We start from the raw sequence: 115343 nt of genomic DNA, 5'->3' as shown, positions 1-115343 counted from the left end.
ACCCGCGTCGAGGCCTCCACCGGCCGGATCACCCGTGACACCCACACCACCGAGATGCCCGACGGCGTGCTGTACACGCCCTGCGGCAACCGCCGCGCTTCGGTGTGCGCCGGGTGCGCGGAGACCTACCGCGCCGACACCTACCAGCTCGTGACCGCCGGCCTCGTCGGCGGCAAGGGCGTCCCCGCCTCGGTGGCCGAGCACCCGTGCGTCTTTCTGACCGTCACCGCCCCGTCCTTCGGGCCGGTCCACGCGCACCGCACCGACCGCGCCGGGCGCACCATCGCCTGCCGCCCGCGCCGCCACCTCGAGCACTGCCCGCACGGCGTCCCGCTGGCGTGCTTCGACCGCCACGACGACGACGCGCCCGAGCTGGGCAGCCCGCTGTGCCTCGACTGCTACGACCACCCCGCCCAGGCCGTGTGGAACCTTCACGCCGGCGAGCTGTGGCGCCGCACCATGATCGCCGCCCGACGCGGCATCAAGACCCTGGAGAAGCGCCACCGGATCACGCTGCGTCTGAGCTACACGAAGGTCGCCGAGTTCCAGGCGCGCGGCGCGGTGCACCTGCACGCCCTGGTCCGCCTCGACGGCCGCGACCCTAAGGACGCTGACGCCGTCCTCGTCCCCGACGCCCGGGTCGGCGCCCACCACCTCGCCACCGTGCTCCGTCGAGCGGTGGAGGACACCCGGTTCGCCACCGCTCCGCACCCGGCCCGCGAGGCCGGCTGGCCGATCGTGTGGGGCGAGCAGGTCGACCCGCGCCCCGTGCGACTCTCGCGCCTGGACCTCGATGACACCGGCGAGATCACCACCGGCGCTGTCGCCGGCTACCTTGCGAAGTACGCCACCAAGGCCACCGAACTCGCCGGCCATGCGTCCAAGCGGCTGCGCCCCGACACCGTGCGCGAGTACGCCCGCCTCGACACCCACCCCGGCCGCCAGATCGACACCTGCTGGCACCTCGGCACCCGACCTGAGCAGGCCGACAGCCAGGAGTGGGCCGCCGGCTGGGGCCGGCTCCAGCGCTGGGCGCACATGCTCGGGTTCGGCGGCCACTTCTCCACCCGCTCCCGGCGCTACTCGACCACCCTCGGCGCCCTGCGCCAGGCCCGTCGCGACTGGCGCCGCGAGCACGCTCCGCGCCCCGACGAGGACGAGGAACTCGCCGACGAGGACACCACCGAGGTCATCGTCAACTCGCTCGTCTTCGCCGGCATCGGCTGGCACACCAGCGCCGACGCGCTGCTCGCCAACACCTCGGCCGCCAACGCCAGAGCCAGGAGGCGAGCCGCCAAGGAGGAGACCGACACCGCAGCCTGACCAGGAGACCAACCCGATGTATCCGCGAGAGCGACTCTGGTCCGTCCAGGACCTCGCCGAGTTCCTCGGCGTCCCGATCATGACCATCTACCACTGGCGCCGGACCGGCTACGGCCCGCGAGGCACCCGCGTCGGCCGCTACGTGAGGTACCGCGAGGCCGAGATCGAGCGGTGGCTCGACGAGCAGGTCGAGAAGGTGGGGTAGCCGTGCCTCGTCCACCCCTGCCCATCGGCACGTACGGCAACATCACCACGCATCCCGTGGCCGGCGGCGGCTTCTGCGCCGTCACGCGCTTCCGTGATCACGACGGCGTGACCCGCAAGGTGAAGCGGGTGGCCGCCACCGCTGCGGCGGCGAAGAACCGCCTGCGGGAGGACCTCCGCGACCGGGCGAAGGTCACCGGTGGCTCCGGGCTCACCGGCGACTCCCGGTTCTCGGTCGCGGCCGAGCAGTGGATGAGCGCGGTCGACGTCCTCGTCGAGCAGGGCCGGCGCTCGCCCGGCACCGCCCAGGTCTACCGGTCCACGCTCCAGGGGCATGTCCTGCCCGCGGTTGGGGAGCTGCGGCTGCGGGAACTGACGGTCCCCCGCGTCGACCGGGTGGTGCAGCTCGTCCACCTCCACCAGGGCGCCCCGACGGCGAAGCTGGTCCGGACCGTGCTCTCGGGCGTGCTCGGGCTCGCGGTGCGGCACGGGGCGCTGCCGACGAACCCCGTCCGCGAGATCGCCAACGTGGGCGGCCAGCCGAAGCGCCGGCCTCGGGCGCTGACCGCCGAGGAACGGAAGGCGTGGGTGAGCCGGCTGGCCGGCGACGAGGACGCCCGGCGTAAGGACCTGCCCGACCTGTGCGCCTTCATGCTCGCGACCGGGGTGCGGATCGGTGAGGCGCTCGCGCTGAGCTGGGATGAGGTCGACCTGGACGCGGGCACCGTGGCGATCGACTGGACGGTGATCCGGATCAAGGGTGTCGGGCTCGTGCGCAAGGCGACCAAGACCAGCGCCGGGGAGCGCACGCTGGTCGTCCCCGGGTACGGGCGCTCGATCCTGCGGCGTCGATTCCTCGCGGCCGGCGGTCGCGGCCCCGTCTTCCCGGACTCGCTCGGCGGCTGGCGGGACCCGTCGAACACCCTGCGCGCGCTGCGGGCGGCTAGGGGCTCGGAGGAGTTCGCCTGGGTCACCTCGCACGTGTTCCGCAAGACGGCCGCGACGGTGCTCGACGGCGCCGGGCTGACCGCTCGGGAGATCGCCGACCAGCTCGGGCACGCCCAGGTGTCGATGACACAGAACCGGTACCTGGGCCGGCGGGCGGTGTCGTCCTCGGCGGCCGAGGCGCTGGAGCGCGCCCACCACGACGAGGGCGAGGAAGGCGTTTCCGGCCCGTAAGCGGTACCGCGATCTTGGACAACTGCACAGTGGAACGCCCTGACCAGGGCGAGGGGTGGGCCCCGTGGGACTCGAACCCACAACCAACGGATTAAAAGTCCGTAGCTCTGACCCATTGAGCTAGAGGCCCCGCAACGACGACGAGTCGCGGTGAAAGCGTAACCGGGCGACTCGCCGGACCCGCCGAGAGCAGGCCGAACCCGTCCATCACTGGTCCGTTCGGCGCATCCATCGTGGCGTTCGGCGAACGTCCGGCGCGCCCGCTGACGTCGGCGCGCTCCGTGCACGCGTCCCCACTCGGTGCAGTCGGCCGCTCCCGACCAGGTGAGCCCGCGTGACGCCCCGGACACATGACGGGGCGTTTCGCCTGGTCAGGGACTTGCACCCGGATCCGACGCCGCCGCATGCTGGGTCTCGCCAGAACGAAGCGTCGGGTGACCGTCTGACGCAGGGTCACGGATGGTCACCGTCGGGTCACTGTCGTGCCGCGGTGAGGAAACGAGTACGAACACCGGGTACCGGAGGTTCCGCCTCCGGCGCGCACGACCGATGCGACAGGTGGAGCACTCCCCGATCTCGACGCCTCACCCACTGCACCGGTTGCCCGCGGGCCCCGACGGAGTGCTTGACCCCCAGGCGCGCCGCCCGCACGGAGAGGAGCCACCGCATGTCGATGGCCGTGGTCATGTCCGAGATGCCCGACGTCTGGCGCAAGGTGCTCGCCGAGCACGTGCCCGACGCGCAGCAGAACTGCCACGAGTGCTTCCAGGGCGGCTCCCGGGCGAGCTGGCCGTGCCAGACGTACCGGATCGCGCAGGAGGCGAAGTGGGTCGCCGAGGGCGGCCTGCCCGGCACCGGCCCGCACGGTCCCGGCCCGAGCCGGACCCGGATGACCCCGCCGGACACCCGGACCGAGACGCCGTCCGACTCCCTGCCCGGATCGTCGTCGGCGCTCTCCGAGCCCCTGGGCCGGCACGGCGACCCGCTGGAGTCGCCGCCGGAGCCGGCCCCCACGACCGGTGGCTGGGCGTTCGACGGCCGCCCGCTCGCGGGCGACCCGCTCGGCGAGACCCCGGGCGCGACGACCGGGGAGCGCCCCTACGGCTCGACCTTCGACGCGCCCTACGGCTCGTCGTTCGGCGTCGACGACCGGCTGCACGCCTCGCGCTGGTAGCGCCTTAGCGCAGGAACTGGCCTGCCCCGGAGACAGGCAGGCCCCCGGAGCGGCTTCCCGTCGACCCGGCGCGATGCCGGGCGATCGGGCCCCGACTGGACGAGGTCGGGGGCTCCGGGGGCTGGTGTCCTGCCTGGATTCGCTGGCCGCCCTGCCGCAGGATCACTGTGCCTGCGGACCGGCCAATTCCACGGCCTTCGAGCGACTAGCTGACGGACACCTCACGAGTCCTGTCGTTCTTCAACGCTGGACCACCTCCTCTCCCGTGTACGTCCCAACGTAGGCGCGTCGCGATCACCCCGCAAACGGCTTCCGGCGCCCGTCGTTGACAGGCAACCGATCGGTTCCCTATCGTCGGATGGGCAACCTGCTGGTTGCCTGATCGGAGTGGTGATGGACGACGTGTTCCGGGCCCTCGCCGACCCGAGTCGGCGGGCCCTGCTCGACGCCCTGCGCGACCGCGGCGGGCAGTCGCTGCGCGAGCTCGGCGAGGGTCTGCAGATGACCCGCCAGGCCGTCGCGAAGCACCTGGGCGTGCTCGAGGACGCGGGGCTCGTCGTCACGTCGTGGCACGGGCGGGAGAAGCACCACCACCTCAACGCCGCGCCGATCAACGACGTCGCCGACCGGTGGATCCGGCGGTACGACCGGGCGCGGGCGGAGGCCCTCGCCGATCTCAAGAGCGCTCTGGAGGAGACCGACGTGTCCGACGACTTCGTCTACGTGACCTACATCCGCACGACGCCCGAGAAGCTCTGGCAGGCGCTCACCGACCCCGCGTGGATCACCCGCTACTTCGACGGTGGTGGGCCGAAGTCCGACTGGACGCCCGGCGCGAAGGTGCTGTGGTCGATGCAGGGCGAGGAGCACCACGACTGGGACCAGCACGTCCTCGAGGCCGACCCGCCCCGGCGCCTGTCGTACAGCTGGCACAACTACCAGCCCGAGATGGCGGAGATGTTCGGGTGGAGCGACGAGCGCCTCGCCGAGCTGCGGCAGGAGAAGATCTCGAAGGTCACGTTCGACATCGAGCCGGCCGGTCAGGCCGTGAAGCTCACCGTCACCCACGACGACTTCGCGCCCGACAGCGAGATGCGCGCGGGCGTGTCGCAGGGATGGCCCGGGATCCTGTCGAACCTCAAGTCGGTGCTCGAGACCGGCGAGGTCGCCGTCACCGGTTGAGCGAGCGCCAGGCGGCGAGGTCGTCGGCGGAGCGGGTGTTGACGATGCGGTCCACCGGCACCTCGCACTCCTCGGCGCGCTCGGCGCCGTAGGGCTGCCAGTCGAGCTGGCCGGGGGCGTGGGCGTCGGTGTCGACGACGAACTCGCAGCCCGACGCCAGGGCCTGGCGCAGCAGGGTGCGCGGGGGGTCGAGGCGCTCCGGCCGCGAGTTGATCTCCACGGCCACGCCGTTCTCGATGCACGCGTCGAACACGGCCTCGGCGTCGAACGTCGACGGCGGCCGCGTCCCCCGCCCACCGGTGACGAGGCGCCCGGTGCAGTGCCCCAGGACGTCGACCAGCGGGTGCGACACCCCGGCGACCATGCGGGCGGTCATCAGCTCGCTCGGCGCCCGCAGCTTCGAGTGCACGCTCGCGACGACGAGGTCGAGCTCTTCGAGCAGGTCGTCGGGGGCGTCGATGTCGCCGTCCTCGAGGATGTCGACCTCGATGCCGCGCAGCAGCCGGAACGGCGCGAGCTCCTCGTTGACCTGCGCGATCACGTCGAACTGGAGCCGGCGCCGCTCGGGGGTCAGACCGTTGGCGACGGTGAGGTTCTCGGAGTGGTCGGTGAGCACCATCCACTCGTGGCCGAGGTCGCGGGCCGTGCGCGCCATCTCGAGGATGTCGCTGCCGCCGTCGGACCAGGTCGAGTGCGTGTGGCAGTCGCCGCGCAGGGCGGCGCGGATCGCGGCGCCGCCCGCGACGGGCTCGGTGTGGCGCGCCTCGAGGTCGGCGAGCGTGGCCGAGGTCCCGCCGTCGAGGACCTCGGTGACGACGGCGGCGGTCTTCTTGCCGACACCCTTGAGGTCGGTCAGCGTGCCGGCGCGGGCACGTTTCGCGACGTCGTCGGGGTCGAGCTCGGCGAGCTTCTCGGCCGCCGAGCGGTACGCCTTCACCCGGTAGGTCTCGGCGCGCTCGCGTTCGAGGTAGAAGGCGACGGCGCGCAGGGCGGCGATCGGGTCACCGTCGACGGGGATGGCGGTCACGTGGTCAGGGATACCCCACCCGGAGCCGCCGTGGGCCACAGCACCACGGACAATCGGTGGTGAGCACTGTGATGGAGGTGGTCTGCTCGTGCGGGTGACCGGAATCGGGCACGCGGGAATGCGCTTCGAGACCGCGGGCGGCAGCGTGCTGTGCGACCCGTGGACCAACCCGACGTTCTTCGCGTCCTGGGTGCCGTTCCCCGACAACACCCAGCTGGACTGGAAGGCGCTGGGGGACGTCGACTACCTCTACGTCTCGCACCTGCACCGCGACCACTTCGACGCGGACAACCTGCGCGACAACGTCTCCAAGGACGCGCGGGTCCTGCTGCCGGACTACCCCACCGACGAGCTCGAGAACGAGCTGCGCGAGCTGGGTTTCAGGCACTTCGTGCGCACCGAGACCGGTGTGCCGCAGGAGCTCGACGGCGGCCTCCGCTTCATGATCACCTCGCTGAAGGGCCCCGGTGACGGGCCGATCGGCGACTCGGCGCTCTCCCTCGACGACGGCACCGCGCACATCGTCAACCAGAACGACGCGCACCCGCTCGACATCCCCAAGCTGCTCGAGTTCGGCGCCTACGACGCGCACTTCACGCAGTTCTCGGGCGCGATCTGGTGGCCGATGGTCTACGACCTGCCCCAGGCCGCGAAGCGCGAGTTCGCCCGCCGCAAGCGCATCGGCCAGGAGGACCGGGCCATGCGCTACATCCGCGAGGTCGGGGCGCCGCACGTCTTCCCGACCGCCGGTCCGCCGTGCTTCCTCGACGACGAGCTCTTCCGGTGGAACGGGCTGGGCTACGAGGGCGTCGAGGGCGAGTCGATCTTCACGGACCAGTGGGAGTTCCTGGGCCGGATGCGGGAGCTGGGCCACGAGGGCGGGCACCTGCTGCTGCCGGGCACCACCGCCGAGATCGGTCACGGCACCGTCGAGGACCTGACGCACCCGATCCCGGACGCCGAGGTCGAGACGATCTTCCTCGACAAGGAGCGCTACCTGCGCGACTTCGCCGAGCGGGCCCGCCCGGCGATCGACGCGCAGAAGGCGGGCTGGTCGGCACCGCAGCCCGACATCCTGCGCCAGCTCAAGGAGTGGATCGAGCCGCTGATGAAGCGCGCCGACCACATGTGCGACGGCATCGGCGGCCCGGTCCGCATGGACCTGCACGGGATGCCCGGGGACACGCCGGGGATCGACGAGGACGGCACCCTGTCGCTGGCCTTCGACTTCCCCGCCCGCGAGATCCGCGTGTGGAACGGCGAGCAGGCCCGCTACCGCTGGGGCGTGCCGGCGACGCTGGTGCAGACGAACGTCGACACCGGCGAGGTCGACTGGTCGAACTCGCTGTTCCTCTCGGTGCGGTTCACCGCCACCCGCGTGGGCCAGTACAACGAGTACCTCTACACGTTCTTCAAGTGTCTGTCCGAGGAGCGGATGGACTACGTCGAGAACTGGTACGACGCGCAGAACGACGACGGCCGCGACATCGAGCTCGACGGCTGGAAGGTGCAGGCGCGCTGCCCGCACCTCTCGGCCGACCTGTCGAAGTTCGGCTCGGTCGACGGCGAGGTGCTGACCTGCTCGCTGCACAACTGGAAGTTCAACCTCCGGACCGGACGCTGCCTGACCTCGGCGGGCCACGAGATCCGGGCCGAGAAGCTGGGAGACTGAGTTCGTGCTGCGCATCGGTCCCCTCGAGCTGCCGACGCCGGTCGTGCTCGCGCCGATGGCGGGCATCACCAACGTCGCGTTCCGCCGCCTCTGCCGCGAGCAGGGCGCCGGGCTCTACGTCTGCGAGATGATCACGGCGCGGGCGCTGGTGGAGAAGCACCCCGGCACCGCCGAGATGATCGCGTTCGACGCCGACGAGAAGCCGCGCTCGATGCAGCTCTACGGCGTCGACCCGGTGACGATCGGACGCGCGGTCGACCGCATCGTCGACGAGGACCTCGCCGACCACGTCGACCTCAACTTCGGCTGCCCGGTACCCAAGGTGACGCGCCGCGGCGGCGGCGCCGCGCTGCCGTTCAAGCGGCGGCTGTTCGGCTCGATCGTGCGCGCGGCGGTCGAGGCGGCCGCGCGGGGCGGGCTGCCGCTGACGGTGAAGATGCGCGTCGGCATCGACGACGACCACGTGACGTTCCTCGACGCCGGCCGCATCGCCGCCGACGAGGGGGCCGCCTCCGTGGCCCTGCACGCGCGCACGGCGTCGCAGCGCTACTCGGGCCACGCCGACTGGGACCGGATCACGCAGCTGCGCGACGCCCTGCCCGCGACGACGCCGGTGCTGGGCAACGGCGACATCTTCGCGGCGTCCGACGCCGTGGCGATGATGGAGAAGACCGGCTGCGACGGCGTGGTCGTCGGGCGCGGGTGCCTCGGGCGGCCGTGGCTCTTCGGCGAGCTCGAGGCGGCCCTGGCCGGGCGGCCGATCCCGACGCCGCCGACCCTCGGCGAGGTCGCGACGGTCATGCGCCGGCACGTCGAGCTGCTCATCGCGCACCACGGCCACCACAAGGGCGTGCGCGACTCCCGCAAGCACATGTCCTGGTACCTGCACGGGTTCGCCGTCGGCTCGGAGCTGCGCCGCGAGCTCGGGATGATCGACGGGCTGGAGCGCCTCGACGAGCTGCTGGCCCGGCTCGACCCGGACCTGCCCTTCCCCGCCGACGCCGACGGGCCGCGCGGCCGGCAGGGCTCGCCGGCCCACGTGACGCTGCCCGAGGGCTGGCTCGACGACCCCGAGGACGACACCGTCCCGGCCGCCGCCGACGTCATGCACAGCGGCGGCTGACCCTTCCCGGGCGCTACTCTTCGTGCCCGCGACGCGGGTCACGTCACTGCCAGGCACCCGCCGTTCCCGCAGGACCACCGGCGCGGGCGACTCAAGGTGGGCCGAACGGGTCGGCCGCCGGTACGGCAACGCAGCGTCACCTGCGCCGGACGACTGAAGTTGTCGGCGACGCGGGGAATGACCGTTACACGGCGGTGATCCCGGGCGACACTAGAGGCGGGACGGAGGTGGTGTGTGTGCGGCTGGCCGGGCTGCTCCACGGACGCGGGAGCACGGCGGTGACGACCGCCGAGCCGTCGCGCACCGCGGACGCCGAGACGCCGGCCGCCTCGCCGGCGCCGTCCGTCACCTGCGGTTTCCCCACGTCGCCGATCGTCGGGCTCGACGCCGTCCCGTCCGCGGAGACCTCGCCCGACGGCCGGGCCGACCAGGCGCGGGCGCACGAGGCCGCCGCCGAGGTCCTCGCCGACCGCGGTGACTGGCGCAAGGCCTACCACCACCTGAAGGCCGCCGTGTCGCTCGTGCGCGACGAGCAGACAGTCCCGTCGAGCGTGCCCGATCAGTTACGCGTCGAGGTCGACCGTCTCCGCCGCGAGCGCGCCGAGGCGCGCGAGCAGAGCCGCCGCGACAGCCTCACGGCCACCTGGAACCGGCGCTACCTCGACGAGCGCCTCGGCACGCTGCGTGATGGCTCCGAGGACGGCCCGGTGTGCGTGGCGCTCGCCGACGTCGATCACTTCAAGCAGGTCAACGACACCCACGGCCACGCGCTCGGCGACGAGGTGCTGCGCCGCCTCGTCGACCTCATGAGCGAGGAGCTCCCCGAGGACGGCTTCTGCGCCCGCTACGGCGGCGAGGAGTTCGCCCTCGTGCTGCCCGGGGTCGAGCCCGCCGACGCCGTGCGGGTCTGCGAGGAGGCCCGCGCCCGCGTCGACGCCCACCCGTGGCACGAGATCGCCGAGGACCTGCGGGTGACGGTCAGCGTCGGGGTCGCGTGCCTCGGCTCCTCGGGGTCGCCGGGCCTGGACGCCGCGGACGCCCTGCTCTACGTCGCCAAGCGCGCCGGCCGCAACGCGGTGGCGTTCCGCGACGCCGCCGACGGCGAGGTGCGCCTCGCCGGCGCCGCGGGTGGCCGGCGCGGCATCGGGGCGGCCGTGCGGCGGGCGTTCCCGTCCGCGTGAACGACTGAGCCGGAACTGAGCGTTTCGGGGTGTGTGCTGTCCCCCGGTCGTGTGGCGCCCGTTGTGTCCGGGTGTCCGCGTGGCGTAGTGGACCCGCCGCCGAACCGACCGGTAGGCGCCGTAGTATCCCGCTGCTGACGTACCCCCGGGATCCGGTCGCACGGTCCGGGGTCATCCACCCACGAGGAGCCGCGTGACCGACGACCGCGCCGGTGACCCGGTCCGGGGCTCCCGCCCCGCGACGACCGGTGCCGACGCGGTCCGCACGTCCGCCCTCGCGGGGCCCGCCTCGGCTCCCTTCCGGATCCCCGTCGCGACCCCGGTCGCCGACCGCCGGCCGACGATGGTGCGCCTGACGCGCCGCAGCGGCCCGCGGTTCGGCCTGCGCCCGCCCGGCGCCGGCCTCGTCACCGCGCCGACGGCGACCGCCCCGGCGGGGTCGGGCCCGGGGACCCCGTCCTCGGGCATCCCGTCGCCCGCGGCGGCCCCCGCGCCGTCGACCCGCGGGCCCGTCGACGCCGTGACCCTGCCCGCGGGACGCGTGCCCGCGCGCGGGACCGGCCGCTACGTCGAGACGCCCGCCGCGCGACCGGAGCCCGCCGGCGACCAGCCCGCCCCGCCCGCCCCGCCTGCGCCGCGCATCCCGCCGCACCCGGACGGCGCGCCGCGGCCGCGCTCGGCCGCGCCCCCGGCGCCTCCCGGCATCGGCGGGCCCGCGGCGGCCGCTCGCCCACCCGTCCCGCCGCCGGCCGCGGGACCGCCGGCCGCCGGACCGCCGCCCGCCGCGAAGCCGCCTGCCGAGCCGGCCGTCGAGAAGCCCGTCCTCGAGGACCCGGCCCCTGACAAGTCGAAGAACGTCCTCGCCCTCGCGGTGACGTCGGTGCCCGCGGGCGCCGCGGAGCCCACGCCGTCGGCGCCCGCGCCCGACCCCCCGGCCGGCACGAACGGCTCGACGCCCGCCGAGGAGCGCCGCCGCCCCGCCGCCGAGGCGCGGGAGGGCGAGGCCGACTACGCCGCGACGTCCGCGGTGCTCGCGTCGGCGGGCGCCCGGCTCGCGACGTGGCGCCGCGGCTGGACCGGGCCGCGGGTGCTGCGGCTGATGACCGCGACGTGCGCGGTGCTCGTGGTCGTCGTGTGCGGGCTGGGGTGGGGCGCCGCGTCGTGGGTCGAGGCGGCAGTGCGCCAGATCGGCGCGCTCGACCCGAACTCGCCCGCCATCCAGGACGCCGCCGCGCAGGCCGGCGACCAGAACTTCCTCGTCGTCGGCTCGGACAGCCGCGCCGGGGCGCCGCCCTCGGAGGACGCCGGCGACACCGCCGACGTCCCGGGCGCCCGCACCGACACGATCATGATCGTGCACGTCCCCAAGGACCGCACGGGCGTCACGGTCGTCTCGTTCCCCCGCGACCTGGAGATCACCCGGCCCGCCTGCGAGCGCTGGGACCCGGTCTCCGGCGCCTACTCGCCCCAGATGCTCCCGCCGACGCCGCGGGTGAAGCTCAACTCGGCGTACGCGGCGGGCGGTCCGCGCTGCGTCACCCGCGCGGTCCAGGAGCTGTCGGGGCTCGCGATCAACCGCTTCCTCGGCGTCGACTTCCAGGGCTTCCAGGGCATGGTCGACTCGGTGCGCGGCGTGCCGATCTGCGTCGAGCGGCCGGTGCGCGACTCGGTGCTCGGCCCGATCATCGACCAGGCCGGGCCCACGGTGCTGACCGGCCAGCAGGCCCTCGACTACGTGCGCGCCCGCCACGTCGAGGGCGACCCCTCCAGCGACTACGGCCGCATCCAGCGCCAGCAGCGCTTCCTCGGCGCGCTGCTGCGCTCGGTGCTCTCGGCCGGCACGCTGCTCGACCCGGGCCGGCTCGACGGGCTCGTGGAGGCGGTGGCCCGCTCGACGTTCGGCGAGAACATCGGGTCGGACCAGCTGCTCACGCTGTCCCAGTCGCTGGGCAGCCTCGACCCGCACGCGGTCACCTTCGTCACCGTGCCCACGACGGGCATCGCCAACGACCGCGGCAACGAGGTCCTGCGTCCCCGCGAGGAGCGGGCGATGTTCAGCGCGATCATCGAGGGCCGCCCGCTGCCGGGGGCACCGGGCGCGCCGGCCGCACCCGCCGCGCCGGCCCCGGCGCCCGTCGACGTCCGCCTGGTCGACGGACGCTCACCCGCCGGCGAGGACAGCGGCGACGACGGCGACTCCGAGGAGTCCGAGGACAGCGGCCCGTCGGCGTCCTCGATCGCGGAGCGGCTGCGCTCCGCCGGCTTCGGGGTCGTCAGCGACGACAGCGGCGCCTCGGACGGGACGCGCGGGACGACGATCCGCTACTCGCCCGACCAGGCGGCCGCGGCGCAGGCGCTGGCCGCGGCGGTCCCGGGCGCGACGCTCGAGCCCACGGCGTCGGGCAGCGGCGCCCTGACCCTGACGCTCGGCGACGACTTCGACGGCCGCGTGCGCTCGGGCGGGGACCGCGACGGCGCGCCGTCGACGCCGGTCAACCCGATGATCACGGCCGCCGACGCCTCCTGCGCCTAGGCACTCGGCGGAGCGACGACGATCACCCCTCTGACGAGGGGTTTCCCCGATCTCGTTCATCCCTGGTTCACGCCGCGGTCGGATGCGCGTCCTGGGATCCGCGTAGGTTGCGGCGTATGCGCGCGGCCTACCACGAGAAGCTCGACGCCCTGTCCGGCGAGCTGGCCGAGATGTCCCTGCTGGCCGGCGAGGCCATGAAGAAGGCGACGAGCGCCCTCCTCGAGGGCGACCTCGACCTCGCCGAAGAGGTCATCTCGGCCGACAACAAGATCGATGCCCTGCGCAGCCAGGCCGAGGAGCAGGCGTTCGGGCTCCTCGCCCTGCAGGCGCCGGTCGCGGGCGACCTCCGGTCGGTCATCGCGGCCATCCACTCCGCGGGCGACCTCGAGCGGATGGGCGACCTCGCCCTCCACGTCGCCAAGGCGGCCCGGCGGCGGCACCCCGCCAAGGTGCTGCCCGAGGACGTCGCCCCCTACTTCGCCGAGATGGGCCGGGTCGCCCTCGACCTGGCCCAGGACGCCCGTCAGGTCATCCTGACCCGCGACGTCGAGCTCGCCTTCACCATGGAGTCCGACGACGACGCCATGGACGACCTGCACCGCCACCTGTTCACCCTGCTGCTGAGCAAGGACTGGCCCAGCGGCGTCGCCCCCGCCATCGACGTGACCCTGCTGGGCCGCTTCTACGAGCGGTTCGCCGACCACGCCGTTGCCGTGGCCCGCCGCGTCGTCTTCATGGTCACCGGCAAGATGCCCAACACCCCCGAGGCCTGAGCGCCCGACCGACCCCGGAACGACGAGAGCCCCTCCCGCACGGTGCGGGAGGGGCTCTGTTCTCGCGCCAAGCCGGTCACGACCCGTTGCGCTCCTTCGTCGCGCAACGTGTCGGCTGCGGCGGCGCGCTCCTGTCGGGGGACACCCGGCGACTAACCGAAGCGGCCGGAGATGTAGTCCTCGGTGGCCTGCTCGGTCGGGTTCGAGAAGATCTTCTCGGTGTCGTCGATCTCCACGAGCTTGCCGGGCTTGCCGGTGGCCTCGAGGTTGAAGAACGCCGTCTGGTCGCTCACCCGCGCGGCCTGCTGCATGTTGTGGGTGACGATGACGATCGTGTACTCCTTCTTGAGGTCCGCGATGAGGTCCTCGATCGCCAGCGTCGAGATGGGGTCGAGCGCCGAGCAGGGCTCGTCCATCAGCAGGACGTCGGGCGCCACCGCGATCGCGCGGGCGATGCACAGACGCTGCTGCTGACCACCGGAGAGGCCGCCGCCGGGCTTGTCCAGACGGCCCGACACCTCCTTCCAGAGGTTCGCGCCGCGCAGCGAGGCCTCGCAGACCTCGTCGAGCTTCTTCTTGTCCCGCACGCCCGAGAGCTTCAGGCCGGCCACGACGTTGTCGCGGATGGACATCGTCGGGAACGGGTTCGGGCGCTGGAACACCATGCCGATGGTCTTGCGCACGGCGACCGCGTCGGAGCTGCGGTTGTAGATGTCCTCGCCGTCGAGGAGCACCTCGCCCTCGACGCGGGCGCCGGGGATCTCCTCGTGCATGCGGTTGAGCGTGCGGAGCACGGTCGACTTGCCACAGCCCGACGGGCCGATGAAGGAGGTGACGCTGCGCGGGGCGACCGACAGGTTCACGCCCGCCACGGCGTGGAAGTCGCCGTAGTAGATGTCGACGTCTTTCAGGTCGAGACGCTTGGCCACGGGGTTTCCCTCTACTTCGAGATGGCGGAGAAGCGCGACACGACGCTCGCCCCGAGCTGCAGGATCATGATGATGAGGATCAGCGTGAGCGCCGCGCCCCAGATGCGGAACTGACCGGCGGGCTCCGGGTTCGACAGCTCCGAGAACATCAGCAGCGGCAGCGACGCCATGTTGCCGGAGAACGGGTCGAAGTTGATCGACTGCGAGTAGCCGACCAGGACCAGCACCGGCGCGGTCTCCCCCATGACGCGGGCGAGCGCCAGCATGACGCCGGTGACGGTGCCAGACAGCGCGGTCGGCAGCACGATCCGCAGGATCGTCTTCCACTTCGGGATGCCGAGCGCGTAGGACGCCTCGCGCAGCTCGTCGGGCACCAGCCGCAGCATCTCCTCGGTGTTGCGGATGACCACCGGGAGCATCAGCAGCACCAGGGCCAGCGACACCATGAAGGCGCTCTGGACGCCGCCCATGATCGAGATGAAGGCGGCGAACACGAACAGCGCGGCGACGATCGACGGGACGCCGGCGAGGATGTCGACCATGAAGCTGGTCGTCTTCGCCAGGCGCCCGCGGCCGTACTCGACGAGGTAGACCGCGGCGGCGATGCCGACCGGCACGGCGATGACCGCGGCCAGCAGCGCCTGGATGATCGTGCCGTAGATCGCGTGGTAGACGCCGCCGGCGTACGACTCCGGCAGGACCCCGTTGAGGGACCGGCCCCACCAGTCGGCGGAGATGATCGCGCCGATCCCGCGCCCGACCACCGTCACGAGGACCCAGACCAGGGGCACGAGGGCGATGAGGAACGCGAGGGTCACCAGCACGGTGGCGGCCTTGTCCTTGATCTTCCGGCCCGTGCTGAGGGCCTGGAACGTGGGCCCGTGGGCGGGCCGGTCCGGGGAGTCGAGCCCCGTCGCGGTGCTCATCAGCCGTTCACCTTCCCGCCGGCGACCACGCGGGCGATCGCGTTGACCACGAAGGTCAGGACGAACAGGACCAGGCCGGCGGCGATGTAGGCGCCGGTCGGCAGCGGCTGGCTGAACTCCGAGGCCGCCGAGGCGATCAGCGAGGCGAACGTGTAGCCGCCGTCGAAGAGGCTGAAGCCCGAGGGCGTGGTGGCCGCCCGGATGACGATGAGGACCGCGATGGTCTCACCGAGCGCGCGACCGAGGCCGAGCATCGAGCCGGCGATGTAGCCGCTGCGGCCGTAGGGCAGCACGGCCATCCGGATGACCTCCCAGCGCGTGGCACCGAGCGCCTGGGCGGCCTCGATGTGGAAGCGGGGGGTCTGGGAGAACACCTCGCGGGTGACCGCGGTGATGATCGGCAGGATCATCACCGCGAGCACGACGCCGCCCGTGAAGATCGTCCCCGTCAGCACCGGCAGGTTGCCCGGCGCGAACAGGAAGAACCACCCGAGGTTGGTCGACAGCCACGTGGCGATCGGGAGCAGCGCGGGCGCGAGGACCGCGATGCCCCAGAGGCCGTAGATGATCGACGGCACGGCGGCCAGCAGATCGATGATGTAGGCGAAGGGGCGCGAGACCCGCTTGGGCGTGTACTGGGTCAGGAAGAGCGCGATGCCCAGCGAGATCGGCATCGCGATCGCGAGCGCGAACAGCGACGACAGCAGCGTGACCACGAGCAGGTCACGGATGCCGAAGTTGAGGTTCGCCGCGTCGCGGGTGTCGAACACCGGCGACGTGAAGAAGTTGGCGTTGTTGGCCAGCAGCGAGGGCACCGCCTGCACGAGCAGGAAGAGCCCGATCGCGGCGACGGCCGCGACGACGAGGAGGCCGGACCCCGAGGTCAGCCCCCGGAAGATCCGCTCACCGCGTCCCTGGATGGGTGACCCGTGGGACCGTCCACGTGCAGGGTCGGGTTCGGTCACGGTGTCGATGGTGGACGACCCGGCCGCGGAGTTCTCGTCCTGAGAGCTCCGCGACGGGGCCTGCTCCGTGGTGCGTTCGGTCACAGCCGGGGTTCCGTCCGCCTCGTCGTCGCTGTCGATCGGTCTCGCCTGTCCTTCGGGGACGGCCTTACTGGATGGCGTTGACCGCGGTGGTCAGCCGCTGCTTGAACTGGTCGGGCAGCGGGACGTAGCCGGCCTCCGGCAGCGCCTGCTGCGCGTTCGGCGAGAGAGCGGTCTGCAGGAACGCCCGGACCGCGGAGGCGGTCTGGTCGTCCGCGTAGTTCGAGCAGACGATCTCGTAGGTGGCCAGCGCGATCGGGTACGCGCCCGGGGCGCTCGCCTGGTAGAGGCTGTTCAGGTCGAGCTTGAGGTCGTTGCCCTGGCCCGAGACCTGCACGTTGTTGATCGCCGCGCCCACCGACTCCGGCGAGAGGGCGACCGGGGCGCCGCCGCCGGCGTTGATGATCTGCGCCATCGCCAGGCCGCCGCGCTGGGCGAAGGAGGCCTCGACGTAGGTGATCGAGTTCGGGGTGTTCTTCGTGGCGTCCGCGACGCCCTGGCTGCCGCGGGCACCGGCGCCGACGCCGCCGTTGAACGTCTGGGCGGCCTCCTTGCCGTAGGCGCCGTTGGAGGCGGCGACCAGGTACTTCTGGAAGTTCTCGGTGGTGCCGGACTCGTCGGAGCGGAAGTTCACGACGATCGGGGCGGCCGGCAGCGCCTTGCCCGGGTTCAGCGCGGCGATGGCCGGGTCGTTCCAGGTGGTGATCTGCCCGTTGAAGATGCGGGCCGTGGTGGTGCCGTCGAGCACCAGGTCGGTGACGCCCGCGACGTTGTAGGCGACGGCGACCGGGCCGAACACCAGCGGCAGGTTCCACGCCGGGGAGGCGCAGCGCTGCTGGGCGCGGTTGGTCTCGTCGCCGTCCTTGAGCGCCGAGTCCGAGCCGGCGAAGTCGGTCTGACCGCCGAGGAACTCGTTGCGGCCCGCACCGGAGCCACTGGGGGTGTAGTTCAGCGTCTGCCCCTGGCAGGTCTGCTGGTACGTCGCCACGAAACGGGTCATGGCGTTGTTCTGGGCCGACGAGCCGCTCGAGCGCAGGTCCGGCTTGCCGCCGCACTGCACGCCCTCGACGGCGGTCACCCCGCCACCACCAGCGTTCTCGTCGCTGCCGCACGCGCCGAGCACGAGCGCCGATGCGGCGATCAGACCGACCGCCGCCACGCGCCGCTGATACCTCACAGAGGGTCCTCCGTGTCCGTTGTGCCCGTCTCGATCCGGGCAGGTCGCGGCGCGGGCTCGCACCACGACCGGCAGGCTAGGCAGGCGGGGTGGACACACGGAGCTAGCAAGGTGAACGCGAGATGAACTGCCCCGGTGGCGTACAACTGATCGAGTGATCAGCTGCGACGGCGGTCACATCTAGTGATCATCGCTGGTAGGAGACGTCGACCGCGTCACGTTCGAAGCCCAGCCGGCGGTATGTGGCGATCGCCGGGGCGTTGTCGCCCTCCACGTACAGGAGGGTGGTGCGCAGTCCGCGACCAGCCAGGTGATGGAGCCCCGCCAGGGTGAGCGCGCGCCCCAGACCGCGCCCCTGGGCGGACGGGTCGACACCGACGACGTAGACCTCGCCGAGCGGCTCGGGGACGGTCGGCGAGACCTCGTGGACCTTCGTGAAGTGGAAGCCGAGCAGGTCGCCGGTCACCGCGTCCCAGCCCAGCAGGACGCCCGCGGCCTCGAACCAGGACTCGGCCTCGATCTCCTCGACGTCGGCGCGCGTCCAGCCGCTCTGCTCCGGGTGCCACGAGAAGGCGCGGTTGTTGACGGCGACGACGGCGTCCTCGTCGCGCCCGACCCGCAGCGGCGCGATCGTCACGCCCTCGGGGACGACGAGCTCGGGCAGCGGCGGGGCCTCGTGGCCCGGCGCGGGGCGGCGCATCCGCCAGAGCTCGCGGGCGCGGCGGCGACCCACGCGCAGGGCCAGGTGCCCGGCGCCCGGGTGGTCGCCGTGGGCCCAGAAGCGGACGGCGGGCGACTCCTCGACGACGGCGTCGACGACCGCGGCCCCGACGCCGTGGCGGCGGCGCTCCGGCAGCACGGTCAGCTCGGCGACCGGGTCGTCGGCGTTCTCGGTGTCGAGCAGGGCGTACCCGACGAGCTCGTCACCCTCGTGCACCAGCAGGTGACGGGACCCGGCACGGCCGCCGTCGGCGCCGAGCGCGGCGATGTCCCGGCGCGCCGGCTCGGCGAAGGCGTCGACACCGTCGGCGCCCGCGGCGGCGCCGACCAGCGCCCGGACCTCCTCGGCGTCCTGCGGCGTCGCGGTCGACACCCACCGGCTCGTCAGCACGCCGGCGACCGTAGCGCGTCCCGGGATCATCGCCGCGGGTCAGACACCCCGGGCCCAGGAGGCCGACCGGACCGCCCGCGCGTCGTCCCACGAGCCGCCCGACCGCGGTACCGGCGTCGCCGGGAGCCGCGTGGCCGGGGGCGTCGACGGACCGGAGCCCCCTCGTCCGGGGGCGTCCTCCTCGTCCGACCCGACGGGGTCGTCGGTCTCGTCCCGGGTGCTCCGGCCGGTGCCGAGCACGCCGCGCACCGGGCGCACGAACTTGTACCCGACGTTGCGGACGGTGCCGATGAGCTGCTCGTGCTCGGGCCCCAGCTTCGCGCGCAGCCGCCGCACGTGGACGTCGACGGTGCGCGTGCCGCCGAAGAAGTCGTAGCCCCAGACCTCCTGCAGCAGCTGGGCGCGGGTGAACACCCGGCCCGCGTGCTGGGCGAGGTACTTGAGGAGCTCGAACTCCTTGTAGGTCAGGTCGAGCGGGCGCCCGCGCAGGCGCGCGGTGTAGGTGGACTCGTCGATGTTGAGCTCGCCCAGCACCAGCGCGCCCTCGACGGCGGCGCCGTCCGAGGCGCGGCGGGCCCGCAGCAGACGCAGGCGCGCGTCGACCTCGGCGGGCCCGGCACCGGGCAGCAGCACCTCGTCGATGCCCCACTCGAGGGAGACGGCGACGAGGCCGCCCTCGGTGAGCACGGCGATGACGGGGACGTCCAGGCCGGTGGAGCCCAGCAGGCGACAGAGGCTGCGGGCGGCGGCGAGGTCGTGGCGGGCGTCGACCAGCACGGCGTCGTGCGGACCGGCATCGAGCAGGGCCGCGACCTCGGGGGCCGCGGTCCGGAGTCCGTGGGGTAGCAGGGCCAGCGACGGCAACACTGACGTCGGCTCGGGGTCGGCGGTGAGCAGCAGCAGCTCCACGAGTCTCCCTCCGCGATCGTGGAGTGGACGATAGACCAGTTCACCGCGCCGTCACCTGCCCGCGCGGTCGACGTCACTCGGTCATCCCGCCGACGAGGACATCACCGTCTGCGGGCTACGCTGCACAGACACGGTGTGGCGACGGGGGGTCGGGTGTCGAGCTGGGTGCTCGTGGCCGTGGTCGCGGCCCTGGCGGCGGTCCTCGTCGCCGCGGTGGTGCTCGCCGTCGTGCGACGACGGCGCCGCCCCGACCCGGCCGCCGTGCCCCCGGTCGACGACGCCGGCCCCGAGGGCACGCGCCGCGACCTGCGCGCCGTCGCCCCGCACCCCGGCGGCGCCGTCAGCGGCGTGCTGCCGCGCGACCTCGCCGCCCCGCCCGGCGGTCTCGCCCTGCTGCAGCTCTCCTCGCAGTTCTGCGCCGACTGCCGCGCCTCGCGGGCCGTGCTCACCGACGTCGCCTCCGAGCACCCCGGGGTCACGGTCCGGGAGGTCGACGTCGCGATGCGCCCCGAGCTCGTGCGGCTGCTGGGCATCCGCCGCACCCCGACGACGCTCGTCGTGGACCCGTCCGGGGTCGAGCTCGCCCGCACCGTCGGGGTGCCGCGGCGGGCGGATCTGCTGGGCACGCTCGGGCCGATCCGCCGCACCGGTTGACCTGCGCGACATCACTCTCGGTCGACGCCCGAATCTTCGGTACCGTGGCGCCCGTGAACGGAGGGCTCACCCAGCGGCGCACGGTCGACCTGTGCCGCCTCGACTCCAGCCTCTGTCGCTGACCCCTCCCGGCCGACGTCGCGCCGGACCGTTCACCTGATCGCGTCAGCGCGCGTTTCCGCAGGTCCCGGTCGCGAGCGTCCCCGCAACGCACGAGTCCCGAGAACCCGAGAACGCATCCGAGGAGTACCGCACATGAGCCGCCAGGACGCCCTGGTCAGTGCCGACTGGGCCGAGCAGAACCTCGACGCCCAGAACACCGTCTTCGTCGAGGTCGACGAGGACACCACCGCGTACGACGGGGGGCACATCCCCGGCGCGGTGAAGCTCGACTGGAAGACCGAGCTGCAGGACCAGGTCCGCCGCGACTTCGTCGACAAGGCCGGCTTCGAGAAGCTGCTGTCCTCGAAGGGCATCGGCAACGACGACACCGTCATCCTCTACGGCGGCAACAACAACTGGTTCGCGGCCTACGCCTACTGGTACTTCAAGCTCTACGGCCACGACGCCGTGAAGCTGCTCGACGGCGGCCGCAAGAAGTGGGAGCTCGACGGGCGCAAGCTCGACACCGAGGTCCCGCAGCGCGCGCAGACCTCCTACACCGCGAAGGAGCAGGACACCTCGATCCGCGCCTTCCGCGACGAGGTCGTCAACGCGATCGGCACCAAGAACCTCGTCGACGTCCGCTCGCCCGACGAGTTCTCCGGCAAGCTCCTCGCCCCGGCGCACCTCCCCCAGGAGCAGGCCCAGCGCGGCGGCCACATCCCCTCGGCGCTCAACGTGCCGTGGTCGAAGGCCGCGAACGAGGACGGCACCTTCAAGTCGGACGACGAGCTGCGCAAGCTCTACGAGGACGAGGGCCTCGACTCGTCGCGCCCGACCATCGCCTACTGCCGCATCGGCGAGCGCAGCTCGCACTCGTGGTTCGCCCTGCACGAGCTGCTCGGCGAGACCGACGTGAAGAACTACGACGGCAGCTGGACCGAGTACGGCTCGCTCATCGGGGTCCCGGTCGAGCTCGGCGACGGGAAGTCCTCCTGATGTGCAGCGCCCCCGAGCAGACCGCTGAGCTGCCCGCCGGCACCGACCTCACCAAGGAGTCGGTGCTCGTCGGCAAGGTGACCTCCGGCGGCTCGCCCGTCGGCGGGGCCTACGTCCGGCTCCTCGACGGCACCGGCGAGTTCACCGCCGAGGTCGTCGCGTCCGCGACCGGCGACTACCGCTTCTACGCGGCCCCGGGCACCTGGACCGTCCGCGCGCTCTCGCGCTCGGGCAACGGCCAGACCGAGGTCGCCGTGGGCGGGCCGGGCCTGTTCACCAACGAGGTCCAGGTCGCGTAGGAACGCCACACCCACCGCCCGCTCGCCACGCCCACCCGGGTGCGGCGGGCGGGCGGTGGTCTGTCGTTAGGGTGTCGGGGTGGCGTGGTTCTACACCGTTGTGCTCGCCGCGTGCAGTGCCGGCATCCTCGGCGCCGGCGTCGCGCTGACGCGTCGACTCTTCCGCGACGAGCTCATCACCGGCTCCGAAGATGTCCAGGAGACGCGATGACCGAGCCTGCCGAGAACGCCGCCGACCTGCCCGAGGGCACCAGCGGCAACGAGGCGATCCGGGCCGCCGAGGAGCGCGCGCAGCACACGCGCGACGCGAACCTGCCGGCGTGGCCCGACCTGCCCGTCCAGAACGACACCGCCAACCTGCGGCTCGGCCCCGAGCTGAACGACGCGCTGCTGGGACTCCTGCCGCTCGTCGGGGTGTGGCGCGGCGAGGGCGAGGTCGTCTACCCGACGATCGACGGCCCGTTCCACTTCGGGCAGCAGATCACGGTCGCCCACGACGGCCGCCCCTTCCTGACCTGGGAGGCCCGCGCCTGGATCCTCGACGGTCCGGGCGGCGCCGTGGTGCGGCCCGCCGCGCGCGAGTCCGGCTTCTGGCGCGCCCAGGAGGACGGCACGATCGAGCTGCTGCTCACCCACCACACCGGGATCGTCGAGCTCTACTACGGCGAGAGCCGCACCCAGACCTCGTGGGAGCTGCAGACCGACGCGATCGCGCGGACGTCGACGGCCAAGGAGGTCGTCGGCGCGACCCGCCTCTACGGCATCGTCGACAACGGCGACCTCGCCTACGTCGAGGAGCGCGCCATGGAGGGCCAGCCGATGCAGCCGCACACCTCCGCGCGCCTGCAGCGCATCGTCGGCTGAGTCTTGGACGTCCTCCCGGCCGGGCCGGAGGCGCTGCTGGTCGAGCTCGGCGACCTCGACGAGGTCGCCGCGGTGGGCGCCGCGCTGCGCGACGCCCTCGACCGGGGTGATCTCCCCGGCGTCGTCGACGTGGTGCCGGCGGCGCGCACGGTGCTGGTCACCGCGCCGGGGGCGCGGGAGGCGTTGCGCGCGGTGCGGGCGCTGCTGGACGGGGTCGACCCGACCGTCGTCCCGGACCGGGGCGCGGCGGGCACCGTGGAGCTGCCGGTGGTCTACGACGGCGAGGACCTCGAGCTCGTCGCCCGGGACGCGGGCTGGTCGGCCGACGACGTGGTCGCCGCCCACACGGGCGCCGAGCTGACGGTGGCGTTCGGCGGCTTCGCCCCGGGCTTCGCCTACCTCGCCGGGCTACCCGAGGCGCTCCAGCAGCCCCGGCTCGACACCCCGCGCCCGCGCATCCCGTCCGGCTCGGTCGGCGTCGCCGGCGAGTTCGGCGGCGTGTACCCGCGCACCTCCCCCGGCGGATGGCGGCTCATCGGGCGGCTCGCGGACGACGCGCCGACCCTGTTCGACCCCGACCGCGACCCGCCGGCGCTGCTCGTCCCGGGAACGACGGTCCGCTTCCGGGACGCGGGGCGGCGATGACCCGCGAGCTCGTGGTCACCGAGATCGGCCCGCAGGCCCTCGTGGTCGACGGCGGCCGGCCCGGCTGGGCCCACATCGGCGTCCCGACCGCCGGGGCCCTCGACGGTCCCGCGCACGCGCTGGCCCAGCGCCTCGTCGGCAACCCGCCCGGTGCCGCGGGGCTCGAGGTCCTGCTGGGCGGTCTCGCGCTGCGCGCCGGCGAGGCCGTGACCGTGGCGCTCACCGGCCCGCCGGGAGGCCTGCGCGTGCGTCGCGGCGACGGGCGGGAGCGGGTGGCCGCGTCCCACCAGGCCGTGCACGTGGCCGCCGGCGACGTCGTGGTCGTGCCCGCGCCGGGCACCGGCCTGCGCGGCTACCTCGCGGTCGGCGGCGGGCTGGCCGTCGACGAGGTCCTCGGCAGCCGCAGCGCCGACACGCTCTCCGGGCTCGGGCCCGCGCCCCTCGAGGTCGGCACCCGCCTGCCCGTCGGTCCGCCGACCGCGATCCCGCCGATCGGCACGGGCGCGGTCGGCGTCTCCGCCGCCCCGGACGCCGTGCGGGTGCGCCTGCACCTCGGCCCGCGCGCCGACTGGGTCGACGACGCCGCCGGGCGCCTGCGCGCCGGGACGTGGACCGTGGCGCCGACCGGCGACCGGGTCGGCGTGCGCCTCGAGGGCCCCGCCCTCGAGCGGGCCGCGGCGCGGCGGGGCGAGGAGCTGCGCAGCGAGGGGCTCGTGGGCGGGTCGGTGCAGGTGCCGCCCGACGGGCAGCCGGTGGTGTTCCTCGCCGACCACCCGACGACCGGCGGCTATCCCGTCGTCGGCGTCGTCGACCCGGCCGAGCTCGCGGTGTTCGCCCAGCTCCGCCCGGGGTCGTCGGTGCGGTTCTCGCCGGTGGAGACGTCGCCGCCCGACGCCTGAGCGGGCAGCAGGCCGAGGCCCCGCGCGACGACCGTCGCGAGGTCGCGCTCGTCGACGCCCACAAGGCGGGCGACCTGGGCCGGGCTGAGGCCGGCGCGCAGGAGCGCCGTCACGTCGCCCTCGCCGGGCGCGGCGTCCTCGCCCCGGCCCGCGGCCTCGAGCGCGGCGACCGCGGCCCGGGGGTCGCGGAGCAGGACGCCGAGCAGCCGGTCCTTGGCGGACTCGGAGGTGGGTGTCTCCGCGGTGGTGTCGGGCTCGGTCGGCGTCGGCGGAGCGATCGGGGTGCCGGCGGGCGGCGTCGGGGGGCGCGCGGCCGGCGCCGTCGCGTACGGGCCCTCGGTGGTGTCGGTGCTGTCCGTGCTCTCCGCGGCGTCCTCGCCGGTGTCGGGCGCGTCCGTCTCCCCCGCCGCGTCGGCCGCGGCGTGCCGGGCGCGGGCCGGCGCGTGGTCGCCGGTGGCCGAGGCGCCCGCGGGGACGCTCGGGGCGTACGGCCGGAACAGCGACGCCGAGCGGTCCTCGGCCGGCTGCTCCTCCGGCTGGTCGCCCGTCGTCCCGTCCTTCGCGAGCTCGGCGGCCAGCCGGGCACGGATGGTGTCGACGTCGAGCGGCGCGGTGTCGGGCTCGGCGTACCGCGTCGCCGCGGCGGCCTCGGCGCGGCCGGAGACGTTGGACACGGCCGACCGTGTCGTCACGCGCACGCGCTCCTCGGGCAGCGGGGTCGGGCCGCTCCACGGGGCGTCCGGGTTCGGCCGGCTCGCCTCGAGCGCCGGTGGCGGCCACGCCGCGGCGGCCGCGGCCCGGCGCGCACGACGGCGCCGCGCCGCGGAGAGCACCAGCAGCAGGATCGCGATGACCACGAGGACGGCGGCCACGACGATCCAGGTGATCGGGGATTCCAGCACGCCCATGACCGACGACAGTACGCCGAGTGGAGTCGTCTCGCGGGCTCCGACGATCACGGACCGTCGGATCGTGTCACCCGTCTGCCGCACGCTCCGGAGCGGACGGGGTCACCTGGGTCGGTCCGGACGCCGATCGGGCGCCCTCGGTGACCTCGACCTCGGCATCGGTGTCGACCGGGGCGTCACCGGCGCCGTCGGCGGGCGCCGCGACGGCCGGGACCGCGTCCGCGGTGTCGGCGCTCGCGGCGGCGCGCTGCTCGGGTGTGGCCGCCACCGTCACCGTGTCGTCGGCCGAGGAGCCGACAGGGCTCCCGTCCGGCGGTGCGAGCGGAGCGGCGCCGTAGGGCGCCGGCGGGCGGGGACCCGGGGCGGGCGGTCCGGGCGGGCGGCCGGGACCGCGCCAGGGCCCCGCCGGGCCCGGGTGCCCGGGACGCGGCGGCCCCGGTGGCACCGCGGACGGGCGCACGGGCCCGGACACGATGTCGTCGAGGCGCCCGCGCAGCCGCACCAGCTCGTCGACGACGGCGTCGCGCTGCGCGCGCAGGTCCGCCAGGGCCGCGCGCGACTCGGCGTGCTCGGCCAGCAGCGACTCGGCGGCCTTGCTGCGGACGAGCTGGGCCTCCTGCTCGGCGGCCTGGAGGATGCCGCGCAGGCGGTCGTTGAAGGCGCCGACCATGTCGGGGTCGGTCATCCCCTGGTCGTCGGCGGGCGGCACGCGGCGCGCCTCCGGCATCGTGTCGGAGACGCGGCTCTCGAGCGCCGAGGCGTCGGTGGCACCGGGCCCGCTGCGCCGCCGCTCGCGCACCGCGAGCTGCGCCCGGAGCTGGGCGTTCATGCGGCGCAGACCGGCCACGTGCTCGTCGACCTGGCGGCGGTCGTACCCGCGCAGGACGACGTCGAAGTGGGGGCCGGGAGCGTCCTCCTCGACACCTGACAGATCCAGGTAGTGCTCGGCGTCGGGCGGTGTGCGTCCCTGCTCACCGGTCGTCATCGTCACCTGCCTGCAGCGGGGTCAGCTCCGCGGCCGTGGTGTCAGGCGCGGTCTCCTGATCGTAGGGACAGGGACCCCGCGACGCACGGAGCCGCACCCGCACCGTCTCCGGTCGCGGGGTGGTCAGGACGCCTACCATCGTGGAGGTGGACACCGAACTGCGGCAGACGCTCCACCGCCGTGGCCTGCGCATGACCCCGCAGCGCCAGCTGGTGCTGGACGCGGTCTCGGAGCTCGGGCACGCGACACCGGAGGCCGTCTGCACCCGCGTCCAGGCCACCGCGCCGGCCGTGAACATCACCACCGTCTACCGGACGCTCGACCTGCTCGAACAGCTCGGCGTCGTCAAGCACACCCACCTCGGGCACGGCGCGCCGACGTACGCGACGTCGGAGCACGAGCACGTCCACCTCGTCTGCCACCACTGCGGACGGGTCGACGAGATCGAGGCGGACGCGCTCGACGCGCTGGCCGGCGCGCTGCGGGAGTCGCACGGCTTCCGTCTCGACGCCACCCACGTCGCGCTGTCCGGCACGTGTCGCGACTGCGCCGACAGCGCCGACGCCGAGCTCGCGGAGGAGACCCCGTGACGACCCCGTCCTTCGACGAACCGGGCGCCGTCGCCCCGCAGCCCCGGGACGACGAGCCCGGAGACGACCTGCTCGACGCCGCCGTCCCCGCCCACTACGGCGACCCGTTCGGCGAGCAGCGCGCCATGACGCGCCGCGCCGGCGTCGTCGACCGCTCCCACCGCGGTGTCCTGCGCGTCACCGGCCCCGAGCGGCTGAGCTGGCTGCACCTGCTGCTGTCCCAGCAGGTCGCCGACCTGGCCGAGGGCGCGGGCACCGAGGCGCTCGTGCTCGACGCCCAGGGCCGCGTCGAGCACCACGCGGTCCTCGCCCACGTCGGCGACACCGTGTGGCTCGACGTCGAGCCGGGCCGCGCGGCCGGGCTCGCCGACTACCTCGACAGGATGCGCTTCTGGTCGCAGGTCGAGGTCGCCGACGCCTCCGATGAGTGGGCGGTGCTCTCCGTCGTCGGGCCGGCCGTCGACGAGGTGCTCACCGCCGCCGGCGTCGAGGCCCCGCACGGCGACCACGCCGCGGTCGCCCTCCCGGGCGGCGGAGACGGGGCGCAGCGGAGCTCGACCCCGGAAGCCGGAGTCGTGCGCCGCATGTCCTGGCCCGGACCCGACACCGAGGCGGCCGCCGACCTGATCGTGCCGCGCGCCGAGCTGGCGCCCTGGTGGTCGCGCCTGCGCGGCGCCGGCGCCCGTCCCGCCGGTCACGACGCGTTCGAGGCCCTGCGGGTCACGGCGCTCAAGCCCCGCCTCGGCCTCGACACCGACGAGCGCGCGATCCCCCACGAGATGGGCTGGATCGGCGCCGCCGTCCACCTGCACAAGGGCTGCTACCGCGGCCAGGAGACGGTGTCGCGCGTCGCCAACCTGGGACGCCCGCCGCGCCAGCTCGTGCTGCTGCACCTGCAGGCGGGCGACGACCCGCTGCCCCCGCCCGGCACCCCGGTGCTCACGGGCGAGGGCGGGCGCTCCGTGGGCCGCATCGGCACCGCGGTGCGCCACCACGAGCTCGGCACCGTGGCGCTCGCGCTGCTCAAGCGCTCCGCGGTGGCCTCCGCGCCGGGCGGCGACCCGCTGTGGGTGGCGGCCGAGTCCGAGGACAGCGACGTCGTGCCCGGCCCGGCGTCGGTCGACCCCGACTCGATCCCGCCCGACACGGGCGAGCCGCCGGGGCGCGCGGCGATGCGGCGCCTCAAGGGATGACCCTGCAGGGAATCCTGCTGGGCCCCTCCGACGTCGCCGCGGCCGCCGCGGTGCTCGACGGCGTCGCCGTGCGCACCCCGCTGACCGACCTGGCCCCCGGCTTCGCCGTGAAGCGCGAGGATCTGCAGCCGATCGGCGCGTTCAAGCTGCGCGGCGCCTTCCACGCCGCGAGCCGTCTGACGCCCGAGCAGCAGGCGGCCGGGCTCGTCACCCACTCCTCGGGCAACCACGGCCGCGCGCTCGCCTGGGTCGCCCGCCACCTCGGCGTGCCCTGCACGGTCGTGGCGCCCGACGACGCGGTGGCGGCCAAGGTCGCGGCGATGGCTGACCTCGGTGCGCGGCTGGTGCGCGTGCCCGCCGACGAGCGCGAGTCCGCGGCGGCGGCGGTCGTCGCCGAGACCGGCGGGACGCTGATCCCGCCCTACGACCACCCGCACGTCATCGCCGGTCAGGGCACGGTGGGCGCCGAGATCCTCGCCGACCGCCCGGACGTCGAGCAGGTCGTCGTGCCGATCGGGGGCGGCGGGCTGATCAGCGGCATCGCCGCGGCGCTGCGGGACTCCGGTGTGCGCGTGCTCGGCGCCGAGCCCGCGCTCGCCGGCGACGCCGCGGCCAGCAAGCGGGCGGGCGAGCGGGTCCGCTTCCCCCGCGAGCAGGTGGCCGCCACCGCCGCCGACGGCCTGCGCGCCACCGTGCTCGGCGAGCTCACCTGGCCGCACGTGCGCGACCTCGTCGCCGACGTGGTCACCGTCGACGAGGACGCGATCGCCGACGCGACCCGGCGGCTGCACGCCGCGGGCGTGCCGTGCGAGGCGAGCGGTGCGGTCGCCACCGCGGGCTGGCTCGCCCTCCCGACCGCCGAGCGCGCCCGGCGCACCGTCGCCGTCGTGAGCGGCGGCAACGTCGACGAGGACTGGCTCGCCGGGGTGCTGGCCGGGCCCGCGGCGCCGACGTTCGGGTGACACCCGCCCGACGGCCCGACCGGCGCGCGCGCGACACGCACCTCTCGACGCGCCGACCCGGGTGCGGGATGACACGCGCCACCTGCTCGCGCGACCATGAACACATGATCGAGTTCCGTCAGGGCGGTCGTCGGCGCCTCGACCGCGTGCTCGACCCCGCCTTCCTCGCCGACCTGTCGGTCTGCCCGCTGGACGACGTCCGCGCCAAGCGCGACGACGCCGCCCAGGAGGAGACCGACCTGTCCTACCTGCGGCGTCTCCTGCACGCGCGGATGGACATCGTGCGGTTCGAGCAGCGCAGGCGGGTCGCCACCGCGCGCGGCGAGGACGAGCCCACGCTGGTCGACGAGCTGCCGCGCATCCTCGCCGACAACGCGCTCGGCCCGTCGGCGGGCCGCGGGCGTCACCACACGGTCCAGCCCTCGCGCGCCGAGTCGCACCGCCGCCACGTCGAGGCGCTGCTCGCCGACACGGGCCTGTCGGACGTCGCGACGCTCACCGACGACGACCTCACCGCCGCCGCCACGGCCTACGCCGAGGAGGAGGGGTCGGTGTCGGAGCACCGCGGCCGCGTGCAGCAGGTCATGGACGCGTGCAACGACGAGATGGGCCGGCGCTACCGCGACGGCTCGGCGTCGGTGGACGACCTGCTGCGCCGGGAGCGCGAGGGCGCCTGACGGCACCTAGTTGGCGCGCTGGTGGGCCGCCCGGCCCGCCCAGAAGTCCCGCAGGCGCCGGTAGCTCGCCATCGCCTTCTCGGCGTCGCCCGCCTTGAGGGCCTCGAGGGCCTCGGCGACGTCCTCCGCGGACGTGTCGGCCGCGAGGGTCTGGTCGTCCATGAGCGTCACGAGCCCGCCGTAGTCGAGCTCCACGAGCGAGCCCGGGTCGAAGTGGCGCATCCAGCGGGCGGTGTCGCGCAGGACGTCGGACGGCCCGTCGTCGCCGAGGGTGTCGGCGAGCAGGTCCGCGGCGGCGTCGGCGCGGGAGAGCGCGTCGGCCACCGGCACGCGCCAGTAGCAGCGGCGGGCCGGGGCCTCGGCCGCGGTGACGGCGTCGTCGCTGGGCAGCACGAGGATGCGCTCCGCCGGCTCGACGAGCGCGAACCACGGCAGCGGGACCGTCCAGGTCGCCGACACGATGTGGGTGGCGGAGTCGCCGAGCTCGGCGACCACGGCCTCGGCGCGCGAGCGGACCACCGACTCCTCGGCGGTCAGCGCGGCCGTGCGCAGCACCGGGGTCTCGCTCGACAGGAAGCCGACGAGGGCCGCCGCCGCGCGCGGGCGGGTCTCCAGGGGGCAGACGAGGGTCTGCGGACCGATCGGCTCCTGGCCCGCGGCGCCGCCCGGGCCCTCGGCGAGCAGGACGTCGGCCGGGGCCTCGATGGCCGTCCCGTCGATCTTCTCGCCGGGCAGCAGACGGGGCGGGACCCCCAACTGTGCGCGAAGACACACCTCGCGATCGCGCCGCCCGGCGTCGACCACGGGGACGGCTCCGCGCGCCAGTCCGGCCCGTACCCGCTGGGCCAACGGTCCGCGCAGCGCACCCAGCGGTTCGTAGACACGCAGGTAGCAGACGAAGGGTGCGGGCACGGCCGCCGATCGTGCCATGTCACGTCGCGACCCCGATCGGACACACGGTATTGTCGTGGGCACGAGAGTTACCTCAGATTTCAGGGGGCCGCCGGAGACGCTCCGGCCGCCCCCGCCCTGTGCGAGGGGGTCCACCCATGGGACGCGGACGAGCCAAGGCCAAGCAGACGAAGGTGGCCCGAGAGCTCAAGTACAGCTCCCCGAACACGGACTTCGACAAGCTGCAGCAGGAACTGGGCAGCGGCGAGGACCCGTTCACGCGACGCTCCGACGACGACGAGCCCGTCGACGCACGCTGGGGTGAGTACAGCTACGACGAGCGGTGATTCCGCTCGCGGGCGCTGACACACGGTCCGCCCGTCCGGGTCGCGGCGTGCTTCGCCGCGCTCCGGTCGGGTAACCGCGCCCGTCCGCCGTTCACGACGAGCGGCCCGACGGGCGAGGAGAGACGTGTGACCAAGGCGTTCAGCAAGGGCGACGACGTGAAGTGGAACTGGGGCCCCGGCCAGGCCGAGGCCACCGTGAAGGAAGTCCACACCGAACGCGTCGAACGCACCATCGACGGCAAGAAGAAGACCCGCAACGGGTCGGACGACAACCCTGCCTACGTGCTGGAACAGTCCGACGGCCAGCGGGTCCTCAAGCTCCACTCGGAGCTCATGCCGGACTAGTCTGTCGACGCCAAGGAGATGCGCTGGTCAGCGCTGCTCAGCGACCTCCGGCGCGCTCCGGTGGTCACCTCAGAAGCGCGGGTGGTCGCCCCGGAGGATCGCGTGCCCCTTCTCGGCCGGGGCCTCGTCGGCCTCGGTGGTGGCGCGCACCTCGCCCAGCACCCACGACGGCACGTGCTTGGCGGTCAGCACCGCCATGGCGCGGTCGACGTCGTCGGGCGGCAGGACGGCGACCATGCCGACGCCCATGTTGAAGGTGCGCTCCATCTCGTCGCGGGTCACGCGCCCGCGTGCGGCGATGAGCTTGAAGACCGGCGCCGGCGTCCAGGTCGTGCGGTCCAGCTCGGCGGTGAGGCCGGCGGGCAGGACCCGCGCGAGGTTGGCGCACAGGCCGCCGCCGGTGACGTGCGCGAACGTGCGGACGTCGGTCTCGGCGGCGACGGCGAGGCAGTCGCGGGCGTAGATGCGGGTCGGCTCGAGGAGCTCGTCGCCGAGCGTGCGGCCGAACTCCTCGACGTGGCCGTCGAGCGACATCCGCCCGATCTCGAGCAGCACCTGGCGCGCGAGCGAGTAGCCGTTGGAGTGCAGGCCCGAGCTGCCCATGGCGACGACCGTGTCGCCCGGACGCACGCGGTCCGGCCCGAGCATGCCGTCGGCCTCGACGACGCCGACGCCGGTGGCCGAGATGTCGTAGTGGTGGGGCTCCATCACGCCGGGGTGCTCGGCGGTCTCGCCGCCGAGCAGCGCGCAGCCCGCGAGCCGGCAGCCCTCGGCGATCCCCGCGACGATCCTCTCGACCTTCTCCGGGACGAGCTTGCCGATCGCCAGGTAGTCCTGCAGGAACAGCGGCTCGGCGCCGCACACCACGAGGTCGTCGACGACCATCGCGACGAGGTCGCGGCCCACCGTGTCGTGCTTGTCGGCGGCCTGCGCGACGGCGAGCTTGGTGCCCACGCCGTCGGTCGACGCCGCCAGCACCGGCTCGCGGTACTTGCCGTTGCGCAGCGCGAAGAGCCCCGCGAACCCGCCGATGCCGCCGAGGACCTCGGAGCGGCTCGTCGACTTCGCGAGCGGCTTGAGCCGGTCGACGGCACGCTCACCCGCCTCGACGTCCACGCCGGCCGCGGCGTAGCTGGCCTGCGGGCCGTCGGGGTCCTCGGGGGCGTGGGTCATCGGTGGGGGTTCCTCGCGGGGCTGGGGCGGGGCGGCGGACGCGGGGTCCGCCGGCTCGGTCAGGGGCGGCTGAGCGCGTCCTCGGCACCGTAACCCGGCGTGCCCAGCATGTCGGGTCGACCTCCGCTGCGCTCCGTCTCCCGCGGCATCCCGGCCCCGTTCGTGGAGTGCCCGGTGTGCACGACCGGCCCACCGGTGCCGCCGTCGCCGCAGCTGGCGCCGGTGACGTCCTCGAGCAGGTGCTTGCCCACCATCGCGTCGGAGGGCAGCGGGATGGGGTACTCGCCGGAGAAGCAGGCGGTGCACAGGCGCGAGCGCGGCTGGTCGGTGGCCGCGACGAGGCCGTCCTGCGAGATGTAGCCGAGGCTGTCGGCGCCGACCGAGCGGCGCACGCCCTCGTCCTCGAGGCCGTTGGCGATGAGCTCGGCGCGCGAGGCGAAGTCGATGCCGTAGAAGCAGGGCCAGCGCACGGGCGGGCTCGCGATGCGCACGTGCACCTCGACGGCGCCGGCCTCGCGCAGCATGCGTACCAGCGAGCGCTGGGTGTTGCCACGGACGATCGAGTCGTCGACGACCACGAGGCGCTTGCCGCGGATGATCTCGCGGAGCGGGTTGAGCTTGAGGCGGATGCCCAGCTGGCGGATCGTCTGCGAGGGCTGGATGAACGTGCGCCCGACGTAGGCGTTCTTCACCAGGCCCTGGCCGTACGGGATGCCGGAGCGCTCGGCGTAGCCGATGGCCGCCGGCGTGCCCGACTCCGGGACGGGGATGACGAGGTCGGCCTCGGCCGGGTGCTCGTCGGCCAGGCGCCGCCCGATCTCGACGCGGGCGGAGTGCACCCCGCGCCCGGCGATCGAGGTGTCCGGCCGCGCGAGGTAGACGTACTCGAAGATGCAGCCCTTGGGCTCGGGGGCGGCGAAGCGCGAGCTGCGCAGGCCCTCGGCGTCGATGGCGATGAGCTCGCCGGGCTCGACCTCGCGGACGAACGAGGCGCCGACGATGTCGAGCGCCGCGGTCTCCGAGGCCGCGACCCAGCCGCGGTCGAGCCGGCCGAGCACCAGCGGGCGGACCCCGTGGCGGTCGCGGGCGGCGTAGAGCGTGGTCTCGTCGCAGAACACCAGGCTGAACGCGCCCTCGAGGTCGGGCAGCAGGCGCAGCGCCGCCTCCTCGACCCCCAGGTCGGCGGCGGAGTCGGCGAGCAGGCTGGTGACGACGTCCGAGTCGGTGGTCGCGCCGTCGAGGGCGGTGCGCGGCCGGCGGTTGCCCGCCCCGTTGCCGTGGCCGGGACCGACCGCGGCCAGCGCGTCGCGGCGCCGCGTCAGCTCGGCGGTGTTGACCAGGTTGCCGTTGTGCCCCAGCGCGAGGCCCGTGCCGGCCGCGGTGGTGCGGAACGTCGGCTGGGCGTTCTCCCAGGTGGGCGAGCCCGTCGTCGAGTAGCGGGTGTGGCCGACCGCGAGGTGGCCGCGCAGCGACGACAGCGACTGCTCGTCGAAGACCTGGCTGACCAGCCCGAGGTCCTTGAAGACCACGATCTGCCGGCCGTCGCTGACCGCCATGCCGGCGGCCTCCTGGCCGCGGTGCTGCAGCGCGAAGAGCCCGAAGTACGTGAGCTTCGAGACCTCCTCGCCGGGCGCCCACACGCCGAAGACGCCGCACTCCTCCTTGGGCCCGTCGTCGAACGCGGGCTGCTCAGGAGGGGCCGGAGGAGGTGTGCTGGTTGACGTGGGCCGTGGATCGTTTCCGGCTTCGTCCACCGGGACGGCTCCTTGTCGACGGGGTGCCACGAGTCGTGCCGTGCCCAGACTACGCGCGGCGGGTGTCCCGTGGGCGGGGCGCGCCGCGATCCGCGTCTCAGCCCTCGCCGTCAGGCGCCCAGGAGACCGCCGCCGGGTGTCGCCGCCGGATCCCCGAGCGGGGCGCCGCGGCGCACCATGCGCGCGATGTCGGCGGCCGGCAGCGCGGGGGCGAACAGCCACCCCTGGCCCTCGTCGCACCCGAGCGCGCGCAGCCGCGTCGCCTGCGGCCCGGTCTCCACACCTTCCGCGGTGACCGTGAGGCCGAGCGCGTGACCGAGGGCGACCAGGGTGCCGACGATGACCTCGTCGACGGGGTCGGAGAGCTCCTCCTCGCGCAGACCTTCACCGAACGAGCCGTCGAGCTTGATGACGTCCACGGGGAGCTTGCGCAGGTAGGAGAGGTTCGAGTACCCGGTGCCGAAGTCGTCGACGGCGATGCGCACGCCCATGGCGCGCAGCCCGTCGAGGGCCTTGAGCGGAGCGCCCTCGTCGGCGGTCAGCTCCCGCTCGGTGAGCTCGATCTGCAGACGGTCGGGCCGCAGGCCGGTGCGGTCGAGCAGGTCGGCGATCTCGGAGACGAGCGCGGGCTCGACGAGCTGGCGCTGGGCGACGTTGACGCTGACGAAGGGTGCGGCGTCGCCGAACTCGTCCTGCCAGGCGCGGGCGTCGCGGCACGCGTGCTCGAGCACCCGGCGGCCGAGCTCGACGATGATGCCGGTCTCCTCGGCGGGGCCGATGAACAGCGACGGCGAGAGCACCCCGAGGCGCGGGTGCTGCCAGCGGACCAGGGCCTCGACGCCGCGCACCCGGTGGTCGGCCAGCGAGACCAGCGGCTGGTACAGCACGAAGAACTCGTCGCGGGCGACCGCCGCGGGCAGGGCGGCGGCCAGCGTGAACCGCTCGGTCTCGGCCTCGTCGCGCCCGGGGTCGTGGACCGCCCAGCGCCCGCGGCCCTCGGCCTTCGCGGTGTAGAGCGTGATGTCGGCGGCACGCATCAGCTCGGACGCCGTGGTCTCGCGGACCGCCTGCTCGACGACGCCGATGCTCGCGCCGACGACGAGCTCCTGGCCGGCCAGCGGCAGCGGTGGGGCCAGCGCAGCGAGGACGCGGTCGGCGAGCCCGATCAGCCGGTCGACGCCGTGGGAGTCCTCGACGAGCACCACGAACTCGTCGCCGCCCATGCGCGCGACCAGCTCGCCGTCGGTCACGCAGTCGTCGAGCCGGCGGGCGACCTCCTGGAGCATGCGGTCGCCGACGCTGTGACCCAGGCTGTCGTTGATCGCCTTGAAGCCGTCGAGGTCGAGGAAGCAGACCCCGACCCGGCGCGTCGAGTCCGGGCCCTCCTGGGCGAAGACGCGCTCGAGGCGCCCGGTGAACTTCGCGCGGTTGGCGAGCTTGGTCAGCGGGTCGTGGAAGGCCTGGTACTCGAGGTTCTCCTGGAGCCGGTGCCGCTCGCTGACGTCCTCGAGCATCGCGAGCTGGTAGGTGGGGTTGCCCTCGTGGTCGCGCACCAGCGACAGCGTCAGGTGCCCGACGATCTCCTTGCCGCTGCGGCGGAAGAACCGCTTCTCGAGCCGGAAGTTGTCGATCTCCCCGCGCAGCAGGCGCTCGTAGAGCCGCCAGACCGAGGGCGCGTCGTCGGGGTGGGTGAGGTCGCCGACGGTCAGCCGGCGGAACTCGTCCGCGGTGTGGCCGAACATGCGAGTCATCGCCGGGTTGACCTCGAGGATCCGCCCGTCCATGTCGCCGAGGCCGATGCCGATCGCGGCCTCGTGGAACATCGCGCGGAAGCGGGCCTCGCTGGCGTGCAGCGCCTGCTCGGTGTGGTGGCGCGCCGCGAGCACCGCCCGGCGGATCGCCTCCTGCTCGTCGAGGGTCCGGTCGCGCAGGGCGGCCGCGTAGCCGCCGGCGAGCGTGCCGGTGAGGGCGAGCGACGCCGGGAGCACCGCGGGGCCGAGGAGCGCGGGCAGCTGCTCGGCGAGCAGCAGCACCGTGCGCTCGAGCGTCGCCGGCCCCGTGAAGTGCGCGGAGACGAGCCGCCGGCCGACCTCGGCGCCCGCGTCGGGGCGCGGCGGGTCGGCGAGCACGGCGTCGATCACCAGCCCGGCGAGGTCGCGCAGGTGCGCCTGCAGCTCGTCGGCCGCCATCGGGACGTAGCTGGTCCCCTCGACCTCCTCCGCCCACGCCGTGGCGAGGGCGTCGACGGGGTCGTCCGGGCCGACCGGGCTGCGTCCGGCGGGCTCAGTCACGACGTCCCACGGCGGCGTACCCGGTGAAGCGCTCGGGGTGCTCGAGCACGGCCGACGGGTCGTCCGGGCGCCACTCCGGGAGGAACACCAGGCCCGGGTCGACGAGCGTGAAGCCGTCGAGGAGCGCGGCGACCTCGTCGCGGGTGCGCATCCGCATCGGGGTGGCGGTGCGCCGGTAGAGCGCCTGGTGGTCGTCGGCGCGGTCGGGGGCGCCGTCGGCGCTGGCGTGACTGATGACCAGGTGGCTGCCCGGCGGCATCGCCTCGCGGTAGCGACCCAGGACCTCGCCGGGGCGGCGCTCGTCGTCGACGAAGTGCAGCAGCGCGACCACGAGCACGCCGACGGGCCGCGAGAAGTCGATCAGCGACCGGGTGACCGGGTCGTCGAGGACGGCCGCGACCTGCGTGAAGTCGCCGTGCACGACGCCGGTGCGCGGGTCGTCGGCCAGCAGGGCGCGGGAGTGGGCGACGGCGACCGGGTCGATGTCGACGTAGACCACCCGGGCGTCCGGGCGCGCGGCCTGGGCGACCTCGTGGACGTTGCCGACCGTCGGGATGCCCGACCCGATGTCGAGGAACTGGTCGATGCCCTGGTCGGCCAGGTGGCGCACCGCCCGCCGCAGGAAGGCGCGGTTGGCCTGCATGATGCGCGGCAGCTCGGGCCAGTCGGCGACGGCCCGGGCGGCCATGGCCCGGTCGACCGCGAAGTTGTGGAGACCGCCCAGGTAGTAGTCGTAGACCCGGGCGGCGCTGGGTCTGTCGATGTCCACCTCGTCGGGAGCCCAGCTCGGCCGCTGCACCCGGCCCCCTTCCCGTTCCCGTCCCCGGCCGTCACGGTCCGGTGATGGGCATCGTACGGGCGCAACCGGGTCGGCTCAGCCGTTCTCACACCTTCGGTGCACGTCCACCACCGGGAGCCATCGCGCGATCTCCGGCGCCCGGTGCCCGGACGCGGACACCCGGTCCGCCGCCGCGTCCCAGCTCAGCAGCCCGAGCGCGAGCGCCAGCCAGGTCGCGGCATCGGTCTCGACGACGTTCGGCGGCGTCCCGCGGGTGTGGCGCGGCCCCTCGATGCACTGGACGGCGCCGAACGGCGGCACCCGGACCTCGACCGAATGCCCGGGCGCGGCGTGCTCGAGCGTGCGCAGGGACGACCGGACGGCGGCGGCGAGCACGGGGCGCGCCGGGCGCTCGTGGGCGTCGGGGTCGGCGACCCAGGGCGCGACCGCGAGCAGGTCCTCGCGCACCTGCGCGGGGTCGGGGGCTCGGCGGGGCACGGTCGTCCAGGATAGGCGGGTGCCGCGCGTCCGCTCCCTCGTCCTCACCGCTGTCCTGGGTCTCGTGCTCGTGCAGGTCCGCCGGCTGCGCCTCGCCACGACGATGGAGACCGACCACGCGGCCTACTGGCGGCGCCGGGGGCGCAGCCCGGGCGACGTGGTGCTCGTGGCGCTCGGGGACTCGCTCGCCCAGGGCCTGGGCGCGGTGCACCCCGAGCGCTCGTGGGCGGGGCGGCTCGCCGACGCGATCGAGGCGCGCGACGGCGTGCGCGTGCGTGTGGTCAACCTCGGCGTCGTCGGGGCGACGGTGGCCGACGTGCTGGCCTCGCAGCTGTCCGCGGTGCCGGCCGACGCGACCGTCGTCGCCCTCGCCGTGGGCACCAACGACGCCGCCCAGGACGTCGCGCCCGAGGACTTCCGCCGCGACCTCGACGCCGTGTGCGCGGCCCTGCCCGCCGGCGCGCTCGTCGCCGACGTCCCGGACCTGCAGCGCGGCGCCCCACAGCGCAACGCCGTCCGCCTGGCGGCCGTGGCGCGCGAGGTGGTCGCCGCCCACCCGGGGCTGCGCCCCGTGGCGCTGGAAGCCGCGACGCACCGGATGCGGCTCTGGGAGGTCGGGCCGGACCTCGCGCACCCGAACGGGCGCGGCTACGCCCGCTACGGGCGCGCGTTCGTCGCGGCGCTGTAGATCCGGTCGCCGCTGTCCCGGCTCAGCCCAGGACGGCGGGGAGGGTGGCCTCGCCGAGGGCGCGGAGCTCGGCGAGCGGGAGGTCGTCGACGCCCTCGATGCGCAGGGTGTCCCCGCCGACCTCGCCGAGGCGCGCGGCCGCCTGGCCGGCCTCGGCGCAGCGACGGGCGAGCTCCGCCTCGTCGCCCGGGGCCACCGTGACGAGCATCCGCGCGCCGCTCTCGGAGAAGAGCACGGTCGCGACGTCGAGGCCGGGCGCCGGGGGCAGGGTCACCGACGCACCCCGGTTCGTGGCGAGCGCCGCCTCGACGAGCGCCTGGGCCAGCCCGCCGTCGGAGAGGTCGTGCGAGCCCGAGAGCAGGCCGTCGGCCGCCGCACCGGCCACGAGCGCGGCGAGGCGGGCCTCCGCGGCGAGGTCCACCCGGGGCGGGAGGCCGCCGAGGTGGTCGTGCACCACGCCGGCCCAGGTCGAACCGTCGAGCTCGTCGCGGGTCTCGCCGAGCAGCCACACCGCGTCGCGCGGCTCCCCGAACCCGTGCGGGACGGCCCGGGCCACGTCCTCGAGGATCCCGAGCACGCCGACCACCGGCGTCGGCAGGATCGCCGCGCTGCCGGTCTGGTTGTAGAAGCTGACGTTGCCGCCGGTCACCGGCAGGCCCAGCGCCGCGCAGGCGTCCGCGAGGCCCGCGACGGCCTCGGCGAACTGCCACATCACGGCGGGGTCCTCGGGCGAGCCGAAGTTCAGGCAGTCGGTGACCGCCACCGGCACCGCACCGGACGACGCCACGTTGCGCACCGACTCGGCCAGCGCGAGCTGCGCGCCGGTCCGCGGGTCGAGCTGGCAGAAGCGGGCGTTGGCGTCGATCGACACCGCCACCCCGCGCCCGCCGGCCTCGTCGACGCGCACCACGCCGGCGTCGGCCGGGGTCGCCGCGGTGGTGTTGCCGCGGACGTAGCGGTCGTACTGCTCGGTCACCCAGGTCCGCGGCGCGAGGGCGGGCGAGGCGACGAGGGCGCGGATCTGCCCGGCGATCTCGTCGGGCGCCGACGGGCGCGGGCGCCCGGCGACCGTGTCGGCCTGCAGCGCGTCCTGCCACTCCGGGCGGGCGTAGGGCCGCTGGTAGACGGGGCCGTCGTGGGCGACGGTGCGCGGCGGGACGTCGACGACGGTCTCGCCGTGGTGGGTGATGCGCAGGCGGTCACCGTCGGTGACCTCGCCGATGACGGTGGCCGTGACGTCCCAGCGCCGGCAGACCGCCATGAACGCGTCGACGTTCTTGGGCGTGACGACCGCGCACATCCGCTCCTGCGACTCGCTGGAGAGGATCTCGGCGGCGGTCATGTCGGCGGCGCGCAGCGGGACGGTGTCGAGGTCGACGTCCATGCCGCCGTCGCCGGCGCTCGCGAGCTCGCTCGTCGCGCACGACAGCCCCGCGCCGCCGAGGTCCTGGATGCCGACGACGAGCCCCGCGCCGAAGAGCTCGAGGCAGCACTCGATGAGCACCTTCTCGGCGAAGGGGTCGCCGACCTGGACGCTGGGCAGCTTCTTGCGGCCGGTGTCCTCGGCGAACGTCTCGGACGCGAGCACCGAGACCCCGCCGATGCCGTCGAGACCCGTGCGGGCGCCGAACAGCACGATCTTGTTGCCCGCACCGGAGGCGAACGCCAGGTGCAGGTCCTCGTGGCGCAGGACGCCGACGCACAGGGCGTTGACGAGCGGGTTGCCGGAGTAGCTGGGGTCGAAGACGACCTCGCCGCCGATGTTGGGCAGGCCCAGGCAGTTGCCGTAGAAGCCGACGCCGGAGACGACGCCGGGCAGCACGCGCGCGGTGTCCGGGGCGTCGAGCGGGCCGACGCGCAGCCCGTCCATCACGGCGACCGGGCGGGCGCCCATCGCCATGATGTCGCGGACGATCCCGCCGACGCCGGTGGCCGCGCCCTGGTGGGGCTCGACGTACGACGGGTGGTTGTGCGACTCGATCTTGAAGGTGACCGCCCAGCCGTCGCCGACGTCGACCACGCCCGCGTTCTCGCCGATGCCGGCGAGCAGGCGCGCCCGCATGGCCTCGGTGGTCGTGTCGCCGAAGCGGCGCAGGTGGACCTTGGAGGACTTGTAGGAGCAGTGCTCCGACCACATCACCGAGTACATGGCCAGCTCGGCCTCGGTGGGGCGGCGGCCGAGGATGTCCCGGATGCGGGCGTACTCCTCGTCGCGCAGACCGAGCGCGGCGTGCGGCTGCGGTTCGGCGGGGGTGGCGACGGCGTGGTCCACCGTGTCGACGGGCGGGGCCGACGAGGGAGCGGGCGGGGAGGACTGCACGGGCGCGGCGGCGGCGGCCGGACCCTGGGGGACGGTCACACCGACGAGGGTAGGCGTCCTCGTCGCGGGGTGACCGGGGCCGTCGCCGGCGCCCCGGACGGGCGGTCACGGGGCACTGAGAGCCGCGTCACTCGACCCGCGTACGGCGAACGAACCGTTACCCACGATGTGCGGTCGGTAAACACCGCCGGCCTCACCTCACCGACACCATCGACCGCCGTACGCCACACGCCCACCGTGTGCACCGCCACTCAGCCCATCTTTCAGGGCCCTTCGCTCGATCGGATGGCCGCTCGCTGTCCGCCGCCGACGTTTCGTCGCGACACGGCGGAGGCGTGTCGGTGAAATCCCGGGGGTGTCGGACCCTCGATACATCATGGAGCCATGACCACCGCCTCCGCTTCCTCGGCGACCGGATCGGCCTCCGGTGACGCGGCCGGCACGCCGGGAGCCGGCGACGCCCTCGCCGGGCTCCACCTCATCCTCGACCGTGAGCTCCTCGGCGTCCGCCGTCACGAGCTCGAGCTCGCGGGCCGCGTGCCCGAGAGCGTCCGGCCGCACGTCGACGCCTCCGCCGGGATGCTCGAGTTCCTCGTCGACGACGGTTCCGGCGGCGTCGTGGTCCTCGCGCTCGCGCCCGGCGCGCGCGGCGACACGGTGGTGCCGCTGCTCCCCGCGGCGCAGCCCACCGAGCCCGGCGGCCGGGACGTCTCGGCCGACGAGCCGTTCGACGAGATCGTCGGCGAGGCCGTCGAGGACGTGTCGCGCCTGCTCACCCACGTCGAGCACCCCGACGAGATGCGCGGGCTCGTGCTGCACCTCGGCGGGCGGATGCTGATGGTCTACGCCGACCTGTGGGAGCTCCGCGTCACGCTGTTGCCGTAGACCCCCGCAACGATCGGCCCCGCGGTCGCTCCTCCGTCACGCCCGCGCCGCCATCGGCGGGGGAGGTGCCGTGATACGGCTCAGGACCGAGGTGAAGAGGCCCAGGCCGTCGGTGCCCGGGCCGGTGAGCGCGTCGATGGCGTGCTCGGGGTGCGGCATGAGGCCGACGACGCGGCCGTCGGCGGAGCTGATGCCGGCGATGTCGCGCAGCGCGCCGTTGGGCGCGGGCTCCGTGTAGCGGAACACCACGCGGCCCTCGGCCTCGAGCGCGTCGAGGGTCGCGTCGTCGGCGACGTAGCGGCCCTCGCCCGACTTCAGCGGCACGGTGATCTGCTGGCCCACCGTGAACGCCGAGGTCCACGCCGTGTCGGCCTCCACGCGCAGCCCGACCTCGCGGCACACGAACCGCAGCCCGTGGTTGCGCACGAGCGCGCCCGGCAGCAGCCCCGCCTCGCAGAGGATCTGGAAGCCGTTGCAGATGCCGAGCACGGGCATCCCGGCGCGCCCGGCCTCGACGACCGGGCCCATCACCGGCGAGCGGGCGGCGATCGCGCCGGCGCGCAGGTAGTCGCCGTAGGAGAACCCGCCGGGCACGACCACGGCGTCGACCCCGCGCAGGTCGGCGTCGTCGTGCCACAGGCTCACGGCCTCGGCGCCGGCGTAGCGCACGGCGCGGGCGGCGTCGACGTCGTCGAGCGTGCCGGGGAACGTGATCACCCCGATACGACTCACTGCACCCTCCGCACGACCCACTCCTCGATCACCGGGTTGGCCAGCAGCGTGCCGGCGATGTGCTCGAGCTCGGCGTCGCCGACGGTGTCGTCGACCTCGAGCTCGAAGTGCTTGCCCTGACGGACGTCGGCCACGCCGCCGACACCCAGGCGACCCATCGCGCGGGCCACGGCCTGGCCCTGCGGGTCGAGGATCTCGGCCTTGGGCAGGACGTCCACGATCACGCGTGCCACGCCCTCCAGGTTACCGGGGCGCCGCGGGGGAACTCGGGTGGCGTGGAACTCGCTCACCTCGGTCATGCGTGCGTGCTCGCCGACACCGGCGCGGCCCGCCTCCTGTTCGATCCCGGCGCCTTCTCGCAGGGCTACGAGACCCTCGAGGGCCTCGACGCCGTGCTGATCACCCACCAGCACTTCGACCACCTCGACGTCGAGAAGCTGCCGGCGCTGCTCGAGCGGAACCCCGGCGCCGAGCTCGTCGTCGACCCGGGCACCGCCGAGCAGCTCCGCGAGCACGACATCGCCCACACGGTCCGCGAGCCCGGCGAGACGTTCACCGTCGGCGGCGCGAGCATCGAGGTCGTCGGCCACGACCACGCCGTGATCCACCCCGACATCCCGCGCATCCGCAACAACGGCTACCTGCTCGACGGCACCGTGCTGCACCCCGGCGACGCCTTCACCGTGCCCGAGCGCACCCCCGATGTGCTGCTCCTGCCCACGGCGGCGCCGTGGCTCAAGGTCTCGGAGGCCGTCGACTACCTGCGCGCGGTCGCGCCGCCGCTCGCCGTGCCGATCCACGAGGCCGTGCTCGCGAACCCCGAGCTGCACTACGGGATGTTCCGCAATCTCGCTCCCCAGGGCACCGAGGTCCGCGTCGCGCCGCGCGGGGAGGGCTTCGCCACGTGAGTGGAATGGGTCGCCGTGGCGACCCATTTCACTCACGTGCGCAGCATCAGGCCGTGATCGACCAGTGCTCGGGGTCGCCGGCGAGGCGGGGGCGGCGGGGGCCGCGGCGGGGCACGAGCTCGCCCGCCCCGAGCGGCGTCGCGCCGCCGGCGAGGGCGGCGTCGACGAGGGCCTCGGCCGTGCTCAGCGGGACGCCGACCGGCAGGGCGAGGTGCACGAGGTCGGACTCGACGCGTCGGCGAGCGGGACGCAGCGACTCGGCACGCCGGGGCTCGCTGCCGACGACCGGGCCGCGCCAGGAGCGGGTGACCGCGCCGTCGGCGCCGAGGCGGTGCACGCCGGCGTCGTCGACGAGCAGGCCGAGGTCGGCGGCCGCGAGCGCGGCGCGCGTGCCGGGCGAGACCGCCCAGCCCGGGGCGGCGAACCCGTCGACGGCGAGACCGAGGGCGTCGCGCGAGCGCAGCGCAGCGGTGAGGCGCAGGCCGGCCTCGTGGGCCGGCAGACGCCGGTAGGGGCGGCCGGACTCCACGTCGGGCCGGGTGCCGTGGAGCAGCGCCGCGTCACCGACGCGGCGGCGGGCGGTCGCCCAGGCGGCGACCTCGGGGTGCGGGCGCGGCCCGACCAGCCAGGTGGCGGGCACGCGGCGGGCATCGAGGGCGTCGGCGAGCGCGACGGCGGCGTCCAGCGGCGCGCCGGGCTGAAGGCCCGACACCGACACGATCAGACGGGTGGTCACGTGTCCCATGAGGCCAGCCGGAGATGCCGCCCGTGCGTCCGGGGGGTGAACACGGCGGCTCGGGTCGGCGACGGCCGAACGCCCAGCGCACGCCTCAGACGGCGGGGGGCCACTCGCGGCCGGTGAGGCGCGTGTAGGCCTCGATGTAGCGCTCGCGGGTGGCCATGATCACGTCGTCGGGCAGGGGCGGCGGCGCCTCGCCGGAGTGACGGTCCCACCCGGACGCGGGCGAGGTGAGCCACTCGCGGACGTACTGCTTGTCGAAGCTCGGCTGCACCGCGCCCGGGGCGTAGCCCTCGGCGGGCCAGAAGCGCGACGAGTCCGGCGTGAGCACCTCGTCGCCGAGCACCAGCGTGCCGTCCGGCGAGAGCCCGAACTCGAGCTTCGTGTCGGCGAGGATCAGGCCCCGCGACGCCGCGTACGCCGCGCCGCGCGCGTAGATCGCGAGGGTCTGGTCGCGCAGGGTGCCGGCGAGCTCGCGCCCGACCTGCGCCGCGACCGTCTCGAAGTCGACGTTCTCGTCGTGCTCGCCCATCGCGGCCTTCGTCGCCGGCGTGAAGATCGGCGACGGGAGCATGCTCGCCTCGGTGAGCCCGTCGGGCAGCGGGACGCCGCACACCGCGCCGTCGCGGCGGTAGTCGACCGTGCCCGAGCCCGCGAGGTAGCCGCGGGCGACGCACTCCACCGGGATCATCTCGAGGCGGCGCACGAGCAGCGCGCGCCCGCGGACCTCCTCGGGGATGCGCTCGTCGCGTGCGGCGACCAGGTGGTGGGCCACCGGCGGCGAGGCGATGTCGGCCCCGCCGAGGAGCTCGAACCAGAACACGCTCATCGCCGTCAGCACGCGGCCCTTGTCCGGGATCGGCGTGGACAGGACGTGGTCGAACGCCGAGATCCGGTCGGACGCGACGAGCAGCAGCGTATCGTCGTCGACCTCGTAGAGGTCCCGGACCTTGCCGGAGGCCAGGTGCGGGTACGAGCTCAGCGAGACCACGGGCGCGGAGGTTACGGGAGACAGAGATCAGGGGAGCACGCCGATGGGGGAGCGGAGCTCGACCCTCTTAGAGGATGGGCGCCGGCGCGTACGCCGCCGCGTCCGGGTGATCGGCGACGATCGCGTCGACCCGGCGGACGATCTCCGCGACCTGCGCCTCGGCGGCGCCGACGAAGGCGCGGGGGTCGCCGACGGCCGTGTCGAGGTCGGCGGACGAGAGCCCGAGGCGGGCGTCGGCGCCGAGCCGGGCGAGCAGGTCGTTGCCCTCGGCGCCCTTCTCGCGCATGTCCAGGGCCACCGCGCGGGCGTGCTCGGAGATGATCTCGTGCCCGGTCTCGCGGCCGACCCCGGCGCGCACCGCGGCCATGAGCACCGCGGTGGTCGCGAGGAACGGCAGGTAGCGGTCGAGCTCGCGGGCGATCACGGCCGGGTACGCGCCGAACTCGTCGAGGACGGTCAGGATCGTCTCGAGCAGCCCGTCGATCGCGAAGAACGCGTCGGGCAGGGCGACGCGGCGCACGACCGAGTCGGACACGTCGCCCTCGTTCCACTGCGCGCCCGCGAGCTCGCCGACCATGGCCGCGTTGCCGCGCAGCACCACCGCGAGCCCGTTGACGCGCTCGCACGAGCGGGTGTTCATCTTGTGCGGCATCGCCGACGAACCCACCTGGCCCGGGCGGAAGCCCTCGGTGACGAGCTCCTGGCCCGCCATGAGCCGGATCGTCGTCGCCAGCGAGGACGGGCCGGCCGCGAGCTGGACCAGCGCGGTGAGCACGTCCTGGTCGAGCGAGCGCGGGTAGACCTGCCCGACGCTGGTGAGGACCTCGGTGAACCCCAGGTGCCCGGCGACGCGGCGCTCCAGCTCCGCCAGCTTCTCCGACGAGCCGCCGAGCAGGCCGAGCATGTCCTGGGCCGTGCCGACCGGGCCCTTGATCCCGCGCAGCGGGTAGCGCTCGATCAGCTCCGTCACGCGCCGGTACGCCACGAGCGTCTCGTCGGCGGCGCTCGCGAAGCGCTTGCCCAGCGTGGTGGCCTGCGCGGCGACGTTGTGGCTGCGCCCGGCCATGACGAGCTCGGCGTTCTCCCCGGCGCGGCGGGCCAGGCGGGCGAGCACGGCGACGGTCTTGTCGGCGACGAGGTGCAGGGAGTCGCGGATCTGCAGCTGCTCGACGTTCTCGGTGAGGTCGCGGCTGGTCATGCCCTTGTGGGCGTGCTGGTGGCCGGCGAGCGCGTCGAACTCCTCGATGCGCGCCTTCACGTCGTGGCGGGTCACCCGCTCGCGCTCCGCGATGGACGCGAGGTCGACGCGGTCGACCACGGCGCGGTAGTCCTCGAGCACGCCGTCGGGCACGTCGACCCCGAGCTCGCGCTGGGCGGTGAGCACCGCGATCCACAGCTCGCGCTCGAGGACGATCTTGCGCTCGGGCGACCACAGACCGGTCAGCTCCGGGGAGGCGTACCGCGCGGCGAGCACGTTCGGGACCATCGGACCACTCACTCGGCCGAGCCTACGGGCCGGTCGGCGCACGCACCGTCGGCCGCACCCGGTCCGGGCATCGGTGCCGACTACGGTCGAGAGGCCCGTGAGTAGGTCGGGAGCAGGGAGAGGGGGGCGGATGGATCCGGTGGAGACCGACTCGTCCGCGCCCCTGCGCGTCCTGCTCGTCGAGGACGACGACGCCGACGCCGTCCTCGTCACCGAGCACTTCGCCGACGCCGACCTCACCGTCGACCTCGCGCGCGCCACCTCGCTGGCCGAGGCCGAGGCACTGCTCGACGGCGACGTCGACGCCCTCGACTGCGTGCTGCTGGACCTCGCGCTGCCCGACGCCGAGGGTTTCGACGGCCTGCGCCGGCTGCTGCATCTCGACGGGCCGGCGGTGCTCGTGCTCACCGGGCGACGCGACGAGTCGCTCGGTGCCGACGCGGTGGGGGTCGGCGCGCAGGACTACCTCGTCAAGGACGCGGTCGACGGGCCCGCGCTGGCCCGCGCGGTGCGCTACGCCGTCGAGCGCCGGCGCAGCGACTCGGTACGCCGGGCGCTGCGCGACGCCAAGCTCCGCGCCGACGAGAACGCCCGCCTCGAGCGCGGCCTGCTCCCCACGCCGCTGCTCGACGACCCGTCGATGCAGATCCTCGCCCGCTACGAACCGGGCTCCGAGCAGACGCTGCTCGGCGGCGACTTCTACGACGTCGTCGAGAGCTCCGACGGCCGCCTGCACGCCGTGGTGGGCGACGTCTGCGGGCACGGGCCCGACGAGGCCGCGCTCGGGGTCAGCCTGCGCATCGCGTGGCGCACGCTCGTGCTCTCGGGCATCGACCCGGAGCGCGTCCTGCCGACGATGCACGCGCTGCTGGTCAGCGAGCGCAACCACCCGACGCTGTTCACCACGCTGGCCGCCGTCACCGTCGACGCCACCCGCTCCCGGCTGACGCTGCGCCTGGCCGGCCACCCGCCGCCCGCGCTCGTCGGCGAGGGCGACGACACCCGGCTCCTGCCCAACGACCGCCTGGGCCTGCCGCTGGGCATCGGCGCCGGCAACGACCGCAGCTGGCCGCCGCTGGAGATCGAGCTCCCGCCCAAGTGGGCGCTGATGCTCTACACCGACGGGCTGATCGAGGGCCGCCAGGAGTCCGGCGACGTCCTGTGGACCGACGGGCTCCACGAGCTCCTCTGCGAGGTGACCGCGAGCCCTCCTCCGTGGCGCGACGACCCCGGGGCGATGCTGGACACCGTGATGGAACGGGTGCGGTCGCTGTCGACGGCGCAGACCGACGACGTGGCCGCCGTGCTGCTGGTGTCCGACCGGTGAGCGCGCCGACGATCGGGGCCGACGAGCGGGCGCCGGACGCCGGCGACGCTCCCCCGTCGACGGCCGCGCGCCCGCGACGCCGGGTGCGGGAGGGCCTGGGCCGCTGGTCGCTGGCCCGGATCCTCGTCGTCACCGGGTCGGTCGTGGCGGTCCTCCTGGTGCTCGCCGCGGTCATCGGGGCGATCGGGCTCTCGGTGCTCGGCGACCGGCGCGTCGAGCTCGTCGACGAGATCGGCCCCGCGCTCGTCGCCACCCAGCAGCTCGACGCGGCCACGGTCAACCAGGAGACCGGCGTCCGGGGCTACGCCCTGGCCCGGAGCCCGGACTTCCTCCTGCCCTACGAGCAGGGGCGCGCCGAGGAGGCGCGCCTGATCCCCGCGATCCGGGCCCTCGAGGCGAACCAGCCCGAGGCCCTCGGCGACCTCGCGGCCGTCGAGGCGGCGACCACCCGCTGGCGGGCGGTCTACGCCGACCCCACCGTCGAGGCCGTCGGCCGCGGGGCGCCGGGCCTGCCCCCGGAGGCCGGCAAGGCCGCCTTCGACGAGGTCCGCGCGGCGGTCGACGCCCAGCGGGACCGCCTGCTCGCGCTGCGCGACGAGGCCCGCGACGCCCTCGGCCGGGCGGCGACCACGCTCGCGGTCATCGGCGTCGTCACGATGCTCGGCCTGGCGCTGGGCATCGCGGGCCTGCTGCTGTGGCTGCGCCGCGTCGTCGTGGTGCCCACCCGCCGCCTCGCGGGCGAGGTGCGGGAGGTGGTCGACGGCGACCTCGACCACCACGTCACCGCCGCCGGGCCGCGCGAGATCAGCGAGCTGGGCGAGGACGTCGAGGCCATGCGCGTGCTCATCGTCCGCGAGCTCGCGGACACCGAGCGGGCCCGCGCGGAGCTCGACGCCCGCAGCCACGAGCTCGCCCGGTCCAACTCCGACCTCGAGCAGTTCGCCTACGTCGCGTCGCACGACCTCCAGGAGCCGCTGCGCAAGGTCGCGAGCTTCTGCCAGCTCCTGCAGCGCCGCTACGCGGGCCAGCTCGACGAGCGCGCCGACCAGTACATCGAGTTCGCCTCCGACGGCGCCAAGCGCATGCAGGTGCTGATCAACGACCTGCTCGCCTTCTCCCGGGTGGGGCGCCAGGGCGACCCGATGGAGGAGGTCGACCTCAACCGCCTGGTCGACCGCGCCGTCGAGAACGTGGCGGGCGCGCTGGAGGAGGCGGGCGGCACCGTCGAGCACGGCGACCTGCCCCGCGTGTCCGGCGCGCCGGCCCTGCTCACCACCGTGTTCCAGAACCTGCTGGGCAACTCGCTGAAGTTCCGCGGCGACGAGCCGCCGCGGCTGCGGGTGGACGCCGAGCGCGAGCCGGACGCCGACCGCTGGCTCCTGCGGTTCAGCGACAACGGGATCGGGATCGACCCGGAGTACGCCGAGCGGATCTTCGTCATCTTCCAGCGGCTGCACGCCCGCAACGCCTATCCCGGGACCGGGATCGGGCTGGCGATGTGTCGCAAGATCGTCGAGCACCACGGCGGCGCCATGTGGCTGGAAGCGCACCCGCCGCCCGGCACCACCTTCGTCATCGCCCTCCCCGCCCTGCCGGAGAGCGCGCCCACCGTCGAGCCCGCCGGATCCGCCCTGGAGGCCGCCCCGTGACCGAGCCGCTGACCGAGATCGACGTCCTGCTCGTCGAGGACGACGCCGGCGACGTCCTCATGACCCAGGAGGCGTTCGAGCACCACAAGCTGCGCAACCAGCTGCACGTGGTGTCCGACGGCGTCGAGGCGCTGTCGTTCCTGCGCCGCGAGGGCGAGTTCCCCGACGCGCCGCGGCCCGGGCTGATCCTGCTCGACCTCAACCTGCCCCGGAAGGACGGGCGCGAGGTGCTGGAGGAGGTCAAGAACGACGAGTCGCTGCGCAGTATCCCGATCGTCGTGCTGACCACCTCGCAGGCCGAGGAGGACATCCTGCGCAGCTACAACCTCCACGCCAACGCCTACGTCGCCAAGCCCGTCGACTTCGAGCGGTTCATCGACGTCATCCGGCAGATCGACGACTTCTTCGTCTCGGTGGTGAAGCTGCCGCGATGATGGCTCCGCCATGTGAGTGTTCTGGGTCGTCATGACGACCCAGAACACTCACCTGCGCAGCATCGACCTGCGCTCCGACACCGTCACCCGGCCCTCGCCCGCGATGCGCGAGGCGATGGCCGGCGCCGACGTCGGTGACGACGTCCTCGACGGCGACCCCACCCTCGCGAAGCTGCAGGCCCGCGTCGCCGACCTGCTCGGGGTCGAGGCGGCGCTGTGGACGCCGACCGGGTGCATGGCGAACACGATCGCCCTGATGCACCACCTGACACGCGGTGACAGGTTCCTCGCGCCGGTCGGCGCCCACGTGATCGAGGCGGAGCTCGGCACCTCGGCCTGGCTCGCCGGCGGGCTGCCGACGCCGCTCGCACACGACGCCGGCCCGGGCCGGCCGTCGCCCGGCGCGGTGCTCGCGGCGGCGGGCACCCAGGGGCCGTACTTCGGGCTGCGCACGTCGCTGCTGTGCCTCGAGAACACGCACAACGGGGCCGGCGGGGCGGTGACCCCGGTCGACGAGCACGCGGCGCTCGTGGCGGCGGCCCGTGACGCGGGGCTCGCCGTGCACCTCGACGGCGCGCGGATCTGGCACGCCGCGACGGCCCTCGAGGTCCCCGTCTCGGCGCTGACCGCGGGCGTCGACACCGTCAGCGTCTGCCTGTCCAAGGGCCTCGGCGCGCCGATGGGCTCCGTGGTCGCCGGGTCGGCGGCGTTCGTCGACGCGGCCTGGCGGCTGCGCAAGATGCTCGGCGGCGGCATCCGCCAGGGCGGCGTGGTCGGTGCGGCAGGGCTCGTGGCGCTCGACCAGGCCGGCGACCTCGCCGGCGACCACGCCCGCGCCGCCCGCCTGGCGTCCGGTCTGCAGGAGCTCGGCTGGCCGGTGATCGCCCCGGACACGAACATCGTCCTCGTCCCGACGTCCTCCCCGGCGCCGCTGGTGGCGTCGCTGCTCGACGTCGGCGTCCGCGCGGTGCCCTTCGGCCCCGGCGTGCGCTTCGTGACCCACCGCGACGTCGACGACACCATGATCGCGACGGTGCTCGACCGCGCCGCAGCCGTCCCGGCCCCCGCCTGAGTCGAGGCCCGGGGGGAGTACCAGCGATGCGGCATCGCTGGCGTCAGAAGCCAGGATCGCCACATCCTCGGTGTGGCGACACGCCGAGGCGTCAGCTAGGGGCGGACTCGGCCGGGCGGTCGGGCGCGGACTCGAGGTGGTCGAGGCGCCGGCGCAGGTCGCGCAGCTCGGCGAGGAGCTCCGCGTGCCGCAGGTCCGCCGGGTCGGCGCGGGGCGGCGCCGCCACGGCCTCGGACGCGTCGCGGGCGCCGACCTGCTCGAGGAACCACGTGGCGATCGCGGCGGTCACCGTGCCGAGGACCGCGATCCCCGCGAGCATCAGCCCGGCCGCGACGAGCCGGCCCTCGGTCGTCACCGGGGAGAGGTCGCCGTAACCGACGGTCGTGATCGTCGTCAGCACCCACCACAGGGCGTCGCCGAAGGTCAGGATCGTCGCGTCCGGGGCGTCGCGCTCCGCCTCGAACACCCCGAGCGCCGCGATGAAGCTCAGCAGGGAGATCGAGACGAGCAGGTAGCTGCCGACCCGGCCGCGGAAGTCGTCGCGCAGCACCCGCCCGAGCACCGAGATCGCCGCGACGAGCCGCAGCAGGCGCAGGAACCGGAAGAACGGCGCCGCGACCACGAGCAGGTCCAGCGGGTGGCGGAGGATGAACCGGCCCTTGCGCCGCGCGAGCGTGATGCGGACGACGTAGTCGACGACGAACACGCCCCACACCACCCACAGGGCCGCGTCGAGCCACCACCACGACGCCTGGCCCGGCCGGGTGGCGAGCACCTGGACGGCGTAGACGCCGAGGTAGAGCACCGCGAGCGCCGTCAGCGGGTAGTCGGTACGGCGCTCCCAGGCCTCCAGCCGCGGCTCGTCGTCCGGTTCCATGGCCACGGAGAGTAAGCCGCTAGAGCGTCGGGAACCAGCGCCCGAGTCGATCGACGCCCTCGCGCACGTCCGCGGTGGCGCCGGCGAACGAGAGGCGGATCCAGGAGTGGCCGTCGATCGGGTCGAAGTCGATGCCCGGGGCCACGGCGACGCCGGTCTCGGCGAGCATCCGCTGCCCGAACGCGAGGGTGTCGTCGGTGAGGTCGGCGACGTCGGCGTAGACGTAGAAGGCGCCGTCCGCGGGCGCCAGCCGGGTCAGGCCGAGGCGCGGCAGGCCGTCGAGCAGGATCCGGCGGTTGAGGGCGTAGCGCTCGACGTGCCCGTCCGCCTCGGCCAGCGACGCCGGGGTGAAGGCGCTCAGCGCCGCGTACTGCGCGGGCACGGGCGGGCAGACGGTGAAGTTGCCGGCGATCACGTCCACAGCCCGCCGCAGCCGCTCGGGCACGAGCAGCCAGCCCAGCCGCCAGCCCGTCATCGACCAGTACTTCGAGAACGACGTCACGACGATCGCCTCGCGCGAGGTGCTCCAGGCGCTCGCGGTCGGCGGCGCTGATTCCCCGGAGCCGTACTCGATGCCGTGGTAGATCTCGTCGCTGATCAGCTGGACGCCGTGCTCCTCGCACCAGCGGGCGAGCGCCGCCAGCTCGCCGGGCTCGATGACGCTGCCGGTCGGGTTGGCCGGGCTCGCCACGACGACGCCCTTCGGCAGGGTCTCCAGCTCCTCGAGCATCGCGACGGTCGGCTGGAAGCGGGTCTCCTCGCCGCACGGCAGCTCGACGACCTCGCAGCCCAGCGCCGCGAGGATGTTGCGGTAGCAGGGGTAGCCGGGGCGGGCGAGCACGACGGTGTCGCCGGCGTCGAACGCGGCGAGGAACGCGAGCAGGAACCCGCCCGACCCGCCGGTGGTGACGACGACGTCCTCGCGGCGCACGGAGTCGTCGTCGTACCGGGTCCGGTGGTGCGCGGCGATCGCGTCGCGGAGCTCGACGGTGCCGAGCGAGCTGGAGTAGCCGAGGATCTGCTCGTCCAGGGCCCGCGCGGCGGCGGCGCGGACGTCGACGGGCGCCGGGGTCGAGGGCTGGCCCGCGGAGAGGTTGACGAGGTCGCCGTGCGTCCGCGCCCGCTCGCCCGCCGCCGCCCAGACGTCCATCACGTGGAACGGGGGGACCGTCGCCCGCACCGCCGGGCCGAGGCGCGCCAGAGTCGTCACCTCATCACCCTGACACGACCTCAGTAGCCGACGTACGCCTCGCCCTTCGCCTCCGCCAGCACGCCCGGCACCTGGGACACCGACCCGTAGCGCTCGACCGCGTACCGGACCCCGGCGATGATGTTGTCGACCGGGTTCCGGATGTCGCCGTGCCCCGGCAGCTTGTGGGCGTCGAACGTCGGGCCGATCGTCTGCATCAGGCCCTGCGACGGCGTGCCCTTGGCGGCGTTGGAATCCACGGTGTTCACGGCGTTCGGGTCGCCGCCGGACTCGTGCTCGATGATCATCGCGATGGCTGCGGGGTCCATCTTCTCGGGCGGGACGCCGTGGGCCGCGAGGATCGCCATCGCCTCGCGGATCCAGTCGCCGACCTCGCCGGGCGGGACGGTCCCGGTGCTCGGGACCGGCGCACCGGTGCCGGTCGGGGTACCGCTGCTGCCTCCCCCGCCGTTGCCTCCCGCGTTGCCTCCCCCTCCGTTGCCTCCCCCTCCGCCTTCCTCGCCGGCGGAGCCGCCGCCGGGACTGCCGCCCGGGCCGCTGCTACCCGGGACCTCGACCGGTCGCCACGGCAGCGGGGTACCGGGCGGCGGGGCCATGACCGCGGCGTCGGGGCCGGCGAGCGCGGTGAAGGTGGTGATGCCGTCGGCGAGACCCCGCAGCCTGGTGGCCGCGCCGGCGAGCTCGGCCTCGGCACGCTGCACCGCGGCGCGCGCCGCCTCGATCGGACCGCGCAGGGCGTCGGCGGCCATCCGGTCACCGAGGTCGGGCGGGGCGTCCGGGGTCGCGGCCGCCTGGCTCCGCGCCGCACCGGCCAGCGCGAGGGCCTGCGCCACCTGCTGGTCGACCTCGCGCTTCAGTCCCTCGAGCGCGGTGCTGATCCCGTCGAGCGTCGTCCCGGCGTCGGTGATCGCCCGGCGATCGCGCTCGCCCGCCTTCCCGAAGGTCCCGACCCACTCGCCGAACGCCGCCGCGCCCTCGCCCTCCCAGCGACCCTCGACCGAGGCCCGGCCCCGATCGACCGTCCGCACGGATCCCTCGACGCCGTCACCGATCGCGAGGACCTGCGCCGCCGACGCCCGCACCGCGCCCGGGTCGGCCGTCCGCAGCCGCGCGGCGATGCCCGCCAGCTCCGCCGCCGCCGGCTCCGCGGCGAGCTGACCCTCGACGTCGCCCGGCACGGCTCAGTTCCCGCCCGTCGTGAGGGAGTCTGCGGCGGAGCGGTCGGTCTCCTGCATGACGCGCATCGTCGCGTCGAGCGCCCGGTCGGCCTCGCCGAGACGGGCACCCGCGGCATCGAGGTCGGTGACCAGCGCGTTCCTCAGCGCCGTCATCGCGTCCACGAGCGCCGCCGACGCGGCGAGCCCGCCGAACTCCGGCGCCGGCGTCGGCCCGAGCAGGTCGGCGAGGCCCGGCATCCGCGCGGACTCGCCCGCGACGGCCGTGCGTGCCTCCTCCAGCGCGCGGGTGTCGAGGGCGAGGTCGGCCATGTCTCGAACGGTAGGCGCGAGCGCCGCGACGCAGGGGCCGTTCGGGAGAACCCGCCTCAGTAGCCGACGTACGAGTCGCCGCGCGCGACGGCCTCGACCCCGGGCACCTCGGACACCGAGCCGTACCGGGCGATCGCGTACCGGACCCCGGCGATGATGTTGTCGACCGGGTCGGTGATCTCCCCGTGCCCGGCGAGCTTGTAGGAGTCGAACGTCGGCCCGATCGTCTGCATGAGGCCCTGCGACGGCGTGCCCTTGTCGGCGTTCGAGTCCCAGTTGTTGATCGCCTCGGGGTCGCCGCCGGACTCGTGGTCGATGATCGTCGCGATGTCGTCGGGGTCCATCTTGTCCGTCGCCACGCCCTCGGCCTGCAGGATCGCCATCGCCTCGCGGATCCAGTCGCCGACCTCGCCCTCCGGGCCGCCGGTGGGCGTCGCGGCGCCGGTCGCGGTGGCCGCGTCGCCGTTGCCCGTCGACGCGCTGGTCACCGCGCCGCCCTCCGGGTCGCGGTCGTCGGTCCCCTGACCGTCGGTGTCGCTGTCCTCGGCACTCTGACCCCCGGCGTCGCGGTCGCCCGAGTCGCGGTCGCCCGAGTCGCGGTCGCCCGAGTCGCGGTCGCGGGCGGCGTCGTCGTCGTCGTCGGACGGATCCTCGGCCCGATCGGAGGACGAGTCATCGTCTCCGGAGTCCGCGTCATCGTCGTCGATGGTGTCGGCATCACCGGCCGGTTCACCGGCGGCGGACGCTTCGGAAACCGGCGCGTCGCCATCGGACTCGCTGTCGGCGTCGAGATCGGCCGATGTCCCCGTGAACCCGTCATCGCCGGAGCTCGGGTTCTCTCCTGCCGACGCTTCGGAATCCGAAGCATCGCCGGTGTCGGACTCGGCGCTGTCGAGGTCCGCGGACGTCCCGGTGAACCCATCGTCGCCGGAGGACGAGTCACCCCGCTCAGACGCTTCGGAAACCGAAGCATCCCCGGAATCCGATCCGTCCTCCCCGACGCTGTCCGAGTCCGCCGACCCGTCGTCACCCGAGCCCGAGTTCTCTGCTGCCGATGCTTCGGAAACCGAAGCATCTCCAGAATCGGAGCCGTCCTCCCCGGCGCCGTCAAGGTCCGCGGACGTCCCGGTGAACCCGTCGTCGCCGGAGGACGAGTCACCCCGTTCAGACGCTTCGGAAACCGAAGCATCCCCAGAATCCGAGCCGTCCTCCCCGGCGCTGTCCGGGTCCACCAACCCGTCGTCACCCGAGCCCGAGTTCTCTCCTGCCGATGCTTCGGAAACCGAAGCATCCGCAGAATCGGAGCCGTCCTCCCCGGCGTCGTCCAGGTCCGCCGACGTACCCGTGGACCCATCGTCGCCGGAGGACGAGTCACTCGCATCAGACGCTTCGGAAACCGAAGCATCCCCATCGGAACCGCCGTTGGCGTCGAGATCGGCTGACGTTCCCGCGAACCCGTCGTCACTCGAGGACGCGTCATTCGCGTCCGATGCTTCGGAAACCGAAGCATCCCCACCGGAACCGCCGTCGGCGTCGAGATCGGCTGACGTTCCCGTGAACTCATCATCACTCGAGGACGTGTCACTCGCGTCCGATGCTTCGGAAACCGAAGCATCGGATCCGTCCAAGTCCGCGGAGGTCCCCGTGAACCCGTCGCCACCCGACGAGTCGCCCGCGTCGGACGCTTCGGAAACCGAAGCATCGGCGTCGCATTCCCCGGCGCTCGAGTCCAGCCACGAGATGTCCGTGAAATCGCCGGATCCGCCGCCACCGCCCGAGATGGCGATCCCCTGCGACCCGCTCGTGCCCACGGACGCCGGGGTGGTGGGCGCCGGCGCGAGGGGGCGCGTGTCGGGGATCGGTAGACGCGAGAAGGCGGTGAGGTCGCCCGCGAGCTCACGGACTGCGGTCGCGGCGTCGCCCAGCATCGTCTCGGCGCGGGCGACGGCGGCCCGGGCGGCCGCGGTCGGTTCGGCCATGGCGCTGGCCACGAGCTGCTCGGCGAACGGAGCACGCGCGGGATCCGCCAGCGCCTCGGCCCGGACACGCCGGGCGGCGTCGAGAGCGCGGGACACGTGGGCATCGACCTCGCGCCGCATGCCCGCGAGCTCCTGACCGGCGCTGTCGATCCGCGCGCGCAGACGGCCGGTCGCGTCGATCGTGCGGACGCCGGCGCGTCCCAGGTCGTCGAGGTAGCCCGTCACGGCGTCGGCGCCGCGCCCCTGCCAGGCGGCGCGGACGTCGTCGCCGTGCCGGCCGAGCGCGCGCAGTGAACCGTCGACGCCCTCGGACATCGCGGCGAGCCCGCGGCCCACCCCGTGCAGGACCTCCGGGTCGACCCGCTGGGCGCGGGCCACGAGCGCGCTGAGCTCCTGCCCGCCCGGCTGCGCGGCGAGCTCGCCGACGGCGTCGAACGCCACGTCAGGCCGCCAACGACGCCGCCGCGTCGCGGTCGGTCGCCTGCACCGCGGTGAGCGCCGCGTCGAGAGCGCGGTCGAGACCGTCCAGTCGGGACCCCGCGGCCCCGAGCTCGGCGTCGAGCGCCCGCCGCAGCTCGTCGAGCGCGCCCATCATCGCCCCGGCCGACGCGAGATCGCCGAGACCGGAACGCGGCACCGTGACCCGGTCGATCATCGCCGGCACCCGGCGTGCCTCGGCGGCCACGCCGGCGCGCGCCTGCTCGAGGGCCGCGGGGCCGAGGACGAGGTCGGGCATGGGCGGGAGAGTAGGTCGGCGCCTCGCGCCGGTGGTGCGCTTTCGGAGAATCAGGCGCGGACCGGCATCGCGACCCGGCCGGCGGCGGCGTCGCGGGCGATGTCGGTGCGGTGGTGGCCCCCGGGCAGGTGCACGGCAGTGAGGCGCGCGTAGGCGTCCTCGCGGGCCGCGTCGAGGTCGGCGCCCGTCCCGACGACCGACAGGACCCGCCCGCCGCTCGAGACGACGGCCCCGTCGTCGCGGCGGCGGGTGCCGGCGTGCAGGACGCCCGGGTCGTCGGCGCCGCGGATGACGTCGCCGGTCCGCACCGCGCCCGGGTAGCCCTCGGCGGCCACGACGACCGTCACGGCGGCGCCGTCGGACCAGGTCGGGGCGGGCTCGTCGGCGAGGCGGCCGTGGGCGGCCGCGGACAGCAGCGAGGCCGCCGAGCTGCGGAGGAGGGCGAGGACGACCTGGGTCTCGGGGTCGCCGAAGCGGCAGTTGAACTCGATCACCTGCGGGCCCGACGACGTCAGCGCGAGCCCGGCGTAGAGCAGGCCGGAGAACGGGGCGCCGCGGGCGGCGAGCTCGGTGACGACCGGGGTGACGATCCGCTCGACGACCTCGTCCACCAGGCCCTCCGACGCCCACGGCAGCGGGGCGTAGGCGCCCATCCCGCCGGTGTTGGGGCCGGCGTCGTCGTCGCCGAGGCGCTTGAAGTCCTGGGCCGGCGGCAGCGGCACCACCGTCGTGCCGTCGACGACGCAGAACAGCGAGGCCTCGGGGCCGTCGAGGAACGACTCGAGCAGGACGGGGTGCCCGCCCTCGAGCACGGCGGCCGCGTGGCGCCGGGCGGCGTCGAGGTCGGACGTCACGAGCACGCCCTTGCCGGCGGCGAGCCCGTCGTCCTTGACCACCCACGGAGCCTCGAAGCGGGAGAGGGCGGCGTCGAGGTCGCCGGGGTTGTCGACGGACTCGCTGCGCGCGGTGGGCACGCCGGCGGCGGCCATGACGTCCTTGGCGAACGCCTTGGAGCCCTCGATGCGCGCGGCGGCGGCGCTCGGCCCGAAGCAGGCCACGCCGGCGGCGCGCAGCGCGTCGGCGACGCCGGCGACGAGCGGCGCCTCGGGACCGACGACGACGAGGTCGGCGCGCCACGACCGCGCGAGCGCGACGACCTGGTCGGCGTCGGTCGGGTCGGCGAGGCCGGGGTGCTCGGCCAGCGCCGCCGTGCCGGCGTTGCCGGGGGCGGCGGCCAGCGCGGTCACCTGCGGGTCGCCGGCGAGGGCGTGCAGGAGAGCGTGCTCGCGGGCTCCGGAACCGATGACCAGGACGCGCACGGGCGACACGCTACGGGCCGCCCGCGCGAGGCGAGCTGGCGGCTTTCCTGACGTTGAACGTCAGCGTGGCCGCCACGCTGACACGAGGAGTTGTTCATCGCGCCGACGAGGAGGACGGGTGGCGGGGTGGGGCGGGCCCCGGAACACTGCGCGCGATGACGATGCCGGGGCCCTCGTTCACCCGTCGCTCCGCGCTGTGGGGCGGCATCGCCGCCGCGGGCGCGCTGGCCGCCGGCTGTGCCGACACGCCGGTCGGTGCCGCGGCGCCCGCGCCGACCGGGGCCCCGCCGCCCACGAGCCCGTCGCCGGCCCCCGCCCCGGGAGGGACCGCGCCCGGCGGACCCGACCGCATCATGGTCGTCGGCCACCGCGGCGCCTCGGGCTACCGGCCGGAGCACACGCTCGCCGCCTACGAGCTCGCGATCCGGATGGGCGCCGACGCGGTCGACGTCGACCTCGTCCCGACCCGCGACGGCGCGCTCGTCGCCCGCCACGAGCCCGAGATCGGCGGCACGACCGACGTCGCGAGCAAGCCCCAGTTCGCCGCGCGCCGCACCACCAAGCAGATCGACGGCACCACGGCCACGGGCTGGTTCACCACCGACTTCACGCTCGCCGAGCTCCGCACCCTGCGGGCGAAGGAGCGCATCCCCGAGACCCGCCCGCACAACACGCTCTACGACGACCGGTTCCCCGTCGTCACGTTCGACGAGGTCCTCGACCTGCTCGACCGCCTCGCCGCCGAGCTGCGCCGCCCCGTGGGCGTACTGCCGGAGGTCAAGCACTCGACCTACTTCGCGAGCCTCGGCCTGCCCGTCGAGCCGGCGCTCGTCGACACCCTGCGCCGGCGCGGCAAGGACGGACCCGACTCGGGCGTGATCATCCAGTCCTTCGAGACCGCCAACCTGCGGGCGCTCAAGGCCCAGGTCGGCTGCCCGCTGCTGCAGCTCGTCGACTCCGCCGGGACCCGTCCCGCGGACCTCGTCGCGGCGAACGACCCGCGCACCTCCGATGCGCTGCTGACCCCGCAGGGCCTGCGCGACGTCGCCACGTACGCGGCGTGGCTCGGCCCCAGCAAGGAGTGGATCGTGCCGCTGGGCCCGGACGACGCCGCCGGCCCGCCCACGCGGCTCGTCGCGGACGCGCACGCCGCGGGCCTGCGCGTCATGCCCTACACGTTCCGCAACGAGAACGAGTTCCTGCCGCTGCAGCGCCGACGCGGCGGGGCCGGCGCGCCGGCGGACACCTACGGCGACGCGTTCGGTGAGTACCAGCAGTTCGTCGCGGTCGGCGTCGACGCCGTGTTCAGCGACGACCCCGACACCGCGCTGCTCGCCGTGTCGACGTGATCGCTCAGGGCGCCAGCCGCCGGTCGACGTAGCACCAGCGCCACGTCTCGTCCGGCTCGTGCGAGCGCATCACCGGGTGGCCGGTGTCCTCGTGGTGCTTGGACGCGTGCCGGTACGGGCTCGAGTCGCAGCACGCCACGTGCCCGCACTCGAGGCACTTCCGCAGGTGCGCCCAGGCCGTGTAGCCCGCGGCGGTGCAGTCGGGGCAGATCAGCGTCTCGCCGTCACGCGCGACGGCGTCGGGCCTCGGGTCGGTCGCGACACCGGAGGTGCCGATGCTCAGGAGGTGTTCGCAGGCGCCCACCCCATCGAGTCTAAGCGGAGGGAACGTCCCGCAGGACCGTCTCGTCGCGCCCGGGTCCGACACCGATCGCCGACACCGGCGCCCCGGAGAGCTCCTCGATCCGCGCGACGTAGTCACGGGCCTTCGCCGGCAGGTCCTCGAAGCGGCGCGCGGCGGAGATGTCCTCGAACCAGCCGGGCATCGTCTCGTACACCGGCGTGGCGGCGACGACGTCCGACTGGGTCATCGGCATCTCGTCGACGCGCTGGCCGTCGACCTCGTAGCCCACGCAGATCGGCACGTTCTCGAGCCCGGAGAGCACGTCGAGCTTGGTGAGGAACAGGTCGGTCAGGCCGTTGACGCGCACCGCGTACCGGGCGATCACGGCGTCGAACCACCCGCAGCGGCGGCTGCGCCCGGTGGTGACCCCGAACTCGCCGCCGGTCTTGCGCAGGTACTCGCCGTCCGCGTCGAACAGCTCGGTCGGGAACGGTCCGGAGCCCACGCGGGTGGTGTAGGCCTTGAGGATCCCGATCACGCGGTCGATGCGCGTGGGCCCGATGCCAGAGCCGGCCGCGGCGCCGCCCGCGGTGGGGCTCGACGACGTGACGTACGGGTAGGTGCCGTGGTCGACGTCGAGCAGCGTGCCCTGCGAGCCCTCGAGCAGCACGGTCTCGCCGCGCTCGAGCGCCTGGTTGAGCGCGAGGCGGGTGTCGGCGATCCGGTGGGCGAAGCCCTCGGCGTGGCCCAGCACGGTGTCGGCGACCTCGTCGACGTCGAGCGCGCGCCGGTTGTAGATCTTGACGAGGATCTGGTTCTTGAGCTCGAGTGCCGCCTCGACCTTCTCGCGCAGCAGCTTCTCGTCGAGCAGGTCCTGCATCCGCACGCCGACCCGCGCGATCTTGTCCTGGTAGGCGGGCCCGATGCCGCGGCCGGTGGTGCCGATCCGGGACTTGCCCAGGAACCGCTCGGTCACTTTGTCGATGGCCACGTGGTACGGCATGATCACGTGCGCGTCCGCGGAGATCAGCAGCTTGCCCGTGTCGACGCCCTTGGCCTCCAGGCCGGCGAGCTCCTCGAGCAGCACCCCCGGGTCGACCACCACGCCGTTGCCGATCACGTTGGTGACACCCGGCGTCAGGATCCCGGACGGGATGAGGTGCAGGGCGAAGTTCTTGCCGTCGGGCAGCACCACCGTGTGGCCGGCGTTGTTGCCGCCCTGGTAGCGCACGACCCACTGGACCTGCTCACCGAGGATGTCGGTGGCCTTGCCCTTGCCCTCGTCGCCCCACTGGGCGCCGATGAGCACGATGGCCGGCATGTGACACTCCCTGACCTCGACTCCGGTGCACGCACGGGAGTGCAGGCCGCCCGTGCAACGGAAGGGTAGTCCACCGGTGTCACAGCGCTCGTCGTCACCGGGGGCCCCGACGGCTGTGGTGACCTGCGGGGACCCGGCACGGACACGCTGGGGGGCCGGGGCCGCCGGGCTCGGGGCCGTGATCACGGACCTCCCGGCGCTGCCGGCACGGGGTGACGTCGACCCCCTGCTCGACGACCTCCCCACCGGCGGGCGCCTGGTCGTGGCCGGTGACGACGCCGCGCTCGCCGCCGTCCTGGTCCGCCTGCTGCGTCGCGAGCGCCTCGACGTCGAGGTCGCCGTCCTGCCCGCGCCCGGATCGGCCGCGGCGTCGGTGTGGGGCCTGCCCGCCGACCCCGCGGCGGCGCTCGCCCTGGCCCGCGACGGCACGGCCCGCCCGGCACCGCTGGTGCGCGACGACCACGGCGGCCTCGTCGCCGGCCACCACACGGTCGGCCCGGTGCACGGCGAGATCTACTGCGAGGAGCACCGGGTGCTCTCCGGCGACGCCGCGGCGATCACCGTCGCCCCCGACCCGGACGGCGGGGTGCGCGTCACCGTGGCCGGGCCGCGACGGCTCGGCGGGCTGCGGGCCGGGCTCGTCACCGAACGGTCGGGGCGCGCGGTGCAGCTCGGGTGCCGGCCGCCGGTGACGATCGTGCGCGACGGCGTCCCCGCGGACCGGCCGGTGGCGCGGCGCAGCTGGTACCGGCACACCGAGGACTGGCGCCTCGTCCGGCCGTGACGCCCGGTGGTCGGCCACCGCGGGACGATCAGCGGGGTCCCGACCCGATGGTCGCCCGCCCGACTGCGCTGGGCGACCACTGGGCCACCGTCCGTGCCCACCCGCCGAGGGTGAGGTGTGCCCGTGCGGGGCGGGGGTATGCCAGTCACATGCTGGCGGTGGTGCTGCTCCTACCGATCGTGATCATGGTCGTCGCGTGTCTGCTCGAACGCTTCGAGGCCCACGCCGTCGTCGGCAAGCCCGCGCCGCGGGTCCGCCGTCCCCTCGCGATCGAGCCCCCCGCGCCGTCGCTCACGCTCGTGCCGGGCGCCGACGAGGACGACACCGAGGACAGCGCCGACGACAGCCGCGAGGACGAGTCGCTCGCCCCGGCCACCGGGCTCCGCAAGGCGTCCTGACCGGGCCTCACTCGTCGCGACCGAGCCGGCTGCTCGTCGTCGCCGTGACCGCCTCGTCGCGGTCCATCCCCGCCGCCGTCAGCAGGTCCACGAGCATGGACCGGATCTGGGCGATCACCACGTCCGCCGAGTAGCCGCCACCGTGCGCCGGCACCGTCCCCACGGTGTCCAGCAGCGCGCTGCGGGCGCCGTCGGTCGACTCGCCCGCCGTCAGCTCGCGCCGCAGCTCCGCGGTGTCCTCGGCCAGGCGGCGCAGCACGGCGACGAGCTCGGCGTCGGTCTCCTCGCCCTCGCGGATCGCGGCGTGCGCGCGCCGCGCGAGGACGCGGGCGTTGCGCAGCGCCAGGTCGACCGGGTGCACCGCCGCGCGGATGCGCCCCAGCTCCCCGCGGTGGCGGCGGCGCAGCGGAGCGATCGCGGTGATCTCGAAGCCCGCGTCGACGGCGTCGACGAGCGCGTCGACCCGCCCCTGCGTGGCCCGCGCCCGGGCGAGGACCGCCGCCGCGGCCTCGAGGTCCGCCGCGTCCAGGGCGTCGGCGGTCCCGATCAGCACCTGTTCGAGCTCGGTGAGCAGCGCGGTCAGCCCGCGCCGGGCCCGGGTGAGCGGGTGCGAGGGCAGCGTCGCCGCCGTCGCCAGCCCGATCGCCGCCCCGATGATCGTGTCGATCCACCGGGAGAACGCCGCGGTCGTCCCAGGCGGCTGCAGCGTCGCGACCAGCACCGCCGACACCGCGGCCTGGTTGAGCAACAGCGCGCCGACGTCGAACAGCAGCGCGGCCAGGAGCGTCAGGCCGACGACGACGCTGATCTGCCACCAGCCGGGGCCGATGAGCACGACGATCAGGTCGCCGACGGCCACCCCGACGCTGACCCCGGCCGCGAGCTCCACCGAGCGGCGCAGCCGGTTGGTCACCGACACGCCGAGGACGAGCACGCACGCGATCGGCGCGAAGAACGGCAGCGGGTGACCGACGACGTCGCGCGCCACCAGGTACGCGACCCCGGCCGCCAGCGCGCACTGCAGCACCGGCAGCCCGGAGTCGCGCAGCCGCCGGGCCCGGCTGCGGGCGAGCCGTTCCAGGCGGTTCACGGGACCCTCAGGCGAGACCGAGGACGGTCACGGCCTCCGGGTCGCAGTCGGCGAGGAGCTGGACGCAGCGCTCGACCTCGTCGGTCTCGCCGATCGCCTGCGCCGCCTTCGCCAGCGCCGCGACCGCGCGCAGGAAGCCCTGGTTGGGCTCGTGGCTCCACGGCACCGGGCCGAAGCCCTTCCAGCCGTTGCGGCGCAGCTGGTCGAGCCCGCGGTGGTAGCCCGTGCGGGCGTAGGCGTATGCGGCGACGTGCTCGCCGGCCGCCCCGGCGCGCTCGGCGAGCTCCGCCCACCCGGCCGAGTAGGTCGGGTGGTCGGCGACGACCGCCGCCGGGTCCTCGCCCTTCTCCAGCCGCGCGGCGGGCTCGGGCGCCTCCGGGAGGTAGGTCGGCTGCGGTCCGAGCAGGTTGTGCCCGTGGCCGGCACCCGGCCCCATCGGGATGGTCATGCCCCGATTGTCCGCCCGAGCGCCCTCGCCTCAGCGACCCAGGGTCTGCCCGGTCGAGCGCAGGTTCTCGCAGGCCGTGGTGACCCGCTCGGCCATGGCGACCTCGGCCTTCTTGTTGTAGCTGCGCGGGTCGTAGGCCTTCTTGTCGCCGACCTCGCCGTCGACCTTCAGCACGCCGTCGTAGTTCGAGAACATGTGCGCGGCGATCGGGCGCGTGTAGGCGTACTGGGTGTCGGTGTCGACGTTCATCTTCACGACGCCGTAGTCGAGCGCCTCGTGGATCTCCTCGAGCAGCGAGCCCGAGCCGCCGTGGAAGACCAGGTCGAACGGCTTCGAGCCGTCGGCGAGGCCGAGCTTGCGCGCCGCGACCTCCTGGCCCTCCTTGAGCACCGAGGGGCGCAGCTTGACGTTGCCCGGCTTGTAGACGCCGTGCACGTTGCCGAACGTCGCCGCGAGCAGGTAGCGGCCCTTCTCGCCGCCGCCGAGCGCGTCGACGGTGTGCTCGTAGTCGCCGGCGGCGGTGTAGAGCTTCTCGTTGATGTCGTTGGCGACGCCGTCCTCCTCGCCGCCGACGACGCCGATCTCCACCTCGAGGATGATCTTCGCCTTGACGGCCTCCGCCAGCAGCTCCTGGGCGATCTGGAGGTTCTCGTGCAGCTCCACCGCCGAGCCGTCCCACATGTGGGACTGGAAGAGCGGGGGCTTCCCGGCGTCGACGCGCTCCTGGCTGATCGCGATCAGCGGGCGCACGAACCCGTCGAGCTTGTCCTTCGGGCAGTGGTCGGTGTGCAGCGCGACGTTGACCGAGTACTTCTCGGCGACGACGTGCGCGAACTCGGCCAGCGCGCTCGCGCCGGTGACCATGTCCTTCACCGACTGGCCGGAGCCGAACTCGGCGCCGCCGGTGGAGAACTGGATGATCCCGTCGCTCTCCGCCTCGGCGAAGCCGCGCAGGGCCGCGTTGATCGTCTCCGACGAGGTGCAGTTGATCGCCGGGAAGGCGAACGCGTTCGCCTTCGCCCGGTCGAGCATCTCGTTGTAGACCTCGGGGGTCGCGATGGGCATCGTCGTGCCTCCCAGGGCGTCGACAGCGTTCGACAGGTGCCGGCCGGGCACCGGGGCGGACACGGTCCGGCCGGACGTCGGCGCAGTATGACGCAGCCGCGGGATCCGGCGCCTCCTCGTCCGGTGTGACCCGTTTCCCGTTCGGTGGCCGCCTGCGCCACGCGGGTGATCCGCAGACGGACCCTCGTCCCCACCGGGACCACAGGTGGTGAGCGGCTATCGTCGGTGACGTGGCCCATCCCGGCGAGAGCGCCGTCGAGCGCACGCTCGGCAGCCTGCGGGCCATCGACGCCGTCGCGCCGGCCGACGCCTCGGTGGTCCATCCCTCCGCCCGCCCGTCCGGGCCACCCGGTCCGCCGCGGCCCGGCCCGGGGGGTCCAGGGGCGCCGCCGAGCGGCCCGATCGCCACCCAGGACCAGGCGCCGCGCACGCTCGAGGACCTCTACCGCGAGCACCGGATGCGGTTCGTGCGTCTCGCCGTGCTGCTCGTCGACGACCCGGCGACCGCCGAGGACGTCGTCCAGGAGGCGTTCACCGGCCTGCACCGCCACTGGGGCCGGCTGCGCGACGAGCACGCCGCGCTGGGCTACCTGCGCACGGCCGTGGTCAACGGGTCACGCTCGGTGCTGCGGCGCCGGCGCACCGCGCGGGAGTACACGCCGCCGCACACCGCCGACGCCCGCTCCGCCGAGTCGCTGGCGATGCTCTCCGCCGAGCACCAGGCCGTGGTGGGCGCGCTGGGCAAGCTGCCGCGCCGCCAGCGCGAGGTGCTGGTGCTGCGCTACTACGGCGGCCTGTCCGAGGCGGAGATCGCCGAGGCCACGGGCATCAGCAAGGGCACGGTGAAGTCGACGGCGAGCCGTGGTCTCGAGGCCATCGGCAAGCTGGTCGACGGCGGATGAGCCCCGAACGCCCCCTGGGTCCCGTCGGTCCCCGCCGCTAGCATCGGCCGGGATGGACGACGAGCGGCTGCTGTCCGAGGCCCTGCGCGCGCACGCCGCGGGCGGGGTGTCCTCCCCGGGCGGCACGCCGAACGCGCCGGCCACTCCCCCCGCGGCCGCTCCGGCCCAGGAGGAGCAGGACGCCGGCGGGTCCCGCTGGCGCGACCGCTTCCGGCCCCTGGGCCGCAAGAAGGGCGACGCCGCCGATCCGGCGCCCGAGACGGTCGCGCACCCCGTCCCGTCGGCCCCGCCCACGGGCCCGGCCGGGCCCTACACCGCACCCCAGCGGGGCGGCCCGCCGATGGCGCGTCCCGCGCCCCGTCCGACGGGACCCTGGCCGCAGAACGGGCCGCAGAACGGGCCCCAGGGCCCGCCGACCGCGGGTCGGCCCGCGCCCCCGCCGCCGACCGGTCCCGGGCGCGTGCCCGGGCCGGGTGTCCCCCAGCAGCGGCCCGCGCCGGGTGCCGCGCCGCCGCCCCCGCCGCCGGACGACACGGCCGGCCCGACGGCCTGGACGCCGGCCCGGATCGCGTGGTGGTCGGGGGTCGCGCTGCTCGCGGGCGCCATCGCCGGCGCGCTCGCCGCCGTCGGGACGCTGGGACTCCCGGGCTGACCCTGGCCTGACACGGGCTTCACCCCGAGGCACGCCAGGGTGACCCGGAGGCCCACGCCCAGGTCCACCGCGTACGGTTTCGAGACGTGTCGCCCACACTCGCCACCGCCACGACCACGGTGCAGGCCCTCGGCCCCGAGTGGCTCGACCCGCAGTACATCATCACCTCGCTCGGGCCGTGGGCCCTCGTCGGCGTGTGCCTGATCATCTTCGCGGAGTGCGGACTGCTGATCGGGTTCTTCCTGCCCGGCGACTCGCTGCTGTTCATCACCGGGCTCGCGGTGGTCACCGGCCTGATCGACACGCCGCTGTGGCTGGTGTGCGTCCTGCTGGTGGTGTGCGCCTTCGCCGGCAACGCGCTGGGCTACTACATCGGGCTCAAGGCCGGGCCCGCGATCTTCGACAAGCCCGACTCGAAGCTCTTCAAGAAGGAGAACGTCGAGCGGACGCAGAAGTTCTTCGACAAGTACGGCAACCGGGCCATCGTGCTCGGGCGCTTCGTGCCGATCGTGCGCACGTTCATCACGGTCATGGCCGGGGTCGGGCGCATGGACGCGCGCCGCTACCTGACGTTCTCGCTGATCGGCGGCGTCGCCTGGGCGGCCGGGGTGACGCTGCTCGGCGCCGGGCTCGGCCAGTTCGACATCGTCAAGAACAACATCGAGATGATGCTCATCCTCGTGGTGGCGCTCTCGCTGGTGCCGATCGCCATCGAGATGATCAAGGCGCGGCGCGAGAAGAAGCTCGGCGCGCAGGGGCTGGCCGAGGACGTCCTCGACGGCGCGAACGAGGAGCCCACGCAGATCATCGACACGCGGCACCGCGACCGTTAGATCGCGGCGTGCGCGCGGACCCACGCGTGCATGGCGATCCCCGCCGCGACGCCGGCGTTGATCGAGCGGGTCGACCCGAACTGGGCGATCGAGAGCACGGCGTCCGCGCCCGCCACGGCCTCCGGGGTCAGGCCCACGCCCTCCTGACCGAACAGCAGCACGCAGCGCCGCGGCAGCGCTGCCGTCTCCAGCGGCGCGGCCCCGGGGCCGTTGTCGACCGCGACCACCGCGAGGTCCTCCGCCCGCGCCCACGCGAGCAGGCCCGCGACGTCGGCGTGGTGGTGCACGTGCTGGTAGCGGTCGGTGACCATCGCGCCCCGCCGGTTCCAGCGCCGCCGGCCCACGACGTGCACGGCGGCCGCGGCGAAGGCGTTGGCGGTCCGCACGATCGTCCCGATGTTCGCGTCGTGGTGCAGGTTCTCGATCGCGACGTGGAACGGGTGGCGCCGCGCGTCGAGGTCGGCGACGACCGCCTCGCGGCGCCAGTACCGGTAGCGGTCGACGACGTTGCGCCGGTCGCCGTCGGCGAGGAGCTCGGGGTCGTAGCGGGGGTCGTCGGGCCAGGCTCCGGGGCCGCCGGGCCACGGTCCGACGCCGACCGGGCCCGGCCCGGTGCGCCACTCGGTGGGACCGGGCTCGTCGGTGTCGTCGGGCTCGTCGGGGCTGGTCACAGCCCCAGGTCGGCCAGCCCGAGCAGCGAGCGGCAGGCCAGGCCGCGGGCCTCGACGGCCTCGGTCGCCCCCGTCGCGCGGTCGACGACGGTGACGACGCCGACGACCTCCGCGCCGGCCTCGACCAGCGCGTCGACCGCGGTCAGCACGCTGCCGCCGGTGGTCGAGGTGTCCTCGACGGCGAGCACGCGGCGCCCGGCGACGTCCGGGCCCTCGATCCGGCGCTGCATGCCGTGGGTCTTGGCCGCCGCGCGCACCACGCAGGCGTCGACGGGCGGTCCGGGCGCGTGCATGACGGCGAGCGCGACCGGGTCGGCGCCCATCGTCAGCCCGCCGGCGGCGTCGTAGGTCCAGTCGGCGGTCGCCTCGCGGACGAGATGCCCGATCAGCGGGCCCGCCTCGTGGTGCAGCGTTGCGCGGCGCAGGTCGACGTAGTAGTCGGCCTCCTGCCCCGACGACAGCGTGACCTTGCCGTGGACGACGGCCAGCGCGGCGACCAGCTCGGCGAGCCGGGCGCGGGACTCGACGTCGATCGCTGGACTCATGGGTCGAGCTCCGCTCCGCTTCGTCTCCCGAGCGCGTTCATCCGCGCCCCGTCGCCGTCCGGGCCGCCAGGGCCCGCAGCATGCCGCGCGGGACCACCCGCGTCACGCCGACGATCGCCTTGTACACCGCTCCGGGCACGGACACCGCCTTTCCCGCCTCCAGGTCGTCGAGGCCCTCCGCGACCACCGTGTCCGCGTCCAGCCAGAGCCAGTCCGGTCCCTGGCGGTCCTGCCCGAGGCGCGCGTGGAACTCGGTGCGCGTGAATCCCGGGCAGAGTGCCATGACCCGCACGCCCGTGCCGCCCAGCGACAGGGCGAGGTTCTGGGAGAGCGCCGTGACGTAGGTCTTGCCAGCGCTGTAGACCGAGCCGCGGCCGGGCAGGAAGCCGGCCACGCTCGACACGTTGACGACGTCGCCGCGCCCGCGGGCCACCATGCCGGGCAGGGCGGCCGCGGTCAGCTCGAGCACCGCGGCCATGTTGACCTCGTAGTTCGCGCGCAGCGCCTCGGGGTCGGTGTCGACGAACTCGCCGGGCGTCGCGTAGCCCGCGTTGTTGACCAGGAGCGCGACCGGGGTCTCGCCGAGGCTCAGGCGCTCGACGACGCGGCGGCGCCCGGACGCGGCGGCGAGGTCGGCGACGAGCACCTCGACGTCCACGCCGTGCCGGGCGCGCAGACGCTCGGCGAGGCTCTCGAGGCGGCCGGCGTCGCGGGCGACGAGCACGAGGGGGTGGCCGGCGACGGCGAGGCGCTCGGCGAACGCGGCCCCGATGCCCGAGCTGGCGCCGGTGACGAGCGCGGTGCCGGTCCGCGCGCCGCGGGGCCCGCGCCGGGCGGCCAGGGCGCCGGCGAAGGTCGTGCGACGCATCCCGGACGACACGCGCAGCGCCGCGAAGGGCACGAGGCGCGACGTGCCGACCAGGGCCTTCATGCCGACGCCGGGCGTGGAGACGGCGCGCCCGGCGGCGTGGTCGGCGAGGGCGGCGCCCGCGACGGCGTCCGCGTCGGGCGGGGCGAGGCGCAGGGGGACGGTGTGCCGGGTGCTGTTCCCGACACCGGGAGGGGTCGGGCACACGACGGTGAGCGTGAGGCCGGCCCTGTTGTGCGCCTGCGCCAGCGACTCGGTCAGCATCGCGACGTAGGCCTGCGCGGCGCCGTCGAGCCCGGCCGCCCCGGCCAGCGGGAGGTACGCGCCGGGGCCCGCGGTGGTGATCACGCCGCCCGGGCCCGGGTGCCCGCGGGCGATCATCCCGGGCAGCGCGGCCCGGACGAGGACCAGCGCCGCGGCGGCCGTGCCGTCGAGCGCCGCGCGGACGTCGGCGGGGTCCGCCTCGGGCAGGCCCTCGGTGCTCGCGGGCGCGGGGCCGACGACGAGCAGGTCGATCGGTCGCGTGCCGGTCTCGAGGCGGCGGGCGACGAGGTCGAGGTCGTCGGCGTCGGCGAGGTCACCGGGCAGGACCTCGGGCTTCGGCTCCCCGAGCTCGTCGGCCAGCGCCTCCAGCGCGCCGCGCTCGCCGCCGGCGAGGACGAGCTCGTCCCCGGCGTCGTGCAGGCGCCGGACGAAGGCACGGCCGAGGTCGGTGTCGGCCGACGTGACCAGGGTCCGGCGCGGAACGGGTCCGCTCACCGCCCGGAGGACGAGCTGCTGCGGGCGCCCGGCCCGAACTCGTCGTCCTCGACGTCGTAGGGGATGTCGGCGGGGCGGTCGCGGTGGGTCTGGCGGGGCTCGCCGGGGTCGTCGGTGTCGACGTCCTCGTCGGCGGCCTCCGGGGTCGGACCCGGGCCGTAGCCGTCGTCGTCGCCCCCGCCCGCGGCGTCCTCGAGCGCCACGGACAGCTCGACCAGCGCCTGCAGCAGGCCCTGGACGCGGTCCGGGTCGGCGCCCGGGTCGGTGGTGGCGAGCACCCAGGTGTCCTCGGCCCAGACCAGCGGCACGTCGTCGCCGACCATGTCGGCGGCGCGCGCGACGTCGGTGGTGATCAGCGGGCGCGCCTGGGCCACCGAGGTGACGAAGGCGTAGCGCTCGCCGACCTGACCGAGCGAGTCGAGACCCGCGTCGTCGGGCAGCGGGGCCGAGGGCAGGCGCAGCTCGATGGCCACCGGCAGCGTCGCGACCCCGCGGACCGCGGCGACGATCCCGGTGATCTGGCCGGCCTGCTCGTGGTCGAAGACGTGGGCGAGACGCCGGCCGCCGGGGCCGGGGACCGCGCCGGTGGCGAGGTCGAGCGCGCGGCCGTGGCCGCCCTGGTGCACGGCGCCGTAGCGCCAGCGACTCGGCAGGACGGGGTCGACGTCGACGAACTCCCAGCTCTTCTGCTCGGCCCACTTGCGCCGGTCACGACGGTGTCCGCCGGTGCGGGCGCGGTCGGAGAGCAGCAGCAGCGCCCCGCCGCCCGCGGCCAGCGCCGCGATGACGAACCAGACCCAGGCAGGCACGCACGCAGGGTACGACGCCCACGTCCCCCCATCGTGCAGGCCGTCCTCGGCGCGCCGGGCCCATGTGAGCGGTTTCCGTCCCTGTGGGGGCAGGAACCACTCACATGGAGCCCGGCAAACCGGTGGTGGGGCGCGGTTAGAGTCGGTGATCGTGAGCGCCACGCTGGTCGCGCGGGACCTCGCCGCCGCGCACGGCGCCCGGGTGCTGTTCTCCGGACTCGATCTCGTCGTCGCTCCCGGCGACGTCATCGGGCTCGTCGGGGTGAACGGTGCCGGGAAGTCGACCCTCTTGCGTCTGCTCGCCGGCCTCGCGGCCCCCGACCAGGGCTCGGTCGCCGTCTCGCCGGGGACGGCCACCGTCGGGCACCTGCCGCAGGAGACCGCGCGGGTGCCGGGCGAGACCGTGCGCGGCTTCGTCGGCCGCCGCACCGGCGTCACCGCCGCCGCGGCCACGCTCGAGGCGGCGACGACCGCGCTCGCCGAGGGCGCGCCCGGCGGCGACGACGCCTACGCCGTCGCGCTGGAGCGCTGGCTCGACCTCGGCGGCGCCGACCTCGAGGAGCGCACGGCCGAGGTGGCCGCCGACCTCGGGCTCGACGCCGCCCTGCTCGACGCCACGATGACCTCGCTGTCGGGCGGGCAGGCCGCCCGCGCGAACCTCGCCTCGCTGCTCCTGGCCCGGTTCGACCTGTTCCTGCTCGACGAGCCGACCAACGACCTCGACCTCGCGGGGCTCGACCGCCTGGAGCGCTGGGTCCGCGAGCTGCGCGCCGGCACGGTGCTCGTCAGCCACGACCGCGAGTTCCTCGCCCGCACCGTGACCTCGGTGCTCGAGCTCGACCTCGCCCAGCAGCAGGTCACCCAGTACGGCGGCGGCTACGAGGCGTACCTCGCCGAGCGGGAGACGGCCCGCCGGCACGCCCGCGAGGCCTACGAGGAGTACGCCGACAAGCGCTCCGAGCTGACCTCCCGGATGCAGACGCAGAAGCAGTGGGTGGAGAAGGGCGTGCGCAACGCCCGCAAGAAGGCGACCGACAACGACAAGTTCATCAAGCACCACCACGCGGCGACCGCGGAGAAGCAGGCGGCGAAGATCGCGCAGACCGAGCGTCGCCTCGAGCGCATGGAGGTCGTCGAGGAGCCGCGCAAGGAGTGGGAGCTGCGGATGTCGATCGCGGCGGCGCCCCGCTCGGGCACCGTCGTGGCGACGTTGGACGCAGCCACGGTGCACCGGGGCGACTTCACCCTCGGCCCCGTCACCCTCCAGCTCGACTGGGCCGACCGCGTCGCCATCACCGGCGCGAACGGCGCCGGGAAGTCGACGCTGCTCGCGCTGCTGCTCGGGCGCCTCGCCCCCGACGAGGGCCGGGCGTCGCTCGGGTCCGGCGTCGTCGTCGGCGAGGTCGACCAGGCCCGCGGCCTGCTGACCGGGTCGACGGCCCTGCTCGACGTCTTCTCCCGCGAGCCCGAGCTCGACCGCTGGCCCACCGCCGAGATCCGCACGCTGCTGGCGAAGTTCGGCCTCGGCGCCGAGCACGTGCACCGCGGCGCCGACACGCTCTCGCCCGGCGAGCGCACCCGCGCCGCCCTCGCGCTGCTGCAGGCCCGCGGGGTGAACCTGCTGGTGCTCGACGAGCCCACCAACCACCTCGACCTCGCCGCCATCGAGCAGCTCGAGTCCGCGCTCGCCTCGTTCGGGGGCACCCTGCTGCTCGTCTCGCACGACCGGCGCCTGCTCGCGGGCGTGTCGACCACCCGGGCGTGGCACGTCGACGCGGGGAAGGTCCGGGAACTGCCGGTCTGATGAGAACGTTCTCATCCCGGCGCCACGGACGGCTCATCCACGACGGCGAGGGTGGCCGCATGGCTCGTTCGACGTTCGCCGCTGCGCTGGTGCTCGCGGGACTCGCGGTCGGCGCGACCGCGTGCGACACGTCCGGCGAGGTCCCGCTGCCGGCCCCGGTGTCGGTGCCGTCGGTGCCGGGCGGGGCGCCCGCCCCGGCGCCCGAGCAGGACGACGACGACGGGACCGTGGCGCCGCCGCCCGCCGGGGAGCAGGGGGACGATGACGGCGCCGACGACGGTGACGACGGCTGACCGTCCCCTCGGTCTCCTGCGTGCCCACGGCGCCCCCAGCGCCCGTGTCCGGATCGTCGCCTGGGTGCTGCTGCTCGTGCTCGGCAGCCTCGCCGTGGTCACCGTCGTCACCTGGCAGCTCCTGATCCGCGCCACCGACGCCCGCATGGACACCGCCCTGCGCACCGAGATCGAGGAGTTCACGGCGCTCACCGCGTCGGGCCGCAGCCCCGCCGACGGGGCGCCGTTCGCGTCGGTCGACCAGGTGCTCCGGACCGCGATCACCTACAACCTCGCGCGCCCGAACGAGAAGTTCCTCGGCTACCTCGACGGCGTCTTCCGCTACCAGAGCCGCCAGCAGAGCCCGGTGCTGCTGGCCGGCGACCCGGGGTTCGCGCGGCTCGCGGGGTCGGTGCCGGCGCCGGTGGAGGCGCGCTACGAGAGCGCGGCCGGCGAGGTCCGCTACATCGCGGTGCCCGTGACGCTGGCCGGCGACCCGGCGCGCGGCGTCATCGTCGTCGCCTACTTCGCCGACCAGGAGCGCTCGGCCGCCGACGACGCCGCGCTGCTCATGGTCGCCGCCGGTGCCGTCACCGCGGTGCTCGCGGCCGTCGCCGCCTGGCTGGTCGCGGGCCGCATCCTGCGCCCGGTGCGCGACGTCGCCGACACCGCGCGCGCCATCACCGAGACCGACCTCTCCGCGCGCATCCACGCCGGCGCCGACACCCGCGACGAGCTCGGCGCGCTGGTCCGCGCCGTCAACGCCATGCTCGACCGCGTCGAGGACGGCGCGCGGGCCCAGCGGCGCTTCGTCGACGACGCCGGGCACGAGCTGCGGACCCCGATCACGATCGTGCGCGGACACCTCGAGGTGGTCGACGTCGACGACCCCGCCGACGTGCGGGCGGCCGTCACGCTGGTCGACGACGAGCTCGAGCGGATGAACCGCATCGTGTCCGACCTGCTCGTGCTCGCGAAGGCCGAGCAGCCCGAGTTCGTGCACCCGGCGCCGACCGACGTGCCCGCGCTGCTGGAGGAGACGCTGCGCAAGGCGTCGGGGCTGGCGGACCGGCAGTGGGCGCTGGTCGGGGCGGGCGAGCCCCTCGTCGCCGACCTCGACGCCCAGCGCGTGACGCAGGCGCTGCTCGTCCTCGCCGACAACGCCGCCCACCACACCGTGCCGGGCGACCGGATCGTGCTCGGGGCCGCCGCCGACACGTCCACCGTCCGCCTGCGCGTGGCGGACACCGGGACCGGCGTCGCCCCCGCCGACCGCGAGCGCATCTTCGCCCGCTTCGCCCGCGGCAGCGGGTCGGCCCGGCGCTCCGAGGGCGCCGGGCTCGGCCTCGCCATCGCCGGCGCGATCGCCGGAGCGCACGGCGGCCACGTCGAGGTCTCCGACGGCGTCGGCACCGGGCTGCCCGGCCAGAGCGGGCCCGGCGCCACGTTCACCCTGGTCCTGCCCCTGCGCGCCGATCACGAGGTCCCGTGAGCAGCATCCTGATCGCCGAGGACGAGCCCCGCATCGCGTCGTTCGTGGAGAAGGGCCTGCGCTCGGCGGGGTTCGCGACGACCGTGGTCGACGACGGCGTCACCGCCCGCGACCAGGCCCTCGGCGGCCACCACGACCTGCTCGTGCTCGACATCGGGCTGCCCGGTCTCGACGGGTTCGCGGTCCTCGCCGAGCTCCGGGCGTCGGGCTCGCGGATGCCGGTGGTCGTGCTGACCGCGCGGGACAGCGTCGCCGACACCGTCGCCGGCCTCGAGGGCGGCGCCGACGACTACATGGCCAAGCCCTTCCGGTTCGAGGAGCTCCTGGCCCGGGTGCGGCGGCGGCTCGCCGACGCCGGTGCGGGCGAGGTGACCGTGCTGCGCCACGGGACGCTGTCGCTCGACCTGCGCTCCCGGCAGGCGACGGTCGACGGGGTGACCGTGGACCTGTCGGCGCGCGAGTTCGTGCTCGCCGAGACGTTCCTGCGCCACCCGGGGCAGGTCCTGTCGCGGGAACAGCTGCTCTCCCGGGTCTGGGGCTACGACTTCGACCCCGGTTCCAACGTCGTCGACGTCTACGTCCGGTACCTGCGCCGGAAGCTCGGCGCCGAGAGGATCACGACCGTGCGCGGCATGGGGTACCGGCTGGGCTGAGGCGATGTCCCGGCCGGCGGTTACTGGCTGGTACGTCTCGCTGAGCGAGAGATACCAGCCAGTAACCGGACCTCAGTCGTCGACGGGGCCGTCGTCGACGGGGCCGTCGTCGTCCCGGTCGTCGAGGTCGTCGTCACCGGGACCGTCGTCGTCACGGTCATCCCGGTCGTCGTCATCGCGGTCGTCGAGGTCGTCGCGGTCGAGAACGCCGTCGTTGTCGTCGTCATCGTCGTCGCGGTCGAGGCGCCCGTCGTCGTCATCGTCGTCGTCGTCCACGGGCGCGACCGGGGCGGCGGGGATCGGCAGGGCCGGGCCGGACGACGAGCCCGGCACGGCGGGCACGGACACGGCGACGGGGACGGGCGCGCCGTCGGTCGCCGCGCAGCCGGTGAGGGCCAGCGCGCCGCCGAGGGTGGCGAGGACGAGCAGGGAGCGGGTGCGGGTCATGCGGGCCTCCGGGGTCTCGCGCGGGCGTCCCTCGCCCGGCAGACACCAGCGTCGGCGGCGCCCGTGAGGTCCCCGGGAGACCGTGATGAGGGCCCTCTCATCGCTCCCGGAGGGCCTCGCGGGCCAGGTCGACGAGGCCTTCGTCGTCGCGGGCGGCCCCGCGGCGTGCGGCGCGCGCGAGGACGTCGTCGCCGAGTCGGGCGGCCAGCGACTCGCGGAGGGTGGCGAGGCGCGCCGCGTCCGGACCGAACAGCGGGCCCCCGGAGCGCCGCGCGGCCAGGCCGCCGAGGAGCTCCGCGGCGAGCTCGTCGCGCCGGTCCTCGGCGAGGAGCTCGGCGACGCCCCGCAGGCCGACCCACTGGTGGGTGCGGTTGCCGGTGCCGCGCCAGTGCTCCAGCGACGCCAGCGCGGAGCGTGCCGCAGCGGCGGTGTCCCTGGCGCGGGCGCGCAGCGAGGTGACGGTGACCAGGGCGACCCCGAGCGCGTACTGCTCGCCGACGTCCCGGGCGAGGCGCACCGCCTCCTCCATCCGCTCGAGGGCACCCGCCGGGTCGCGGTCGGCGCGGACCTCGCCGGCGAGGTAGGCGATCCAGGGCGCGAGCAGGGGGTCGCCGATCCCCCGGACGGTGGCCGCGAGCGCGTCCGCCTCCGCCTCCGCCGCGGCGACGTCCCCGCCGTAGGCGGCCGCCAGCAGGCGCGAGCCGACGGCGAGGAGCCCGACACGGTCGCCCGCCGCGGCGAGTCGCTCGGCCTCGGCCGCTGCCCGCGCGCACTCCGGGACGCGCCCGGCGAAGAGGTCCAGCTCGGCCTGCAGGTAGGCGAGGACCGCCGCGGCGCGATCGCCGGGCGCGACCACCGCCCGACCGGCGGCGACGTGCGCCCCGGCACCCTCCAGGTCGCCCGCGAACCGCGCCCCGCCCGCCGCCACGGCGTGCACCGCCGCGTGCGCCGGGCCGAGGTCCGCGCCGGACGTCAGCAGCGCGTCCGCCCAGGCGAAGATCTCCGGGGTCATCCGGACCTCGGCGACGTCGACCAGCCGGGCCGTGATCGCCGCCGCGTGCGCCGGGTCGTGCTCGGTGCTCCACGCGACGGCCGCCCGGACCTCGTCCCACTCCGCCGTCACGGCCGCGAGCCGCCGCGCGGCGTCCGGACCGGCCAGGGCGCCCTCCCGTTCGAGGAACGCCAGCACGTGGTCGGCGTGCCGCCGCCGGGTCGCCTCCGACCCGCCGGCCTCGCCGAGCCGCTCGCGGGCGTAGGCGCGGACGGTCTCGAGCAGGGCGTAGCGCGACGGCCCGCCGCGGGCGTGGTCGACGGACGCGGTGACCAGCGACTTGTCGACGAGGTCGGCGAGCACCCCGTCGAGGTCGGGATCGTCGGCGACGGCCCGCGCGGCGGGCAGGGTGACGCTGCCGGCGAAGACGGCCAGCCTGCACAGCACGTCGCGTTCGCGCTCGGAGAGCAGGCGGTAGGACCAGTCGACGACCGCGTGCAGGGTCCGGTGCCGGAGGTCGGCGCCGCGGTGGGGGCTGCGCAGGAAGCGACGCTGGCCGGGGAGGTCGGCGGCGAGCTCGGCGGGTGAGAGCACGCGCATCCGGGCGGCGGCGAGCTCGAGGGCGAGCGGGAGGCGGTCGAGGAGCCGGCACACCTCGGTGACCGCGTCCCGGTTGCCGTCGGACAGCACGAAGGCGGGGTCGGCGGCGGCCGCCCGTTCGACGAAGAGCGCGACCGCGGCCTCCTCGGCCAGCGGCGGCACGGGACGCACGCGCTCGCCGGGCACGCCGAGCGGCTCGCGGCTGGTGGCGAGCACGGCGACCGTCGGGCACGCGGCGCCCACGTCGGCGACCAGCGCGGCCACGGCGTCGACGACGTGCTCGGCGTTGTCGAGCACCAGCAGCAGGCGCCGGCCGCGCAGGACGGCGAGGACATCGGTGCCCGCGGCGCCGGGCGCGCCGACCGCCGCCACCACGGCCGGGGCGACCTCGGTGCCCGCGGTGACGGTCGCGAGCTCGGTGACGACGACCCCGTCCGCGAACGCCCCGCCGACCGCCGCCGCCACGTGCCGCGCGAGCGTCGTCTTCCCGACCCCGCCGGGCCCGACGAGGGTCACCGGACCGTCCCCGATCGCGGCCGTGATCCCGGCGAGCGCGGTGTCGCGGCCGAGCAGCGCGGGCCCCGGCGGTGGAACGAACGCGCCGTTCGCTGCTTCTAGGGCAACGAACGGCGCGTTCGCTGCAACCTCGGGGGCCGGTGCGCCCGCCAGCACCCGGGCCTCGAGCCGGCGCATCTCCGGTCCCGGGTCGAGGCCCAGCTCGTCGGCGAGCAGGCGGCGGTGGGCCGCGACGGCGGCGAGGGCGTCGCCCGCCCGGCCGGCACGGTGCAGCGCCTCGACCAGGAGCTCGCGCCGGCGCTCGCGGAACGGCGCCGCGGCCACCAGCTCCTCGAGGCGCGCGACGGCGTCGCCGGGGCGGCCGAGGTCGAGGTCGGCCTGCGCGCGGGCGTCCTCGAGGTCGGCGCGCAGCTCGTCGAGGCGGGCGGCGACCGGCCGGAACGGGTCCTCGTCGGCGAACTCCGCGAACGCCGGGCCGCGCCACAGCGCGAGGGCCTCGTCGAGGAGATCGACGCCGCCCCCGGACCGGGAACGATCCCGCAGCACCACCGCCGCCGTCGCGTCGAGCCCGTCGGGCGGCAGGTCGAGCACGTAGCCGGGCGGCTCGGTCCGCAGCACCCCGTCCCCGAGCACCCGCCGGGCCCGCGCGACCGCGCTGTGCAGGGCGGCCTCGCCGTGCGCGGGCGGGTCGTCGGGCCACACGTGCGCGACGAGGCGGTCGACGGCGACCACCCGCCCGGGCTCGAGGGCCAGGACGGCGAGCAGCCGGCGCACGCGCGCGGAGCGGACCGGGGCGTCGCCGACCGCGATCGCGCCGAGCACCCGCACCAGGGCCATCACGCCCCCCTCCACCTGCGGCGGGAGCGTAGCGCCGCTTGACAGCCTGCCGACCCGATGCTTGCATGACTGCATACATTGCAGAGTTGCAAGGAAACGAGATGGACGAGCGGGAACGCCTGGCGGCCAGCTTCGGCGACATGCGGCGCGCGATGATCCCCGCGTTCCTGCTCGACCTGCTCGACGCCGTCGAGGGTGGTGACGAGCTCTCGCTGACCCAGCTCGCGACGCTCTACGTCCTCGACGCCGGCGAGCCGGTGTCCCTCGGCGCCCTCGCCGAACGGGTCGGGCGGTCGCACTCGGCGACCAGCCGGCTCGTCGACGCCCTCGTGCGCCGCGGCCTGGTCGAGCGCCAGGAGCACCCCACCGACCGGCGGGTCCGCCGGGTCGCGATCAGCAAGGACGGCCAGGGCCTGCTGCGCCGCCTCGAACGCACCCGGGCCGACGCCCAGCTCGAGATCATGAACCGCCTCGCCCCCGCGGACCGGGCCCTGGTGGGACGCGCGATGGCCCTGCTGGGCGACGCCGCCGCGCAGCGGCAGGAGACGAGGCCGTCATGACCGCACTGGTGCTGTCCCTCGACGCGATCGACCCCGACGACCCGGCGACGCTCGGGCGGGTCGGCGGCAAGGGGGCCAACCTCGCGGCCCTCGTGCGCGCCGGCCTCCCGGTCCCCGGCGGCGTCTGCGTCACCACGGAGGCCTACCGGCGCGCGGTCGGCGCGGCGCTCGACGGGCTGCTCGACACCGATACCGAGGTCCTGGGCGAGAAGGCCCGCGCCGCCGTGCTCGCCGTCCCGGTCCCCGCCGACGTCGCCGACGCCGTGCGCGCCGCGTGCCCCGACGGCCCGGTCGCCGTGCGCTCGTCGGCCACGGCCGAGGACCTGCCCGACGCCAGCTTCGCGGGCCAGCAGGACACCGAGCTCAACGTCGTCGGCGCCGACGCGGTCCTCGAGGCCGTCCGACGCTGCTGGGCGTCGCTCTGGACCGACCGGGCGGTCGCCTACCGCGGCGCCCAGGGCATCGACCACGGTGCCGTCGCCCTCGCCGTCGTGGTCCAGCGGATGGTCGACGCGCGGTGGGCCGGCGTCCTGTTCACCGCGAACCCGGTCACCGGGCGGCGCGGGCAGTCGGTGATCGACGCGGCGCCGGGGCTGGGCGAGTCCGTGGTCTCCGGGTCGGTCGATCCCGAGCACCTCATCGTCGACCCCGACGGCACGATCGCGCAGCGCCGGGCCGGGGTGGGCGGGTCGGTCGTGCTCGCGCGGGCCGGCGGGGGCACCGAGTCCGTCGCCCGCACCGACGCCGCCGCGCTGGACGCCGGGCACGTCCGGGCGCTCACCGACCTCGGCCGCCGCGCCGAGGCGCTGTTCGGGGCGCCGCAGGACACCGAGTGGGCGATCGACGGCGACGGCACGGCCTGGCTGACGCAGTCGCGGCCGATCACCACGCTCTACCCGCTCGTCCCGGGCCGCCCGGGGCTGCGGATGTTCCTGTCCGCGAACGTCGCGCAGGGCGTGTTCCGCCCGTTCACCCCGGCCGGGCTCTCCGCGGCCCGCCACCTCGCGACGGGGGTCGCGCGCCTGCTCGGGACGCCGGTCGACGACCCCGAGCAGGGCCCGCCGATGGTGTCCGAGGCCGGCGAGCGGGTGTTCGTCGACCTCACCGACGTGCTGCGCAGCCGCGTCGGGCGCGCCGGCGTCCGCGGCGTGCTCGGGGTGATGGAGCGGCGCTCGGCCGAGGTCATCGCCACGCAGCTCGACCGGCCCGAGCTGTCGGTGACGCGGCGCTCGCCGCTGCCGGCGCTGCGCCGCGTCGGCCGCGTGGCCCTGCGCTACCGCATCCCGCTCCACGTCCTCGGCGCCTGGATCCGACCTGCACGGGCCCGCGAGCGGGCGTACACGCTGGTCAGGGACGCGGAGCGGACGCTGCCGTGCCCGGCGGGCGCGAGCCGCGCGGAGCGCCTCGACCGGGCGCGGTGGATGCTCTCCGACGGGTTCGCGCCGATGGCGCCGCGGATCGCGCCGGCCCCGGCCGCCGGGTTCCTCGCGCTCGGGCTCGCCGCGAAGGTGCTCGGCGACCGCGCGCGGCCCGGCGAGCTCGGCACGGTGCTGCGCGGGCTGCCGCACAACGTCACCACCGAGATGGACCTGGCCCTCTGGGACCTCGCCGTCCGCCTGCGTGACGACCCGGCGGCGGTCGCCGCGCTGACCCGGGGCGACCGCCCGCCCGGCCTCGACGCCTTCCTCGCTGAGCACGGCCGGCGCGCGGTCGCCGAGATCGACCTCGGCCTGCCGCGGTGGTCCGAGGACCCGGCGTACCTGCTCGGCGTGCTGGCCAACTACGTGCGCCTCGACGACCCCGCGCGCACCCCGGACGCCGTGTTCGCCCGCAGCGCCGCCGAGGCCGAGACGACGATCAGCACCCTCGCCGGGCGCGCCGGTGGCCTGCGCGGGCGGGTCGTGGCGTTCGCGCTGCACCGCGCCCGCGCGCTCGTCGGGCTGCGCGAGCTGCCGAAGTACTGGCTGGTCACGGTGCTCGGCGCCGCCCGGGCCGAGGTCGCCGCAGTAGGCGCCGAGCTGGCCGCCGCCGGGCACCTCGAGGACGCCGGCGACGTCTTCTTCCTCAGCCTCACCGAGGCCGGCGAGGACCTCGACCGCCGCGCCCTGGTTACGCAGAGAAGAGCCACCTACGAGCGGGAACTGCGCCGCCGCCACGTCCCCCGCCTCGTGCTCTCCGACGGCACCGAGCCCGAGGCGCTGGCCGACCCGGCGCCCGCCGAGGACGGCGCGCTGACCGGCGTCCCGGCGTCGGCGGGCACGGTCACCGGCAAGGTCCGGGTGATCACCGACCCGCAGGGCGCCCACCTCGACCCCGGGGACGTCCTGGTCTGCCCCTCGACCGACCCCGGCTGGACGCCGCTGTTTCTCACCGCCGGCGGGCTGGTGATGGAGATGGGCGGGTCGAACTCGCACGGCGCCGTCGTCGCCCGCGAGTACGGGCTGCCCGCCGTCGTGGGTGTGCGCGACGCCGTCGCCCGCCTGGCCGACGTGGCGTGGGTGCGCGTGGACGGCACCAGCGGACGAGTGGAACCTCGACGCGGATCCGGGTCCGGCGCGGGAGCTGACGTCGGCCACCAGCCCGCGGCGCCGCGCGTCGGCACGTCACGCGACGGAGGAGCGTGAGGTGCCGAACCGGCTTGCCGCGTCAGCGCAGTCGGTAGAACCGGAAGATCTCGTGGTCCAGCTCGTCGAGGACCTCGACGCCGCCGAACCCCGCGTCGCGCGCGTATCCCTCGAGCGTGTCCCGGCGCATCACGGTGCCGGTGCCCACCGAGCCGGGCGTGGACAGCCCGTCGGGCAGGCAGCACATCAGCGAGAAGCCGTAGAACAGCCGCTCGACCTCGTCGCCGTCGGGCGCGAACGCGTCGGCGACCTTCTCGTCCATGAGCAGCACCGTGCCGCCCGGCGCCACGGCCCGGCGCATCGCGGCGAGGACGCCGACGGGGTCGGGCATGTCGTGCACGCACTCGAACGCGCAGACGAGGTCGTAGGCGCCGGCCTCGGCGGTCTCGATCCCGGCGTGGTGGACGGTCACCCGGTCTCCGACGCCGTCCTCCGCGGCGTGCCGGCGGGCGGCGTCGACCGAGGCGGCGTCGACGTCGAACCCGTCGACCGTGGCGGACGGGTAGGCGCGGGCGATGCCGATCGCCGACCACCCCTCGCCGAGCCCGACGTCGGCGACGCGGCCGCCCGCGCGCAGGGCCCGGTCGACGTCGCCGAGCAGCGGCAGGTGGTCGCGGCACAGCGCGTCGCGCAGCAGCGGGCGGTTCTGCGCCGCCTGGCCCTCCCGCGCGTCGTCGCCGAACGTCTCCCAGCTGACCCCGCCGCCGGTGCGGTAGGCCTCGAGCAGGTCGTCGACGCGGCGCAGGGTCGCGACGAGGATGCGCGCGAACGGCGTCAGGACGTCCTCGCTGTCGAGGTCGGCGAGCACCGGGACGTGCGCGTCCGGGATCGTGAAGCGCCGGGCGTCGGGCGCGGCGCCCGGGTCGTCGACGGTGAGCATGCCGCTCACCGCCTGGTGCTCCAGCCACTCCCGCGCGTACCGGGCCGCGGTCCCGGTGCGCGCGGCGAACTCCGGCGCCGTGGCCGGCCCCTCCTCGGCGAGCGACCGGTACCAGCCGAGCCGGTCGCCGAGGTAGAGCGCGGCGCTCTGTTCCATCCCGAGGATCCAGCCGAAGACGGTCTCGGCGCAGTTCTCGGTGGTGCGGGCGTTCTCCAGTGTGGTCATGGCGACGACGGTGACGGCGGGCCCTGTCCGACCGCTGCCGTCCCGCTGTCACCTAGGGCCGTACCTCGTAGACCAGGTTGAACGCCGTCTCCGCGGCCCGGCGGAAGCGCGTGAACCCCGCGGTGGTGACCACGTCACGGATGGCGACCTCCCCGGCCTGGGCGCCGAGCGCGTAGCCGCCCGGCTGCGAGAGCCCGTTCGGCACGCAGAGGAACGTCGAGGCCGCGTAGTAGAGCCGGCCGACGGGGTTGAGGGTCTCCTCGACGGTGTCGCCGGCATAGGGCTCCACGAGCAGCCACGTCCCGTCCGGGTCCAGCGCGCCGAGCACCTGTCGGGCCGCGCCGACGGGGTCGCCCATGTCGTGCAGGCAGTCGAACGTCGTCACCAGGTCGTAGCCGGTGCCGGTGAACCCCTGGGCGGAGGCCACGCGGTCGCCCACCCCGGCGTCCGCGGCCTTCTTGCGGGCCAGCGCGATCGACTCGTCGTGGTAGTCCGAGCCGGTCACGGTGCTGCGCGGGAACGCCTCGGCCATCAGCACCGAGGTGGTGCCCAGGCCGCAGCCGACGTCGGCGACCCGCGCGCCGTCGCGCAGCTTGCCGGCGACCCCGTCGAGCGCGGGGATCCAGTGCGGCACCAGCTCGGCGACGTAGCCGGGCCGGAAGAACGCGTCGCACCCGACGAACACGTCCTCGTCGTGGTCGCGCCAGGGCATGCCCTCGCCGGTCCGGAACGCCTCCGCGATCCGCGGCTCCGCCTTCAGGTAGCCCAGCCCGATCCGGAAGATCGCCGACACGTTCGGTCCCTCCGGGTCGGCGAGGCAGAACGCCTGCTCCTCGGTCAGCGAGAACTCGCCGGTCGTCGCGTCGTACGTGACGTAGCCGCCGGCGGCCTGCCCCCGCAGCCACTCGGCGAGGTACCGCCGTGCGCACCCCGTGCGCTCGGCCAGCACCTCGGGCGTCGCCGGTCCGCGGGCCAGCTCGCGGTACAGCCCCAGCCGGCCGCCGATCACCACCTGTCCCGCGGACCCCGTCGCCCCCATGTCCGTGACGACCTGCCCGAGGAACGCCATCACCTTGTCCTGGTCCATCCCGGCCTCCTGACCGTCCCGCCGGCTCCTCGCCGGCACCGCCGACGGTCGGTGCGGGCGCTGACAAGCCGCTGTCCGCGCGCTGACAGCGGTCCTATGCTCGGTGCGCCCGGGATGCGAGGGATGAGCGTGGACGTCGAGTTCGGCGTGCTCGGGCCCGTCGAGGTCCGGCACCGTGGAGCCGCCGTCGCCCTCGGAGGCGTCCGGCCACGCACCGTGCTCGCGCTGTTGCTCTGCGCCGACGGCCACCCGGTCGGCGACGAACGACTGATCGACGCCCTCTGGGGCGACGACCCGCCCGACCGGGCCCGCGCCCGCTTGCACACCACGGTGTCCCGGCTCCGCGCGTCCCTCGGCGACGTCGGTGCCCGGCTGCGGCGCGAGCCCGCCGGCTACCGGCTGGTCGTCGAGCCCGGTGAGCTGGACCTGCACCGGGCCGAGCACCTGCTCCACCGTGCCCGCGCCGCGCGGGGCGCCACCGAGGCGAGCGAGCTGCTCCGCGAGGCGCTCGCGTGCTGGCGCGGTCCCGGGCTGGCGGACCTCGCCGACCTCCCCGGCACCGAGGCGAGCGGTCTCGCCGCCGACCGCGTCCGCTTCGACGCCCTGGCCCACACGGTGCGCGCCGAGCTCCTCGACGCCGAGCTCGCCGCGGGCCACCACCACGAGGTGCTCCCCGACGCGGAGCGCGCCGCGGCCGCCGACCCGCTGCGCGAGCGGCCGCACCTGCAGCTCGCCACCGCGCTGTCCCGCGCGGGACGCAGCGTCGACGCGCTCGCCGTGCTGCGCGGGTACCGCGCCCGCCTGGCCGACGAGGCCGGGCTCGACCCGAGCACGGAGCTCGGGACCCTGGAGGCGGCCGTGCTCGCGCAGCAGGAGGAGGCCCCGCCCCGCGCGCCCCCGTCGCGGAGCCCGACGGCGACCCTGCACGGCCGCGACGCCGAGCTCGCCGAGACCCGGCGCCTGCTCGGCCTCGCCCGGGTCGTGACGCTGGTCGGGGCCGGCGGGGTCGGCAAGACACGCGTGGCGCGGGCCGCGGCGGCCGCGGAGGCCGGGCGGACCGTCGCGGTGTGCGAGCTCGACGGCGTCCCCGAGGCCGGTGCCGTGGCGTGCGCCGTCGCCGACGCGCTGGGCTTCCCGTCGCTGGACGCGGCGGGCCAGGCCCTGGGGAGCGCGGACCGGCTGCTCCTGCTCGACGACTGCGAGCACCTGCTCGACGCCGCCGCGGACGCCGTCGCCCGGCTCCTGGCGTCGTGCCCGGGCGTCACCGTGCTCGCCACCAGCCGCGAGGCGCTGGGGCTGCCCGAGGAGCACGTCCTCGCCCTCGGCACCCTGGCGCTCCCCGACAGCGACGACCCCGCCTCGGTGCGCCGGAGCCCGGCTGCCCGGCTGCTCGCCGAGCGCGCGGAGGCCTGCGGGGCCCGCCTCGACCTGGACGCCGACGCCGCCGCCGTGGCCACCCTGTGCCGGCGCCTCGACGGGCTCCCGCTCGCCCTCGAGCTCGCCGCCGTCCGCCTGCGCAGCCTCACGCCCGAGGAGGTCCTCGAGCACCTCGACCGGCGCCTGCGCCTGCTGCGGCGCACCGGGACCTCCGGGCCCGCCCGGCACCGCAGCCTCGACGCCGCCGTCGCCTGGTCCCACGACCGGCTGCCCGACCCGACCCGGCGCTTCTTCGCCCGCCTCGGGGTGTTCGCGGGCCGCTTCACCGCCGACCACGCCCACGCGGTGGCCGGCGACGACGACCTGCTGGCCACCGTCGACCACCTCGACCGCCTGGTCGCGGCGTCGATGATCACGGTGCACCAGCGGGCGGGCCGCACCTGGTACGCGCTCCTGGCCACGATCCGGCGCTTCGCCCGCGACCGGCTGGAGGAGCGGGGCGAGCTCCAGGCCGTCCGCGACCGCTGGGTCGACTCGGTCCTCGCCGCCGCCGTCGACGCCCGCGACCGCATGGTCCACGCCTGGCCCGTGGACCTGCTGGTGACCCTGCAGAACCTGCACACCGACGTCGCGGACGCGCTGCGCTGGTGCGTCGCGCACGACGAGGGCCCCGACCGCGCGCTGCCGCTGTTCGTGCCCATGTGCAGCGTCCTGAAGAACCGCAGCGCGATGCCGGTCGCCGAGCTCGGCGACGTCGTGCTGCGGCGCTGGCCGGACTCCTCCGGGCGCTCCCGCGCCGAGGCGGCCGCCGCGGCCGCGGTCGCCCACGTGCTGCGGGGCTCGGCCGAGCGCGGCGCGGCGCTGGCGCACGAGGCGCTCGCCGGGTCGTCGCCGCTGGCCGGGGTGAACGCCCGGCGTGCGCTGTTCTTCCGGGCGCGGATGACCGGCCGGGACGACGACGCGCTGCGCTGGGCCGAGGAGGCCCTCGAGGTCGCCGCCGCGCACGCCATGACGCCGTGGCACAACGAGCTGCTGACGTTCCGCGCGATCGCCCTGGCCGCGACGGGACGCCTCCGCGAGGCCCTCGAACAGGTCGAGGCGGCCCACCGCGCGGCACCGGCGCTCGGCAGCCCGGCCCTGGTGGCGTGGGCGGGCGCGGTCCGCGGGTGCCTGCTCGCGGCGGACGACCCGCGGGCCGGGCGCGCGGCGTCGGACGGCGCGGCGCGGGCGTGCGAGGAGGTCGACTACCCCATCGGGGCCGGCGTCAGCCGCCGCACGCTCGGCGCGCTGGCGCTGCGCGACGGCGCACTGGACGAGGCCCGCGACCACCTGCGCCGCGCCCTCGACGCCTACTCCGGCCTGGGGTACGCCTCCGAGGTGGCGCTGAGCCTGCGGTGGCTCGCCCGCCTGGCCCACGTCTCCGACCGGCCGGGACCCGCCGACCTCCTCTACCGCGCCGGGGGCGCCGCGCGCGGCGACGTCGTCGAGGACGTCCTGCGCCCCACCGACCCCGATCGGCCGGCGGGACCGCCGCCCCCGCTCACCGAGGCGCTCGCGCTGGCCCGCTCGCTGTGACCCCGGCGCACAGGAACACCGCGCACCCCGCGACACCGCAGGCCACCGCCACCGCGATCCCCGCCGTCGGGCTCCCGGCCGCGTCGGCGGCGAGGCCCGCCACCGCCGGACCGAGCAGCCCGCCGGCCGCCGCCGCGAGGTGCATGACCCCGAGCCGCAGCCCGAAGTCGGCCACACCGAAGAGCTCCGCGGCCGCCGCGCCGCTCACCCCGACGTAGGCGCCGTGCGCGCCCCCGAACACGACGGCGAACGCGGCGAGCCCCGCCATCCGGCCGTCCGCGAGCAGCCAGCCGGCCACGCTCACGGTCAGCCCGACCGCGCCCACCCGGCACACCGGCCACGCGCCCCACCGGGCGACGGCCGGCACGGCCGCGAGGCGCGCGAGCAGGCTCGCCGCCCCCGCCACGGCGACCAGCATGGCACCGGTCGCGAGGCCGACCCCGCGCATCGTCGCGAACGAGGCCAGGTGCACGAACGGCACGAACATCGCCGCACAGACGCCGACGGCACCGAGCACGAAGCGCCGGAAGGCCGGTTCGGCCAGCACGGTGCGCAGACCCGTGGCGCCCGCCGTCGCGTCCTGGCGCCCGCTCGGCACCGCCGGCACGCAGGCGCCGACGACGACTGCGGCCACCACCGCGAGCACCACCGCCGCGCCGCGGACCCCGAGCGCGCCGACGAGCGCGACCGTCGCCGGCGGGGTGACGACGGTCGCGAGCCCCGCGCCCGCCGAGGCGACCACGAGTGCCGCCGCGCGATGACGCTCGATCACCGCGGCGACCGCGGTCTGCAGGGGCACGAACAGGCATCCCGCGCCGCCGCCGACCCCGAGGGCGAACCCTGCGGCCGCCACCGGGAACGACCCGGCGACGGCGAGCACGAGCAGGCCTGCCGGGATCGCCGCGGCGGCGAGCACGACGAGCGGCCGCGCCCCGTGGCGCTGGCTCCACGGGCCGGTGACGACGCCGAGCCCGAGCGTCGCCGCGAGGGTCGCCGCCAGCATCACGGCGACGGCGCCGCGCGCGACCCCGAACTCCGCGGCCACCGGCCCCACGAGCGGACCGGTGCCGGTGGCGAGGCCGAGGCCCACGCCGGTGGCGGCCACCGTAACCGCCAGCAGCCGGCCCGGGCCCGCCGTCGCGGTCCTCACGACCGACCCGCCGGGCGGAAGTACTCGCCGGCGACGGAGTCCTCGTAGCGCGCGGACCCGAGCGCCGCCTCGAGCGACGCCGTCTGGGTCGACTGGGCGCGCAGCGCGGCGACCTTGCGCGCGAGGACGTCGCCGCCGAGCTCGAGCTCGACCGCCAGGTGCTCGGACGGGACGGGCGCGAACGCGTCGTCGCCGTCGTCCATGGGCTCGACGAACTCGCCGAACCGCTCGACCCAGCGGGCGGTGACGCAGGCGTGCAGCACGCGTGGCGACGCGCCGGCGAGCTGCCGCACGGCCCGGTCGGTCCACGCCGACACCGCGCGGTGATCGCCGTGCCCGGTGAGCCCGTCGGGCCCGAACGTCAGGACGGTGTCCGGGGCGACGTCGGCGAGGACGCCCGCGAGCTCGTCGACGGTGTCCGCGCCGGGGTCGCCGCGCAGGGATCCGTCGAGGTGACAGCGGCCGCGGGCGTCGCCGAGGAAGCGGTGCTCGACGGCGTCGTGCAGCGCGGCCATGCTGTCGACGATCTCCTGGGACCGCCGCGCGGCGAGCCGTGCGGGCGGCCAGGTGCCCGGGTCGTCGGTGCCGTGCTCGCCGCGGGTGGCGGTCACGACGACGACCCGCTGACCGCGCGCCGCGGCGGCCGCCATGAGCCCGCCGGACAGGTACACCTCGTCGTCGGGATGCGCCCAGACGCCGACGATCGTGCCGAGCCGGTGCACGGCGTCGACGGTGCGGACGACGGGGTCGGTGCGGGTGCTCGTCGTGATGGTCATGGCGCTCTCCTCGCTCGGCGTCGGTCGGTGACGCCGTCGAGGGTCGGGCCGGGTCCTGTCAGCGCGCGTGCACGCCGCTGTCACTGCCGGCGAGGTGGCGCGCGAGGGCGTCGCGGGCGAGGGCGAGCGCCCGGTCGCGGTCCGGGGCGGCGGGGTCCGGGACACCGCGCCCGCCCGGCGGGTCCGGGGCGTCCGGGGCGCGGTCGGCGGCGGCGTCGAGGAGGTCGGCCGTGGCGTGGTCGTCGAGGGTCCGCAGCAGCACGGCCAGGTTGCGCAGGGTGACCCACTGATGGCCCCAGTTGCCGCCCTCGGCCCAGTGGTCGATCACGTCGCGGTAGCCGCGCAGGGCGGCCGCGAGGTGGCCCACCCGCGACCGCAGCGACGCGAGGCCGACCGCGGCGATCGCCTCGAGGAACGTCGACCCCACCGCGCGGGCCAGCGCGATCGCGGTCGCGTAGCCGTCCGCGGCGGCGTCGACCCGGTCCTCGACGCTGTCGATCTCCGCGGTGACGTACGCGGCGAGCCCGCGCAGGGTCGGCACGTCGCCGGTGGGGATGCGGGCGACCAGCGCGCGGGCCCGCGCCGGGTCGCCGGCGTAGAGGGCGCCCAGCGCGCCGACCCCGGGCTGCGGCACCGGGCCGGTGGCCAGCGCGCGGGCCGCGACGTCGTGGTCCACGGCGGCCTCCCAGTCCCCGAGCGTGAGCGCGACCTGCGCGAGCACCGACCGGTTGAACCGCCGCCCCTCGACCCCGGCGGGGCGCTCCAGGCCGGTGTGCGCGAGCCGGTCGGCGCGGCGGGCGTCGGCGCGCATGTAGGCGTCCTGGGCGGCCGCTGCCCACACCTGGCCCTCCTCCGGGTGCCCGGCCAGCGCCGGGTCGTCGAGCAGCTCGGTGGCCCACCCGCGGATCTCCACCAGGTCGCGCCAGGTCGCGGCCTCGACGAGCAGGACGATCACGGCCACGGCCGCGTCGAGGTCGCCGCGGCTGCGGGCCAGGCGCCAGGCCGCGCGGAGGTTGCCCTGCTCCCGGCGCAGCGTCCGGTCGACGGCCGCCTCGTCGGCGGTCCGCGCGGTCCGCTGCGCCCAGCCCGCGAGCTCGACGGCCCAGGCCACCAGCAGCGCGTCGGCGGCGTCGTCCTCTCCGGCGGCCACCAGCTCGTCGCGCCCGAAGGCGCGCAGCGTCTCCAGGATGCGGTAGCGGGTGCGCCCGGCGGGGTCGGGCACGGCCTCGACCATCGAGGCGTCGACCAGCCGCGCGAGCAGGTCACCGGCGTCGCCGCCGAGCCCGAGTGCCGCCGCCGTCGTCTCCACGGCGGTGAGGTCGACGCCGTCGGCGAACACGGCGAGGTGCCGGAAGAGGCGCTGCTCGTCGACGCCGAGCAGGTCGTAGGACCACGCCACGGTCGCCCGCAGGGTGCGGTGGCGCTCGTGCAGGGCCCGGCTGCCGAGCAGGTCCAGCGAGCGGTCGAGGCGGGCCGCGAGCGCGGCGGGCGCGAACGTCGGCAGCCGGCCCGCGGCCAGCTCGATGGCCAGGGGCAGGCCCTCCAGGCGGCGCACGATCTCGGCGACGTCGCGCAGCTCGTCGGGCCCGAACGCGAGGTCCGGGCGCACCCGGCGGGCGCGGTCGAGGAAGACGGCGACCGCGGGCACCGCCGCCAGGTCCGCCGACCCCGCCGACACCGCCCCGGGTGTCGCGAGCGGCGCGAGGCGGACGACGGCCTCCTCGCCCAGCCCGAGCGGCTCGCGGCTCGTGGCGAGCAGCGTGGTCGCCGGACAGTGCTCGAGCAGCGCACCGGCGAGCTCGCGGACCGCGTCGAGCAGGTGCTCGCAGTTGTCCAGCACCACGAGCCGCGGGGTCCCGGCGAGCACGTCGAGGCACGCGCGCAGGACGTCGCCGGTGCCGGTGTGCAGGCGCAGCGCGTCGGCCAGCGCGTGGGGGACGCCGGCAGGGTCGGTGACCGGCGCGAGCAGCAGCGTCGCGGCGCCGGGGGAACGGCGGGCGAGCTCGCGCGCCAGGCGCGTCTTCCCGACGCCGCCGGCCCCGACCACGGTGACCAGCCGCTCGCTGGCGAGCAGCCGTTCGGTCGCCGCCAGCTCGCGGTCCCGGCCGTGCAGGCCGAGTCGGGTCTCCGGTGACACGCGAGGCGCCGGCACCACCTCGCCCGCCGCGACCTCGCTCTCCAGCGCGGCGAGGGCCGGCGAGGGATCCAGCCCCGTCTCGTCGGCGAGCCGCGCCCGGTACTCCCGCGCGGTCTGCAGGGCCCGCGGCGCCTGGCCGGTGGCCGCCTGCGCCCGCACGAGCAGCAGGACCGCGGGCTCGCACAGCGGGTCGTCCGCGAGGGCGTCGCCCGCGGGCTCCAGCGCCTGCTCCGCCGCGCCGGTGGCGATCAGGGCGGCGGCGAGGCGGTCGGTGACGTCGCGCCAGAGCTCGCGGGCTGCCTGCGCCACCGCGCGCAGCGGGGGCACGTCGGCGAGGTCGGCGAGCGCCGTGCCCCGCCACGCGGCCCGGGCCTCGCGCAGGAGCCCCACGGCCGTGGCCGGGTCGTCGGTGGCCCGGGCGAGGTCGCGCAGCGCGCGGACGCGCCGCAGGTCGAGGCCGCCCTCGGCGAGGTGGAGGCGGTAGCCGCCGTCGTCGGTGGTCAGGCAGGGCCCGCCCGCCGGGCCGAGGTCGGCGCGCAGCCGGGAGACGTGGCTGTGGACGGTGGCGCGCGCGGACTCCGGCGGGTCGTCCGGCCACAGGGCGTCCACCAGCTGCTCGACGGTGACGGTGCGGCCCTCGGCCAGCCCCAGCAGGGCCAGCACGGCGCGGCGCTTGGGCCCGCGCACGTCCACCGCGGCGCCGTCGACGGCGAGCCGCAGCGGCCCGAGCACGTCGACGCCGACGCGTGCGCCCCGCTCGACGTCGCCCACCCGGCACCACTCCCCGTGATGAGCATGCCGGGCTGTCAGCGACGTGCAAGGGGCGTGCCAGCCGATCGGCCCAGAGTTCCCGGCGTCGGACCGTCCGGCCGACACGCACCGCGACCACCGGAGCACCCACCATGTACGCCCTGCACATCACGTTCACCTCGTCCGCCCCGGCCGAACAGACCCGCGACGGCGCCGTCGCCTTCGCCGAGGCGCTGCGCACCGTCCCCGGGTTCGTCGCCAAGACCTGGCTGGTCAACGGGTCCCACCACGGCGGCTTCTACCTCTTCACCGACCGCGCCGCCGCCGAGGCGTACCGCGACGGCCCGCTCGTCGACGGCCTGCGCCGCCACCCGGCGTTCGCCGACCTCGAGGTCCGCGGCTGGGACGTGGACGAGTCCCTCGGCGCCCTCACCCACGCCTGACCACCCCGACCCTCCAGGAGCACGCCATGACCATCACCCCGGACCGGACCCTCGTCGCCGCGCTGCGCGCGGAGATCACCGGCGACGTCATCGACCGCACCGACCACCGCTACGAAGAGGCCCGCCGGGTCTGGAACGGCCTCATCGACCGCCATCCCCTGGTCATCGCCCGCTGCCGCGACGTGACCGACGTGGTCGCCGCGCTCGCCGTGGCCCGTCGGCACCGTCCGGTCGTGAGCATCCGCGGGGGCGGCCACCAGGTCGCGGGCAGCGCCGTCTGCGACGACGGCCTGGTGATCGACCTGTCGGGGATGACCGAGGTGACCGTCGACGCGGCGGCCCGCACCGCGCGGGTCGGTGCCGGCGCGCGCTGGTCCGACGTCAACGCCGCCACCCAGCGCCACGGCCTCGTCGTCGCCGGCGGCGAGGTGTCCGAGACCGGCGTCGCCGGCCTGACCCTCGGCGGCGGGATCGGCGCCCTGCAGCGGGCGTACGGCCTGAGCTGCGACGCCCTGCGCGCGGTGGAGATCGTCACCGCGGACGGGGTCGCGCGCACCGCGAGCGCCACCGAGCACGCGGACCTCTTCTGGGCGGTGCGCGGCGGCGGGCGCGGCATCGGCGTCGTGACGACGATGGAGTTCGCGCTGCGGCCGCTGGGCCCGCAGGTGGCGAGCGCGCTCGTGCTCTACCCGTACGACCAGGCCGCCGCCGTGCTGGACGCCTGGCGCGACCTCGTGCCCCGCATGCCGGACACGGTCTCGCCGGAGTACGCGATCTGGAGCGTGCCCCCCGACCCGGCGATCCCCGCCGAGATGCACGGGATGCCGGTGATCGCCGTCGCCGGGCTGTACGCGGGCCCGGCCGACGAGGGGCTCGCGGTGCTCGCACCGCTGGCCCGCCTCGGCACCCCGCTGATGGACGCCACGGCGATCACCGACTACACGGCGAGCCAGTCCGCCCTCGACCCGCTCTTCCCGGCCGGGAACCGCTACTTCTTCAAGTCGCACTTCCTGGAGGAGCTCACCGACGCGGCGGCCGAGGCCGTCGTCGCGTGCGGCGAGGGGCGCCCGACCCCGCAGTGCATCGCGGTCGTCCGCACCCTCGGCGGCGCGGTCGCCGCGGTCGGCGACGACGAGACGGCGTTCGCCCACCGCCGGGCCCGGTTCAACGTCAGCATCGACGCCGGCTGGTCCGACCCGGCCGACGACGACGCCGCGATCGGCTGGGCCCGCCGGGCGTGGGACCGGCTCACCCCGTCCGCGACCGGCGGCGTCTACGTCAACTTCGCCGGCCTCGACGAGGACGCCGACCGCGACGCGGTGTTCGGCGCGCACACCGCCCGTCTCGACGCCATCGCCCGCACCTACGACCCGGACGGCGTCCTCACGGCAGCGGCGACCCGGCACTGACTCGCCCGGTTTCTGAGCGAAGGGCACCTTCGATCGCCTAGACGGGCGAGGGGCGCCCTTCGCCAGAACGCGCGGCCCGCCGGCGCCGGCTCCCACAACGAGCGAAGGACCCCTTCGATCGAACTCGTCGATCGAAGGGGCCCTTCGCTCAGAACGGCTCGGGACCTCAGGCCGCGCGCGACACCACGAGCGCACCCGCGCCCGCGTCACCCGCCTCGTCGAGGTCGACCTGCACCGTGTCGCCCTCGCGGACGTCGCCGGCGAGCAGGGCCTTGGCGAGCTGGTCGCCGATGGCCGACTGCACGAGCCGGCGCAGCGGGCGCGCCCCGAAGATCGGGTCGAAGCCCTGCAGCGCGAGCCACTCGCGGGCGGCGTCGCTGACGGCGAGCGTCAGGCGGCGGGCCGCCAGGCGGGCGCCGAGGCGCTCGAGCTGGATGTCGACGATCGACGTCAGCTCCTCGGTCGACAGGGCGTGGAAGACCACGACGTCGTCGAGCCGGTTGAGGAACTCCGGCTTGAACGAGCGCCGCACGACCTCCATGACCTTCTCCCGGCGGCCGTCGTCGTCGAGCGAGGTGTCGACGAGCGCGGCGGAGCCGAGGTTCGAGGTCAGCACGAGGATCGTGTTGCGGAAGTCGACCGTGCGGCCCTGGCCGTCGGTGAGGCGCCCGTCGTCGAGGACCTGCAGGAGCACGTCGAAGACGTCCGGGTGCGCCTTCTCGACCTCGTCGAGCAGCACCACCGAGTACGGGCGGCGCCGGACGGCCTCGGTGAGCTGACCGCCCTGGTCGTAGCCGACGTACCCGGGCGGCGCGCCGACGAGCCGGGCGACCGAGTGCTTCTCGCCGTACTCGCTCATGTCGATGCGGATCATCGCCCGCTCGTCGTCGAACAGGAACGCGGCGAGCGCCTTGGCCAGCTCGGTCTTGCCGACGCCGGTGGGGCCGAGGAACAGGAACGAGCCGGTCGGCCGGTCCTCCTCGCTGATGCCGGCGCGGGCCCGGCGGACGGCGTCGGACACCGCGCGGACGGCCTCGGCCTGGCCGACGACGCGGCGGCCGAGCTCGTCCTCCATGCGCAGGAGCTTGGCGGTCTCGCCCTCGAGCAGGCGCCCGGCGGGGATGCCGGTCCACGCCGACACGACGTCCGCGACGTCGTCGGGGCCGACCTCCTCCTTGAGCATCTCCGGGGCCACCGCGGCGGCGTCGGCCGCCTCCAGCTCCTTCTCCAGGGCCGGGATGCGGCCGTGGATCAGCTCGGCGGCCCGGCCGAGGTCGCCGTCGCGGGTGGCGCGCTCGGCCTCCCCGCGCAGCGTCTCGAGCTGCTCCTTGAGCCCGCGGCTGGCGTCGATCGACTCCTTCTCGCCCTGCCAGCGGGCGGTGAGGGCGTCGAGCTCCTCGCGCCGCTCGGCGAGCTCGGCCCGCAGCGCGCGCAGGCGCTCGGCCGACGCCGCGTCGGACTCCTTCTCCAGCGCCATCTCCTCGATCTCGAGGCGGCGCACGGCGCGCTCGACCTCGTCGATCTCGACGGGCCGCGAGTCAATCTCCATGCGGAGCCGCGAGCTGGCCTCGTCGACGAGGTCGATCGCCTTGTCGGGCAGGAAGCGCGCGGTGATGTAGCGGTCGGAGAGCGTGGCGGCGGCGACGAGCGCGGCGTCGGTGATCCGCACGCCGTGGTGCACCTCGTAGCGCTCCTTGAGCCCGCGCAGGATGCCGACGGTGTCGTCGACGGTCGGCTCGCCGACCAGCACCTGCTGGAAGCGGCGCTCCAGGGCCGGGTCGGACTCGATGTGCTGGCGGTACTCGTCGAGCGTCGTGGCACCGACCATGCGCAGCTCGCCGCGGGCGAGCATCGGCTTGATCATGTTGCCGGCGTCCATCGCCGACTCGCCGGTCGCGCCGGCGCCGACGATCGTGTGCAGCTCGTCGATGAACGTGATGACCTGGCCCGCGGAGTCGGTGATCTCCTGCAGGACGGCCTTGAGCCGCTCCTCGAACTCGCCGCGGTACTTGGCGCCCGCGACCATCGACCCGAGGTCCAGGGCGACGACCCGCTTGTTGCGCAGCGACTCGGGGACGTCGCCGGCGACGATGCGCTGGGCGAGCCCCTCGACGATCGCGGTCTTGCCGACGCCGGGCTCGCCGATGAGCACGGGGTTGTTCTTGGTGCGCCGCGAGAGGACCTGCACGACGCGGCGGATCTCGGCGTCGCGGCCGACCACCGGGTCGAGGGCGCCGTCGCGGGCGCGCTCGGTGAGGTCCTGGCCGTACTTCTCGAGGGCCTGGAAGGTGCCCTCCGGGTCGGCCGAGGTGACGCGCCCGGAGCCGCGCACCTTGGTGAACGCCTCCTTGAGCGCCTCCGGCGTCGCGCCGTGGCGCGTCAGCACCTCGGCGGTGCGACCACCGGCCGCGGCGAGCCCGACGAGCAGGTGCTCGGTCGAGACGTACTCGTCGCCCATGTCCGCGGCGAGCTGCTGGGCGTGCTGGAGCACCCGCGCCATCTCACGGTCGAACTGCGGGGCGGCCACGCTGGAGCCGCTCGCGCTCGGCAGGCTCGCGATGACCTTGCCGACGTCGGAGCGCACGGCCGACGGATCCGCCCCGACCGCGCGCAGCAGCGGCTCGGTGAGGCCGTCGGTCTGGTCCAGCAGGGCGGCCGCGAGGTGGGCCGGCGCGACCTGCGGGTGACCGTCGACGGTGGCCTGCCGGACGGCGGCCGACACAGCCTGCTGGGTGCGGGTGGTGGGGGTGAAGTCCATGCGGTTCCTCCTGCGCTGCGTACGGGTGCGGACGGGCGGCCCACCAGCCGCCGCGGTCCTGACTTGAGTCTATCTCGCTCAACTCTGTGGGAGCGCGGTTTCTTCCCTTCGACTCGTCACGGTGACCGGTCACCCACTGCAACGACGGTGGAGTGCCGCATATCGGACCGTCGTCGCTGCTCAGCGTGCGTACGCACACCGTCCGGCGCACGTGGCGAGCCGGACGACGGGCCCGCGTTGGGGACCCTGCGTGACGATCGCTGACGGGGTGTCATAGTGGTCCGGTCGCGCGGGTACGTGGTCCGTGCGCCGGGGGGCCGAGGAGGAACGTCGTCCATGTCCGCGGAGCCGCTGTCCGCCGGGGACCCGACCTCCGGTCCGGCCGCCGAGCGGACCCCTGGGCCTTCGCCGAGCCGTCGCGGGCGGCGCCTCGCCCCGGTCCGCGCCGTGCCGCCACCGCCCACGACGCCGATCGTGCGGCCCGGGCGCCACGCGGCCCCCGACGACACCCCGGACGGGTCCGCGAACGAAGCGCCCGGCACGACGACGCAGCGCCCCGGCCGTCTCGTCGCGCCGGAGACCGTCGCCGCGCCGCCCCCGGTCGTGCGGCAGCCACCGGCGCCCACCCCGACTCCGACTCCGGCGCCGCCGCCCCGGCCCGAGCCCGCCCGCGCGGACGAGACCCCGGAGCAGCACGCCGCCCGCCGGGTCCGGCAGACGTGGACCGAGGTCGAGCCGCAGGTCGACGAGCTCGCCGACTGGTTCGCGGCGCTGCTGTTCAGCCTCGCCCCGGAGTCCCGCGCGCTGTTCCCCGCGCGCGTCACCGAGCCGGCGCGCCGGCTGCTGCGCTCGCTCGTGCTGCCGATGAGCACCGTCGACCGTCCCGGCGAGCTGCGCCCGATGCTTGAGCCGCTCGTGCGTGAGCACCGCGCGCTGGGCCTGCGCGCCGAACAGTACGAGGCGCTCGGGGTCGCGCTGATCGGGGCGATGCGCCGGTTCGGGCGCACCTGGGACGAGGCCACCGAGCATGCCTGGGTGCGCGCGTTCTCGCTGGCGGCGGGCCCGATGGAGCAGGCGGTCCGCGCCGCCGCCGCGCCGGCGGTCGCCGAGGGCACGGTCGTGGGCCACCGGCGCCTGAGCTGGGACCTCGCCGTGCTGCACGTCGCGCCGGACGCCCCGGTGCCCCACCGGGCGGGGCAGTACCTCACCGTGGAGATCCCCCAGCGCCCGCGGATGTGGCGGCCGCTGAGCCCGGCCACGGCGCCGCGTCCCGACGGGCTGCTCGAGTTCCACGTGCGCGCCGTCGAGGGCGGCTGGGTGAGCCGGGCGATGGTCGCGCACGCGACGCCGGGCGACCGGTGGCGCCTCGGCCCGCCCGCCGGGCGGCTGGGCCTCGACCCGCGCAGCACCCGCGAGGTGCTCATGGTCGCCGGCGGCACCGGCGGCGCGCCCGTGCTCGCGCTCTGCGAGGACATGGCCCGCTGGACCCGCCCGCGCCCGTGCACGGTGTTCCTCGGCGGTCGCGTGCCCGAGGACCTCACGGTGCTCGACCGGCTCCACGAGCTCGCCGAGCACCACCCCTGGCTCGCCGTCGCCCCGGTCTGCGAGGACGACCCGCTCGACGAGCGCAGCCAGCCCGGGACGCTGCCCGACGCCGTGGTGCGCGGCGGCGACTGGTCGCGCCACGACATCCTGCTGTCGGGCTCGCCGAGCATGATCCGCGCGACGGCGTCGGCGCTCCTCGTCGACGGCGTCCCGCTCGACCGCATCACCTACGACCCGTTCACGGACTAGCTAGTCGCGGCGGCGGGGGCCGGGCTGCCACACGACCACCGACTGGGTCCGGCGGGCGGGCAGACGGTCGCCGGACGAGCCGTCGGCGGCGTTGCGCGCGGCCTGCTCGGCCGCGGCACGCCACCCCGCGAGCTCCTCGGTGACCTCCGCGAGGCGGTCGGTCAGCGCCCCGACCTCGCGCTCGAGCTCGATGATGCGCTTGATGCCGGCGAGGTTGACGCCGTCCTCCTGCGAGAGCCGCTGGACCTCGCGGAGCACGGCGATGTCGCGCACCGAGTAGCGCCGCCCGCCGCCGCTGGCGCGGCCCGGCGTCACGAGACCGATCCGGTCGTAGGAGCGCAGGGTCTGCGCGTGCATGCCGGCGATCTGGGCCGCCACCGAGATGACGAAGACCGGGGTGTCCTCGTCGGCCCAGGCGGGCAGGGGCGGCAGGGAGGAGGCGCCGAGCGGGGACGGCCAGGGTCCCCGCCCGTCGCGCCCGCTCATGACGCCGTCTCCCTCCGTGCGGCGGCCTCGGCGCGCCGGGTGAGCTCGGCACGGGGGTCGTGGTCGGCAGTGGCCTTGACGTAGGCGTCGAGCGCCTCGCGGGCCTCGGAGCTCAGGCGCTGCGGGACCGAGAGCTCGACGGTGACGAGCAGGTCGCCGGTGCGCCCGTCCTTGCGGTGCACCCCGCGGCCGCGGACGCGCAGGGTGCGCCCGCTCTGGCTGCCCGCGGGCACCTTGAGCGAGACCTTGCCGTCCATCGTGGGCACGGTGATCGTCGTGCCGTCGACGAGCTCGGGGAACGTCACCGGCACGGTGAGCGTCAGGTCGTCGGCGTTGCGCTCGGAGCGCCCGAACAGGTCGTCGGCGTTGACGTGGACGACCACGAACAAGTCGCCCGCGGGCCCGCCGCGGCTACCCGGCTGGCCCTGGCCGGCGAGGCGGATGCGCTGCCCGTCGTCGACACCGGCCGGGATGCGCACCGTGAGGGTGCGCGACTTGGTGCTGACGCCGTCGCCCCCGCACTCGGGGCACGGGTCGTCGACGATCGAGCCGGTGCCCGAGCAGTCGCGGCACGGCTCGCTGAACGCGAACGCACCCTGGCTGCGCGAGACGACACCGGCGCCGCCGCAGGTCAGACACGTGCGCGGGCTGGTGCCGGGCTTGGCGCCGTTGCCACCGCAGGTGTTGCAGCGCGTCGGCGACGCCAGGCGCAGCGGCAGGGTCGTGCCGCCGACCGCCTCGGAGAAGTCGATGCGGACGTCGGTCTCGACGTCCGCGCCGCGCTGCTCGCGGGGACGGGACGTGCCCGCGCCCGGCATCGGGCCCCCGGTCGGGGCACCCGCCCCGCCGCCGAACAGGCCGCCGAGCAGGTCGCCGAGGCCGCCGGCCCCGGGCTGCTGCCCGCCGCGCCCGCCGAAGAGGTCGCCGACGTCGAAGCCGCCGGAGAAGCCGGTGCCCCCGGCACCGGCCCCCGCGCCGGCACCCCGGCCGCCGCCGAAGCCACCGAAGCGGCCGCCGCCGAACATGGCGCGTGCCTCGTCGTACTGCTGGCGCTTCTCGGTGTCCGAGAGCACCCCGTACGCCTCGCCGGCGGCCTTGAACCGGGCCTCGGCCTTCGCGTCGCCGGGCTTGGCGTCGGGGTGGTTCTCGCGGGCGATCTTGCGATACGCCTTCTTGATGTCGTCCGCGGAGGCGTCCTTGGCCACGCCCAGCTCGCGGTAGTAGTCCTTCTCGACCCAGTCACGGGCGCTCATGTCGGGACTGCTCCTTCCGCGGTGTGGGGGATGGGGTGGTCAGGATCGCGCTACGAGGTGCCGGCGTCGGCGGGCTCGGTCGGTGCCGGCGACGCCGGGGCGGACCCGTCGGAGTCGGTGACCCCGACCATGGCGGCGCGCAGCACGCGGTCGCCGAAGCGGTAACCGCGACGCATCACCGTGGTGACGGTCGGGCCCGAGACCTCGGACGAGGTCTCGTGGGCGACGGCCTCGTGCACCGACGGGTCGAACGCGTCGCCCTCGGCGCCGAAGGGCTCGAGGCCGGCACGCTGCAGCGTCTCGGACAGCCGGTCGGCCACGACCTTGAACGGACCGGTCAGGTCGCCGTGGTTCTGCGCGCGCTCGACGTCGTCGAGCACGGTGAGCAGCTCGCCCGCGACGGACGCCTTGGCGCCCGCGACGGTCGACTCGCGCTCCCGCTCGGTGCGGCGCCGGTAGTTGGTGAACTCGGCGGACACCCGCTGCAGGTCCGCGGTGCGCTCGGCGAGCTCGGCGCGCACGCGCTCGAGCTCGGGGTCGACCGCACCGTCGGCCGCAGCACCGTTCGCCGCGGACGCCGCGGCGGCGGACTCCGCCGCACGGGCCTCGCCGGCGATGGTCTGGGCACCGTCCGGGGCGGCCGTGTCGCCGCCGTCGGTGGCACCGTCCGGCTGGGCGGTGCCCTGCGGGGCGTCCTGACCGGACGTGGGCACCCCACCGACACTGGAGTCGGTGGCCCCGGGGACATCGGTGGCGTCGGCGTTCTCGCGGCCGACGACCGGATCCTGCACTGTGACCTCCTCGAGAGGCATGTGGTCGGAGCTGGCGGACGGGACGACCCGCACCGGCGGGGCCGCGGTGACCGCGGCCCCGCCGGTCGGGGGTCAGTCCTTCTTGTCCTTCTCGTCGTCGACGATCTCGGCGTCGACCACGTCGTCGGCCTGGCCGGAGGCGTCCTCGGCACCGGCGGCACCGCCGGCGGCCGCGCCGCCCTCGGACTGCTGCTGGGCGTAGAGCGCCTGGCCGAGCTCCTGCGACTCGGTGGCGACCTTCTCCGAGGCGGCCTTGATCGCCTCGGTGTCCTCACCCTTGAGGGCCTCCTTGAGCTCGCCGATCGAGCCCTGGACCTTCTCCTTGACGTCCGACGGGAGCTTCTCGTCGTTGTCGGTGATGAACTTCTCGGTCTGGTAGACCAGCGTCTCGGCCTGGTTGCGGGTCTCCGCGGCCTCGCGGCGCTGACGGTCCTCGTCGGCGTGGGCCTCGGCGTCCTGGACCATGCGGTCGATCTCGTCCTTCGAGAGGGCCGAGCCGCCGGTGATGGTCATCTGCTGGGACTTGCCGGTGCCCTTGTCGACCGCCGAGACGTTGACGATGCCGTTGGCGTCGATGTCGAAGCTGACCTCGATCTGCGGCACGCCCTGCGGGGCGGGCGGCAGGTCGGTGAGCTCGAACATGCCGAGCTTCTTGTTGTAGGCCGCGATCTCGCGCTCGCCCTGGAAGACCTGGATCTGGACCGACGGCTGGTTGTTCTCGGCCGTCGTGAAGACCTCGGACTTCTTGGTCGGGATCGTCGTGTTCTTCTCGATGAGCCGCGTCATGACGCCGCCCTTGGTCTCGATGCCCAGCGAGAGCGGCGTGACGTCGAGCAGCAGGACGTCCTTGACGTCGCCGCGCAGGACGCCGGCCTGCAGCGTGGCGCCGACGGCCACGACCTCGTCCGGGTTGACGCCCTTGTTGGGCTCCTTGCCGCCGGTGAGCTCCTTGACCAGGTCGTGCACCGCGGGCATGCGGGTCGAACCACCGACCAGCACGACGTGGTTGATCTGGCCGACCGAGATGCCGGCGTCCTTGATGACCTGGTTGAACGGCTTGCGGCACCGGTCGAGCAGGTCGGAGGTGATCCGCTGGAACTCGGCGCGCGAGAGCGTCTCGTCCAGGAAGAGCGGGTTCTTCTCGGCGTCGACCGTGATGTAGGGCAGGTTGATGCCGGCGCTGGACGAGCTGGAGAGCTCGATCTTCGCCTTCTCCGCCGCCTCACGCAGACGCTGCATCGCCATCTTGTCCTTGGACAGGTCGATGCCCTGCGAGCCCTTGAACTTCTCGACGAGCCAGTTGATGATCCGCTCGTCCCAGTCGTCGCCGCCGAGGTTGTTGTCGCCGTTGGTGGCCTTCACCTCGACGACGCCGTCGCCGATCTCGAGCAGGGACACGTCGAACGTGCCGCCGCCGAGGTCGAAGACGAGGATCGTCTGGTCGTCGTCGCCCTTCTCGAGGCCGTAGGCGAGGGCCGCGGCCGTGGGCTCGTTGACGATGCGCAGGACGTTGAGCCCCGCGATCTGGCCGGCCTCCTTGGTGGCCTGCCGCTGCGCGTCCTCGAAGTAGGCCGGGACGGTGATCACCGCGTCGGTGACCTCTTCGCCCAGGTAGGCCTCGGCGTCGCGCTTGAGCTTCTGCAGCGTCCGGGCGCTGATCTCCTGCGCGGTGTACTTCTTGTCGTCGATCTCGACCGACCAGTCGGTGCCCATGTGCCGCTTGACCGACCGGATGGTGCGGTCGACGTTCGTCACCGCCTGGTTCTTGGCCGACTGGCCGACCAGGACGTCGCCGTTGCGGGCGAACGCGACCACCGACGGGGTGGTGCGGCTGCCCTCCGAGTTCGCGATGACCGTCGGCTCGCCGCCCTCCAGGACGGCGACCACGGAGTTGGTCGTGCCGAGGTCGATGCCGACCGCTCGCGCCATGCTCGTGTCTCCTCTCGAGACCCGTGGATTCCGGGTGTGTCGTTGAGTGCTCTGCGCTCAAGTATCTGCCCTGCGAGGCCATCCTCGCAAACGCGACCTGAGTCTGTTGCGCTCAAGTGTGTCATCCCGACCAACGGAGCATCTCACCGACTTGTTCCCGGCACGCTCAACTTCGCCGAAATCAGCGCGCGAGATCGTCGACGGCGCTGGTCAGCCGGGGGTGCCGGAAGCGGAACCCGAGGTCGAGCGCCCGGCGCGGGAGCATCCGCTGGCTCGTGACGACCATCTCGGCGGCGCCACCGAGCCGCGCGTGGACGGCGTCGGCGGGCTCGACCGCCGGCGAGGGGGCGCCGGCCGACGCCGCGAGCACCGCGGCCAGCTCGCGGTGCCGTACGGGTCCCGGTGCCACCACGTTGACGACGCCGCGGCGCCGGCCGTCCTCGAGGCAGGCGACGAGCAGGTCCACGACGTCGTCGACGTGGATCCACGGCACCCACTGCTCGCCGGACCCGAGGACCGCGCCGCGTCCCTCGAGGAACGGGCGCCGGAAGAAGTCGAAGGCCCCGTGGCCAGGCCCGAGCACGACCCCGATCCGGGCCACGACGACCCGCACCGACGCCGCGGCCTCCCGCGCCGCCTCCTCCCAGTCGGCGTAGACGTCGCCCAGGACCAGCTCCCGCGACGCCGGGGCGTCGTCGCCCAGCTCGGCGTCCCCCGCATCCCCGCAGACGGTGAACCCGCTCGCGCTGACGAGCACGCCCGGCCTGTCACGACGTGCCAGCGCCCGCACCACGCGCCGCGTGACGTCCACCCGGCTGCGTCGCATGACCTCGACGTACTCGGGGGTCCAGCGCTGCTCGAACACGTTGCGCCCGGCGAGGTTGACGACCGTCCCCGCCGCCGTGACGGCGTCCTCGAGGTCCTCACCGGTGCCGACCCACCGCCACCCGGGGTGCGCGGCGGCCGCCGACGACGGGTCGCGGGACACGCCGGTCACCGCGTGCCCGCGCTCGTGGAGGGCGGCGGCGACCAGCGCGCCGATCCACCCGTGCGTCCCGGTGACCACGACCGGGTCCGACGTCGCCATGACACCGCAGCCTAGGAGCCGACGGGGGCCCGGTCAGGCTCGGTCGGAGCCCGTCCCGGGGCGGGTCGCGAGCGGCAGCAGCTCGCCCTCGTCGAACTTCACCGCGCGGGTGCCCAGCGGCACGCCGGTCTGCTGGGCCTCCATCATCTGCCCGTTCCCGAGGTACATCGCGACGTGGTGGATGGTGTCCGGGTCCGACTCGTCGTAGGCCCAGAACAGCAGGTCACCGGGCTGCGCCTGCTCCACCGGGACGTGCGCGCCCGCGTGGTACTGGTCGCGGGACACGCGCGGCAGGACGATCCCGGCGCGCTGGTAGGCGCGCAGCATGAGCCCCGAGCAGTCGTAGCTGCTCGGTCCCGTGGCGCCCCAGACGTAGGGCTTGCCGGTCTCGGCGGTCGCGAACTCGATGGCCGTGCGCGCGACGCCCGGCGGCAGCGCGGACGCCGGTCCCGGCCCGGCCTCGTCGGCGGGCACGCACTCCTGGATCGCCCCGGCGACGCCCGCGAGATCGGTGACGAGGCTGTTCGCCAACGACTCCCACTTCGCGTACGCGTTCGGGAACGCCGAGCGCTGCACGATCTGGGCGGCCTGCGTCACCGGCATCTGGTCCCAGCCCGGCACGGTGAGCAGGCGCTCGAGGAACGTCCGCGTCGCGTAGACGGGGTCGCGGACCTGCGCCGGCGAGCCCCAGCCCTGGCTCGGGCGCTGCTGGAACACGCCCAGCGAGTCGTGGTCGACCGCGACGTCCATGCCCACGGTCCCCATCTGGGACTCCTGCATGGCCGTGGCGAGGGCGACGATCCAGCCGCGGGGCGGCACGGCCATGCCCTTGGCGACCCCGATGATCGTCGCCGCGGTCTGGCGCTGGACCTCGTTCAGCTCGGCAGAGGTCTGCGGCGCGTCCCCCGACGGCCCGGTGCCCGTGCCGGCCTCGCACGACGTGCCCCCCGTCTCCTCCTCGCCGAAGGGCACGAACTGGCCGGCCACGAGCAGACCGCCCGCGAGCACGATCACCATGAACGCCGCGAGCCCGGCCACCGGGAGCAGAAGGCGCAGGATGCGGAAGCCGGGCGGCAGCCGGGGCGGCGTGATCACGGGTCAGGACGCCCGGTCGTAGCCGGAGACGCGCCAGTCACCCGGCCCCACCTGCACGAGGAGGAGCTCGAGGCGCACGGCGTCCGTCGGGACCTGCACGCGCACGGCCTCCGGGCGCACGTCGACGGCCTGCGGCGGGCCGGTGACGCGCGAGCCCGGGACGTTGGCGGGGTCGACCGACGCGAGGACCGCCAGGTACTCGTCGGTGGTGTACGGCGCGAGCCCGGCGCTCCACTGCGCGGGCGTCGTCCCCGGCGGGTGGGTCGCCCAGGCCTGGGTCCAGCGCTGCGCGACGGCGAGCGCGACCGGCGGCGCGGCGCTGAGCGGGAGGCTCTGCGGGCGCAGCTCGGTGATCGTCGGCTGGCCGGGGGCCGCGGTGGCCGTCCCGGGCGACGCCGAGGGGGCCGGGCCGAGGGCGCGCCCGGGCGCGGGCCCGGGGCCGCCCAGGGACCCGCTGAGGTACGACAGGCCCGCGGCGATCGCGATGACGACGACGACCACGAAGAACAGGCGCACCGGGGAGTGCAGCGGCCACTCCCACAGCGCGCGGTAGGCCGCCGCGCGCCCGCGCCTAGTCCGGATCGGCACCTGCGCCTCCCTCGCCGGCGGGGCGCGGGGCCGGGCGGGACCGCGACGAGCGGGTCGACGACCCCGCGCCGATCGGCCGGCTGGGCCGGTAGATCCGGTACACCGGCGCGCCGTCGACCAGCTCGGCCTGCACGGGACGGCGTGGCCCACCGGCCTCACCGGTCTGCGCGGCCACGCTGCGGTAGAGGCTGCGGTCGGCGTCGCTGATCTGGGCGCGCGCCGGGGTGGGATCGCGGTCGCCGCGCGGCGCGCCGCCCGGCACCGCGCCCGCCCCGCGGGGCAGGGCGCGCTGGGCGGCGGTGCGCGCGGCCAGGGCCGCGGCGGGATCGGCGTCGTGGCCGGGCGTGCTGCCCGCCCGCGTGCCGACCCGCTCGCTGTCGACGCGCACCGGCGCGGCGGGGTCGGCACCGGCCGCGGCGGCCACCGTGGGATCGGTCCGCGACGGCGTGCTGCCCTCCGGGCGCCAGCCGTCGCCCCCGCCCCCGGCGGCGTCGCGGCGCTCGGACCACCAGTCGTCCTGACGGGCGGGCGAGCGCGGCAGGAACCGGGAGAACATCCCGCTCCCGGCGGGCGGCAGGACGCCGCTCATCTGGTCGCGGGTCAGCGAGACCATCGCCTCGAGCCGTCGGAACGGTCTCGCCAGCGCCCACAGCACGATCGTCACGACCCCGGTGACCAGCAGCCCGAGCCACGTGTCCACCCCGGAGCCGGGCCGGAACAGCGCGATGACCATGAGCGAGTGCAGGCCCGCCATGGCGCCGACGAGCAGCGTGTTGACCAGCGCCGCCCCGCCGACCCGCAGCGTCGCCGGCAGCACCTCGGGCTTCAGCAGCGCCACCACGGCGAGCGCGGGCGCGATCATCACGAGCAACCGGATGATCAGCATCGAGACGAGGATGAGCAGCTTGCTCATCAGCTGGAACAGGCCGATGCACACGGCCTGGATCAGCGCGAGCATCCCGGCGCCGGTCCGCGAGCCCTGCCGGCCCTGGAAGTAGCTGTACCGGTCCCCCGCGCGGTCGGCCACGGCCGTGAACTGCTGCTTCTTCGCGTCCGCCGTGGCCTGGTTGTCCTGGCCGTCCGCGATCTCCTGCTTGGTGAACGTCTGCGCCCGCAGCAGCTCCCGGCCCATGTCGCGGGCCTGGGGCACGTCGGCGGACCCGAACTCCCCGCGCAGCCAGTTGTTGTAGACGATCTGGTCGGTCAGGACCGTCGGCAGCGTGTTCGCGTCGCCCACCCCGACCTGCGACAGGAACCCGCGCTGCATCGCCGTGACGCCGTCGAGCAGGACCCCGTCGAGCACGCTCGACCAGCGCACGGGCGCGGCGTACGCCGCCGCCGCGACCGCCAGCGCGATCACCGCGATCCCCGCCCGCTGCGCCTGGCGCGACAGGTCGCCGCGCATCGCGAGCACCAGCATGATCGCCGCGAGCACGATCAGCGCGAGCCCGACCCAGGTCGTGAACACGGCGTTGTACATCGCCGCCGTACCGGCCTGGACGATGCCGTCGAGCGGCTGCAGCAGCCCGGAGCCCCGCTCGATGAGGTAGTGCGCCCAGTTCACGCCGCCGACGACGAGCTTCGCGAGGTTGAAGAACTGGTTGCCGAGCCACGTGTCGGTCGCCGCCGCGGGGTCGCGGGCGGCGCCGGGGCCGCAGCCGAGGTCGTAGGTCCACCAGATCTGCCCGGCGTAGCCGACCTCGTGGTAGACGCTGCCCGGCGCGCCGACCCCGAGCGGGGCCGGGTCGAGCGAGCCGACGAGCCCCGTCCCGGGCCGGTCCGGGTCGGGCGGCGCCTTGCAGTCCAGCGGCGCCGCCGACGCGGGCAGGGCGAAGAGCACGAGGCCCGTGATCAGCGACATCACGACGACCGTCGCCCGCCGCCGCCCGCGCCGACCCGTGCTGCTGATGCGCACTCGGGGAGTGCGAGCGATGCGGCTTCGCTGGCGCTCAAGGCCAGGATCGCCACATCCTCGCTGCGGCGACACGCCGACGGCGTCGTCCTGGGCGCGCCGGGACCGTCGCCACCCCACGACGAGGGCGGCGACGAGGATCGCGACGGCGAGCGTCACCCCGTGGTCCCCGGGCCGCGGCGGCCGGCGCCGACCCAGCGGCCCGGATCCTGCACCTCACTGCCCTCGCGCCAGCCCGGGTTCCGGTCGGCGGCCGTCGTCACGGTCGCGTCGTCGCTCAGCTCGCCGACCGCGTCACCCGTGGCCTCGCCCTCGTCCATGACCCAGGCGTCGGCCCACTCGTCGTCGCCGACGGGCGCGGGGTCGGGCGCCCCGGGAACGCCGGCGGGACCGCTGCCCAGATCGTCGTCGAGGTCGGGCGCCAGGTCGTCGAGACGCTCGTCGAACCCCGACGTGATCGCTTCGGCGTCGGGACGCTCGTCGAGCACCGTGCCCTCGACGACGGTGCGCTCGACGAGGGGGTCGCGCGACGGGGTCACCGGCGACACGCGCGCGGTGCCCGGCGGCGGGGTCGCGGGACGGCGCGGGGGTGCCGGGCGGGACGGGCCCTGCGGCGCGCCGGCCGCAGTGGGCAGGGGACCGCTGGGCGGGCCCGCCGGCGGGACGATCGGGACCGGGCCGGTGCGCTCCGCGTCGGTCTCGGGCGGGACGGGGTGCGACCCCGACACCGGAGCGGCCGGCAGCGGGCGGGCCCGGCGCGCGTCGGGGTTGGTGTCCAGCGTCTCGCGCAGGTGCTCGAGGTGCGGGCCCTCGAGATCGATCCGGATCTTCTCGACGCCGCCGTGCCCGTCGGCGAACACGAACTGGCGCGGGGTGTCGTCGGGCCGGTCGTCGTGGCGGGGCCGCGGCGAGAGGGTGCCGAGCATCTCCTCGTAGCCGACCTCGGTGGGCACGCGCAGCAGGCGCAGCGCCTCGGCCTGCGCCTCCTCGTCGTCGGTGCGCCCGACGAACACCGCGTTGACCAGCGACGCGAACCCGGGCACGCGCAGCAGGTCGCCCGCGAGCTGGGAGGCGAACAGGGCGCGGACGTTGAACTTCCGCGAGTCGCGGGCGAGCCGGTCGATGAGCACCTTGCCGGTGGGGATCTGAGACAGGAAGTGCGTCTCGTCGAGCGCGACGCCCTTCCGCAGGTTCCGGTCGGCGGTGTAGATCGTGCGCTGGGTCAGCCAGGACGCGAGGTTGAGCAGCTCGACCGCGAGCGACTCGCCGTCGGTCCACTCCTCGCGCGGGCTGCCGGGGCGCGGCAGGGACATGCCCTGCATGGTCAGCACGGTGAGGCGGTAGTTCTCCTCGCCCTGCCACGGGTCCTCGCGCGGGTCGGCGTTGCGGTCGGGGAACAGCAGCGCGGCCTGGGGCAGCTCGCGGCGCTCCTCGAGGAAGTCGGCGACGACGTCCGCGTGCTCCTCGCCCTCGCGCGCGTGACGGCGCAGGACGGCGATGACCTGGCCCGGGTCGCGGTCCGGGGCGCCGCCGACCTCGCGGACCGCGCGCAGCAGCACGATCCGGGTGTGGGGCAGGCGCGCCACGTCGAAGGGCAGCAGGCCGGTGAGGACGTCGAGCACCAGGCGGCGCCGGGTCGCCGCGGCCAGCGAGCGCTCGCGGCGCCACGCCTTGTCCGGGTCGTCCTCGTCGAGGAAGTGGTCGCGGCGGGGCTCGGCCACCACCCGGTAGGGGTTGAGGATGCCGGGGTCGGCGCCCAGCAGGTGGATGTGCCGCGAGAACGGCGCGAGCTCGGGGAGCTTGGTCAGCTCGGCGAGCGGGCCCGACGGGTCGAGCACCGTCCAGCGGGCCCCGGCGCGCAGCGTCTTGTAGACGAGCAGTCCGGTGAGGAACGACTTCCCGGAGCCGAGGCCACCCACGACCGCCGTGAGGCCCGACGCGCGCCGGACCTCCTGCGCCATCCACGGGTCCCACGCCACCGGGCGCCGGGTGGCCGTGCAGGTCTCGCCGATCATGATGCCGCGCCGGTCGCCCACCGACGCCGACGCGGCCGGCACGCCCGCGGCCACCCAGGTCACCGAGCCTCGGCGCCGGTAGGCCGTCGACGCCAGCGGCTCGCCGGGGATGAACTCGCGCGCGTAGGCGTACTGGGCCTCGGGGTGCTCCATCGCGACCCGCGGGCGGTAGAGGTCGAGCACCTGCTGGGCGCGCGTCAGCGCCTCGCCCTCGTCGCGCCCGGACACCGCGACGCGCCACCAGCCGTAGACCCGGGTGTTGAGCTGGGTGAGCCCGCCGGAGAGCTCGTCCTCGATCTGCAGCACCCGGTCGGCCTGCCGCGAGAGCGACATCGGCGGGTCGAGGTCGTGGTCGTGGGTGTAGTGCCGGATCTGGCTGCGCACCTTGCCCATCTGGCGCTGCAGCTCCCCGGCGACCTCCTCGGGCTTGCGCACGTAGATCCGCGCCGACCACTCGACGGGGAAGGGCAGGCGGTCGCTGCGCTGCATCCACGGGTCGTCGGCCTCGGGGATGCGCAGCGCGTCCATGAGGCCCACCGACAGCACCGCGACGTGCCGCTGCACCGGCTGGGTGCCGAAGCGCCCGAGCACCTGGACGGTCGGCGCGTACGGCTCCTGCTGCAGCGCGACGCCGTCGGTGAACGCGGCGAGGTCCTCGGCCTCCCAGTGGTCGCCCGACGCCGGCGCCACCGTGCGCGGCGCGGGCAGGCCCAGCGAGCACGACCGGTGCATCAGCCAGGCCATGTCCTCGGCGGTCGCCGGCACCGCGTCGAGGCCCGCCCGCGAGACCAGCGCCTCGACGTGCGCGATCTCGGACTCCAGCGCGGCCAGCTCGGCGGTCGCCGCCGACGGGACCAGGCGGCCGAGCACCGGCGCGGCGCCCTCGAGCCAGCGGTCGACCACCGAGCGCCCGGAGACCTCGACGCCGAGGAAGACCTCCTTGTCGGACATCGACAGGCCCATGAGGTGGCGCTGCTCGCCCTCGAGGAAGCTCTCCCAGCTCAGCGCGCCGGGGACGTCCGGCATCCGGCCGGGCGCGTTGTGGTCGAACGTCTCGGCCCACAGCGCGACGGGGTAGGGCCGCGAGGTGACCCGCACGTGCAGCCAGCGGCCCTGCAGCTCGCCGAGCTGGGTCGCGATCTGGCGGATGAGCGTCTCGCGCTGGGTGTCGCTGCGGAAGCTCCAGGGCTGCGGCGCGAGGCGGTACCAGGCCGTGACGGCCGTCGCGGTGCGCGCGAGGTTGCCGTCGATGGCGCGCAGCGAGATCGCGGGCCGGTAGCCGGCGGCGGGCGACTCGCCGACCAGCGAGCGACCGCGCCGGCCGTGGCCGTTGCCGCCGTTCCCGGTGCTGCTGCGGGCCGGGCGCAGGCCCTTCGCACTGTCGCCGGCCTCGATCGCCTCGGGTGGGGACTCCCGGTCGAGTGCGCGCCGCGCCCTACCGCGGCGCAGCACCGGGATCTCCTCGTCGGTCGCGGGACCGCGCGCCCGGGCCGAACGGGGCGTCGCTCGGGGTGCTCGGGGTGGCCGGCGCCGACGGCTCGTTCGACATCGGCCAGCCGGGGCGCCGCCGCGGGCGCGTCGCGCGCCGCTGGGTGCGGTCGGGGTCGGGGTCGGCCTTGCGGATCACGGAGCCCGCACGGCGCGCCGGCACGGCCTCGCGGCGGGCGCCGGTCCAGGCCGCGATCGCCGCGTCGCCCGCGCGGGGACCGGGCACGGGGGGCAGCTCGGCGGGGGCCTCGGTGGGAGTCGGGGACGTGCCGTCGCTGACGCTCTCGCCCACGTCGGCGCTCGACGGCGGCCCGAAGTCGGCGTCGGCGGCGCGGGCTGTCTCGGCAGACGCTCTCTCCGCGGCAGCCTTCTCCGCAGCAGCCTTCTCGGCGCGCGCCTTCTCGGCCGCCCGCTCCGCCCGGGCGCGCCGGCGGGCCAGGGTCGCCTCGCTCGGGCCGGCGGCGGGGCGGGCCGCGCGGGCGTGCGAGGGCCCGGTCGTCGGCACGCCGGGCGTGTCGGCGGGCGCCTCCTCCGTGACCTCGGCCACCGGCCCGGGGGTCGGTGCGGGCTCCGGCACCGGCTCCGCGACCAGCACCTCGTCGTCGCGGGGCGGCGGGCCCCAGGCGGCGTCGTCGGCCGGATCGACCGTGGCCGGGCGGGCGGCCTTCGGCGCAGTGCGGTCGCTGCCGCGCGGGAGGGCGACGGCCGTGGGCAAGCCGGTGAGCCGCGGGCGGTCGCGACGCACGGTGACGTGCCCGGTGGTCAGCGCCCCGCCGGTGACGCGGTGGCGGGCGCGGGGGCCACGCAGCTCGTGGACGAAGAGCGTCAGCCACTCCAGCAGCGGGCGCTCGTCGTTGATGCGCCGGGACACGAACCGGGTGACCGCGACGGTGATCAGCAGCGCCCAGGCCACCGAGAAGAAGCCGAGGTCGATGCCGAGGCGGCGCTGCAGGAACATCACCACGAGCATCACGAGCAGCCCGACCCCGTAGGCGGAGTAGCGGGCGCGCCAGGGGAAGGTCGCGCGCGGCGGACCCAACCAGACGGCGTCGACGCGGTAGACCTCGTCGTCGGTGCGGATGTGCACCCGCGTCACCCGGTGATGAGCTGGGCGAAGAACGCACCGACACGCGCACCCGCACCAGGCGTGAGGGCGATGCCGAGCGCGATCAGGCCGATGATCAGGCCGATGCTGCGGCGGGCGACGCCGGCGTTGTCACCACGCCCGCCGATCCACAACATGATGATCGCGATGCCCAGGAGGATCAGCGGGACGATGTTGTCCTGGATCCACCCCTGGAGCCCGCCGGTTCCCGGGGCCTGCGCGACCAGGTCGGCGCCGAGGAACGTGACGGTCATGGCGGTCCTCCCGCAAACGTGCTGGTCGATGTGCCGGAAACCGTTCTCGACCGGTCGAGTAAACACGGCGCCGTGAGGGAATCAAACACCCTCGGCAACGGGTCCATCACACCCGTCGACGGCGTCCGAGCACCCGCTTTCCACGCCCTCCCCCACAGGCGTGCCCGCATCGTCGACCCTCCGCGACCGGCGGGTGATGAGCACCCGCTCTCCTGGTCCGGATGAGCCTATCGTGATCCACACGGCACGGGCCGTCATCACGCTCCGGCGTGGCGCGGCGGGATTCGCCATCGCAAAGCATCGCTCGTCCGTGGCGACGAACGGCGCAGCCGCCGGGCCCGTCGGGACGTCCACTCCGGTTACCGGCGAGTAGCCTCAGTCACCTCTCGGAGCGCCGAGGTCCCTACCGGCCGTTACAGTGCCGCCGACGCAGTCGTTGTCTCACCGGGCCCTCCACCACGGGCCCGGCCCACGGGGAGGTCCCGTCGTGATCGTCCGTTTGGTCCTGGGGCTCGCCCTGACCCTGGCCGTGGTCGTCGTGGCCGCCCGCCGGTCATGGTGGCTCTACAGCCTGATCGCCTCCGGTCAGCCCGATGCGAAGCGTGCCGACGGCCTCGGCGCGCGCGTGCGCGCCCAGTTCGTGGAGGTGTTCGGGCAGCGCAAACTGCTGCGCTGGTCCATCCCCGGCCTCGCCCACCTCTTCACGATGTGGGGCTTCATCATCCTGCTGACGGTCTACATCGAGGCCTACGGCGCCCTGTTCGTCGAGGACTTCCACATCCCGCTGATCGGGCGCTGGTCGGTCCTCGGCTTCCTGCAGGACTTCATCGCGATCATGGTGCTGATCTCGATCATCGCCTTCGCGATCATGCGCGTGCAGCAGGCGCCGGAGCGCCGCGCCCGGACCTCCCGCTTCTACGGCAGCCACACCGGCGGCGCCTGGCTGATCCTGTTCCTGATCTTCAACGTCGTCTGGACGCTGTTCGCCTTCCGCGGCAGCTCGTCGGCGGCGGGCAACCTGCCCTACGACTCGGGCGCCTGGGCCTCGATCGGCGTCGGGTACCTGTTCTCCGGGGTCCCGGAGCCCACGCTCTTCGTCCTCGAGACGGTCTTCCTGCTGCTGCACATCGCGGTCGCGCTGATCTTCCTGGTGGTCGTGCTCTACTCGAAGCACCTCCACATCTTCATCGCGCCGATCAACGTCTCGGCCAAGCGCCTGCCGAAGGCGCTCGGCCCGGTGCCGCCGATCGAGCACGAGGGCAAGCCGATCGACTTCGAGGATCCGCCGGAGGACGCCTCGTTCGGTCGCGGCAAGATCGAGGACTTCACGTGGAAGGGCATGCTCGACTTCGCGACCTGCACCGAGTGCGGTCGCTGCCAGAGCCAGTGCCCGGCGTGGAACACCGGCAAGCCGCTGTCGCCGAAGCTGCTGATCATGGACCTGCGCGACCACATGTTCGCGAAGGCGCCGTACATGATCGGCGGCAAGGACATGCCCGAGGAGGGCGCCGCCACCCAGGCCGGCGCGAACAACCCGGGTGAGCCCGTCCACGACGGCCACGGCGTGCCGGAGTCCGGCTACGAGCGCTACCGCAAGAGCGACGACGTCCAGGCCTCGCGCCCGCTGGTCGGCACCGCCGAGCAGCTCGGCGTCATCGACCCCGAGGTCCTGTGGTCGTGCACCACCTGCGGCGCCTGCGTCGAGCAGTGCCCGGTCGACATCGAGCACGTCGACCACATCATCGACATGCGCCGCAACCAGGTCATGATCGAGTCGGAGTTCCCGGCCGAGCTCGGGGTGCTCTTCCGCAACCTCGAGAACAAGGGCAACCCCTGGGGCCAGAACAACTCGTCGCGCATGGACTGGGCGAAGGACCTCCCCTTCGACGTGCCCGAGTTCGACGGCGAGCTCTCCCCGGAGACCGAGTACCTGTTCTTCATCGGCTGCGCCGGCGCGTTCGACGACAACGCCAAGAAGACGGTGCGCGCGGTCGCCGAGCTGCTGCACATCGCCGACGTCGACTACGTCGTGCTCGGCAAGGAGGAGAGCTGCACCGGCGACCCGGCGCGGCGCTCGGGCAACGAGTTCCTCTTCCAGATGATGGCCATGCAGACCAAGGAGATGCTCGACGCCGTCTTCGAGGGCCGCGAGCCGGGGACGCGCAAGATCGTCACCACCTGCCCGCACTGCATGAACACCCTCGGGCGCGAGTACCCGCAGCTCGACGGCCACTACGAGGTCGTCCACCACACCCAGCTGCTCAACCAGCTCGTCCGCGAGAAGAAGCTGGTGCCGGTGGCGCCCGAGTCGTCGCCCGTGCCGCAGGCGAAGCTCGACATCAACCCGTCGACGAACCTGCAGTACCACGGCCCGCACTCCGACGGCACCGAGCGCGGGCTGATCCCCGCCAACGGGCACGCCACCGAGGGCCACGACGCCGACCAGGCCGCGCCGGCCGCGGTCGCCCTCGCGGAGAAGGAGTCGACGAACGGGCACGCGGGGTCGAACGGCAACGGGCACGCGGGCTCGAACGGTGGGGCCCGCAAGACCGTGACCTACCACGACCCCTGCTACCTGGGCCGGCACAACGAGGTCTACAGCCCGCCCCGCGAGCTGGTCGAGGCCGCGGGCGCCGAGCTCAAGGAGATGCCCCGTCACGCCGACCGTGCCCTGTGCTGCGGCGCCGGGGGTGCGCGGATGTGGATGGAGGAGCACATCGGCAAGCGCATCAACATGGACCGCGTCGACGAGGCCATCTCCACCGAGACCGACACGATCGCCACCGGCTGCCCGTTCTGCCGCGTGATGCTCACCGACGGGCTCACCGAGCGCCAGAGCGAGTCCAAGGCCACGAACACCGAGGTCATGGACGTCTCGCAGATGCTCCTCGCGGCCGTGAAGCGCGGGCGCCCGGAGGCGACGACGGAGACCGACCACGAGGGCGACTCGGACCCCGACACCGCGGCCACCTCGGCCAACGTGCAGAACCCGTCCTCGGAGAACTAGCGCGCCCTCCGGGGCCCGTGCCGGACGAACGAACGGCGCTCTCGCTGCTTCCGAAGCAGCGAGAGCGCCGTTCGTGTTTCCGGGGGTCCGGGGTGTCGGCAGCGAACGCGCTGTTCGCTGCCTCTAGGTGTCGTGACCCGAGACGTTGTGTGCGGCGGCGTGTCGGGTTGATCGAGGAGGGCCTCCGGGGCGGGGTGGGTGTGTCTGAAGCATCCG

General features: G+C 75.0%; 103 protein-coding genes and 1 tRNA gene (1 of these 104 running past the window's edge). 47 read left to right on the top strand and 57 right to left on the bottom strand.

Annotation, left to right across the window (positions count from 1 at the left end):
* The 3 genes in view from EV188_RS22090 to EV188_RS22080 are tightly spaced (at most 16 nt apart) and all read left to right on the top strand, a layout consistent with a single transcriptional unit that may run on beyond the window.
* Positions 1-1323, top strand: partial view of a replication initiator gene (locus EV188_RS22090; protein WP_133828471.1) — the 3' portion only. Its footprint begins 186 nt before the window's first position; 1323 of the gene's 1509 nt are visible here — the last part of the coding sequence; its start codon lies off the left edge, out of view; the stop codon is at positions 1321-1323.
* Between the two features lie 16 nt (positions 1324-1339).
* Positions 1340-1528: a helix-turn-helix transcriptional regulator gene (locus tag EV188_RS22085; RefSeq protein WP_133828470.1), complete on the top strand. Its 189-nt coding sequence runs from the start codon at positions 1340-1342 to the stop codon at positions 1526-1528.
* Between the two features lie 2 nt (positions 1529-1530).
* On the top strand, positions 1531-2706 hold the full coding sequence (locus tag EV188_RS22080) for a site-specific integrase (protein ID WP_133828469.1): 1176 nt from the start codon (positions 1531-1533) through the stop codon (positions 2704-2706).
* Between the two features lie 56 nt (positions 2707-2762).
* Here the strand turns inward: EV188_RS22080 and EV188_RS22075 are convergent.
* Positions 2763-2836, bottom strand: a tRNA-Lys gene (locus EV188_RS22075).
* A gap of 537 nt (positions 2837-3373) precedes the next feature.
* Here EV188_RS22075 and EV188_RS22070 point away from each other — a divergent pair.
* Both EV188_RS22070 and EV188_RS22065 read left to right on the top strand, forming a co-directional pair.
* Positions 3374-3880, top strand: coding sequence for a hypothetical protein (locus tag EV188_RS22070; RefSeq protein ID WP_133828468.1), 507 nt, complete (start codon positions 3374-3376; stop codon positions 3878-3880).
* A gap of 393 nt (positions 3881-4273) precedes the next feature.
* Entirely contained in the window at positions 4274-5062 is a 789-nt protein-coding gene (locus EV188_RS22065; RefSeq protein WP_133828467.1) for an ArsR/SmtB family transcription factor, read from the top strand.
* Here the strand turns inward: EV188_RS22065 and EV188_RS22060 are convergent.
* Positions 5052-6089, bottom strand: a complete 1038-nt coding sequence (locus tag EV188_RS22060) for a PHP domain-containing protein (RefSeq protein WP_133828466.1) — start codon at positions 6087-6089, stop codon at positions 5052-5054. The genes EV188_RS22065 and EV188_RS22060 overlap by 11 nt on opposite strands.
* Positions 6090-6177: 88 nt before the next feature.
* Here EV188_RS22060 and EV188_RS22055 point away from each other — a divergent pair, with 88 nt between their 5' ends.
* The 5 genes from EV188_RS22055 to phoU all read left to right on the top strand — a co-directional run bounded on the left by EV188_RS22055 (position 6178) and on the right by phoU (position 13371).
* Positions 6178-7761, top strand: coding sequence for a Rieske 2Fe-2S domain-containing protein (locus EV188_RS22055; protein WP_133828465.1), 1584 nt, complete (start codon positions 6178-6180; stop codon positions 7759-7761).
* A 4-nt stretch (positions 7762-7765) separates the two neighbouring features.
* Positions 7766-8884: a tRNA dihydrouridine synthase DusB gene (dusB, locus tag EV188_RS22050; RefSeq protein WP_133828464.1), complete on the top strand. Its 1119-nt coding sequence runs from the start codon at positions 7766-7768 to the stop codon at positions 8882-8884.
* A gap of 278 nt (positions 8885-9162) precedes the next feature.
* Positions 9163-10065 (top strand): GGDEF domain-containing protein, encoded by a 903-nt coding sequence (locus EV188_RS22045; RefSeq protein ID WP_243741899.1) that lies wholly within the window; start codon positions 9163-9165, stop codon positions 10063-10065.
* A 193-nt stretch (positions 10066-10258) separates the two neighbouring features.
* Entirely contained in the window at positions 10259-12598 is a 2340-nt protein-coding gene (locus EV188_RS33035) for an LCP family protein (protein WP_133828463.1), read from the top strand.
* Between the two features lie 116 nt (positions 12599-12714).
* Positions 12715-13371 carry a phosphate signaling complex protein PhoU gene (gene phoU, locus EV188_RS22035; protein WP_133828462.1) on the top strand — a complete coding sequence of 219 codons (657 nt, stop codon included), beginning with the start codon at positions 12715-12717 and terminating at the stop codon, positions 13369-13371.
* Positions 13372-13523: 152 nt separating this feature from the next.
* On the opposite strand, the gene pstB is transcribed toward phoU, so the two are convergent.
* From pstB to EV188_RS22005, 6 genes are all read right to left on the bottom strand, one after another.
* Positions 13524-14300, bottom strand: coding sequence for a phosphate ABC transporter ATP-binding protein PstB (gene pstB / locus EV188_RS22030; RefSeq protein WP_133828461.1), 777 nt, complete (start codon positions 14298-14300; stop codon positions 13524-13526).
* A gap of 11 nt (positions 14301-14311) precedes the next feature.
* Positions 14312-15226, bottom strand: a complete 915-nt coding sequence (pstA, locus tag EV188_RS22025) for a phosphate ABC transporter permease PstA (protein ID WP_133828460.1) — start codon at positions 15224-15226, stop codon at positions 14312-14314.
* A complete protein-coding gene (pstC, locus tag EV188_RS22020; protein WP_243741898.1) occupies positions 15226-16191 on the bottom strand; it encodes a phosphate ABC transporter permease subunit PstC in 966 nt (321 codons plus the stop codon). Before pstC ends, pstA begins: the two co-directional genes overlap by 1 nt.
* A gap of 148 nt (positions 16192-16339) precedes the next feature.
* Positions 16340-17449 (bottom strand): phosphate ABC transporter substrate-binding protein PstS, encoded by a 1110-nt coding sequence (gene pstS, locus EV188_RS22015; protein ID WP_133828458.1) that lies wholly within the window; start codon positions 17447-17449, stop codon positions 16340-16342.
* A 187-nt stretch (positions 17450-17636) separates the two neighbouring features.
* A complete protein-coding gene (gene mshD / locus EV188_RS22010; protein ID WP_243741897.1) occupies positions 17637-18560 on the bottom strand; it encodes a mycothiol synthase in 924 nt (307 codons plus the stop codon).
* A 39-nt stretch (positions 18561-18599) separates the two neighbouring features.
* Positions 18600-19469 (bottom strand): winged helix-turn-helix transcriptional regulator, encoded by an 870-nt coding sequence (locus tag EV188_RS22005; protein ID WP_243741896.1) that lies wholly within the window; start codon positions 19467-19469, stop codon positions 18600-18602.
* Between the two features lie 135 nt (positions 19470-19604).
* On the opposite strand from EV188_RS22005, the gene EV188_RS22000 reads away from it, so the two are divergent.
* The 7 genes from EV188_RS22000 (at position 19605) to EV188_RS21975 (ending at position 23931) form a co-directional block, all read left to right on the top strand.
* Positions 19605-20123, top strand: a complete 519-nt coding sequence (locus EV188_RS22000; protein WP_208114336.1) for a TlpA family protein disulfide reductase — start codon at positions 19605-19607, stop codon at positions 20121-20123.
* Positions 20124-20378: 255 nt separating this feature from the next.
* A complete protein-coding gene (locus EV188_RS21995; protein WP_133828456.1) occupies positions 20379-21224 on the top strand; it encodes a sulfurtransferase in 846 nt (281 codons plus the stop codon).
* Positions 21224-21523: a DUF1416 domain-containing protein gene (locus tag EV188_RS21990; protein ID WP_133828455.1), complete on the top strand. Its 300-nt coding sequence runs from the start codon at positions 21224-21226 to the stop codon at positions 21521-21523. The genes EV188_RS21995 and EV188_RS21990 overlap by 1 nt, the downstream gene beginning before the upstream one ends.
* 79 nt (positions 21524-21602) lie before the next feature.
* A complete protein-coding gene (locus EV188_RS33030) occupies positions 21603-21734 on the top strand; it encodes a hypothetical protein (protein ID WP_279536762.1) in 132 nt (43 codons plus the stop codon).
* Complete coding sequence (locus EV188_RS21985; RefSeq protein WP_133828454.1) at positions 21731-22387, top strand: heme-binding beta-barrel domain-containing protein; 657 nt, start codon at positions 21731-21733, stop codon at positions 22385-22387. The genes EV188_RS33030 and EV188_RS21985 overlap by 4 nt, the downstream gene beginning before the upstream one ends.
* Before the next feature lie 3 nt (positions 22388-22390).
* Entirely contained in the window at positions 22391-23032 is a 642-nt protein-coding gene (locus EV188_RS21980) for a 5-oxoprolinase subunit B family protein (protein ID WP_133828453.1), read from the top strand.
* A complete protein-coding gene (locus tag EV188_RS21975) occupies positions 23029-23931 on the top strand; it encodes a 5-oxoprolinase subunit C family protein (protein WP_133828452.1) in 903 nt (300 codons plus the stop codon). Before EV188_RS21980 ends, EV188_RS21975 begins: the two co-directional genes overlap by 4 nt.
* On the opposite strand, the gene EV188_RS21970 is transcribed toward EV188_RS21975, so the two are convergent.
* Entirely contained in the window at positions 23820-24839 is a 1020-nt protein-coding gene (locus EV188_RS21970; protein ID WP_133828451.1) for a hypothetical protein, read from the bottom strand. The two genes, EV188_RS21975 and EV188_RS21970, sit on opposite strands and share 112 nt — an antisense overlap.
* A 67-nt stretch (positions 24840-24906) precedes the next feature.
* Positions 24907-25824 carry a hypothetical protein gene (locus EV188_RS21965; protein ID WP_133828450.1) on the bottom strand — a complete coding sequence of 306 codons (918 nt, stop codon included), beginning with the start codon at positions 25822-25824 and terminating at the stop codon, positions 24907-24909.
* A 146-nt stretch (positions 25825-25970) separates the two neighbouring features.
* Between EV188_RS21965 and EV188_RS21960 the strand changes: the two genes are divergently transcribed.
* From EV188_RS21960 to EV188_RS21945, 4 genes are all read left to right on the top strand, one after another.
* Positions 25971-26414 carry a Fur family transcriptional regulator gene (locus tag EV188_RS21960; protein ID WP_243741895.1) on the top strand — a complete coding sequence of 148 codons (444 nt, stop codon included), beginning with the start codon at positions 25971-25973 and terminating at the stop codon, positions 26412-26414.
* On the top strand, positions 26411-27607 hold the full coding sequence (gene ygfZ, locus EV188_RS21955; protein ID WP_133828449.1) for a CAF17-like 4Fe-4S cluster assembly/insertion protein YgfZ: 1197 nt from the start codon (positions 26411-26413) through the stop codon (positions 27605-27607). Before EV188_RS21960 ends, ygfZ begins: the two co-directional genes overlap by 4 nt.
* Entirely contained in the window at positions 27604-28569 is a 966-nt protein-coding gene (locus EV188_RS21950) for a pyridoxal-phosphate dependent enzyme (RefSeq protein ID WP_133828448.1), read from the top strand. Before ygfZ ends, EV188_RS21950 begins: the two co-directional genes overlap by 4 nt.
* A 104-nt stretch (positions 28570-28673) precedes the next feature.
* Positions 28674-29246, top strand: a complete 573-nt coding sequence (locus EV188_RS21945) for an RsiG family protein (RefSeq protein ID WP_133828447.1) — start codon at positions 28674-28676, stop codon at positions 29244-29246.
* Between the two features lie 6 nt (positions 29247-29252).
* Here the strand turns inward: EV188_RS21945 and EV188_RS21940 are convergent, their stop codons facing one another.
* The gene (locus EV188_RS21940) at positions 29253-30158 is read right to left on the bottom strand and encodes a DUF8083 family protein (RefSeq protein WP_133828446.1); all 906 of its coding nucleotides are present in this window, start codon (positions 30156-30158) and stop codon (positions 29253-29255) included.
* Positions 30159-30295: 137 nt separating this feature from the next.
* Between EV188_RS21940 and EV188_RS21935 the strand changes: the two genes are divergently transcribed.
* Entirely contained in the window at positions 30296-30484 is a 189-nt protein-coding gene (locus tag EV188_RS21935; protein WP_133828445.1) for a DUF3073 domain-containing protein, read from the top strand.
* A gap of 126 nt (positions 30485-30610) precedes the next feature.
* Positions 30611-30829, top strand: coding sequence for a hypervirulence associated TUDOR domain-containing protein (locus tag EV188_RS21930; RefSeq protein ID WP_133828444.1), 219 nt, complete (start codon positions 30611-30613; stop codon positions 30827-30829).
* A gap of 69 nt (positions 30830-30898) precedes the next feature.
* Here the strand turns inward: EV188_RS21930 and purM are convergent, their stop codons facing one another.
* From purM to EV188_RS21905, 5 genes are all read right to left on the bottom strand, one after another.
* Positions 30899-32002, bottom strand: coding sequence for a phosphoribosylformylglycinamidine cyclo-ligase (gene purM / locus EV188_RS21925; RefSeq protein WP_133828443.1), 1104 nt, complete (start codon positions 32000-32002; stop codon positions 30899-30901).
* A 59-nt stretch (positions 32003-32061) separates the two neighbouring features.
* Positions 32062-33642, bottom strand: a complete 1581-nt coding sequence (gene purF / locus EV188_RS21920) for an amidophosphoribosyltransferase (RefSeq protein WP_243741923.1) — start codon at positions 33640-33642, stop codon at positions 32062-32064.
* Positions 33643-33866: 224 nt separating this feature from the next.
* Positions 33867-36047 carry a putative bifunctional diguanylate cyclase/phosphodiesterase gene (locus EV188_RS21915; protein ID WP_243741894.1) on the bottom strand — a complete coding sequence of 727 codons (2181 nt, stop codon included), beginning with the start codon at positions 36045-36047 and terminating at the stop codon, positions 33867-33869.
* Entirely contained in the window at positions 36040-36846 is an 807-nt protein-coding gene (locus tag EV188_RS21910; RefSeq protein WP_133828442.1) for an SAM-dependent methyltransferase, read from the bottom strand. The genes EV188_RS21915 and EV188_RS21910 overlap by 8 nt, the downstream gene beginning before the upstream one ends.
* Before the next feature lie 75 nt (positions 36847-36921).
* A complete protein-coding gene (locus EV188_RS21905) occupies positions 36922-37323 on the bottom strand; it encodes a sterol carrier family protein (protein ID WP_133828441.1) in 402 nt (133 codons plus the stop codon).
* A gap of 19 nt (positions 37324-37342) precedes the next feature.
* On the opposite strand from EV188_RS21905, the gene EV188_RS21900 reads away from it, so the two are divergent.
* Positions 37343-38011 carry an SGNH/GDSL hydrolase family protein gene (locus EV188_RS21900; protein WP_133828440.1) on the top strand — a complete coding sequence of 223 codons (669 nt, stop codon included), beginning with the start codon at positions 37343-37345 and terminating at the stop codon, positions 38009-38011.
* 22 nt (positions 38012-38033) lie between these two features.
* On the opposite strand, the gene purL is transcribed toward EV188_RS21900, so the two are convergent.
* Complete coding sequence (gene purL, locus EV188_RS21895; RefSeq protein ID WP_133828605.1) at positions 38034-40331, bottom strand: phosphoribosylformylglycinamidine synthase subunit PurL; 2298 nt, start codon at positions 40329-40331, stop codon at positions 38034-38036.
* A gap of 384 nt (positions 40332-40715) precedes the next feature.
* Between purL and EV188_RS21890 the strand changes: the two genes are divergently transcribed.
* Positions 40716-41216: a hypothetical protein gene (locus EV188_RS21890; RefSeq protein ID WP_133828439.1), complete on the top strand. Its 501-nt coding sequence runs from the start codon at positions 40716-40718 to the stop codon at positions 41214-41216.
* A gap of 36 nt (positions 41217-41252) precedes the next feature.
* Here the strand turns inward: EV188_RS21890 and purQ are convergent, their stop codons facing one another.
* A complete protein-coding gene (gene purQ / locus EV188_RS21885) occupies positions 41253-41948 on the bottom strand; it encodes a phosphoribosylformylglycinamidine synthase subunit PurQ (protein WP_133828438.1) in 696 nt (231 codons plus the stop codon).
* On the bottom strand, positions 41945-42181 hold the full coding sequence (gene purS, locus EV188_RS21880) for a phosphoribosylformylglycinamidine synthase subunit PurS (RefSeq protein WP_133828437.1): 237 nt from the start codon (positions 42179-42181) through the stop codon (positions 41945-41947). Before purS ends, purQ begins: the two co-directional genes overlap by 4 nt.
* A 42-nt stretch (positions 42182-42223) precedes the next feature.
* Between purS and EV188_RS21875 the strand changes: the two genes are divergently transcribed.
* Entirely contained in the window at positions 42224-42856 is a 633-nt protein-coding gene (locus tag EV188_RS21875; RefSeq protein WP_133828436.1) for an MBL fold metallo-hydrolase, read from the top strand.
* A 46-nt stretch (positions 42857-42902) separates the two neighbouring features.
* On the opposite strand, the gene EV188_RS21870 is transcribed toward EV188_RS21875, so the two are convergent.
* The 3 genes from EV188_RS21870 to purB form a co-directional block, all read right to left on the bottom strand.
* Positions 42903-43592 (bottom strand): DUF2334 domain-containing protein, encoded by a 690-nt coding sequence (locus EV188_RS21870; protein ID WP_166660013.1) that lies wholly within the window; start codon positions 43590-43592, stop codon positions 42903-42905.
* A gap of 94 nt (positions 43593-43686) precedes the next feature.
* Positions 43687-44586: a phosphoribosylaminoimidazolesuccinocarboxamide synthase gene (locus EV188_RS21865; RefSeq protein WP_133828434.1), complete on the bottom strand. Its 900-nt coding sequence runs from the start codon at positions 44584-44586 to the stop codon at positions 43687-43689.
* A gap of 67 nt (positions 44587-44653) precedes the next feature.
* Positions 44654-46072, bottom strand: coding sequence for an adenylosuccinate lyase (gene purB / locus EV188_RS21860; RefSeq protein WP_133828604.1), 1419 nt, complete (start codon positions 46070-46072; stop codon positions 44654-44656).
* 130 nt (positions 46073-46202) lie between these two features.
* Between purB and EV188_RS21855 the strand changes: the two genes are divergently transcribed.
* The 4 genes from EV188_RS21855 to EV188_RS21840 are packed head-to-tail and all read left to right on the top strand — an operon-like array spanning position 46203 to position 50554.
* Positions 46203-47399, top strand: coding sequence for a PP2C family protein-serine/threonine phosphatase (locus tag EV188_RS21855; RefSeq protein ID WP_133828433.1), 1197 nt, complete (start codon positions 46203-46205; stop codon positions 47397-47399).
* A complete protein-coding gene (locus tag EV188_RS21850) occupies positions 47396-49048 on the top strand; it encodes a sensor histidine kinase (protein ID WP_243741893.1) in 1653 nt (550 codons plus the stop codon). Before EV188_RS21855 ends, EV188_RS21850 begins: the two co-directional genes overlap by 4 nt.
* Entirely contained in the window at positions 49045-49482 is a 438-nt protein-coding gene (locus EV188_RS21845) for a response regulator (RefSeq protein WP_208114334.1), read from the top strand. Before EV188_RS21850 ends, EV188_RS21845 begins: the two co-directional genes overlap by 4 nt.
* 31 nt (positions 49483-49513) lie before the next feature.
* Positions 49514-50554: a threonine aldolase family protein gene (locus EV188_RS21840; protein WP_133828432.1), complete on the top strand. Its 1041-nt coding sequence runs from the start codon at positions 49514-49516 to the stop codon at positions 50552-50554.
* Positions 50555-50645: 91 nt separating this feature from the next.
* Here the strand turns inward: EV188_RS21840 and EV188_RS21835 are convergent, their stop codons facing one another.
* From EV188_RS21835 to purD, 7 genes are all read right to left on the bottom strand, one after another.
* The gene (locus EV188_RS21835; protein WP_133828431.1) at positions 50646-51431 is read right to left on the bottom strand and encodes a potassium channel family protein; all 786 of its coding nucleotides are present in this window, start codon (positions 51429-51431) and stop codon (positions 50646-50648) included.
* A 19-nt stretch (positions 51432-51450) separates the two neighbouring features.
* On the bottom strand, positions 51451-52581 hold the full coding sequence (locus tag EV188_RS21830) for a pyridoxal phosphate-dependent aminotransferase (protein WP_133828601.1): 1131 nt from the start codon (positions 52579-52581) through the stop codon (positions 51451-51453).
* 80 nt (positions 52582-52661) lie between these two features.
* Positions 52662-53819: a transglycosylase SLT domain-containing protein gene (locus tag EV188_RS21825; RefSeq protein ID WP_133828430.1), complete on the bottom strand. Its 1158-nt coding sequence runs from the start codon at positions 53817-53819 to the stop codon at positions 52662-52664.
* 3 nt (positions 53820-53822) lie between these two features.
* Positions 53823-54128: a hypothetical protein gene (locus EV188_RS21820; protein WP_133828429.1), complete on the bottom strand. Its 306-nt coding sequence runs from the start codon at positions 54126-54128 to the stop codon at positions 53823-53825.
* 56 nt (positions 54129-54184) lie between these two features.
* Positions 54185-56443: a transglycosylase SLT domain-containing protein gene (locus tag EV188_RS32735; protein ID WP_243741892.1), complete on the bottom strand. Its 2259-nt coding sequence runs from the start codon at positions 56441-56443 to the stop codon at positions 54185-54187.
* 106 nt (positions 56444-56549) lie between these two features.
* Positions 56550-56843, bottom strand: a complete 294-nt coding sequence (locus tag EV188_RS21810; protein WP_133828428.1) for a hypothetical protein — start codon at positions 56841-56843, stop codon at positions 56550-56552.
* A 50-nt stretch (positions 56844-56893) separates the two neighbouring features.
* Positions 56894-58162, bottom strand: coding sequence for a phosphoribosylamine--glycine ligase (gene purD, locus EV188_RS21805; RefSeq protein WP_133828427.1), 1269 nt, complete (start codon positions 58160-58162; stop codon positions 56894-56896).
* A 161-nt stretch (positions 58163-58323) separates the two neighbouring features.
* On the opposite strand from purD, the gene EV188_RS21800 reads away from it, so the two are divergent.
* Positions 58324-59511 carry a glycerophosphodiester phosphodiesterase gene (locus tag EV188_RS21800; RefSeq protein WP_133828599.1) on the top strand — a complete coding sequence of 396 codons (1188 nt, stop codon included), beginning with the start codon at positions 58324-58326 and terminating at the stop codon, positions 59509-59511.
* Positions 59512-59515: 4 nt separating this feature from the next.
* Here the strand turns inward: EV188_RS21800 and EV188_RS32730 are convergent, their stop codons facing one another.
* Both EV188_RS32730 and EV188_RS21790 read right to left on the bottom strand, forming a co-directional pair.
* Positions 59516-59815: a UBP-type zinc finger domain-containing protein gene (locus EV188_RS32730; RefSeq protein ID WP_133828426.1), complete on the bottom strand. Its 300-nt coding sequence runs from the start codon at positions 59813-59815 to the stop codon at positions 59516-59518.
* Between the two features lie 10 nt (positions 59816-59825).
* Complete coding sequence (locus EV188_RS21790) at positions 59826-61115, bottom strand: adenylosuccinate synthase (RefSeq protein ID WP_133828425.1); 1290 nt, start codon at positions 61113-61115, stop codon at positions 59826-59828.
* Positions 61116-61293: 178 nt separating this feature from the next.
* Here EV188_RS21790 and EV188_RS21785 point away from each other — a divergent pair, with 178 nt between their 5' ends.
* Together EV188_RS21785 and EV188_RS21780 are read left to right on the top strand one after the other, a co-directional pair.
* Positions 61294-61899, top strand: a complete 606-nt coding sequence (locus EV188_RS21785; protein WP_208114332.1) for a hypothetical protein — start codon at positions 61294-61296, stop codon at positions 61897-61899.
* 149 nt (positions 61900-62048) lie between these two features.
* Positions 62049-62297, top strand: coding sequence for a hypothetical protein (locus EV188_RS21780; protein WP_133828424.1), 249 nt, complete (start codon positions 62049-62051; stop codon positions 62295-62297).
* 7 nt (positions 62298-62304) lie between these two features.
* Here the strand turns inward: EV188_RS21780 and EV188_RS21775 are convergent, their stop codons facing one another.
* Genes EV188_RS21775 through fbaA form a run of 3 tightly spaced genes read right to left on the bottom strand, consistent with a single transcriptional unit; the run spans position 62305 to position 64900 of the window.
* Positions 62305-63387: an FUSC family protein gene (locus tag EV188_RS21775; RefSeq protein WP_133828423.1), complete on the bottom strand. Its 1083-nt coding sequence runs from the start codon at positions 63385-63387 to the stop codon at positions 62305-62307.
* Positions 63388-63394: 7 nt separating this feature from the next.
* Positions 63395-63835 (bottom strand): DUF3151 domain-containing protein, encoded by a 441-nt coding sequence (locus tag EV188_RS21770; protein WP_133828422.1) that lies wholly within the window; start codon positions 63833-63835, stop codon positions 63395-63397.
* 30 nt (positions 63836-63865) lie between these two features.
* A complete protein-coding gene (gene fbaA, locus EV188_RS21765) occupies positions 63866-64900 on the bottom strand; it encodes a class II fructose-bisphosphate aldolase (RefSeq protein WP_133828421.1) in 1035 nt (344 codons plus the stop codon).
* 230 nt (positions 64901-65130) lie between these two features.
* On the opposite strand from fbaA, the gene EV188_RS21760 reads away from it, so the two are divergent.
* The 3 genes from EV188_RS21760 (at position 65131) to EV188_RS21750 (ending at position 67287) form a co-directional block, all read left to right on the top strand.
* Complete coding sequence (locus EV188_RS21760) at positions 65131-65802, top strand: SigE family RNA polymerase sigma factor (RefSeq protein ID WP_243741891.1); 672 nt, start codon at positions 65131-65133, stop codon at positions 65800-65802.
* Positions 65803-65854: 52 nt separating this feature from the next.
* On the top strand, positions 65855-66454 hold the full coding sequence (locus EV188_RS21755) for a hypothetical protein (RefSeq protein ID WP_133828420.1): 600 nt from the start codon (positions 65855-65857) through the stop codon (positions 66452-66454).
* 86 nt (positions 66455-66540) lie between these two features.
* Positions 66541-67287, top strand: a complete 747-nt coding sequence (locus EV188_RS21750) for a DedA family protein (RefSeq protein ID WP_133828419.1) — start codon at positions 66541-66543, stop codon at positions 67285-67287.
* Here EV188_RS21750 and EV188_RS21745 read toward each other — a convergent pair.
* The 4 genes from EV188_RS21745 to EV188_RS21730 are packed head-to-tail and all read right to left on the bottom strand — an operon-like array spanning position 67284 to position 70939.
* The gene (locus tag EV188_RS21745; protein ID WP_133828418.1) at positions 67284-67958 is read right to left on the bottom strand and encodes a TrmH family RNA methyltransferase; all 675 of its coding nucleotides are present in this window, start codon (positions 67956-67958) and stop codon (positions 67284-67286) included. The two genes, EV188_RS21750 and EV188_RS21745, sit on opposite strands and share 4 nt — an antisense overlap.
* Entirely contained in the window at positions 67955-68503 is a 549-nt protein-coding gene (gene pyrE, locus EV188_RS21740; RefSeq protein WP_133828417.1) for an orotate phosphoribosyltransferase, read from the bottom strand. Before pyrE ends, EV188_RS21745 begins: the two co-directional genes overlap by 4 nt.
* 37 nt (positions 68504-68540) lie before the next feature.
* On the bottom strand, positions 68541-70130 hold the full coding sequence (locus tag EV188_RS33130; RefSeq protein ID WP_133828416.1) for an SDR family NAD(P)-dependent oxidoreductase: 1590 nt from the start codon (positions 70128-70130) through the stop codon (positions 68541-68543).
* Positions 70127-70939 (bottom strand): type III secretion system chaperone family protein, encoded by an 813-nt coding sequence (locus tag EV188_RS21730; RefSeq protein ID WP_208114331.1) that lies wholly within the window; start codon positions 70937-70939, stop codon positions 70127-70129. The genes EV188_RS33130 and EV188_RS21730 overlap by 4 nt, the downstream gene beginning before the upstream one ends.
* 151 nt (positions 70940-71090) lie before the next feature.
* Here EV188_RS21730 and abc-f point away from each other — a divergent pair, with 151 nt between their 5' ends.
* From abc-f to EV188_RS21710, 4 genes are read left to right on the top strand one after another with little or no spacing between them, the layout of a single operon-like run.
* Positions 71091-72743, top strand: coding sequence for a ribosomal protection-like ABC-F family protein (abc-f, locus tag EV188_RS21725; RefSeq protein WP_133828415.1), 1653 nt, complete (start codon positions 71091-71093; stop codon positions 72741-72743).
* 59 nt (positions 72744-72802) lie between these two features.
* A complete protein-coding gene (locus EV188_RS21720) occupies positions 72803-73036 on the top strand; it encodes a hypothetical protein (protein WP_133828414.1) in 234 nt (77 codons plus the stop codon).
* Positions 73005-74507, top strand: a complete 1503-nt coding sequence (locus EV188_RS21715) for a sensor histidine kinase (RefSeq protein ID WP_133828413.1) — start codon at positions 73005-73007, stop codon at positions 74505-74507. The genes EV188_RS21720 and EV188_RS21715 overlap by 32 nt, the downstream gene beginning before the upstream one ends.
* Positions 74504-75160: a response regulator transcription factor gene (locus tag EV188_RS21710; RefSeq protein ID WP_133828412.1), complete on the top strand. Its 657-nt coding sequence runs from the start codon at positions 74504-74506 to the stop codon at positions 75158-75160. The genes EV188_RS21715 and EV188_RS21710 overlap by 4 nt, the downstream gene beginning before the upstream one ends.
* Positions 75161-75232: 72 nt before the next feature.
* Here EV188_RS21710 and EV188_RS21705 read toward each other — a convergent pair whose 3' ends face one another.
* Complete coding sequence (locus tag EV188_RS21705) at positions 75233-75607, bottom strand: hypothetical protein (RefSeq protein ID WP_133828411.1); 375 nt, start codon at positions 75605-75607, stop codon at positions 75233-75235.
* Positions 75608-75704: 97 nt separating this feature from the next.
* The gene (locus tag EV188_RS21700) at positions 75705-78566 is read right to left on the bottom strand and encodes an ATP-binding protein (protein WP_208114330.1); all 2862 of its coding nucleotides are present in this window, start codon (positions 78564-78566) and stop codon (positions 75705-75707) included.
* Positions 78567-78652: 86 nt separating this feature from the next.
* Between EV188_RS21700 and EV188_RS21695 the strand changes: the two genes are divergently transcribed.
* A complete protein-coding gene (locus EV188_RS21695; protein WP_166660011.1) occupies positions 78653-79111 on the top strand; it encodes a MarR family winged helix-turn-helix transcriptional regulator in 459 nt (152 codons plus the stop codon).
* Positions 79108-81735 carry a PEP/pyruvate-binding domain-containing protein gene (locus tag EV188_RS21690; protein WP_133828408.1) on the top strand — a complete coding sequence of 876 codons (2628 nt, stop codon included), beginning with the start codon at positions 79108-79110 and terminating at the stop codon, positions 81733-81735. The genes EV188_RS21695 and EV188_RS21690 overlap by 4 nt, the downstream gene beginning before the upstream one ends.
* A 22-nt stretch (positions 81736-81757) precedes the next feature.
* Here EV188_RS21690 and EV188_RS21685 read toward each other — a convergent pair whose 3' ends face one another.
* Positions 81758-82840, bottom strand: coding sequence for a class I SAM-dependent methyltransferase (locus EV188_RS21685; RefSeq protein WP_133828407.1), 1083 nt, complete (start codon positions 82838-82840; stop codon positions 81758-81760).
* Between the two features lie 52 nt (positions 82841-82892).
* Positions 82893-83927 carry a class I SAM-dependent methyltransferase gene (locus tag EV188_RS21680; protein WP_133828406.1) on the bottom strand — a complete coding sequence of 345 codons (1035 nt, stop codon included), beginning with the start codon at positions 83925-83927 and terminating at the stop codon, positions 82893-82895.
* A 123-nt stretch (positions 83928-84050) separates the two neighbouring features.
* Here EV188_RS21680 and EV188_RS21675 point away from each other — a divergent pair, with 123 nt between their 5' ends.
* The gene (locus EV188_RS21675; protein WP_166660010.1) at positions 84051-86879 is read left to right on the top strand and encodes an ATP-binding protein; all 2829 of its coding nucleotides are present in this window, start codon (positions 84051-84053) and stop codon (positions 86877-86879) included.
* On the opposite strand, the gene EV188_RS21670 is transcribed toward EV188_RS21675, so the two are convergent.
* The 3 genes from EV188_RS21670 to EV188_RS21660 are packed head-to-tail and all read right to left on the bottom strand — an operon-like array spanning position 86845 to position 91713.
* Positions 86845-88029 carry an MFS transporter gene (locus EV188_RS21670; RefSeq protein WP_133828404.1) on the bottom strand — a complete coding sequence of 395 codons (1185 nt, stop codon included), beginning with the start codon at positions 88027-88029 and terminating at the stop codon, positions 86845-86847. The two genes, EV188_RS21675 and EV188_RS21670, sit on opposite strands and share 35 nt — an antisense overlap.
* The gene (locus EV188_RS21665) at positions 88026-88805 is read right to left on the bottom strand and encodes a PIG-L deacetylase family protein (RefSeq protein ID WP_133828403.1); all 780 of its coding nucleotides are present in this window, start codon (positions 88803-88805) and stop codon (positions 88026-88028) included. The genes EV188_RS21670 and EV188_RS21665 overlap by 4 nt, the downstream gene beginning before the upstream one ends.
* 58 nt (positions 88806-88863) lie before the next feature.
* Positions 88864-91713, bottom strand: coding sequence for an AfsR/SARP family transcriptional regulator (locus EV188_RS21660; protein ID WP_133828402.1), 2850 nt, complete (start codon positions 91711-91713; stop codon positions 88864-88866).
* A 131-nt stretch (positions 91714-91844) separates the two neighbouring features.
* On the opposite strand from EV188_RS21660, the gene EV188_RS21655 reads away from it, so the two are divergent.
* Complete coding sequence (locus EV188_RS21655; RefSeq protein ID WP_133828401.1) at positions 91845-92135, top strand: YdhR family protein; 291 nt, start codon at positions 91845-91847, stop codon at positions 92133-92135.
* A gap of 26 nt (positions 92136-92161) precedes the next feature.
* A complete protein-coding gene (locus EV188_RS21650; protein ID WP_133828400.1) occupies positions 92162-93544 on the top strand; it encodes an FAD-binding oxidoreductase in 1383 nt (460 codons plus the stop codon).
* A gap of 166 nt (positions 93545-93710) precedes the next feature.
* On the opposite strand, the gene clpB is transcribed toward EV188_RS21650, so the two are convergent.
* Positions 93711-96302, bottom strand: coding sequence for an ATP-dependent chaperone ClpB (gene clpB, locus EV188_RS21645; RefSeq protein WP_133828399.1), 2592 nt, complete (start codon positions 96300-96302; stop codon positions 93711-93713).
* 336 nt (positions 96303-96638) lie between these two features.
* Here clpB and EV188_RS21640 point away from each other — a divergent pair, with 336 nt between their 5' ends.
* Positions 96639-98096 carry an FAD-binding oxidoreductase gene (locus tag EV188_RS21640; protein ID WP_243741890.1) on the top strand — a complete coding sequence of 486 codons (1458 nt, stop codon included), beginning with the start codon at positions 96639-96641 and terminating at the stop codon, positions 98094-98096.
* On the opposite strand, the gene EV188_RS21635 is transcribed toward EV188_RS21640, so the two are convergent.
* From EV188_RS21635 to EV188_RS21585, 11 genes are all read right to left on the bottom strand, one after another.
* Positions 98097-98582 carry a heat shock protein transcriptional repressor HspR gene (locus EV188_RS21635; protein WP_133828398.1) on the bottom strand — a complete coding sequence of 162 codons (486 nt, stop codon included), beginning with the start codon at positions 98580-98582 and terminating at the stop codon, positions 98097-98099.
* Positions 98579-99835 carry a molecular chaperone DnaJ gene (dnaJ, locus tag EV188_RS21630; RefSeq protein WP_133828397.1) on the bottom strand — a complete coding sequence of 419 codons (1257 nt, stop codon included), beginning with the start codon at positions 99833-99835 and terminating at the stop codon, positions 98579-98581. Before dnaJ ends, EV188_RS21635 begins: the two co-directional genes overlap by 4 nt.
* A gap of 50 nt (positions 99836-99885) precedes the next feature.
* Entirely contained in the window at positions 99886-100626 is a 741-nt protein-coding gene (grpE, locus tag EV188_RS21625) for a nucleotide exchange factor GrpE (RefSeq protein ID WP_243741889.1), read from the bottom strand.
* Between the two features lie 93 nt (positions 100627-100719).
* A complete protein-coding gene (dnaK, locus tag EV188_RS21620; protein ID WP_133828395.1) occupies positions 100720-102576 on the bottom strand; it encodes a molecular chaperone DnaK in 1857 nt (618 codons plus the stop codon).
* Between the two features lie 181 nt (positions 102577-102757).
* Positions 102758-103663: a TIGR01777 family oxidoreductase gene (locus tag EV188_RS21615; protein WP_133828394.1), complete on the bottom strand. Its 906-nt coding sequence runs from the start codon at positions 103661-103663 to the stop codon at positions 102758-102760.
* Between the two features lie 33 nt (positions 103664-103696).
* On the bottom strand, positions 103697-104680 hold the full coding sequence (locus EV188_RS21610) for a C40 family peptidase (RefSeq protein ID WP_133828595.1): 984 nt from the start codon (positions 104678-104680) through the stop codon (positions 103697-103699).
* Positions 104681-104761: 81 nt separating this feature from the next.
* Positions 104762-105346: a hypothetical protein gene (locus tag EV188_RS21605; RefSeq protein WP_133828393.1), complete on the bottom strand. Its 585-nt coding sequence runs from the start codon at positions 105344-105346 to the stop codon at positions 104762-104764.
* Positions 105330-107207 carry an MFS transporter gene (locus EV188_RS31855; protein ID WP_166660009.1) on the bottom strand — a complete coding sequence of 626 codons (1878 nt, stop codon included), beginning with the start codon at positions 107205-107207 and terminating at the stop codon, positions 105330-105332. Before EV188_RS31855 ends, EV188_RS21605 begins: the two co-directional genes overlap by 17 nt.
* A 206-nt stretch (positions 107208-107413) precedes the next feature.
* Positions 107414-110641: an ATP-binding protein gene (locus EV188_RS21595; RefSeq protein WP_424922949.1), complete on the bottom strand. Its 3228-nt coding sequence runs from the start codon at positions 110639-110641 to the stop codon at positions 107414-107416.
* A 67-nt stretch (positions 110642-110708) separates the two neighbouring features.
* Positions 110709-111848 (bottom strand): hypothetical protein, encoded by a 1140-nt coding sequence (locus EV188_RS32285; protein WP_208114329.1) that lies wholly within the window; start codon positions 111846-111848, stop codon positions 110709-110711.
* A gap of 5 nt (positions 111849-111853) precedes the next feature.
* Entirely contained in the window at positions 111854-112120 is a 267-nt protein-coding gene (locus EV188_RS21585; RefSeq protein ID WP_133828392.1) for a hypothetical protein, read from the bottom strand.
* Positions 112121-112607: 487 nt separating this feature from the next.
* Here EV188_RS21585 and EV188_RS21580 point away from each other — a divergent pair, with 487 nt between their 5' ends.
* Entirely contained in the window at positions 112608-115127 is a 2520-nt protein-coding gene (locus EV188_RS21580) for a heterodisulfide reductase-related iron-sulfur binding cluster (protein WP_133828391.1), read from the top strand.
* Positions 115128-115343: the final 216 nt, after the last annotated feature.

Origin of the sequence: Actinomycetospora succinea, assembly GCF_004363095.1 — a bacterium.
Taxonomy (GTDB): domain Bacteria; phylum Actinomycetota; class Actinomycetes; order Mycobacteriales; family Pseudonocardiaceae; genus Actinomycetospora; species Actinomycetospora succinea.
The sequence above is the reverse complement of the archived record's forward strand: the minus strand, read 5'-3'. Positions and strand labels throughout refer to the sequence as shown.

Bases quoted from the DNA above. Each gene is read 5' to 3' on its own strand.
- EV188_RS22085 (WP_133828470.1), top strand. From the start codon at position 1,340: ATGTATCCGCGAGAGCGACTCTGGTCCGTCCAGGACCTCGCCGAGTTC.
- EV188_RS22070 (WP_133828468.1), top strand. From the start codon at position 3,374: ATGTCGATGGCCGTGGTCATGTCCGAGATGCCCGACGTCTGGCGCAAG.
- EV188_RS22065 (WP_133828467.1), top strand. From the start codon at position 4,274: ATGGACGACGTGTTCCGGGCCCTCGCCGACCCGAGTCGGCGGGCCCTG.
- phoU (WP_133828462.1), top strand. From the start codon at position 12,715: ATGCGCGCGGCCTACCACGAGAAGCTCGACGCCCTGTCCGGCGAGCTG.
- pstA (WP_133828460.1), bottom strand. From the start codon at position 15,226: ATGAGCACCGCGACGGGGCTCGACTCCCCGGACCGGCCCGCCCACGGG.
- EV188_RS21995 (WP_133828456.1), top strand. From the start codon at position 20,379: ATGAGCCGCCAGGACGCCCTGGTCAGTGCCGACTGGGCCGAGCAGAAC.
- EV188_RS21990 (WP_133828455.1), top strand. From the start codon at position 21,224: ATGTGCAGCGCCCCCGAGCAGACCGCTGAGCTGCCCGCCGGCACCGAC.
- EV188_RS21985 (WP_133828454.1), top strand. From the start codon at position 21,731: ATGACCGAGCCTGCCGAGAACGCCGCCGACCTGCCCGAGGGCACCAGC.
- EV188_RS21975 (WP_133828452.1), top strand. From the start codon at position 23,029: ATGACCCGCGAGCTCGTGGTCACCGAGATCGGCCCGCAGGCCCTCGTG.
- EV188_RS21970 (WP_133828451.1), bottom strand. From the start codon at position 24,839: ATGGGCGTGCTGGAATCCCCGATCACCTGGATCGTCGTGGCCGCCGTC.
- EV188_RS21965 (WP_133828450.1), bottom strand. From the start codon at position 25,824: ATGACGACCGGTGAGCAGGGACGCACACCGCCCGACGCCGAGCACTAC.
- EV188_RS21950 (WP_133828448.1), top strand. From the start codon at position 27,604: ATGACCCTGCAGGGAATCCTGCTGGGCCCCTCCGACGTCGCCGCGGCC.
- EV188_RS21945 (WP_133828447.1), top strand. From the start codon at position 28,674: ATGATCGAGTTCCGTCAGGGCGGTCGTCGGCGCCTCGACCGCGTGCTC.
- EV188_RS21935 (WP_133828445.1), top strand. From the start codon at position 30,296: ATGGGACGCGGACGAGCCAAGGCCAAGCAGACGAAGGTGGCCCGAGAG.
- purM (WP_133828443.1), bottom strand. From the start codon at position 32,002: ATGACCCACGCCCCCGAGGACCCCGACGGCCCGCAGGCCAGCTACGCC.
- EV188_RS21890 (WP_133828439.1), top strand. From the start codon at position 40,716: ATGACCACCGCCTCCGCTTCCTCGGCGACCGGATCGGCCTCCGGTGAC.
- purB (WP_133828604.1), bottom strand. From the start codon at position 46,072: ATGGTCCCGAACGTGCTCGCCGCGCGGTACGCCTCCCCGGAGCTGACC.
- EV188_RS21855 (WP_133828433.1), top strand. From the start codon at position 46,203: ATGGATCCGGTGGAGACCGACTCGTCCGCGCCCCTGCGCGTCCTGCTC.
- EV188_RS21840 (WP_133828432.1), top strand. From the start codon at position 49,514: ATGACGACCCAGAACACTCACCTGCGCAGCATCGACCTGCGCTCCGAC.
- EV188_RS21835 (WP_133828431.1), bottom strand. From the start codon at position 51,431: ATGGAACCGGACGACGAGCCGCGGCTGGAGGCCTGGGAGCGCCGTACC.
- EV188_RS21830 (WP_133828601.1), bottom strand. From the start codon at position 52,581: ATGGACGTCTGGGCGGCGGCGGGCGAGCGGGCGCGGACGCACGGCGAC.
- EV188_RS21820 (WP_133828429.1), bottom strand. From the start codon at position 54,128: ATGGCCGACCTCGCCCTCGACACCCGCGCGCTGGAGGAGGCACGCACG.
- EV188_RS21810 (WP_133828428.1), bottom strand. From the start codon at position 56,843: ATGCCCGACCTCGTCCTCGGCCCCGCGGCCCTCGAGCAGGCGCGCGCC.
- EV188_RS21800 (WP_133828599.1), top strand. From the start codon at position 58,324: ATGCCGGGGCCCTCGTTCACCCGTCGCTCCGCGCTGTGGGGCGGCATC.
- EV188_RS21790 (WP_133828425.1), bottom strand. From the start codon at position 61,115: ATGCCGGCCATCGTGCTCATCGGCGCCCAGTGGGGCGACGAGGGCAAG.
- EV188_RS21780 (WP_133828424.1), top strand. From the start codon at position 62,049: ATGCTGGCGGTGGTGCTGCTCCTACCGATCGTGATCATGGTCGTCGCG.
- EV188_RS21770 (WP_133828422.1), bottom strand. From the start codon at position 63,835: ATGACCATCCCGATGGGGCCGGGTGCCGGCCACGGGCACAACCTGCTC.
- fbaA (WP_133828421.1), bottom strand. From the start codon at position 64,900: ATGCCCATCGCGACCCCCGAGGTCTACAACGAGATGCTCGACCGGGCG.
- EV188_RS21755 (WP_133828420.1), top strand. From the start codon at position 65,855: ATGGACGACGAGCGGCTGCTGTCCGAGGCCCTGCGCGCGCACGCCGCG.
- pyrE (WP_133828417.1), bottom strand. From the start codon at position 68,503: ATGAGTCCAGCGATCGACGTCGAGTCCCGCGCCCGGCTCGCCGAGCTG.
- EV188_RS21720 (WP_133828414.1), top strand. From the start codon at position 72,803: ATGGCTCGTTCGACGTTCGCCGCTGCGCTGGTGCTCGCGGGACTCGCG.
- EV188_RS21715 (WP_133828413.1), top strand. From the start codon at position 73,005: ATGACGGCGCCGACGACGGTGACGACGGCTGACCGTCCCCTCGGTCTC.
- EV188_RS21705 (WP_133828411.1), bottom strand. From the start codon at position 75,607: ATGACCCGCACCCGCTCCCTGCTCGTCCTCGCCACCCTCGGCGGCGCG.
- EV188_RS21695 (WP_166660011.1), top strand. From the start codon at position 78,653: ATGGACGAGCGGGAACGCCTGGCGGCCAGCTTCGGCGACATGCGGCGC.
- EV188_RS21690 (WP_133828408.1), top strand. From the start codon at position 79,108: ATGACCGCACTGGTGCTGTCCCTCGACGCGATCGACCCCGACGACCCG.
- EV188_RS21685 (WP_133828407.1), bottom strand. From the start codon at position 82,840: ATGACCACACTGGAGAACGCCCGCACCACCGAGAACTGCGCCGAGACC.
- EV188_RS21680 (WP_133828406.1), bottom strand. From the start codon at position 83,927: ATGGACCAGGACAAGGTGATGGCGTTCCTCGGGCAGGTCGTCACGGAC.
- EV188_RS21675 (WP_166660010.1), top strand. From the start codon at position 84,051: ATGAGCGTGGACGTCGAGTTCGGCGTGCTCGGGCCCGTCGAGGTCCGG.
- EV188_RS21665 (WP_133828403.1), bottom strand. From the start codon at position 88,805: ATGACCATCACGACGAGCACCCGCACCGACCCCGTCGTCCGCACCGTC.
- EV188_RS21655 (WP_133828401.1), top strand. From the start codon at position 91,845: ATGTACGCCCTGCACATCACGTTCACCTCGTCCGCCCCGGCCGAACAG.
- EV188_RS21650 (WP_133828400.1), top strand. From the start codon at position 92,162: ATGACCATCACCCCGGACCGGACCCTCGTCGCCGCGCTGCGCGCGGAG.
- clpB (WP_133828399.1), bottom strand. From the start codon at position 96,302: ATGGACTTCACCCCCACCACCCGCACCCAGCAGGCTGTGTCGGCCGCC.
- EV188_RS21640 (WP_243741890.1), top strand. From the start codon at position 96,639: ATGTCCGCGGAGCCGCTGTCCGCCGGGGACCCGACCTCCGGTCCGGCC.
- EV188_RS21635 (WP_133828398.1), bottom strand. From the start codon at position 98,582: ATGAGCGGGCGCGACGGGCGGGGACCCTGGCCGTCCCCGCTCGGCGCC.
- dnaJ (WP_133828397.1), bottom strand. From the start codon at position 99,835: ATGAGCGCCCGTGACTGGGTCGAGAAGGACTACTACCGCGAGCTGGGC.
- dnaK (WP_133828395.1), bottom strand. From the start codon at position 102,576: ATGGCGCGAGCGGTCGGCATCGACCTCGGCACGACCAACTCCGTGGTC.
- EV188_RS21615 (WP_133828394.1), bottom strand. From the start codon at position 103,663: ATGGCGACGTCGGACCCGGTCGTGGTCACCGGGACGCACGGGTGGATC.
- EV188_RS21610 (WP_133828595.1), bottom strand. From the start codon at position 104,680: ATGGTGATCGTGCTCGCGGGCGGTCTGCTCGTGGCCGGCCAGTTCGTG.
- EV188_RS31855 (WP_166660009.1), bottom strand. From the start codon at position 107,207: ATGTCGCTGATCACGGGCCTCGTGCTCTTCGCCCTGCCCGCGTCGGCG.
- EV188_RS21585 (WP_133828392.1), bottom strand. From the start codon at position 112,120: ATGACCGTCACGTTCCTCGGCGCCGACCTGGTCGCGCAGGCCCCGGGA.